Annotated in this window: 97 protein-coding genes, 3 tRNA genes and 1 pseudogene; 39 read left to right on the plus strand and 62 right to left on the minus strand. The window is 67.1% G+C overall.

Annotated elements, in window-relative coordinates:
* Positions 1-44: 44 nt before the first annotated feature.
* From ACIBP6_RS43970 to ACIBP6_RS44000, 7 genes are read right to left on the minus strand one after another with little or no spacing between them, the layout of a single operon-like run.
* Positions 45-467: a hypothetical protein gene (locus tag ACIBP6_RS43970; protein WP_397060817.1), complete on the minus strand. Its 423-nt coding sequence runs from the start codon at positions 465-467 to the stop codon at positions 45-47.
* A gap of 58 nt (positions 468-525) precedes the next feature.
* Positions 526-1,872 carry a dihydroorotase family protein gene (locus tag ACIBP6_RS43975; protein WP_397060819.1) on the minus strand — a complete coding sequence of 449 codons (1,347 nt, stop codon included), beginning with the start codon at positions 1,870-1,872 and terminating at the stop codon, positions 526-528.
* Positions 1,869-3,353: an aldehyde dehydrogenase gene (locus ACIBP6_RS43980; protein WP_397060821.1), complete on the minus strand. Its 1,485-nt coding sequence runs from the start codon at positions 3,351-3,353 to the stop codon at positions 1,869-1,871. The genes ACIBP6_RS43975 and ACIBP6_RS43980 overlap by 4 nt, the downstream gene beginning before the upstream one ends.
* Complete coding sequence (locus tag ACIBP6_RS43985) at positions 3,346-4,308, minus strand: amidohydrolase family protein (protein WP_397060823.1); 963 nt, start codon at positions 4,306-4,308, stop codon at positions 3,346-3,348. The genes ACIBP6_RS43980 and ACIBP6_RS43985 overlap by 8 nt, the downstream gene beginning before the upstream one ends.
* Complete coding sequence (locus tag ACIBP6_RS43990) at positions 4,305-4,916, minus strand: cysteine hydrolase family protein (protein ID WP_397060825.1); 612 nt, start codon at positions 4,914-4,916, stop codon at positions 4,305-4,307. The genes ACIBP6_RS43985 and ACIBP6_RS43990 overlap by 4 nt, the downstream gene beginning before the upstream one ends.
* The gene (locus ACIBP6_RS43995) at positions 4,913-6,160 is read right to left on the minus strand and encodes an alpha/beta hydrolase family protein (RefSeq protein ID WP_397060827.1); all 1,248 of its coding nucleotides are present in this window, start codon (positions 6,158-6,160) and stop codon (positions 4,913-4,915) included. The genes ACIBP6_RS43990 and ACIBP6_RS43995 overlap by 4 nt, the downstream gene beginning before the upstream one ends.
* On the minus strand, positions 6,160-7,428 hold the full coding sequence (locus ACIBP6_RS44000; protein WP_397060829.1) for an MFS transporter: 1,269 nt from the start codon (positions 7,426-7,428) through the stop codon (positions 6,160-6,162). Before ACIBP6_RS44000 ends, ACIBP6_RS43995 begins: the two co-directional genes overlap by 1 nt.
* 98 nt (positions 7,429-7,526) lie before the next feature.
* Between ACIBP6_RS44000 and ACIBP6_RS44005 the strand changes: the two genes are divergently transcribed.
* The 3 genes from ACIBP6_RS44005 (at position 7,527) to ACIBP6_RS44015 (ending at position 9,822) form a co-directional block, all read left to right on the plus strand.
* Positions 7,527-8,546, plus strand: a complete 1,020-nt coding sequence (locus ACIBP6_RS44005; RefSeq protein ID WP_397060831.1) for an asparaginase — start codon at positions 7,527-7,529, stop codon at positions 8,544-8,546.
* A 10-nt stretch (positions 8,547-8,556) separates the two neighbouring features.
* Positions 8,557-9,231, plus strand: a complete 675-nt coding sequence (locus tag ACIBP6_RS44010; RefSeq protein ID WP_132611081.1) for a GntR family transcriptional regulator — start codon at positions 8,557-8,559, stop codon at positions 9,229-9,231.
* Between the two features lie 168 nt (positions 9,232-9,399).
* Positions 9,400-9,822: a Fur family transcriptional regulator gene (locus ACIBP6_RS44015; protein ID WP_397060833.1), complete on the plus strand. Its 423-nt coding sequence runs from the start codon at positions 9,400-9,402 to the stop codon at positions 9,820-9,822.
* A 42-nt stretch (positions 9,823-9,864) separates the two neighbouring features.
* On the opposite strand, the gene katG is transcribed toward ACIBP6_RS44015, so the two are convergent.
* The 8 genes from katG to ACIBP6_RS44055 all read right to left on the minus strand — a co-directional run bounded on the left by katG (position 9,865) and on the right by ACIBP6_RS44055 (position 19,720).
* Positions 9,865-12,096, minus strand: a complete 2,232-nt coding sequence (gene katG, locus ACIBP6_RS44020; RefSeq protein ID WP_397060835.1) for a catalase/peroxidase HPI — start codon at positions 12,094-12,096, stop codon at positions 9,865-9,867.
* Between the two features lie 32 nt (positions 12,097-12,128).
* Positions 12,129-12,533: a Fur family transcriptional regulator gene (locus tag ACIBP6_RS44025; protein WP_281282650.1), complete on the minus strand. Its 405-nt coding sequence runs from the start codon at positions 12,531-12,533 to the stop codon at positions 12,129-12,131.
* Between the two features lie 137 nt (positions 12,534-12,670).
* The gene (locus ACIBP6_RS44030) at positions 12,671-13,918 is read right to left on the minus strand and encodes an NAD(P)/FAD-dependent oxidoreductase (protein WP_397060837.1); all 1,248 of its coding nucleotides are present in this window, start codon (positions 13,916-13,918) and stop codon (positions 12,671-12,673) included.
* A gap of 103 nt (positions 13,919-14,021) precedes the next feature.
* Complete coding sequence (locus ACIBP6_RS44035; RefSeq protein WP_397060839.1) at positions 14,022-15,653, minus strand: PucR family transcriptional regulator; 1,632 nt, start codon at positions 15,651-15,653, stop codon at positions 14,022-14,024.
* A gap of 50 nt (positions 15,654-15,703) precedes the next feature.
* Complete coding sequence (locus ACIBP6_RS44040) at positions 15,704-16,045, minus strand: TraR/DksA family transcriptional regulator (RefSeq protein ID WP_132611091.1); 342 nt, start codon at positions 16,043-16,045, stop codon at positions 15,704-15,706.
* Positions 16,046-16,091: 46 nt separating this feature from the next.
* Positions 16,092-16,895, minus strand: coding sequence for a rod shape-determining protein (locus ACIBP6_RS44045; RefSeq protein WP_397060841.1), 804 nt, complete (start codon positions 16,893-16,895; stop codon positions 16,092-16,094).
* Positions 16,896-17,037: 142 nt separating this feature from the next.
* On the minus strand, positions 17,038-17,415 hold the full coding sequence (locus ACIBP6_RS44050) for a hypothetical protein (protein ID WP_397060843.1): 378 nt from the start codon (positions 17,413-17,415) through the stop codon (positions 17,038-17,040).
* A gap of 70 nt (positions 17,416-17,485) precedes the next feature.
* Positions 17,486-19,720, minus strand: a complete 2,235-nt coding sequence (locus ACIBP6_RS44055; RefSeq protein WP_397060845.1) for an ATP-binding cassette domain-containing protein — start codon at positions 19,718-19,720, stop codon at positions 17,486-17,488.
* 62 nt (positions 19,721-19,782) lie between these two features.
* Here ACIBP6_RS44055 and ACIBP6_RS44060 point away from each other — a divergent pair, with 62 nt between their 5' ends.
* Positions 19,783-20,739 (plus strand): helix-turn-helix transcriptional regulator, encoded by a 957-nt coding sequence (locus ACIBP6_RS44060; protein ID WP_397060847.1) that lies wholly within the window; start codon positions 19,783-19,785, stop codon positions 20,737-20,739.
* 73 nt (positions 20,740-20,812) lie between these two features.
* Positions 20,813-24,859 carry a discoidin domain-containing protein gene (locus ACIBP6_RS44065; RefSeq protein WP_397060848.1) on the plus strand — a complete coding sequence of 1,349 codons (4,047 nt, stop codon included), beginning with the start codon at positions 20,813-20,815 and terminating at the stop codon, positions 24,857-24,859.
* Between the two features lie 34 nt (positions 24,860-24,893).
* Here ACIBP6_RS44065 and ACIBP6_RS44070 read toward each other — a convergent pair whose 3' ends face one another.
* Positions 24,894-25,400, minus strand: a complete 507-nt coding sequence (locus ACIBP6_RS44070) for a DinB family protein (RefSeq protein WP_397060850.1) — start codon at positions 25,398-25,400, stop codon at positions 24,894-24,896.
* Between the two features lie 57 nt (positions 25,401-25,457).
* On the opposite strand from ACIBP6_RS44070, the gene ACIBP6_RS44075 reads away from it, so the two are divergent.
* On the plus strand, positions 25,458-26,672 hold the full coding sequence (locus ACIBP6_RS44075; RefSeq protein WP_397060852.1) for a hypothetical protein: 1,215 nt from the start codon (positions 25,458-25,460) through the stop codon (positions 26,670-26,672).
* Positions 26,673-26,806: 134 nt separating this feature from the next.
* Positions 26,807-27,742, plus strand: a complete 936-nt coding sequence (sigJ, locus tag ACIBP6_RS44080) for an RNA polymerase sigma factor SigJ (protein WP_397060854.1) — start codon at positions 26,807-26,809, stop codon at positions 27,740-27,742.
* A 51-nt stretch (positions 27,743-27,793) separates the two neighbouring features.
* On the opposite strand, the gene ACIBP6_RS44085 is transcribed toward sigJ, so the two are convergent.
* The 4 genes from ACIBP6_RS44085 to ACIBP6_RS44100 all read right to left on the minus strand — a co-directional run bounded on the left by ACIBP6_RS44085 (position 27,794) and on the right by ACIBP6_RS44100 (position 30,849).
* On the minus strand, positions 27,794-28,267 hold the full coding sequence (locus ACIBP6_RS44085) for a carboxymuconolactone decarboxylase family protein (RefSeq protein WP_397060856.1): 474 nt from the start codon (positions 28,265-28,267) through the stop codon (positions 27,794-27,796).
* A 404-nt stretch (positions 28,268-28,671) separates the two neighbouring features.
* The gene (locus ACIBP6_RS44090) at positions 28,672-29,514 is read right to left on the minus strand and encodes a MerR family transcriptional regulator (protein WP_397060858.1); all 843 of its coding nucleotides are present in this window, start codon (positions 29,512-29,514) and stop codon (positions 28,672-28,674) included.
* Between the two features lie 86 nt (positions 29,515-29,600).
* The gene (locus ACIBP6_RS44095; protein WP_397060859.1) at positions 29,601-30,419 is read right to left on the minus strand and encodes an ergot alkaloid biosynthesis protein; all 819 of its coding nucleotides are present in this window, start codon (positions 30,417-30,419) and stop codon (positions 29,601-29,603) included.
* Positions 30,412-30,849: a nuclear transport factor 2 family protein gene (locus tag ACIBP6_RS44100; protein ID WP_397060861.1), complete on the minus strand. Its 438-nt coding sequence runs from the start codon at positions 30,847-30,849 to the stop codon at positions 30,412-30,414. The genes ACIBP6_RS44095 and ACIBP6_RS44100 overlap by 8 nt, the downstream gene beginning before the upstream one ends.
* 98 nt (positions 30,850-30,947) lie before the next feature.
* On the opposite strand from ACIBP6_RS44100, the gene ACIBP6_RS44105 reads away from it, so the two are divergent.
* Positions 30,948-31,541, plus strand: coding sequence for a TetR/AcrR family transcriptional regulator (locus ACIBP6_RS44105; RefSeq protein WP_397060863.1), 594 nt, complete (start codon positions 30,948-30,950; stop codon positions 31,539-31,541).
* A 326-nt stretch (positions 31,542-31,867) separates the two neighbouring features.
* Here the strand turns inward: ACIBP6_RS44105 and ACIBP6_RS44110 are convergent, their stop codons facing one another.
* Entirely contained in the window at positions 31,868-32,161 is a 294-nt protein-coding gene (locus ACIBP6_RS44110; RefSeq protein WP_397060865.1) for a hypothetical protein, read from the minus strand.
* A 133-nt stretch (positions 32,162-32,294) separates the two neighbouring features.
* Entirely contained in the window at positions 32,295-32,846 is a 552-nt protein-coding gene (locus ACIBP6_RS44115) for a carboxymuconolactone decarboxylase family protein (RefSeq protein ID WP_397060867.1), read from the minus strand.
* Positions 32,847-32,975: 129 nt separating this feature from the next.
* Between ACIBP6_RS44115 and ACIBP6_RS44120 the strand changes: the two genes are divergently transcribed.
* Positions 32,976-33,671, plus strand: a complete 696-nt coding sequence (locus tag ACIBP6_RS44120; RefSeq protein WP_397060869.1) for a CGNR zinc finger domain-containing protein — start codon at positions 32,976-32,978, stop codon at positions 33,669-33,671.
* A gap of 319 nt (positions 33,672-33,990) precedes the next feature.
* Here the strand turns inward: ACIBP6_RS44120 and ACIBP6_RS44125 are convergent, their stop codons facing one another.
* Both ACIBP6_RS44125 and ACIBP6_RS44130 read right to left on the minus strand, forming a co-directional pair.
* Positions 33,991-34,215, minus strand: coding sequence for a hypothetical protein (locus tag ACIBP6_RS44125; protein ID WP_397060871.1), 225 nt, complete (start codon positions 34,213-34,215; stop codon positions 33,991-33,993).
* 78 nt (positions 34,216-34,293) lie between these two features.
* Positions 34,294-34,530, minus strand: a complete 237-nt coding sequence (locus ACIBP6_RS44130; RefSeq protein WP_397060873.1) for a hypothetical protein — start codon at positions 34,528-34,530, stop codon at positions 34,294-34,296.
* A 227-nt stretch (positions 34,531-34,757) separates the two neighbouring features.
* Here ACIBP6_RS44130 and ACIBP6_RS44135 point away from each other — a divergent pair, with 227 nt between their 5' ends.
* Positions 34,758-35,195: an SRPBCC family protein gene (locus ACIBP6_RS44135; protein WP_397060875.1), complete on the plus strand. Its 438-nt coding sequence runs from the start codon at positions 34,758-34,760 to the stop codon at positions 35,193-35,195.
* Positions 35,196-35,419: 224 nt separating this feature from the next.
* On the opposite strand, the gene ACIBP6_RS44140 is transcribed toward ACIBP6_RS44135, so the two are convergent.
* Both ACIBP6_RS44140 and ACIBP6_RS44145 read right to left on the minus strand, forming a co-directional pair.
* Positions 35,420-35,638: a hypothetical protein gene (locus ACIBP6_RS44140; protein WP_397060877.1), complete on the minus strand. Its 219-nt coding sequence runs from the start codon at positions 35,636-35,638 to the stop codon at positions 35,420-35,422.
* A gap of 371 nt (positions 35,639-36,009) precedes the next feature.
* Positions 36,010-36,300, minus strand: coding sequence for a hypothetical protein (locus tag ACIBP6_RS44145; RefSeq protein ID WP_397060879.1), 291 nt, complete (start codon positions 36,298-36,300; stop codon positions 36,010-36,012).
* A 315-nt stretch (positions 36,301-36,615) separates the two neighbouring features.
* Between ACIBP6_RS44145 and ACIBP6_RS44150 the strand changes: the two genes are divergently transcribed.
* Together ACIBP6_RS44150 and ACIBP6_RS44155 are read left to right on the plus strand one after the other, a co-directional pair.
* A complete protein-coding gene (locus ACIBP6_RS44150) occupies positions 36,616-37,374 on the plus strand; it encodes an ABC transporter ATP-binding protein (protein ID WP_397060881.1) in 759 nt (252 codons plus the stop codon).
* Entirely contained in the window at positions 37,359-39,305 is a 1,947-nt protein-coding gene (locus ACIBP6_RS44155) for a hypothetical protein (protein ID WP_397060883.1), read from the plus strand. The genes ACIBP6_RS44150 and ACIBP6_RS44155 overlap by 16 nt, the downstream gene beginning before the upstream one ends.
* Positions 39,306-40,188: 883 nt before the next feature.
* Here ACIBP6_RS44155 and ACIBP6_RS44160 read toward each other — a convergent pair.
* The 7 genes from ACIBP6_RS44160 to galU all read right to left on the minus strand — a co-directional run bounded on the left by ACIBP6_RS44160 (position 40,189) and on the right by galU (position 44,760).
* Positions 40,189-40,262: transfer RNA gene (locus tag ACIBP6_RS44160), tRNA-Ala, on the minus strand.
* A 50-nt stretch (positions 40,263-40,312) separates the two neighbouring features.
* Positions 40,313-40,897 carry a divisome protein SepX/GlpR gene (gene sepX / locus ACIBP6_RS44165; protein ID WP_397060885.1) on the minus strand — a complete coding sequence of 195 codons (585 nt, stop codon included), beginning with the start codon at positions 40,895-40,897 and terminating at the stop codon, positions 40,313-40,315.
* A gap of 142 nt (positions 40,898-41,039) precedes the next feature.
* Entirely contained in the window at positions 41,040-41,693 is a 654-nt protein-coding gene (locus ACIBP6_RS44170) for a GNAT family N-acetyltransferase (protein ID WP_187368317.1), read from the minus strand.
* 41 nt (positions 41,694-41,734) lie between these two features.
* Complete coding sequence (locus ACIBP6_RS44175) at positions 41,735-42,211, minus strand: molybdenum cofactor biosynthesis protein B (protein ID WP_397060886.1); 477 nt, start codon at positions 42,209-42,211, stop codon at positions 41,735-41,737.
* Complete coding sequence (moaC, locus tag ACIBP6_RS44180) at positions 42,211-42,687, minus strand: cyclic pyranopterin monophosphate synthase MoaC (RefSeq protein WP_132622973.1); 477 nt, start codon at positions 42,685-42,687, stop codon at positions 42,211-42,213. Before moaC ends, ACIBP6_RS44175 begins: the two co-directional genes overlap by 1 nt.
* Entirely contained in the window at positions 42,684-43,871 is a 1,188-nt protein-coding gene (gene glp, locus ACIBP6_RS44185; protein ID WP_397060888.1) for a molybdotransferase-like divisome protein Glp, read from the minus strand. Before glp ends, moaC begins: the two co-directional genes overlap by 4 nt.
* The gene (gene galU / locus ACIBP6_RS44190) at positions 43,858-44,760 is read right to left on the minus strand and encodes a UTP--glucose-1-phosphate uridylyltransferase GalU (protein WP_132622977.1); all 903 of its coding nucleotides are present in this window, start codon (positions 44,758-44,760) and stop codon (positions 43,858-43,860) included. The genes glp and galU overlap by 14 nt, the downstream gene beginning before the upstream one ends.
* A gap of 24 nt (positions 44,761-44,784) precedes the next feature.
* Here galU and ACIBP6_RS44195 point away from each other — a divergent pair, with 24 nt between their 5' ends.
* The 5 genes from ACIBP6_RS44195 to ACIBP6_RS44215 all read left to right on the plus strand — a co-directional run bounded on the left by ACIBP6_RS44195 (position 44,785) and on the right by ACIBP6_RS44215 (position 49,001).
* Complete coding sequence (locus ACIBP6_RS44195) at positions 44,785-45,354, plus strand: 5-formyltetrahydrofolate cyclo-ligase (RefSeq protein ID WP_397060890.1); 570 nt, start codon at positions 44,785-44,787, stop codon at positions 45,352-45,354.
* Between the two features lie 24 nt (positions 45,355-45,378).
* A complete protein-coding gene (locus ACIBP6_RS44200; RefSeq protein ID WP_397060892.1) occupies positions 45,379-46,881 on the plus strand; it encodes a potassium/proton antiporter in 1,503 nt (500 codons plus the stop codon).
* Between the two features lie 85 nt (positions 46,882-46,966).
* Positions 46,967-47,272 (plus strand): FmdB family zinc ribbon protein, encoded by a 306-nt coding sequence (locus ACIBP6_RS44205; protein ID WP_397060894.1) that lies wholly within the window; start codon positions 46,967-46,969, stop codon positions 47,270-47,272.
* Positions 47,273-47,610: 338 nt separating this feature from the next.
* Positions 47,611-48,417, plus strand: coding sequence for an S-methyl-5'-thioadenosine phosphorylase (locus ACIBP6_RS44210; RefSeq protein WP_132622963.1), 807 nt, complete (start codon positions 47,611-47,613; stop codon positions 48,415-48,417).
* Positions 48,414-49,001, plus strand: coding sequence for a flagellar biosynthesis protein FlgA (locus tag ACIBP6_RS44215; RefSeq protein ID WP_397060896.1), 588 nt, complete (start codon positions 48,414-48,416; stop codon positions 48,999-49,001). Before ACIBP6_RS44210 ends, ACIBP6_RS44215 begins: the two co-directional genes overlap by 4 nt.
* Before the next feature lie 6 nt (positions 49,002-49,007).
* On the opposite strand, the gene ACIBP6_RS44220 is transcribed toward ACIBP6_RS44215, so the two are convergent.
* Together ACIBP6_RS44220 and ACIBP6_RS44225 are read right to left on the minus strand one after the other, a co-directional pair.
* A complete protein-coding gene (locus ACIBP6_RS44220; protein ID WP_397060898.1) occupies positions 49,008-50,090 on the minus strand; it encodes a D-alanyl-D-alanine carboxypeptidase family protein in 1,083 nt (360 codons plus the stop codon).
* A 213-nt stretch (positions 50,091-50,303) separates the two neighbouring features.
* On the minus strand, positions 50,304-50,603 hold the full coding sequence (locus tag ACIBP6_RS44225; RefSeq protein WP_397060900.1) for a hypothetical protein: 300 nt from the start codon (positions 50,601-50,603) through the stop codon (positions 50,304-50,306).
* Between the two features lie 309 nt (positions 50,604-50,912).
* Between ACIBP6_RS44225 and ACIBP6_RS44230 the strand changes: the two genes are divergently transcribed.
* Positions 50,913-50,985 (plus strand) — tRNA-Arg (locus ACIBP6_RS44230).
* 310 nt (positions 50,986-51,295) lie between these two features.
* On the opposite strand, the gene ACIBP6_RS44235 is transcribed toward ACIBP6_RS44230, so the two are convergent.
* Positions 51,296-52,309, minus strand: a complete 1,014-nt coding sequence (locus ACIBP6_RS44235; RefSeq protein ID WP_397060902.1) for an HNH endonuclease — start codon at positions 52,307-52,309, stop codon at positions 51,296-51,298.
* A gap of 126 nt (positions 52,310-52,435) precedes the next feature.
* Here ACIBP6_RS44235 and ACIBP6_RS44240 point away from each other — a divergent pair, with 126 nt between their 5' ends.
* Both ACIBP6_RS44240 and ACIBP6_RS44245 read left to right on the plus strand, forming a co-directional pair.
* On the plus strand, positions 52,436-52,735 hold the full coding sequence (locus ACIBP6_RS44240; protein ID WP_397060904.1) for a hypothetical protein: 300 nt from the start codon (positions 52,436-52,438) through the stop codon (positions 52,733-52,735).
* 565 nt (positions 52,736-53,300) lie between these two features.
* Positions 53,301-54,095, plus strand: coding sequence for a hypothetical protein (locus ACIBP6_RS44245; protein WP_397060906.1), 795 nt, complete (start codon positions 53,301-53,303; stop codon positions 54,093-54,095).
* A gap of 491 nt (positions 54,096-54,586) precedes the next feature.
* Here the strand turns inward: ACIBP6_RS44245 and ACIBP6_RS44250 are convergent, their stop codons facing one another.
* Positions 54,587-56,470, minus strand: coding sequence for a DNA/RNA helicase domain-containing protein (locus ACIBP6_RS44250; RefSeq protein ID WP_397060908.1), 1,884 nt, complete (start codon positions 56,468-56,470; stop codon positions 54,587-54,589).
* A gap of 419 nt (positions 56,471-56,889) precedes the next feature.
* Between ACIBP6_RS44250 and ACIBP6_RS44255 the strand changes: the two genes are divergently transcribed.
* Positions 56,890-57,540: an HAD family hydrolase gene (locus tag ACIBP6_RS44255; RefSeq protein ID WP_397060910.1), complete on the plus strand. Its 651-nt coding sequence runs from the start codon at positions 56,890-56,892 to the stop codon at positions 57,538-57,540.
* A 127-nt stretch (positions 57,541-57,667) separates the two neighbouring features.
* A complete protein-coding gene (locus tag ACIBP6_RS44260) occupies positions 57,668-58,156 on the plus strand; it encodes a hypothetical protein (RefSeq protein WP_397060912.1) in 489 nt (162 codons plus the stop codon).
* A 6-nt stretch (positions 58,157-58,162) separates the two neighbouring features.
* Here the strand turns inward: ACIBP6_RS44260 and ACIBP6_RS44265 are convergent, their stop codons facing one another.
* The 10 genes from ACIBP6_RS44265 to ACIBP6_RS44310 all read right to left on the minus strand — a co-directional run bounded on the left by ACIBP6_RS44265 (position 58,163) and on the right by ACIBP6_RS44310 (position 67,251).
* Complete coding sequence (locus tag ACIBP6_RS44265) at positions 58,163-58,456, minus strand: hypothetical protein (RefSeq protein WP_397060914.1); 294 nt, start codon at positions 58,454-58,456, stop codon at positions 58,163-58,165.
* Positions 58,457-58,458: 2 nt separating this feature from the next.
* Positions 58,459-60,219, minus strand: a complete 1,761-nt coding sequence (locus ACIBP6_RS44270; RefSeq protein ID WP_397060916.1) for a hypothetical protein — start codon at positions 60,217-60,219, stop codon at positions 58,459-58,461.
* Between the two features lie 1,031 nt (positions 60,220-61,250).
* Complete coding sequence (locus ACIBP6_RS44275) at positions 61,251-62,615, minus strand: tyrosine-type recombinase/integrase (protein WP_397060918.1); 1,365 nt, start codon at positions 62,613-62,615, stop codon at positions 61,251-61,253.
* Positions 62,612-62,803, minus strand: a complete 192-nt coding sequence (locus ACIBP6_RS44280; RefSeq protein WP_397060919.1) for a helix-turn-helix transcriptional regulator — start codon at positions 62,801-62,803, stop codon at positions 62,612-62,614. The genes ACIBP6_RS44275 and ACIBP6_RS44280 overlap by 4 nt, the downstream gene beginning before the upstream one ends.
* Entirely contained in the window at positions 62,800-64,131 is a 1,332-nt protein-coding gene (locus tag ACIBP6_RS44285) for a replication initiator (protein WP_397060921.1), read from the minus strand. The genes ACIBP6_RS44280 and ACIBP6_RS44285 overlap by 4 nt, the downstream gene beginning before the upstream one ends.
* A gap of 241 nt (positions 64,132-64,372) precedes the next feature.
* Entirely contained in the window at positions 64,373-64,534 is a 162-nt protein-coding gene (locus ACIBP6_RS44290) for a hypothetical protein (protein WP_397060923.1), read from the minus strand.
* An 11-nt stretch (positions 64,535-64,545) separates the two neighbouring features.
* Positions 64,546-64,875: a hypothetical protein gene (locus ACIBP6_RS44295; RefSeq protein ID WP_397060925.1), complete on the minus strand. Its 330-nt coding sequence runs from the start codon at positions 64,873-64,875 to the stop codon at positions 64,546-64,548.
* A 12-nt stretch (positions 64,876-64,887) separates the two neighbouring features.
* The gene (locus ACIBP6_RS44300; protein WP_397060927.1) at positions 64,888-65,574 is read right to left on the minus strand and encodes a DUF2637 domain-containing protein; all 687 of its coding nucleotides are present in this window, start codon (positions 65,572-65,574) and stop codon (positions 64,888-64,890) included.
* Between the two features lie 20 nt (positions 65,575-65,594).
* Positions 65,595-66,929 carry an FtsK/SpoIIIE domain-containing protein gene (locus ACIBP6_RS44305; protein ID WP_397060929.1) on the minus strand — a complete coding sequence of 445 codons (1,335 nt, stop codon included), beginning with the start codon at positions 66,927-66,929 and terminating at the stop codon, positions 65,595-65,597.
* On the minus strand, positions 66,922-67,251 hold the full coding sequence (locus ACIBP6_RS44310) for an SCO3933 family regulatory protein (protein ID WP_397060931.1): 330 nt from the start codon (positions 67,249-67,251) through the stop codon (positions 66,922-66,924). The genes ACIBP6_RS44305 and ACIBP6_RS44310 overlap by 8 nt, the downstream gene beginning before the upstream one ends.
* Positions 67,252-67,401: 150 nt before the next feature.
* Here ACIBP6_RS44310 and ACIBP6_RS44315 point away from each other — a divergent pair, with 150 nt between their 5' ends.
* Positions 67,402-67,767, plus strand: a complete 366-nt coding sequence (locus tag ACIBP6_RS44315; RefSeq protein ID WP_397060932.1) for a GntR family transcriptional regulator — start codon at positions 67,402-67,404, stop codon at positions 67,765-67,767.
* Positions 67,768-68,048: 281 nt separating this feature from the next.
* On the opposite strand, the gene ACIBP6_RS44320 is transcribed toward ACIBP6_RS44315, so the two are convergent.
* Positions 68,049-68,177: a hypothetical protein gene (locus tag ACIBP6_RS44320; RefSeq protein WP_397060934.1), complete on the minus strand. Its 129-nt coding sequence runs from the start codon at positions 68,175-68,177 to the stop codon at positions 68,049-68,051.
* Positions 68,178-68,291: 114 nt separating this feature from the next.
* Here ACIBP6_RS44320 and ACIBP6_RS44325 point away from each other — a divergent pair, with 114 nt between their 5' ends.
* The 4 genes from ACIBP6_RS44325 to ACIBP6_RS44340 all read left to right on the plus strand — a co-directional run bounded on the left by ACIBP6_RS44325 (position 68,292) and on the right by ACIBP6_RS44340 (position 70,981).
* The gene (locus tag ACIBP6_RS44325) at positions 68,292-69,044 is read left to right on the plus strand and encodes an AAA family ATPase (RefSeq protein ID WP_397060936.1); all 753 of its coding nucleotides are present in this window, start codon (positions 68,292-68,294) and stop codon (positions 69,042-69,044) included.
* Entirely contained in the window at positions 69,041-69,607 is a 567-nt protein-coding gene (locus ACIBP6_RS44330) for a guanylate kinase (protein ID WP_397060938.1), read from the plus strand. The genes ACIBP6_RS44325 and ACIBP6_RS44330 overlap by 4 nt, the downstream gene beginning before the upstream one ends.
* A 618-nt stretch (positions 69,608-70,225) precedes the next feature.
* Positions 70,226-70,474 carry a GntR family transcriptional regulator gene (locus tag ACIBP6_RS44335; RefSeq protein ID WP_397061290.1) on the plus strand — a complete coding sequence of 83 codons (249 nt, stop codon included), beginning with the start codon at positions 70,226-70,228 and terminating at the stop codon, positions 70,472-70,474.
* A gap of 33 nt (positions 70,475-70,507) precedes the next feature.
* Positions 70,508-70,981: an NUDIX hydrolase gene (locus ACIBP6_RS44340; RefSeq protein WP_397060940.1), complete on the plus strand. Its 474-nt coding sequence runs from the start codon at positions 70,508-70,510 to the stop codon at positions 70,979-70,981.
* 476 nt (positions 70,982-71,457) lie between these two features.
* Here the strand turns inward: ACIBP6_RS44340 and ACIBP6_RS44345 are convergent.
* A pseudogene (locus tag ACIBP6_RS44345) lies at positions 71,458-72,909 on the minus strand (IS481 family transposase); the annotation flags it as partial.
* A 501-nt stretch (positions 72,910-73,410) separates the two neighbouring features.
* On the opposite strand from ACIBP6_RS44345, the gene ACIBP6_RS44350 reads away from it, so the two are divergent.
* Positions 73,411-74,517 (plus strand): DUF3644 domain-containing protein, encoded by a 1,107-nt coding sequence (locus tag ACIBP6_RS44350; protein WP_397060942.1) that lies wholly within the window; start codon positions 73,411-73,413, stop codon positions 74,515-74,517.
* A 111-nt stretch (positions 74,518-74,628) separates the two neighbouring features.
* On the opposite strand, the gene ACIBP6_RS44355 is transcribed toward ACIBP6_RS44350, so the two are convergent.
* The 5 genes from ACIBP6_RS44355 to ACIBP6_RS44375 form a co-directional block, all read right to left on the minus strand.
* Positions 74,629-75,120, minus strand: coding sequence for a very short patch repair endonuclease (locus ACIBP6_RS44355; protein WP_397060944.1), 492 nt, complete (start codon positions 75,118-75,120; stop codon positions 74,629-74,631).
* Positions 75,121-75,123: 3 nt separating this feature from the next.
* Positions 75,124-77,475: an ATP-binding protein gene (locus tag ACIBP6_RS44360; protein ID WP_397060946.1), complete on the minus strand. Its 2,352-nt coding sequence runs from the start codon at positions 77,473-77,475 to the stop codon at positions 75,124-75,126.
* Between the two features lie 2,522 nt (positions 77,476-79,997).
* Positions 79,998-81,542, minus strand: a complete 1,545-nt coding sequence (locus ACIBP6_RS44365) for a hypothetical protein (protein ID WP_397060948.1) — start codon at positions 81,540-81,542, stop codon at positions 79,998-80,000.
* Positions 81,542-82,291 carry a hypothetical protein gene (locus ACIBP6_RS44370; protein ID WP_397060949.1) on the minus strand — a complete coding sequence of 250 codons (750 nt, stop codon included), beginning with the start codon at positions 82,289-82,291 and terminating at the stop codon, positions 81,542-81,544. Before ACIBP6_RS44370 ends, ACIBP6_RS44365 begins: the two co-directional genes overlap by 1 nt.
* Before the next feature lie 1,136 nt (positions 82,292-83,427).
* A complete protein-coding gene (locus ACIBP6_RS44375) occupies positions 83,428-84,561 on the minus strand; it encodes a DNA cytosine methyltransferase (protein ID WP_397060951.1) in 1,134 nt (377 codons plus the stop codon).
* Positions 84,562-85,728: 1,167 nt separating this feature from the next.
* On the opposite strand from ACIBP6_RS44375, the gene ACIBP6_RS44380 reads away from it, so the two are divergent.
* Genes ACIBP6_RS44380 through ACIBP6_RS44400 form a run of 5 tightly spaced genes read left to right on the plus strand, consistent with a single transcriptional unit; the run spans position 85,729 to position 92,797 of the window.
* Positions 85,729-88,287, plus strand: coding sequence for a Z1 domain-containing protein (locus ACIBP6_RS44380; protein WP_397060953.1), 2,559 nt, complete (start codon positions 85,729-85,731; stop codon positions 88,285-88,287).
* Positions 88,284-89,270 (plus strand): PD-(D/E)XK motif protein, encoded by a 987-nt coding sequence (locus ACIBP6_RS44385; RefSeq protein ID WP_397060955.1) that lies wholly within the window; start codon positions 88,284-88,286, stop codon positions 89,268-89,270. The genes ACIBP6_RS44380 and ACIBP6_RS44385 overlap by 4 nt, the downstream gene beginning before the upstream one ends.
* Entirely contained in the window at positions 89,267-91,177 is a 1,911-nt protein-coding gene (locus ACIBP6_RS44390) for a hypothetical protein (RefSeq protein WP_397060957.1), read from the plus strand. The genes ACIBP6_RS44385 and ACIBP6_RS44390 overlap by 4 nt, the downstream gene beginning before the upstream one ends.
* The gene (locus ACIBP6_RS44395; protein ID WP_397060959.1) at positions 91,167-92,054 is read left to right on the plus strand and encodes a hypothetical protein; all 888 of its coding nucleotides are present in this window, start codon (positions 91,167-91,169) and stop codon (positions 92,052-92,054) included. The genes ACIBP6_RS44390 and ACIBP6_RS44395 overlap by 11 nt, the downstream gene beginning before the upstream one ends.
* Positions 92,051-92,797 carry a hypothetical protein gene (locus tag ACIBP6_RS44400; protein WP_397060960.1) on the plus strand — a complete coding sequence of 249 codons (747 nt, stop codon included), beginning with the start codon at positions 92,051-92,053 and terminating at the stop codon, positions 92,795-92,797. Before ACIBP6_RS44395 ends, ACIBP6_RS44400 begins: the two co-directional genes overlap by 4 nt.
* Before the next feature lie 51 nt (positions 92,798-92,848).
* Here the strand turns inward: ACIBP6_RS44400 and ACIBP6_RS44405 are convergent, their stop codons facing one another.
* Positions 92,849-93,283, minus strand: coding sequence for a very short patch repair endonuclease (locus ACIBP6_RS44405; RefSeq protein WP_397061292.1), 435 nt, complete (start codon positions 93,281-93,283; stop codon positions 92,849-92,851).
* Positions 93,284-93,613: 330 nt separating this feature from the next.
* Here ACIBP6_RS44405 and ACIBP6_RS44410 point away from each other — a divergent pair, with 330 nt between their 5' ends.
* The gene (locus ACIBP6_RS44410) at positions 93,614-94,744 is read left to right on the plus strand and encodes a DNA cytosine methyltransferase (RefSeq protein WP_397060962.1); all 1,131 of its coding nucleotides are present in this window, start codon (positions 93,614-93,616) and stop codon (positions 94,742-94,744) included.
* Between the two features lie 311 nt (positions 94,745-95,055).
* Here the strand turns inward: ACIBP6_RS44410 and ACIBP6_RS44415 are convergent, their stop codons facing one another.
* Both ACIBP6_RS44415 and ACIBP6_RS44420 read right to left on the minus strand, forming a co-directional pair.
* A complete protein-coding gene (locus ACIBP6_RS44415) occupies positions 95,056-96,690 on the minus strand; it encodes a serine/threonine protein kinase (RefSeq protein WP_397060964.1) in 1,635 nt (544 codons plus the stop codon).
* Positions 96,687-98,435 (minus strand): serine/threonine protein kinase, encoded by a 1,749-nt coding sequence (locus tag ACIBP6_RS44420; RefSeq protein WP_397060966.1) that lies wholly within the window; start codon positions 98,433-98,435, stop codon positions 96,687-96,689. The genes ACIBP6_RS44415 and ACIBP6_RS44420 overlap by 4 nt, the downstream gene beginning before the upstream one ends.
* Positions 98,436-98,597: 162 nt before the next feature.
* On the opposite strand from ACIBP6_RS44420, the gene ACIBP6_RS44425 reads away from it, so the two are divergent.
* The 4 genes from ACIBP6_RS44425 to ACIBP6_RS44440 all read left to right on the plus strand — a co-directional run bounded on the left by ACIBP6_RS44425 (position 98,598) and on the right by ACIBP6_RS44440 (position 104,994).
* Positions 98,598-98,667: transfer RNA gene (locus ACIBP6_RS44425), tRNA-Trp, on the plus strand.
* Between the two features lie 506 nt (positions 98,668-99,173).
* Positions 99,174-100,088 (plus strand): hypothetical protein, encoded by a 915-nt coding sequence (locus tag ACIBP6_RS44430; RefSeq protein WP_397060968.1) that lies wholly within the window; start codon positions 99,174-99,176, stop codon positions 100,086-100,088.
* Positions 100,089-100,963: 875 nt separating this feature from the next.
* The gene (locus tag ACIBP6_RS44435; RefSeq protein WP_397060970.1) at positions 100,964-102,403 is read left to right on the plus strand and encodes a hypothetical protein; all 1,440 of its coding nucleotides are present in this window, start codon (positions 100,964-100,966) and stop codon (positions 102,401-102,403) included.
* Positions 102,400-104,994 carry a hypothetical protein gene (locus ACIBP6_RS44440; RefSeq protein ID WP_397060972.1) on the plus strand — a complete coding sequence of 865 codons (2,595 nt, stop codon included), beginning with the start codon at positions 102,400-102,402 and terminating at the stop codon, positions 104,992-104,994. The genes ACIBP6_RS44435 and ACIBP6_RS44440 overlap by 4 nt, the downstream gene beginning before the upstream one ends.
* A gap of 673 nt (positions 104,995-105,667) precedes the next feature.
* Here the strand turns inward: ACIBP6_RS44440 and ACIBP6_RS44445 are convergent.
* From ACIBP6_RS44445 to ACIBP6_RS44460, 4 genes are all read right to left on the minus strand, one after another.
* Positions 105,668-106,468: a hypothetical protein gene (locus ACIBP6_RS44445; RefSeq protein ID WP_397060974.1), complete on the minus strand. Its 801-nt coding sequence runs from the start codon at positions 106,466-106,468 to the stop codon at positions 105,668-105,670.
* A 69-nt stretch (positions 106,469-106,537) separates the two neighbouring features.
* The gene (locus tag ACIBP6_RS44450; RefSeq protein WP_397060975.1) at positions 106,538-106,840 is read right to left on the minus strand and encodes a hypothetical protein; all 303 of its coding nucleotides are present in this window, start codon (positions 106,838-106,840) and stop codon (positions 106,538-106,540) included.
* A 2-nt stretch (positions 106,841-106,842) separates the two neighbouring features.
* A complete protein-coding gene (locus ACIBP6_RS44455; protein ID WP_397060977.1) occupies positions 106,843-107,406 on the minus strand; it encodes a hypothetical protein in 564 nt (187 codons plus the stop codon).
* Positions 107,403-109,205, minus strand: a complete 1,803-nt coding sequence (locus ACIBP6_RS44460) for a hypothetical protein (protein WP_397060979.1) — start codon at positions 109,203-109,205, stop codon at positions 107,403-107,405. Before ACIBP6_RS44460 ends, ACIBP6_RS44455 begins: the two co-directional genes overlap by 4 nt.
* A 683-nt stretch (positions 109,206-109,888) precedes the next feature.
* On the opposite strand from ACIBP6_RS44460, the gene ACIBP6_RS44465 reads away from it, so the two are divergent.
* Positions 109,889-111,757, plus strand: coding sequence for a DNA/RNA helicase domain-containing protein (locus ACIBP6_RS44465; RefSeq protein WP_397060981.1), 1,869 nt, complete (start codon positions 109,889-109,891; stop codon positions 111,755-111,757).
* Positions 111,758-112,340: 583 nt separating this feature from the next.
* Here the strand turns inward: ACIBP6_RS44465 and ACIBP6_RS44470 are convergent.
* Positions 112,341-114,962 carry a DUF6493 family protein gene (locus ACIBP6_RS44470; RefSeq protein WP_397060983.1) on the minus strand — a complete coding sequence of 874 codons (2,622 nt, stop codon included), beginning with the start codon at positions 114,960-114,962 and terminating at the stop codon, positions 112,341-112,343.
* Positions 114,963-115,343: the final 381 nt, after the last annotated feature.

The following is a 115,343-nucleotide window of genomic DNA, read 5'->3' on the forward strand; positions in this document are numbered from 1 at the left end:
GCCGCTCGCCGTGCTCACCGGCGGTACGGGCCGCCCTTGGTGGGCTACGGCGGCGGGCGCCGTCTGGGCGGCCGGAAGCGGGTCGCCAGCCACGCGGCCACCGGGTACGCGATCACACCGCTGCACAGCAGCAGTGCGAGCCGGGTGACGAACGGCGACTCCAGCGCGACGCACCACGTCACGATCAGCACAGGCACGGCCAGCAGGGCGACCGGCCAAGCCGGGCGCACCCCCACGCAACGCAGCAGCGGCCAGGCGAGGACGACCGCGACCCAGCGCCCGGCATCCCAGACCAGCTGCATCGCCGCCGCCAACTGGCCCAGGCATCCGGTGTAGTGGCCGCAGTACCGGTCCTCGGGATACAGCCGCGCCGTCACGAACGCCGCGACCACCAGGAGGGTCGCCAGAGCCAGCCCCGCCAGGCCCGCCGCGAAGAGCCGCCGGCCGCCCTGCGTGGAATCACCCATTCCCGCATGGTGACGCCCCGCCATCCCGGGACGAACACGGCTTCGTATCGGTAGATGATCAGGAAACGGCTCCGGCGCCCGGCAGGAAGCGGCCGGAGCGCAGGTCGAGGGGGCGGCCGTTCTCCGCGACGAGGGCACCACGCAGGTAGGTGCGGACGACCCGCCCGGTGACCTCGCGCCCGTGGTACGGCGTCCAGCCCGCCTTGGAGATCACGTCCTCGTTCCGCAGCGTCCGGCGGGCCTGCGGGTCCACCAGGACGAGGTCGGCGTCCGCGCCCGCCGCCAGCCGGCCCTTGCGCGGCCACAGCCCGTAGATCCTGGCGGGCCGCTCGGCGTAGACGGCTGCCACGTCCTCGTACGCCAGGTGCCCGCGGGCGGCGGCGTCCAGCAGCAGCGCCATGGTGCTGTCCAGGCCCGGCAGGCCGAAGTGCACGTTCCAGATGTCACCGGCCCGCTTCTGCTCCAGGGTGGAGGGGGCGTGGTCGGTCGACATGTGGGTCAGCGTGCCCTCGCGCAGCAGCCGCCACATGTGCGCCTCGTCCTGCGCCGTCCTGGCCCGCGCCGGCGGGGTGAACTTGCGCAGCGCGCCCTCGCTGAGGGCCTCGTCCTCGCGCAGCAGGAAGTACTGCGGGCAGGACTCGGCGGACAGCTGCGCGCCGCGCGCCCGTTCGGCGGCCACGTACGAGGCGACATCGGGGTGGCTGACGTGCGCGACGACGGCCCGCGCACCGGCGCGGCGGACCAGCAGCGCGGCGACCGCGGCGGCGACCAGCTCGGCGTCGCGGCTGCGCCAGTCGATGAGGATGCCGCCGTCGTCGCGGCCCTCCTCGCGCAGCAGCCGTTCGGCGTGCTCGGTCAGCGACTCGTCCTCGCAGTGCATCAGGCTCACCCCGCCGACGCGCGCGGAGGCCGACAAATGCTCCTTCAGCGCCGCCGCGTCGTGGCCGGGCACGCCGTGCGTGGTGCAGGTGAACAGCTTGAAGAACGTCACGCCCGCCGCCCACAGGCCGGGCAGCTCGCCGGTCTCGCCCGGCCAGGCGTGCGCGGCCAGCCCGTAGTCGACCGACGACCGGCCCTCGAGGTAGCGCCGCTTCTCCTCCAGGTCGGCCGCCGTACGCACCGGTCGGCCGTGGGCGTGCTCGACGACCGTGGTGACGCCCGAGGCCGCGGCGGCGGCGGTGCCGGTCGGGAAGTCCTCGCGCTCGGTGCTGCCGGGGTCCATCAGGTGGACGTGGGTGTCCACGCCGCCGGGCAGCACCAGCAGGCCGGAGGCGTCCACGACCTCCGCGGCGGCCGGACGGCCGGGGCCGACGTGGGCGATCACGCCGTCCTGGACGGCGACGTTCGCCCGCCGCCGTCCTTCGGGGGTCACCACGGTGCCGCCCTCGATGAGCAGGTCGATCATGAGTACCTGAGTTCCTCTGTGCCGGCGAACCAGTCGAAGGACTGGTCCGCAGTGTTGACGATCATGCTCTGGGTGCGGGTGTACGAGCGGTAGGCGTCCAGGCCGTTCTCCGAGCCGATGCCGCTGTCCTTGGTGCCGCCCCACGGCGAGGCCGGGTCGATGCGGTGGTGGTCGTTGATCCACACGATGCCGATGTCCAGCCGTTCGGTGACCCGCAGCGCGCGGGCCACGTCGCGGGTCCACACCGAGGCGGCCAGCCCGAACGGCGAGTCGTTCGCCTTGGCCACCGCGTCGTCCTCGTCGTCGAACGGCGTGGCCACGACGACCGGGCCGAAGACCTCGTCGTACCAGATGTCACAGTCGGGAGTGACGTCCGCGAGCACGGTCGGCTCGTAGAACCAGCCGGGACCGTCGGGCGCGCGCCCGCCGCACAGGACCGTCGCGCCCTGGGCGCGCGCCTGGTCGACCGCCTCAGCGACCTTGGCCCGCTGCGCCCGCGAGACGAGCGGCCCGATCTGCGTGGCGGGGTCGAGCGGGTCGCCGAGGCGCAGCGACCCGGTCCGCTCGGCGAGCGCGGCGATGATCTCGTCGTAGCGGTCGCGGTGCACCAGCAGCCGGGCACCCTGCACGCACGTCTGCCCGGTGGCGATGAACGACGCGAACAGCGCGCCGGCCACCGCCTGCTCCGGGTCGGCGTCGGGGAAGACGACGACCGGCGCCTTGCCGCCCAGCTCGGCGGTGACCGGGATCAGCGCCCGGCCGGCGTTCGCGGCGATCACCCGGCCGGTCTCCGTGCCGCCGGTGATGTCGAGCTTGTGCAGGCCGCGGTGCTCCGACAGCGCACGGCCGGTGGTGGCGCCGAGGCCTGTCACCACGTTGACGACTCCGGCGGGCACGCCCGCCTCCTCCAGCAGCACCGCGAGCTCACGCGGCACGACGGGCCCGAGCTCGCTCGGCTTGATCACCAGTGAGTTGCCCGCGGCAAGCGCGGCCGAGAGCTTCTTCATGGTGATGAGCAGCGGGTGGTTCCACGGGGTGATCAGGCCGGCCACGCCGAGCGGGTGGCGGCGCACCACGTTCAGGTAACCGGGGCCGAAGTCGGGCACGCTGCCCTCGACGGTCTGCGCGACCGCGCCGAAGTACTCCAGCCACTCCGGCAGCCGGGCCAGCTGCGCCCGCATCTCCCGGACAGGGCGGCCGACCTGCAGCGTCTCCAGCCGGGCGTAGTCGGCGACGCGCTCGGCCAGCAGCTCCGCCGCCCGGTTCAGCACGCGGGCACGGTGCCGGACCGGCATACCGCGCCAGCGCCCGTCGTCGAACGCCTGCCTCGCCGCGCTCACCGCGGCGTCCACGTCGGCGGGCGTGGCGTGCGCGACCTCGTACAGCAGGTCGCCGGTGGCGGGGTTGCGCACCTCGAACGTGCCGCCGTCGGCCGCCTGGCGGTCCTCGCCGCCGATGCGCAGCGGCACCAGGTCACTCATCGGGCTCCTCCTTCAGCGCGTAGAGCCGTTCGGCGTTGCGGTGGGCGATGTCGGGGTGTGCCACCTCCAGGGGGCCGCCGCCCATGTCGAACGGCATGTCGGTGCCGTACATGACGCGGTCCGCGCCCACCAGGTCGATCAGCCAGCCGGTCGCCGCGCTGCTGTGGGTCAGCGTGTCGTAGTGGAAGCGCCGCAGGTAGGCGCTGGGCTGTTCACGGCACCCCTGGGTCTCGGGCCTGACCCGCCGCCCGTGGTCGAGCCGCCCGATCTGGTACGGCAGATGCCCGCCGCCGTGCACCAGCACCAGGTCGAGCTCGGGCAGCGCGTCGAGCGTGCCGGAGAAGATCAGCCGGGACGCGCACAGCGCCGTCTGCCACGGGTTGCCCTGCAGGTTCGTCAGGTAGTAGTCGTCCAGCCCCGGCGTGGAGCCGACGTAGTAGGGGTGGATGGTGAGCGGCAGCCGCAGCTCCTGGGCGGCGGCGAGCACCGGCCGCAGCGCGGCGTCGTCGAGCGGCGTGCCCTCGACGTGCGGGCCGATCTGCGCGCCGCGCAGGCCCAGGGTGGCGCAGCGGCGCAGCTCGGCCACGGCGGCGCCGGGGTCGCTCATCGGCAGCGTGGCCAGACCGGCGAACCGCTCGGGCGCCTGCGCGACCATGCCGGCCACGGCGTCGTTGACCGCGCGCGCCGCGTCCACCCCTTCGTCGCTCCAGTAGAGGAACAGCGGCGGCGCGGGCGACAGCACGGCGAGGTCGATGCCCAGGGCGTCCATGTCCGCCAGGCGCGCCTCGACGTCGTGGAACGACGCGGACAGCGGATAGCGGTAGCCCTGCCGGTGGACGACCCACTCGGCGCCGTCCACCCGTTCGGTGCGGATTCCGTCGGGAGCGTCGCCCGCCCTGGCGGCAGCGACGAGGGCGGGCGGGAAGACGTGCGCGTGGACGTCGATCGTTCTCATAGGGCGGCGAGTACCTCCTCGGTCGTGGCGACCCAGCCGAACGCCTGGCGGATCACCCGCAGCGCGGCGTCGTGCAGAGCCGGGTCCATCGTGTCGACGCACTCCTCGACCACCACCGGCGCGTAGTCGCGGGAGTTGGCCGCGACGGTGGTGGCCAGCACGCAGCTGTTGGTGTTGACCCCGGTGAGCAGCAGCGCTTTCGCGCCCAGTGCGCGCAGCGCGTGGTCGAGGTCGGTGGCCGCGAAGCAGTCGTAGCGTTTCTTGGTGTCGACGACCAGGTCGTACGCGGGGTCGTACACCTCCGGCATCAGTCCCAGGGCGGGCACCTGGTGGCGCAGGACGTTCGCCCGCGTCGCGTCGGTGCCGGCCACGGCCGCCCACCACGGGTTCGTGGCGATCTCCGCCACCGACCGGTAGGAGGTGACGACGTGCACGACCGGCACTCCCCTGCTCCTGACCTCGGCCAGCAGCCGCGCGTTGGCCTTCGTGACCCGCTCGGCCGTCGCCGCGGGCAGCGGCATGGTGGCCACCTCGGGGTCGAGGTGGCCGCGGTGCAGGTCGATGGTGACGACGGCGGTGCTGCCGCGGTCGAGTACGGGCAGGCTCATCGGGCGCTCTCCTTCGGGTGCGGGCGGCGCTCGATCCGGCCGGTGGGCAGCACGTAGTCGACGTGGTCCGCGGCGGGCAGGCCCTTGGTCCGGTCGAGCAGCCAGTCCGCCGCGTACGTCACCCAGTTCGGCCCGAGCGCCACCGACGGGGTGGGCAGCGAGAGGGCGTGCCGGCCCTGCTGGTAGACCAGCATCGGCGCGGGCGCGGGTGAGCGGCGGGCCAGGTCGTAGCTGTGTTCCATGGGCGACAGCTCGTCCTCGTCGCCGGCGACGACCAGCCACGGCACGCTCATGTTCGGCATCAGCGGGCGCAGGTCGATCTCCTGCGCCATCCGGTCGAACGCCTCCTCGTCGTGCTCCAGCCCCGACATCCACATGTAGCGGGCCTTGAAGCTGGGGGAGCCCATCTCGAAGATCATGTGGCAGCCGGGCTCGTGGCACACCAGGCCGACCGCCGCGCCGCGCAGCCCGGGCTGGGTGGCGGCGATCTGCGACATCCAGTACGACCCGAACGACAACCCGAAGCCGACGATCCGGTCGTCGTCCACCTCGGCCCGGTCGCGGCACCACGCCATGATCTTCTCGCCGGCCTCGATCCACGCGGTCGGCGTGAACTTCACCCCGCGGATCGGCGCCTCACCCTGCCCAGGGCCGTCGAAGGCGAGGACGGCGAAGCCGCGCTGGAGGAACTTGTCGCCGTAGAGGTTGACGTTCAGCTCCTTGGCCGCGTCCATGCCGCCGCAGGAGATGACGGTGGGCAGCGGACCCCCGACGTATCCGGGCGGCAGGTGGAACCAGGCCGGGATGGACGACTCGCCGAACGGGATCTCGACCCGCTCCACCCGGTGGTCGGCGAGCCGGCCGTAGGCGGCGTAGCAGGCGTTCTTGCGGTCGTCCAGCTCGACGAGTGCCGGGGTGTCCTCCCAGATGGGCCATTCGGCGGTGGCGTACAGCAGGGCGGCGTGGAAGTAGTGCTCGCGGGCGGTGACGTCGCGACCGTCGCGTTCTGCCTCCTCCGCGAGGCGGTGGCGCCGTTCGGCCAGCTCGGTGAAGACCGGCGTCATGTCGGCGAACTTGTGGATGCGCGACTGCGCGACCTGGAAGTCGGCGGTCGCGTCCACCCCCATCGGCCGCAGCGTGTACGCCACCCGCGGCTGGTCCCACTCGAGGCCGTCGGTGCGCAGGATCGAGTCGATCAGCCAGCGCTGCTCGTGCCAGCGTTTCGGCCCGGACTTCTTGACCATCAGTGAACCTCCACCCTGCGGGCGTTGCTGAACTGGGAGACGTCGACGAAGAGCAGCGCGACGACGCCGGCGAGCGGGAGCACGGCGAGCTGCCAGAGCCCGGCGCCGCCCCAGCCGGTCGACTCGACCAGCGCCGAGAACAGGTACCCGGCGATGGCCGCCGGGACGTAGAAGCTCGCGACGTAGAGGCCGGAGGCGCGGCCGATCATGATCGGGCGCACGGCGCGCTGCATGGAGGAGTAGATGTTGACGAACAGGAAGCCGCTGGCGATGGCGCCCTCGGCGAAGGACAGGAAGATCTGCCACCCGGCCGTGGTGGGCCCGTTGAACAGCAGGTAGCCGACCACGGAGCCGGCCAGCAGCGCGACGATCATCACGGTGCGCTGGTTCAGGCGGTCGCCGAGCCAGCCGGCGGGCAGGCCCGCCAGGGCGCCGATGCCGAACATGCTGACCGCCAGCCCCGCGTCGCCGGTCGACAGGCCGAGCTCCTCCTGCAGGTAGGTCGGGTAGAGGCCGAGGTAGCCGTACATCGCCAGACCGACGACGACGGCCGTCACCGCGAGCAGCACGATGTTCTTGTTGAGCAGGGCGGCGGGCACGTGGTCGTAGCTGCGCGGCGTCGCCTCCCCGGGGCCGCCGTCGCGCTGCTCGGTGAACGTCTTCTTGATGGCCACCAGGATGAGCAGCGCGAAGCCGAAGCCGATCGCCCCGTAGACCCAGAACGGCGTGCGCCATTCGCCGGTGGCGGTCGTCATGTTGGCCCCGAGCAACGGGCCGAAGAAGCTGCCCAGGCCGTAGGCGAAGTTGAGGCTGCCGAGGGCGAGCGCGCGGTTGGCGAAGAAGTAGGCGCCGACGGCGGAGAAGAGGGCGGCGTTCTGCATCGCCTCGCCGACGCCGGACAGGGCGCGGTAGGCGAACATGTCGAAGAAGCCCACCGAAACCGCGGTCAGCACGGTGAACGCCGAGTAGATGACGATCCCGAGCAGCATGACCGCCTTGCGGGAGAGCCGGTCGAGCAAGTAGCCGGTCGGCACGCCGGCGAGGCCGATGCCGAGGGTGAAGATCGTGGCGAGCAGGCCGCCCTGGCCGAGGGAGAAGCCGAATTCCTCGCGGATGTGGGGGACCAGGACAGAGAAGACCTGCCGGTCCATGGCGTTGATGACGTAGGAGCCGGCCAGGACGATCAAGCTGACGATGGCGACCGACTTGGTCAGCCGTACGGCGCCGCTCTGCCCCTCCTGTGGTTTCCGGGCTGTTGTTTCGGACACGTTACCTCGCCCTTCCTGAACACTTCCCCCCCGTGCTATTGATGTTGCATCCTATAAAATGCACAATGCAACACGTCAAGACGAAGGAACCCGGAGAAATGAGCAGACCCCCCGTGGCCCTCGCCTCGCTCGGAGGCACGATCACGATGACCGGCAACGGCGACGGCGGGGTGCGGCCCTCGCTCACGGCCGCCGACCTGGTCTCCGCGGTCCCGGGGCTCGCCGACGCGGCCGACCTGACCGTGACGACCCTGGCCACCTCGCCGGGGGCCTCGCTCGGCGCCGCCGACCTGCGCCGCTGCCTCACATGGGCGTGCGACTCGGTACGGACGGGGGCCGCCGGGGCCGTCATCGTGCAGGGCACCGACACCATCGAGGAGACGGCCTACTTCCTGGACCTGCACTGGGACCGTGACGAGCCGCTGGTCGTGACCGGCGCCATGCGCAACCCGGCGGCGCCGGGCGCCGACGGCCCGGCCAACCTGTACGCCGCGGTCGCCACCGCCGCCGACCCCGCCTCCCGCGGCCTCGGCGCGCTCGTCGTGCTGAACGACACCGTGCACGCCGCCCACCGGGTGCGGAAGACGCACACCAGCGCCCTGCAGGCGTTCGCCTCGCCCGGTTTCGGCGCGCTCGGCCACGTCGCCGAGTGCCGCGTCCGCTACGGCAACCCGGTCGCGCGGCACCGGCCGCTGCCGCTGCCGCCCGAGGACCGGCCCCGTCCCCGCGTCGCCATGGTGGAGACCTGCTTCGACGACGACGGCGGCCTGCTCGCGTACGCGGCGGCCGAGTACGACGGCGTCGTGCTGGCCGGGTTCGGCGTGGGGCACGTGCCGGCCGCCCTGGCCGAGACGGTCTCGGCCGCGCGCGTCCCCGTGGTGCTGGCCAGCCGCACCGGTGCGGGCAGCACGGCCAGCCGGACATATGGTTTCCCCGGGTCCGAGCGCGACCTCATCGCGCGCGGGGCGATCCCCGCCGGGTTCCTCGACGCCCGCAAGTCCCGCATCCTGCTCGGCTCGCTGCTCGCGCTCGGCGTGCCGGAGGAGCGGCTACGGGCGGAGTTCGCGGCGCGCGGAGCGGGGGCGCCAGGCCCTACAGTCGGATGCGAATCCGGATAGAGGAGGAACAGTGGCGCTTGGCAGGTTCGCGACAGCCAACCGGTCGCGCACCGCGCACGAGTACGTCCTGACCACGCTGCGCTCGGCGATCCTCGGCGGCACGCTCAAGGGCGGCACCCGGCTGGTGCAGGCCGAGCTGGCCGCCGAGCTGGGCGTCAGCACGACTCCCGTCCGCGAGGCGCTGCGCGACCTCGCCACCGAGGGCCTGGTCGTCATGGACCCGCACAAGGGCGCCGTGGTGCGGCCGCTCGACATCGCCGAAGTGCGCGAGATCTACGAGCTGCGCATGACGCTGGAGCCGCTCATGGTGCGGCGGATGATCGCCTCGGTCGGCGACGCCCACCTCGCCGAGGCCGAGCAGCTCCAGCAGGCCATGGAGACCGAGACCGACCTGGGGGCGTGGGTCGACCTCAACCGCCGCTTCCACGCGATCTTCAGCGAGCTGGAGGACGGCAGCCGGCTGGCGGGCATCCTGGCCGGGCTGCGCGACAGCGCGGCCCCGTACATCAGCCTCTCCCTGGAGGCGCGCCCGCTGCAGGTGCCCGAGGCCAACGCCGAGCACAAGCAGCTGATCGCGCTCTACCGGGAGGGCGACGAGGCCGCGATCATCGAGCTGACGCTGCAACACCTGGCCTCCACCCTCGCGGCCATCGAGCAGGCCCACGAGGCCGGCCTGATCGGCTGACGATCTCGCAGTGCCCCTGACCGATGGCAGGGTCGTCGAGAGGCGGGGGGAGGTCTTCGCCCGCGGTTCGACGCCGGCGGGACGCGGCAGCATTGCCCGTTCCACCACTAAACTTGGGGTATTTATGGTCCTGGACCGTTCGCGTTCGACTAAGGCAGGTGCCGCGCCATGACCGCATCCCCGACCACCGCCGAGGAGTTGCGCGGCGCCGGCCTGCGGGTGACGGCCGCTCGCGTCGCGCTGCTGGAGACCGTACGCGACGGCGACCACCTCGACGCCGAGACGATCGCCTCCGGCGTGCGCGACCGCGTCGGCCACGTCTCGCTCCAGGCCGTCTACGAGGCCCTGCACGCGCTCACCGCGGCCCGGCTCGTGCGCCGCATCGAACCGGCCGGCAGCCCGGCCCGCTACGAGCGCCGCGTCGGCGACAACCACCACCACCTGGTGTGCCGCGACTGCGGGGCGGTCAAGGACGTCGACTGCGCCGTCGGGCAGCCGGGCTGCCTGGAGCCGGTCGACGACGGCGGCTACCTGGTCGACGAGGCCGACGTCACGTTCTGGGGCCTGTGCCCCCAGTGCCGCCAGAAATGAGAGGTCCGGGCCGGCGTCGGCCGGCCCGGACCTCTCACTCGATCAGACCAGGTCGAACCGGTCGAGGTTCATGACCTTGACCCACGCCTCGACGAAGTCGTTCACGAACTTCTCCTGGGCGTCGTCGCTCGCGTAGACCTCGGCGAGCGCGCGCAGCTCGGAGTTCGACCCGAAGACCAGGTCGGCCCGGGTGCCGGTCCACTTCACCTCGCCGGTGGAGGCGTCGCGGGCCTCGAACGTGGTCGCGTCCGCCGAGGTCGCCTTCCACTCGATGCCCAGGTCGAGCAGGTTGACGAAGTAGTCGTTCGTCAACCGGCCGGGGGCCTCGGTGAAGACGCCGTGCGGCGACTGCTTGTAGGTCGCGCCCAGGACGCGCAGGCCGCCGACGAGCACCGTCATCTCGGGGGCGCTCAGGGTCAGCAGGTTGGCCCGGTCGAGCAGCAGGTACTCGGCCGGCAGGCGGTGGCCCTTGCCGACGTAGTTGCGGAAGCCGTCCGCGGTCGGCTCCAGCGCCGCGAACGACTCGACGTCCGTCTCGTCCTGCGCGGCGTCCACGCGGCCCGGCGTGAACGGCACCGCGACGGAGTGACCGGCGTCCTTGGCCGCCTGCTCGACGGCCGCGCTGCCGGCCAGCACGATCAGGTCGGCCAGCGAGACCTGCTTGCCGCCGGTCTGGGCGGCGTTGAAGGACTGCTGGATGCCCTCGAGGGTGCGCAGCACCGTGCGGAGCTGGTCGGGGTCGTTGACCTCCCACCCGTTCTGCGGCTCCAGGCGGATGCGGGCGCCGTTGGCGCCGCCGCGCTTGTCGCTGCCGCGGAACGTCGAGGCCGACGCCCACGCGGTCGACACGAGCTGCGACACCGTCAGGCCCGAGGCCAGGATCTGGGCCTTGAGCGCGGCGACGTCGTCGGCGTCGATGAGCTCGTGAGTCCGCTCGGGCAGCGGGTCCTGCCACAGCAGCACCTCGCCCGGGACCTCGGGGCCGAGGTAGCGCACGACCGGGCCCATGTCGCGGTGGGTCAGCTTGAACCACGCGCGGGCGAAGGCGTCGGCGAGCTCCTCGGGGTTGTCCTTGAAACGCCGCGAGATCTGGTCGTAGATCGGGTCCATGCGCAGCGCGAGGTCGGTCGTCAGCATCGTCGGAGCGTGGCTCTTCGACGGGTCGTGCGCGTCGGGCACGGTGCCGGCGCCGGCGCCGTCCTTCGGCGTCCACTGCCACGCGCCGGCGGGGCTCTTGGTGAGCTCCCACTCGTAGGCGTAGAGGTTCTCGAAGAAGCCGTTGCTCCACCGGGTCGGGGTGGAGGTCCAGATGCCCTCCAGACCGCTGGTGATCGTGTCGCCGCCCTTGCCGGCGCCGAAGCTGTTGCGCCAGCCGAAGCCCTGCTCCTCGATCGGGGCGGCCTCGGGGTCGGGGCCGACGTGGTCGGACGGGCCCGCGCCGTGGGTCTTGCCGAACGTGTGACCGCCCGCGATCAGGGCGACCGTCTCCTCGTCGTTCATCGCCATCCGGCGGAACGTCTCACGGATGTCGCGGGCCGCGGCCAGCGGGTCGGGGGTGCCGTTCGGGCCCTCGGGGTTGACGTAGATGAGGCCCATCTGGACCGCGGCGAGCGGGTTCTCCAGCTCCCGGTCACCGCTGTAGCGCTGGTCGCCCAGCCAGGTGGTCTCGGGGCCCCAGTAGACGTCCTCCTCCGACTCCCAGACGTCCTCGCGGCCGCCGGCGTAGCCGAAGGTCTTGAAGCCCATCGTCTCCAGGGCGACGTTGCCGGCCAGGATCATGAGGTCGGCCCAGGAGATGTTCTTGCCGTACTTCTTCTTGACCGGCCAGAGCAGGCGGCGGGCCTTGTCCAGGTTGCCGTTGTCGGGCCAGCTGTTGAGCGGCGCGAACCGCTGCTGCCCGGCCCCCGCGCCACCGCGCCCGTCACTGATCCGGTACGTGCCCGCGCTGTGCCACGCCATCCGGATCATGAACGGGCCGTAGTGGCCGAAGTCGGCCGGCCACCAGTCCTGCGAGGTCGTCATGACCTCCGCGAGGTCCCGCTTCACCGCCGCGAGGTCGAGGCTCTTGAACGCCTCGGCGTAGTCGAAGTCCTCGCCGAACGGGTTCGCCACGGCCGGGTTCTTGGCGAGGATCTTCAGGTTGAGCCGTTCCGGCCACCACTGACGGTTTCCTCCGCCCTGCGTCGGGTGCAGCGCGCGCCCGTGCGCGACCGGGCAGCCACCTGCCTCCTCCGGCTTCGGGTCTGTGACGATCGCCTCATGGTTCTCGGACATGGAATCCTTCCGTATTCAGGGGTACACGCAGCTCAGGCACTGCTGGTGGTGGAACAGTCGGAGCACAGGCCCCAGTAGACGACCTCGGCCTCGTCGATGGTGAACCCTTGGTCGTCGGCCGCGGTCAAGCAGGGAGCGTGGCCGACCGCGCAGTCGACGTCGGCGACCACACCGCACGACCGGCATACGACGTGGTGGTGGTTGTCGCCGACACGCGACTCGTAACGAGCCACCGAGCCGGAGGGCTGGATGCGCCGCACCAGGCCCGAGGCCGTCAGCGTGTGCAGCGAGTCGTACACGGCCTGGTGCGACACCTCGGGCAGCTCACGGCGCACCTCACGGATGATCGAATCCGTGTCGGCGTGCGGCAGTGCGTGCACCGCACTCAGCACCGCCACCCGAGGACGGGTCACCCGTAAAGCGGCCCCGCGCAACATCTGCTGGTAGTCCGAGGTCGTGGCCACGGCCCAAAGACTGTCCCACTTTCTGGAACCAGTCAAGATACGACCCGGGAACGACGAGTGACGTGTTCGCCGTGACTGTTCCGCCGAGAAGGTCCGCCCTGATGGAAGGGTCAGCGCAGGGGGTCGAAGTCCCGCAGTTCGAAGGGCTGCTTGCCGGTGGTGATCTGCTCGGCGAGCAGCCTCCCGGTGGCCGGGCCGTGGGCCAGGCCCCACATGCCGTGCCCGCCGGCCACGTAGATCCCGGGGGTGTTCGTCGCGCCGACCAGCGGCCGTCCGTCGGGGGTGACGGGCCGGGGGCCGACCCAGGCGTCGGTGCGCTCCTCCCAGCGCACGCCGTCCAGCAGCGGCCGCGCGGAGCCGATGACGGCCTCCATCCGGGCGGGGACGAACGGGTCGTCAGGGCCGCGGAACTCCATCGTGCCCGCCACCCGCAGCCCGCCCTGGTACGGCGTGCACGCGACCCGTACGTCCGGCAGGTAGATCGGGCCGGGCACGGGACGGTCGACCGGCACGGTGAAGGAGTAGCCGCGCCCGGCCCGCACCGGTACCCGCACACCCCACCGGCGGGCCAGCCGCGGCAGCCACGCCCCGGTGGCCAGCACCAAGGCGTCGGCCGACAGGGTGGTGCCCTTGCGGGAGAGCACGATGACCTTCCTGCCGTCGGTGCGCACGTCGTCCACCTCGAAGGCGTAGACGGTCGCGCCACGGGACATGACGGCCCTGCCCAGGGCGTGGACGAAGCCGCCGGGGTCGACGTAGCGCTGGCCGTCGATCCGCACGCCCGTCCGCAACGCGCCGGAGGCCAGCGGCACGTGCTCGGCCAGCCGGTCGCCGTCCAGCACGGTGTGCTCGACGTGCTGCCCGGCCTCGGCCAGCCGGCGCAGCTCGCGCAGCAGCCCCTCGGCCTGGCGCGGCGTGCGGAAGGCCGCCGTGATCGGCGCCTGCTCGACCGGCGCGGCCACGCCGCCCGCGGCGAGCACCTCGTACGCCCCGATGCTGTCCTCGTTGAGCGGCAGGTTGGCGCGGACGGCACGGGTCCACGACGGCCAGCGGCAGTTGGCGGCGAAGCGCGCCAGGAACGCCCACAACCCCGGGTCGACGCTCGCCGGGACGTGCAACGGCGCGGACGGGCTCAGCAGCGAGCGCAGCCCGTACCGCAGGACGGAGGGCTCGTTCAGCGGGATGGCCAGCGCGGGGGCGATCCATCCGGCGTTGCCCCAGGACGCCCCCGCCGCCACGCCGCCGCGGTCGACCACGTCGACCTTGACCCCGCGTTCCTGCAGGAACCACGCGGTGGACAGCCCCACGATGCCCGCGCCGACCACGACCACCGATCGCGGCCATTCACCGATGCTCATGCCCGACCTCCCGAAATACGACATTCCACGCCAAGGATGGCCCTCACGGCGTCGCAGACCGCTGTACGGAACCGACAATCGCCGCGCCGATCTTGTACGCCGGCTACACCTCGTACGCCGCCAGCGTGATGATCATGGCCAGGCGTTTGCGGGCGTCGTCCAGGTCCAGCGGGGTGACCTCGGCCATCTTGCGCATCCGGTTGCGGACGGTGTTGGGGTGCACGCCGAGCCGTTCGGCGGCCACGGCGAGGTCGCCCTGGGCCTCCAGCCAGGCGCGCAGCGTGGCCACGAAGTGGGTGGCGTGGCGGGCGTCGTGCCGGCGAAGCTCGCTGACCGGGCTGCGCGCGGGGGTCCGTCCCGCCCGGGCGGCGGCGCGCAGCCGCCGCAGCAGGATGTCGTCCCACGACTCGTCGTAGGCGGGCGGCGCGGCGGCGCGCGGGCCGGCCTCGCGCAGGGCCAGGGACTCGTCGGCCGCACGCCGCCCGGGCTCGCGCAGGGCCACGGACTCGTCGGCCGCACGCCGTCCGGCTCCGTGCAGGGCCAGAGACTCGTCGGCCGCACGCGGCCCGGCCTCGTGCAGGGCGAGGCACTCGTCGGCCTCCTGACGCCCGGCGGGCAGCTCGGCCGTCGCGGCGGGGGCGCTGATCCCGGCCGTGATCCCCACCTGCGGCGGCAGCCCGGCCCGCAGGGCCGCCACCCATTCCCGCGCCGCGTCCGCCTGCTCGACGGGCAGGATCGTGTAGAGCGTGGTGCCCAGCAGGGCGCTGCGCCCCGGCCTGGACCAGCCGAAGCCGTCGGTGGCCCGCTCGAACGCCAGCAACAGGGCGGCCTGCTCGTCGGCGTGGGCGCGGACGGCGACCACCCGCATGGCGCGCGGGGCCAGCCCGAGCTGGCTGAGCACCGTCGCGGCGTCCGGCGTGCCCTCCAGCAGGCGCACGACCAGATCCGACTCCACCTGCCGCTCCAGGTCCGCGCTCGCCCGCGAGCGCAGCAGGTGCAGCGCCACCGTACGGGCGCCGTCGGCCAGCGCGCGCAGTCGTGCCCCGGTCAGCGGGCGGTCGCAGGTCACCCAGACCGAGCCCAGAAGCTCGCGGCCGGCGCGTACCGCCACCGCCATCCGCCCGGTCAGGCCGTTGCCGGCGTCCGGCTCGACGAACACCGGCTCGTCGCTCGCCTCCAGCCGGGCGAACACCCCGCGCGCCCGGAACAGCTCGTGCAGCCGGTCGGGGACCTGCCGGACGAGGATCGTCTCCAGCCGTGCCGGGTCGCCGGCCTGCTGCGAACGGGAGTAGGCCAGCACCCGCGACAGCCCGTCCTCGATGGTCACCGCGCCGCCGATCAGGTCGGCCAGGGCGTCGGCCAGCGCGAACAGGTCCGTCGGGCCCCGCCCCGCCGCCGTCTCCCGCCCTTCCAGCACCAGCCCGTAGACCACGCCCGCCAGCTGGCTCCACGACACCGACGGATCGGCGAGCAGCACGGCCGGGCCCTGGTCGTCGAGGGCCGAAGGGGCCTGCCCGCGTACGACGACCACGGCGGCCCGCGCGGCCACGGCCCACCGCACCGCCTCGGCCGGCGAGGAGGCCCCGACGGCGAGCAGCACGTCGCCCGTGACCCGGTCGTCGCCCGGATCCGGCATGGCGACGCTGCGCAGCCGTACCGAGCGGGTCTCCGGCCGGCCGCACAGGCGCACGCCGTACCCGCCGAGCACGTTGACCAGCCGATCCAATGTGATCATGAACAGCTCCCGTGAAGGGGAGCCCGGCCCGGGCTCCCCCGTGGACTCCGCTAGGCGGCTTCGGCGTGGCGCTGGCAGCCGATGCAGTAGCGGGCCAGCGGCCGGATCTTGAGCCGTTCGAACGGGATGCCGGCCTCGCAGCGGGCGCAGCGGCCGTACGTGCCCGCCTCGATCCGCTCCAGCGCCTGGGTGAGCTCGGCGATGGCGCGGTCGGCGGCGGTGAGCGTGACGAGCAGTTCCTGCCAGGTGTCGTCGGCCCCGCTGCCGTCCTCCGCCTCGGCGCGCAGGCCGAGCACGTGACGGCTGCGGCGCTCCAGCTGCTCCTGCAGGTCCTGCCGCAGCGTCTGCAGCTGCACGCTGCTGAGGTGCGAGGTTCCCCTGGTCTCGGTCATGGTGAAACGTCCTTTCTGGAAGGGATGAAGACGCTGACGTGGCAGCTCAACGGCCGAGCGCGCCGCCGGCCACCGGGTCCGGCAGCAGGCACAGGCGCATCAGGCCGCGGACGGTGGCGTACTGCGGCTCTTGCGCCGCTTCGACCCGCACGCGCAGCGCGGCGTGCAGACGGCGCAACAACTCGGCCTGCCGGGCGCCGCCACCGGTGACGACCAGCCCGCGTGTACGCACCGCCGGTCGCAGGTGCTCGGGCAGCCGGCGCACCAGCCCGGCGGTCATCTCGACGACGCCCTCCAGCGCGTACGGCGGCAGCCCGGCGCGGGTGGTGACCTCCAGCTGGAGCGCGGCGGCGTCGGCGATGACGCCGTCACGGATGGCGGCGGCCTCGACGACGCCGGCGCCCACGTCCAGCAGCAGGCAGGGCGCGGTGACGTCCAGGCCGGCGCCGACGGCCGCGGCCAGCGGCTCGTCCACCAGCGTCACCGCGCACCCGGCGGCCTCGGACACCGCGGCGCGCACGGCCCGGCGGTCGCTGCGCGTCGCCGCGACCGGCACCCCGGCCAGCACGCGTTCGAGCGCCCGGCCGCCGGCCACCCCGGTGTCACGCAGCGCCAGGCGCACCAGCCGCAGGCAGGCCGCCGGGTCGGCGACCATGCCGTGGCGGAGGGGACGCACCGGGTCCGTTCCGCCGAGCGCCGAGGGTCGTTCGACGATGGCGTTCCCGTCGGACGACAGCGAGCGGGTGCGCGCGGTCCCGAGGTCGAGCGCCACCAGCCCGCCGGGCAGCACGGCCGCGTGCGGCGGGGCGGCGGCGAGCTGGTCGTACAGCACTGATCTGAAATCGGCCATGATCGGCTCCTAGCTTGCGCCGGTGAGAGCGGGCCGCCCCTTTCCGGGCAGGGGCGCCCGCGGCGACGTCCATGGCCGTGGGCACGCACGGCCAGGCCTCTCGGCACGCAGGCCGGAGGCGTCGCGGAGGTGAAGGCGTCGGCTAGGTGAGCGGCGGGCTGCGCGAGCCCGCCGTGCGATGCCCGAGTTGCTGGGGATCGCGGATCGCGTCCGGGTCGGCGCCCGGGGAGGTCAGCAGCGCCAGATGGGCGTGCTCGCCCTGCCGGTCACCGCGCGGCGGCGGCCACAACGACAGCACGTGGTGCTCGCGGACGCTGGTGGCCTGCGGCGGCAGGCTCGTCAGGCCCGCGTCGGACGCGCCCACGGTCCAGGCCGGGCTCGAAGAGGTGCCCGCCGGGTGGGCCGGAGCTGCGTCGTTCCACACCGGGGAGAGGCCGAACAGGAGCAGGGACAGCAGAATGAGGCCCATCACGCCGGTGAACGCGATGGACCCTCGTGGTGTTCTCCACGACCCCGCCATAGGCCCGACCATAACCCAGACCCAGGGAAAAGGCATGCCTGCCCGTTTCCGGCGCGCGTCCCCTCGACGGTCAACGCCCCAGGGCCCGGGCCGTCGGGGTGCCCTTGTCCGGCGTGTACGCGGCGACGGGCCCCTCGTACAGGATCGTCCCGCCGTGTCTGCCCGGCCCGGGCCCCAGGTCGACGAGCCAGTCGGCGTGGCGTACGACGTCGAGGTCGTGCTCGATCACCACCACGGTGTGCCCCTGCTCGACCAGCGTGTCCAGCACGTGGAGCAGGGTGCCGATGTCGCTCGGGTGCAGGCCCGTGGTGGGCTCGTCCAGCAGGTACGTGGTGGGCCGTTCACTGTCGCGCAGCTCCTTGGCGATCTTCAGGCGCTGGCACTCGCCCCCGGAGAGCGTGGTGAGCGACTGGCCGAGCCGCAGATAGCCGAGGCCGACCTCCGACAGGTGGCGCAGCGCCGCGGCGATGCCCTGGTCGGGCAGCCGGCGCCTGGCCTCGTCCACGGAGAGCGCGTCGATGTCGGCGATGGACAGGCCCTCGACGGTGTACGCGAGCACCTCGGGCGTGAAGCGCCGCCCCTGGCAGGCTTCGCAGACGACCTCCTGCCCGTCCATGAACGCCAGGTCGGTGTGGACGATGCCGAGACCGGCGCACTCCGGGCAGGCCCCTTCCGAGTTCGCGCTGAACAGGGCGGCCGGGACGCCGTTGCGCCGGGCGAACACCTTCCTGACGGCCGGCGCGATGCCGGTGTAGGTGATGGGCGTGGACCGGCGGTTGGTACTGACCGGCCGCTGGTCGATGACGGTGACGTCGTGCTGCTCGACCAGCTCGGCGGCGAGACTCGACTTCCCCGACCCCGCGACGCCGGTCAGGACGGTCATCACCCCTACGGGCACGTCCACGGTGACGCGCCGCAGGTTGTTGCGGCTCGCCTCGGCGATCCTGATCGCCCCCTTCGCCGTACGCGGGGTGCGCGCGGCGCGTCCTGGCCGGGCGAGCACGCGGCCGGTGTGGGTACCGGCGCGCCGCAGCTCCTCGAAGCCGCCCTGGAAGACCAGCCGGCCCCCGTCGGCCCCGGCGCCGGGGCCGATCTCGATGACCTGGTCGGCGACGGCCATCACGGCCGGGTCGTGCTCGACGACGAGGACGCTGTTGCCGCTGTCGCACAGCCGCCGCAGCAGCCGGGTGACGGATTCGACGTCGGTGGCGTGCAGCCCGACGGTGGGCTCGTCGAACACGTAGATCATCTCGGTGAGGCTGGAGCCGAGCCGTTTCACGATCTTGACGCGCTGCGACTCGCCGCCCGACAGCGTCGTGGTCGCCCGCGCCAGGGTGAGGTAGCCCAGCCCGATGGCGTCCATGGCGTCGAGCCTGGCGACGAGCGCGCCCACCACGGGGGCGACCCGCGGCGCGTCGATGCCCCGGACGAGCGCGGCGAGCTCGGTGACCTCCATGCGCGACATCTCGCCGATCGTGCGCCCCAGCACGGTGGCGGAGCGAGAGCGCTCGTTGAGCCGGTCTCCACGGCAGTCGGGGCACACCTCCGACCTGGTGAACCGGCGGATCGTCTCCTGCTTGCGTTCGGAGACGTTGTCGGAGGTGTGCAGGTAGATCCGTACGAACCGCTCGACGACGCCCTCGTAGTCCTGGGGCGGCCTGCGCCCCAGCCGCGCCGCCGCCGCGCCGCCGTGGAGCAGGGCGTCCCGCTCCTCCTGGCTCCACTCGCGCAGCGGCGTGTCGGGGCTGAAGGTGCCGATGTCGGCGTACTGGGAGTACCAGTAGCCTCCGTCGCCGAAGCCCGGCAGCAGGATCGCGCCCTGCTTGAGCGACCTGTCCAGGTCGAGGAACCTGTCGACGGCCGGGGCCACGACGTCGCCGAGCCCCGAGCACGTCGGGCACATCCCGGCCGGGTCGTTGAACGAGAAATGGTTCGACTCCCCGACGTGGGGCTCGCCGATCCGGGAGTACAGCAGCCGCAGGTACGTCCAGGCGTCGGTGACCGTGCCGACCGTGGAGCGGGCGTTGCCGCCGATGCGCCGCTGGTCGATCACGACCACCGGCGAGAGCCCCTCGATGTGCTCCACGTCAGGACGCGACCACTTCGGCAGCCGGTTCCTGACGAACGGCGGGAAGGTGTCGTTGAGCTGGTAACCCGCCTCCGCCGCGATCGTGTCGAAGACCAGCGACGACTTGCCCGACCCCGACAGGCCGGCGAACACCACGAGCCGGTTGCGGGGGATCTCCACGTCCAGGCCGCGGAGGTTGTTCGTACGGGCGCCCCTGATGCGGATGCTGCGGTTCATGCTCCCGAACGTACGACGAGATGTGGCCGGATCCTGACCGCATCTCCGCGCATCATGGAGTCATGGCCGATGTCACCGAACGCATGCTCGCCCTGCTGTCCACCCTCCAGACGGGCCGGCCGTTCAGCGGGGAGGAGCTGGCCTCCCGGCTGGCGGTGAGCCCGCGGACCGTCCGCCGCGACGTCGAACGCCTGCGGGGCTACGGCTACCCGGTCGAGACCCAGCCGGGGCCCGGCGGCTACTACCGGCTGGTGGCGGGCCGGACGATGCCCCCGCTCGTGCTCGACGACGACGAGGCGATCGCGGCGCTGCTCGGCCTGGCCACGCTCGCCTCCGCGCGATCCGACGAGGAGGGGACCCTCGACGACGCGGCCACCCGCGCGTACGGCAAACTCGACCAGTTCCTCCCGGCGCGGCTGCGGCCGCGGGCCGCCGCGCTGCGCGCCAGCCTGGAGACCGACCGGCAACGCGCGCCCAGCGTGCACCCGCAGGCGCTGGCCGACCTCGCCGAGGCGATCAGCGCCCAGGAGGTCGTGTCGTTCGACTACACGGACAGGCGCGGCAACGCGCTCCGGCGCCGGGTGGAGCCGCACCGCCAGGTCCACCTGCGCCTGCGCTGGTATCTGCTGGGCTGGGATCTCGACCGCGACGACTGGCGGGTGTTCCGCCTCGACCGCGTCGGCGACCTCGTGCGCACCGGCGTCCGCCACTCCTCGCGCACGCTGCCGGCCGACACGGCCCTCGCCTACCTCCGCCAGGGCATGAACGCCGAGCGCCGCCGCGTCCGGCTCACCGTGCGGGCCGAGCCGGAGGAGGTCGCGGACGCGCTGAAGTACCAGGACGCCCGGATCGAGCGGGTGGCCGACCGGGAGACCGGCGTCGACGTCTGGCTCGACTCCTGGGAGTGGCTCGTGCTCAACCTCGCGTTCCTGGACGTCGACTTCTCGATCAGCGAGCCCGACGACTTCCGCGCGGCCTGCGCCGCCTTCGCCCGCCGCCTCCTCGCCGCGTGCGCGTGACTTCCCTCTTGCCATGATCGGCTGAGTGCTGAACTATGACAACGTTGTCAGCAAGGATTGGACTCCGCACTCCATGTCGCATCAGCTCTCACGCCGGTCGGTCATCGCCTCCGGCGCGACCCTCCTCGCCGGGTTCGGCCTGGGCATCTCCCCTTCGCCGGCCCGGGCGGCCGGCCGCACCCCCGGCCAGGAAGAACTGGCCGTCCACCGCCCCGTCACCGTGTCGTCCACCGACTACGCGCCCACTCCGGGCGAGTTCGCGGTGGACAGGATCAGCACCGTCGGGGTACGGGGCACCGGTTGGCGGGCCGCCGCCGGCGACCCTCAGTGGATCTCCGTGGACCTCCAGGGCGAATGCGAGATCACCGCCCTGCGCCTGGTCTTCGAGGCCACGGTGGACGACCCCGTCTTCGTCCCCTCCACGAGCGGCAACCCGCGTGACAGCACGACCGGCCAGGAGATCCTGTCGAGCTGCGCCGTCGACTTCGTCATCGAGACCTCCCGCGACAACCGCTCGTGGACCGCCGTCCACCGCACGAGCTCCGGCACCGGCGGCGTCGTGGACATCGGCCTGGAGCAGCCCGCCGTCGCCCGCTGGGTGCGGATGACCGTGCACAAGCGCTCCAACGCCAACCCCCTCGGCCTCAACGGCTTCCAGGTGTACGGCACCGCCAGGGGCCACCGCCCGGCGGCCACCGGCTGGACCGACTGGGGAACCCACCGGCACAAGGCGCCGGAACTGGCGGTCGCCGCCGACGGGACGGTGCCGCTGGAGTCGGGCTGGACGCTCACCATGGACGACTGGGCCGGCGGCGACGGAGCCGCCCTGTCGCGGCCCGGGGTGGACACCGGCTCCTGGCTGCCCGCCGTCGTGCCCGGCACAGTGCTGGCCGCACTGGTCGAGCAGGGACATCTGCCCGACCCGGTGCAGGGCTTCAACAACCTGCGCGTCCCCGAGGCGTTGTCGCGTCACTCGTGGTGGTACCGGCGCGGCTTCGTCCTGCCGCGCGGCCTGCGCAACGGGCCGGGACGCCGCGTCTGGCTGGAGTTCGACGGGATCAATCACCAGGCGGAGATCTGGCTCAACGGCCGGCGGGTGGGCGACCTGACCTACCCCTTCGGCCGCTCCGCCCACGACATCACGGACCTGCTGGCCGCCGAGGGCGAGCAGGCGCTGGCCGTACACGTCTCGCCGATGCCCTTCCCCGGCAGCCCCGGCGACAAGGGCCCTGAGGGGCTGGCCTTCGTGGACGCCGGCGCGACCATGATGAACCGCAACTCGCCGACGTACCTCGCCGCCTCGGGCTGGGACTGGATGCCGGCGGTCCGCGACCGCGTCTCCGGCATCTGGAACCACGTACGGCTCCGCTCCACCGGCGACGCCGTCATCGGCGACCCCTGGGTGGACACCCGGCTGCCCGACCTGCCGGACACCAGCCGTGCCGACGTGACGATCGTGGTCCCGGTCCGCAACGCCGGCGCCGAGGACCGGCAGGTCACCGTCGAGGCGGCGTTCGGCGGCGTGCGCGTCTCCCAGACGGTCGCCGTGCCCGCGGGCGGGACGGCCGACGTCACGTTCGCTCCCGACGCCTACGACAGGCTGCGCCTGCGCGACCCAGAGCTGTGGTGGCCCAACGGGTACGGCGAGCCCGCCCTGCACGACCTCACCCTGCTCGCCTCCATCGACGGCCGGGAGAGCGACCGGCGCACCACCCGCTTCGGCATCCGCCAGTTCGGCTACGAGCACGACGTGCCGCTGCCCTTCGGCGGCGGCGCCGACTCGTACACGCAGAAGGTGGACCTGGGCCCGCAGCGGGCCCGGTACGTCCGCGTCAGGTGCCTGACCCGCGCCACCTCCTGGGGCAGCTCCCTGTGGAGCCTGTCGGTCGTCGACAGCGCCGCGCCGGGCACCGACCTGGCCCTGCGCCGGCCCGCCACCGCGTCCTCCGCGGACGATCCGGGCCATCGGCCGGAGAACGTCACCGACGGCGACCCGGGCACCCGCTGGTCCTCCGAGTTCGCCGACGACCAGTGGATCCGGGTGGACCTGGGCTCGGCGGTCTCGTTCGACCGGATCGACCTGACCTGGGAGCAGGCGTACGCCAAGACCTACGTGGTGCAGGTGTCCGACGACGACGCGACGTGGCGGGACGTCAGGACGGTGGACAACTCCGCCGTACCGCTGCCGTTCAACCGGGGCGACGCGAGCCTGCAGAGCGTGGACTTCCCCGCCCGCACCGCCCGCTACGTCCGCATCAGCGGCGGCGCCCGGGCGACGAGCTGGGGCAACTCGCTGTGGACCCTCTCCGTGATCGACAGCGCCTCCCCTTCGACCGACCTGGCCCTGCGCAAGACGGCCACCGCCTCGACGGAGGAGTCGTCCCACCCGGCCGCCCACGCGACCGACGGCGACCCCGGCACGCGCTGGGGCTCGGCCTACGAGGACGGCCAGTGGATCCAGGTGGACCTCGGCTCCCCCGTCTCCTTCGACCGGGTGGTCCTCGTCTGGGAGTCGGCGTACCCGAAGACGTACACGATCCAAGTTTCCGACGACGGCTCCACGTGGACGGACGTGAAGTCCGTCGACAACACCCCGGAACCGCTGAAGATCAGCGTCAACGGCGTGCGCGTCTTCGCCCGCGGCGGCAACTGGGGATGGGACGAGCTGCTGCGCCGGATGCCCGCCGGCCGGATGGACGCGGCGGTGCGCATGCATCGCGACATGAACTTCACCATGATCCGCAACTGGGTGGGCAGCAGCACCCGCGAGGAATTCTACGCCGCCTGCGACGAGCACGGCCTGCTGGTGTGGAACGACTTCCCGAACGCCTGGGCGATGGACCCGCCGGACCACCAGGCGTTCAACGACCTGGCCGCGGACACCGTCCGGCGCTACCGCATCCACCCGTGCGTGGTGGTCTGGTGCGGCGCGAACGAGGGCAACCCGCCCGCCGCCATCGACGCCGGCATGCGTGCCGCCGTCGAGTCGCAGGCCCCGGACATCCTGTACCAGAACAACTCGGCCGGCGGCATCGTCACCGGCGGCGGCCCGTACGGCTGGGTCGAGCCGCGGCGCTACTACTCGCCCACGACGTACGGCAGCCAGAGCTTCGGATTCCACACCGAGATCGGCATGCCGGTGGTGTCCACGGCCGAGAGCATGCGCGAACTCGCCGGCGACCAGCCCGAGTGGCCGATCGGCGGCGTCTGGTACTACCACGACTGGAGCACGAGGGGGAACCAGGCGCCGCAGAACTACCAGGCGGCAGTCGAGACCCGCCTCGGGCCCGCCGCCGACCTCGACGACTTCGCGCGCAAGGCGCAGTTCGTCAACTACGAGAACGGCCGCGCCATGTTCGAGGCGTGGAACGCCCACCTGTGGGAGGGCGCCACGGGCCTGATGCTCTGGATGTCCCATCCCGCCTGGCACAGCACCGTGTGGCAGACGTACGACTACGACTTCGACGTCAACGGCATGTACTACGGGGCCCGCGCCGCGTGCGAACCCGTCCACGTGCAGGCCGGCCTCGACGACTGGCGGGTCGTCGCCGTCAACCACACTGCCCGGGCGCTCAAGGGCGTGACGGTGACGGCGCGCGCCTTCGACCTCCTCGGACGGCCGCTCGGCCCGGCCCAGCGGAAGTCGGTGGACGTCGCCCCCTCCGCGACGGCCGAGGCGTTCACCGCCGGCTGGTCCGACGACCTGCCCGACGTCCACCTCCTCCGCCTGACCCTGGAGGACGGCAGGGGCGAGCCGCTGTCCAGGAACGACTACTGGCGTTACCGGGAGCCGTCCGACCTGCGGGCGCTCAACGACCTCCAGCGGACCGCGCTCTCCGTCGACGCGGGCAAGGTGACCAGGTCGGGGACGCGGCACACGCTCACCGCCGAGCTCCGCAACCGCGGCCAGGCGGTCGCCGCGATGGTCCGCCTGTCGCTGCTGGACGCCAGGACCGGCGAGCGCGTCCTGCCGACGCTGTACAGCGACAACTACGTCTGGCTGCTGCCGGGCGAGTCGCGCGCCTTCACCCTCTCCTGGCCGGCCGACGCCCTGCCTTCCGGCAAACCCGTCGTCCGCGTGGACGGCTACAACGTCCCCCGCACCCGATCACGCCCGTGAACCAGGCCCCGGGGCCGTCCTCGGCCCCGGGCCGCTACAGATGGGTGGCGCCGTCGGTGAGTTCGCGCAGGATGTCGGCGTGGCCGGCGTGCTGCGCCGTCTCCTCGATCATGTGGGCGTAGATCCACCGCAGCGACACCTCACCGAGCCGCTTGGACGGCACCGTGTCGTCGAGCGCGAACCCCGCCGCGATCCGCCGGCTCTCCTGGCACACCCGGTCGTACTCGGCGACGAGTCCGTCGAGGGTGTCGTCCGGGCCCAGCTCCCAGCTCTCGTCGTCGCCTCGCGAGTTGCCGGGGATGTCGGCGGGATCGCGCTGGGCCAGCTGCCGGTGGAACCAGTTCCGCTCCACCGCGGTCAGGTGCTTGACCAGCCCCGCCAGCGTGGTCTTCGAGGGCACGATGCGCCGGCGCGCGGCCTCCTCCGGGACCCCGGCGACCTTCGCGACGACCTGCCTGCGCTGACAGTCGAGGAACGCCTCCAGGACGTCGCGTTCCGTGCCCGTGCTGACGAGCTCCTCCGGCCATAAGGGCGTGGACATGGCGGCACCTCTCGTGTCGTTTTGCCAGGAACAGATGATCATCGAAAGGATGCCCGGATGACACCCCCGTTACGGTCCCGGCGCTTCCTGGTCTTCGTTCTCGCCTGGTCCGTCCTGTCGGCCGCCTTCATGTTCGCCGACTTCGACCAGGTCGTGCCCCTGGAGCTGGACGACCCCCTGGCCGTGAACGGGATCGGCGGGACGGCGGCCACCCTCGCGCTCGTGCTGCTCGGGCTGCCCCTCGGCGTGCTCGTCGACCGGGCCCGCCGCCGATCCGCGCTGACCGTGGTTCCTCTCCTGGCGGCGGCCGGAGGGCTCTCCGTCCTGGCGGCCGACGCCCTCGGCTCGCGGAGCGACGGCCACGCCATCGCGGTGCTGACGACGACGGGTGTGCTGACGGCGGTGGCGTCCGTCGTCCGCGACGCCTGCCTGCCCGCCATCGCCGGCCGCGAACGCCTGGTCCCGGCGAACGCCCTGCTGTCGGTGGCGCCGCCGGTCCTGGCGCTCTGCCTGGCGGCGGTCCTGTCGCTGCTCGACGACCTGGCCGACGTCACGGTCCCGCTCCTCACCGTCACGATGGCGGCCGGAGCGGCGTTGTTGTTCCGGACGGTCGACGCAGCCGAGGAGCCGGCGCCGCCGGCCTCCGGGTTGCGGCGGGAGATGACGGAGGCGGTCCGCTTCACCGCGCGCCACCCGGTGCTGCGGGCGATCGCCCTGTACCTCGTGGTGTCGGCGCTGGTCGCTGAGTTCGCCGACGAGGTGGCGGACGGGGCGCTGCGGGTGGCGGCGGAGTCGGCCGCGATCCCGCTCGGCTCCTACTTCTCCGTGGTCAGCCTGTCGGCCCTGCTCGTGCCGTTCGTGGGGGCGCTGCTGGCCGTGCTGCTCCACCGGAAGGTCGGCGTCCTCCGGCTGGCCTGCGCGGCTCTCCTGGTGAGCCAGCCGTTCACGCTGCTGCTCGCGCTGTCCGGATCCCGCGGAGGAGCGATCTGGTACGTCGTCGGCACACTCGTCCCGATGACCGGAACGGCCGTCGCCGCCGTCGCCCTGCTCAGCCACCGTCAGGCGCTCACCCCGGATCGGCTGCTCGGCCGGGTCGGCGGCCTCCTCCTGGCGCTCGCCACGCTGGCCGACGCACTGGGCGAGCTGCTGGAGACGCCCGCCACGCTCCCGACGCTGCTCCCCGGGGTGGCCGTCGCCACGCTCGCCGCCCTCGCCGCCACCGTCCCGCTCCTGCGGACTGTCACGGCTCAGAAGTCCGACACCCCGGTTTGAGCGCCCTTCGGCGTGAGCGGGCGCTCGACGCCTGGCGCGGGAACGGATCTACCCTAGGCCGTTCCATCTCACATTTGGGGGCGCTGTCTCGTCGTACTGGTGAGAGCGAATACGACAAAGGGAGCCAGCGCGCCATGAACACTCCATCCGAGCCGGCACACGACCGGCTCGACCCGAGCCTGAGCGCGATCATGAGCGAACGTCATCAGCTGATCAACGTCGCGTACCGGCTCCTCGGCTCCCTGGCCGATGCCGAAGACGTCGTGCAGGAGACGTACGCCCGCTGGTACGCCATGTCGCCCCAGCAGCAGCAGGCCATCGACTCCCCCGGCGCCTGGCTGACGAAGGTCGCCAGTCGCATCTGCCTCGACGTGCTCGGCTCGGCCCGGGCCCGGCGCGAGCGCTACGTGGGCGAGTGGATCCCTGAGCCGCTGCCCGCGGAACGTACGGAGTGGATCAACGGGCGGTCGGGCGGCGCCGCGATCGACCCGGCCGACCGGATCACCCTCGACGAGTCGATCAACATGGCCTTCCTCGTGGTGCTCGAATCCATGACCCCGGCCCAGCGCGTCGCGTTCATCCTCCACGACGTCTTCCGCTACTCCTTCACCGAAGTCGCCGAGATCGTCGGCCGTACGCCGGCCGCCTGCCGCCAGCTGGCCACCTCGGCCCGCCGCCGCATCCGCGAGTCGCAGGCTCCCGCGACTCCGGCGGCCCAGCGCGCCGGCGTTGTCAGGGAGTTCAAGCGGGCCTGGGAGGCCCAGGACATCGACGCCCTCATCGGCCTGCTCGCCCCCGACGCCACGGGCGTCACCGACGGCGGCGGCCTCGCCGGCGCCGTGCTCCCCCCGATCGAAGGCGCCAAGCGGCTCGCCCGCCTCTTCGCCGGCGCCATCGGCAAGGTGCCCGACCTGAGGATCAGCGAGCACACGGTCAACGGCCAGCCCGGCCTGGTGGCCCGGCTGGACGACTTCACCGTGGTGCTGGCGTTCGACGTCGCGGGCGACCGGATCCAGCACATCTGGGCGGTCCTGAACCCCGAGAAGCTCCGCCCTTGGACGGCGAACTGACGCGGGCGTCAGGCCGGGTAGGACGATCCCATCCGGCCTGACGCGGATCGGTTATCCGAACTGGCCCGGCTGGTAGGCGCCGGCGGGCTGCCGGGTGATGATGTTCAGGCGGTTGACGGTGTTCATCATGGAGATGAGGCCCACCAGGACGGCGAGCTCGTCCTCGTCGTAGTGCTTGGCGGCGTTCGCCCAGACCTCATCGCTGACGCCACCGGCGCCGTCGGCGATCCGGGTGCCCTCCTCGGCCAGCTCCAGGGCGGCCCGCTCGGCCTCGGTGAAGACCGTCGCCTCCCGCCAGGCGACGACCAGGTTGAGCCGTACGGAGCTCTCCCCCGCCCGCGTGGCCTCCTTGGTGTGCATGTCGATGCAGGCGGCGCAGCCGTTGATCTGGCTCACCCGGAGCGCCACGAGCTCCTGCGTCGTGGCGGGCACGCTCGACTCGTGCAGCACCTTGCCCGCGCCGAGAATGTGCTTCAGGAACTTCCCCGTAGCCGGGTTCGCGAGGTAGTTGAGACGGGCGTCCATCCTGATCTCCTGTCGTGTCGACGGTTGCACCCCACCGACGACACAGCTCCCCGAAATGTGATGTCGTGACAGCGTGCCCGGAGGGCGGAGGCCGGCGTGGGCTCACGCCGTCGCCCATCGACGGGAGCCTTCTGGCCCCACCGCGACTGGGCGGATGGCACGCGCTCGCCCCACCGTGATCGGCTGGAGCCCTGGGCGGCGGACCGTTTCGACGACCTGGTCGCGGTGGAGGAGGCTGCGGTCTCGCCGTGCGCCGGCGACACGCTCGTCCACGGAGACCTGTATCCGGTCGACATCCTGCTGACCCCGGATCGGGTCGTGGTCGTCGACTGGCCGCGGGGTCTGCGATGCGGCGCTTGCTCCAGGAACGGTGTGTTCCCGCGTCCGGGGCACGGTGCACCGGGTCAGTCGGTAGTTTCAGGCGCGTCGAGGTCGCAGAGCGGCGCGGCGGTTTCGATGCCGTCGTCGTGCAGCAGTTGACGCATGCGGGAGATGTCGAGGTACGCGGTCTCAAGGGGATGGGTGAGCAGGCGGGAGATGGCCGTGCCGAACTTCGCCATCGAGCTTCTGCCCGGGATGAATATCGACAGTTCGTCCCGAGCCTCGAAGCTCTGGACCTCGAGGTCGCCGGGCAGGGCCGCGAGCGCCTGCTCGTCCGCCGTGACAGGGATCTTCACCAGCCAGTACGGCCCCTCCATGGTGAGGTTCGCTCGCTTCTGCTCCGCGGTCTTGGTGGCCCAGGTCCGCCACGGGGTGCCCGACACGACGGCTCCGCACGCTTCCACAGCCTTGATCACGTCATGGACGGTGGCGTTCGTGCCGGCGTCGACCTGGTCCCAGTCGTACTCGCCGCTGCCGGCCGGGAGGGCGGGCGCCGATTTCGAGACCACGGTCATCTCGGGAACATGGTGCCGCCGCACCTCCGGCCACGAGGTGAGGAATTCGCGCGCGTCACTGATCGCTTCGTCCTGGGCCTGCCGCAGACGCCGCACCTCCGCGATGTGCTGCTGCAGCAGGACGGGTGCGGTGTCCGGTTCGTCCAGGGCGCGCCGGACGAGTTTGACGCTCATCCCCGTGCCGCGCAGGACGGTGATCAGCATGGCCTGTTCGACCTGCTCGAAGGTGTATGAGCGGTAGCCGCTCCGCTCGTTGACGTCGGCCGGGACGAGCAATCCCTCGGAGTGGTAGAACCGCAGCGTCTGCGGCGAAAGATGGCACATCTCGCTGAATTCGCTGATGGACAGCATGACTCCATGGTCGGCCTTACAGCAACCAGAAGGTCAAGTGCCGCCGGCTCCCGCTCAGCGAACTTCCCTCTCAGAGGGCCTCCCGCTCAGCGCACCTCCCGTTCGGCGAACTCGCGGAAGCTGCGGGGCGGGCGGCTGGTGACACGTTCGACAGTGTCGGTGACCCGGTCCTCCGAGCCGCCGCCGATGTCGGTGTCGAGCGCGGCCAGCATGGCGGCGAAGGAGGCGGGGATGCCGTGCCGCGTGAAGTGGCGGGCGAGCTCGTCCACCGTGACGGACCGGTGGCGCACGGGTCTGCCGGTGTGCCGGGTGAGGAGGGCGGCGACCTCGTCATAGCTCAAGGTCTCCGGCCCGGTCAGCAGGTGCTCGGTGTTGTGCGGCACCTCCGCCGTCAGCGCGTGCCCGGCGACGGACGCGATGTCGGCCGCGTCGACGAACCCCACCCGGCCCTTGCCCGTCGCGGAGATGACCTCGCCGTCGCGAATCCTCAGGGCGAGTGACTCACCGGTGAAGTTCTGCATGAACCACGACGGCCGCAACACCGCCCATTCCGGCATGACGGTACGGACCAGGCCGTACAGCGCCCCGACCCCCGACGTGCTCTCCGGCACCGCGGACGAGCCGAGCAGCACCACCCGGCGCACCCCTTGGCGAACGGCCTCGTGCAGGAACGGCTCGACCATCGGAGCAGGCTCGGCCACCCCGATGGGCGGGACCAGGTAGACGGCTCGAACCCGGGACAACGCGGGTGCGTGCGTCTCCCGATTCGCCCAGCCGAAGCGTACATATCCGGCGAGGTCCGCCCTGCGAGAGGCCGGTCGGACCGGCACGCCGCGCTCCCGCAGAAAGGCGGCCACCCGCGAACCGGTCGTGCCGGTCGCGCCGACGACGAGAACCTCACTCATGGGCACCGCCCGCGAACGCCTGGTTCACCATCTCCAGCCCGCCCAGCACGTCGGCCGCGGCCAGCGGGCTCCAGTAGTCCCGATAGAGCTGGATCTCGCCGCCCCGCACGGTGGCGACCGCGACATAACGCATCCGATACGACTTCCCCGTACGTGGCACGACCCCGGCCACCTCGAACTCGACGATCGCCACCTCGGGGTCGACGCTCTGGTGCACGGTCTCCTGGACGATCTGCCGAACATCGAGGATGTCCGGATAGTCGCGCATGTACTCCTGAATCGCGGGCCGCCCCTCCACCCGCGACGGGTATCCCGGCGCCGCGAAGGGAAACTCGATCACCCCGTCCTCCGCCCACAGCCCGGCGAAGGCGGCCATGTCCTTGACCACCAGCAACTTCAGAGCATGCCTGACCAGTTCAGCAGCGGTCATGTTGTGCACTCCTTCACGTATGGACGATACGGTACCGTCCCATTGAGAAGGACTCTAAACGAGACGGCTCCGTCCCGTCCAATCGCTAAGCTCTTCCCATGACCCGCCGCACTCCCACCGGCGCAGCCGTGCTGCAACCGACGGTCACCCAGGCCATCACCGAAGCCGTCCTCGACGAACTCGCCGAACAGGGCTACGCGCGCCTGTCGATGGAGGCCGTGGCCAAACGGGCCGGCGTGGGCAAGAGCGCGCTGTATCGCCGCTGGTCGTCCAAGCAGGAGATGGCGATCTCGGTGATCTCCGAGTTCAGCATGGAGCAGGTCACCGTCCCCGACACCGGCTCCCTGCGAGGCGACCTGCGAGCGGCCCTCGACACGCTCATGAAGTGGCTGACACACCCCCGGTTCTCGCGGATCATGCCCGATCTCGTGGCGGAGGCGGCCCGCAACCCGGAGCTGGGAGAGGCCGTCGAGACCCTGGTCGGGATGCCGAAACGGGAACGCGTCGCGGCCATGTTCCAGCGCGCGATCGACCGCGGCGAACTGCCCCAGGACACCGACCTGGAGCTCGCACTCGACCTGCTGGCCGCCCCCCTCTACTGGCGGCTGGTCGTACGATCCGCCGCACCCGACCCGGCCTACATGGACAACCTCACCGACGCGCTCCTCCGATCACTCACCAACCCCTCATAGAGCCCGAGCGCCCCCCGCCCCCCGGCTCGAACGCGTCCATCCCGGCGCCGGGTACGTCCATCGGACCTGTCCGCTCGGATCGACGAGCACCGTCTCGTCACACATGTACGGCGGCGCACCCCATCATCACGATCAGCCCGGCGTTCACACGAGCTAAGCCAGGAACCGCAGGGGCCGCACCCATCCCGCAAGCCCGGAACCAGCAGGAGGGAACGCCCTCCCCACCGAGCCGCCGCAACGCGTCCCGGCCGTTCCTCACCAAGGATCACGACGGCGAGTGCCTCAGCGAGGAGGCTCGCACACCCGGCATCGCCCACCTGGCCCGATCACTCACCACCGTGACGGTTGATGGGCGTGAGCCGTGCCAGAGCGTCGTAGAACTCCTGCCGCGAGATCTCGAACGGCGAGAACTCCTCCAGATCGAGACCCGCGCAGGTCAGTCCCCCGTACCGGTCCTCGTCGTGCTCGTCGTCGTACGCGAGGACCACCCCGTTGGCATAGACCACGACCTGCTCATGTGCGGTGCCGGTGTCGTCGATGGCCAGGTAGTACGTCGACCACCCCCAACTCGCGTACTCGTCCCCGCGGTCCTCGTCCCACGGCCGTCGAAAGAACCTCATGACCTTGTGACCAATCCTCCTGCCGCGTTCCGCCCCCGGGCGCCCCTCTTTCGGCTACCGCGCCTTGGTGTGACCTGCGGGGGCCCGCGCATGGATCGCCCGCGGCGACGGCGACCCGCGCGGGGCGACTGTTTCAGGCGTGTTCGTTGGGCACGACGGCGACGGGCCAGTCGTTGTCGACGTCCGCGAGGATGTTGAAGTAGTTGGTCAGGATGTTGAGCGCGAGGTTCCCGACGACCTCGGCGATCTCGGCGTCGGTGACCCCGGCGGCCCTGGCTTCCTTCAGCGCCGCGTCGTCGACCACGCCGCGCCCCCGGGCGATCGCGTCCGACAGCGCCAGGAGTGCGGCGGTGTGCGGGTCGGCGGACTCGGCGTCCCGCGCGAGCTCGATCTCCTGGGCGTCGAGCTTGGAGACGTGGGCCGCCAGGTAGGTGTGGGCGGACAGGCAATACTCGCAGCGGTTGTACTCGGCGGTGGCGATGGAGAGCCGTTGCCTGACGGCCGCGGGGAGCACGCCGCCGTTGAGTGCGCCGGACAGCGCGAGCCAGCCCTTGAGCAGCGCGGGGCTGTTGGCCATGGCCTTGGCCATGTTCGGGACGGATCCGAGGGCCTTGCGAACGTCGGCGAGCGCCTCGGCGGCGGGCCCGGTCGCGGCGGCGGGGTCGATCTGGGGAAGCGTCGACATGAATATGTCCTCTCCGAAGAGTTTCCTAATGTTTAGAAGTGCTGCCTTCCATTAGGACAGTGCCACGCGTACGTACGACTGTCAAATGGGTGAGGTAGCCTTGAACCATTAGCAGCTAGGGAGGCGGAGATGGCACACGCACCGGCCACGACGAGCGCGATCCTGCTCGGCGAGCCGCTCCCGGTGGAGCTGAGCAACACGACCGGGATGGCCCGCGGCGAGGTGTACGACGCGCTGGCCGACGACGACGCCGTGGCCGCCTGGCTGCGCGCGGTCGGCGGCCGCCTGCGGTCGGAGACGGGCGGCACTCTGGACCCGGCCAAGCTGGACGAAGCGGACCTGCACGGGATCGCCGGGCGGCTGCGCGACCTGCGCGACGCCCTGCGCCGCCTGGCCGCCGACGCGACCGGCGACACACGTCCCCTGGGCCTGGCCACGGTCCCCACGCGGCAGGCCGCGATCGACACCCTGAACGCCCTCGCCCCCGCGTGGCCCGAACTGGTCTGGCCGGAGGACGGCGAGCCGGCCAAGGCGTTCCACGCGCCTGGCCCGCGCGCCGAACTCGCCGTATCCCTGATCGCTCACCAGGGTGTCGAGCTGTTCGCGGGCCCGCGGCGCGACCTGCTCCGCGCCTGCCAGGCACCGAACTGCCTGCTGTTCTTCCTCAAGACGCATCCGCGCAGGGAATGGTGCGGGTCGGCGTGCGGCAACCGGGCCCGAGTCGCCCGCCACTACCGCCAACACCACGCCGCCGACCGTACGGTCCAGAGCCGCAGGCACCCCGACGACCCGGCACCGCCCGGCGAACGCGCTGAGCGAAGGTAGACCTCCGCCGAGACTCACGTCAGGGCAACAGGCTGCGCAGGGCGTCCATGCTGGAGCCGAAGGGAATCGGCCCACTCGATGAGGCACCCGCCTGCTGACCTGACCCGCTCGTCCCTGCCCGCATACGCCCACCTCGACGACGGACACCCGCGACTGCCTGCGAGCAGCACTCAGCGTCGCGATCGAGAAAGACCTGATCGTCAAGCACGTGGCCACCACGCGCCGGCTCCCCACCCCGCAAGACCGACAACACGTGATGGTCAGTGGAGGAGTCGCACGCCTTGCTGCTGTCGCCATGGCGGGCTGCAGACCCACTCGCCTACGTCCCGATCCCGGTTCCTGCGCCGGGGGACTCACCTGGAACGACACCCACCTCCACGCCGGACAGCTGTCGATCAGCCGGGGTGTGGGGCGGTGCATGCTGGAGCACAGTTGCCTGCGCCGCCGGGGACGGGTCGGGCTTGGCGAGCAGGGTCCGGATCTCGCGCAGGTGGTCGTCCTCCTTGGCCGGCATCTGGACGATCTTCCGAGCGCGGCTGAGCACGCGAACCGACGGTTCCGTAGGAGACGCCGAGGGCGTCGGCCGCCTCCTGGCCGGTGAGCTCCACCAGGGAGACCAGCGTCACGCTCGCCCTGATCGAGCGCGGCCGGCGCCCTCGCCAGGCGGGGACCCATACGCCGTGACCGAGAAGGCCAGGCGGAACGTCTCCGCCGCGATGTCATCTCCGGCCTGGACGTCCAGCCGGCCGGCCGCGTACAGGTGCACCTCGCGGAAGTAACGGTCGAACTCCTCCGCGTCCATCCGAAAGGGGGCGACGAGTTCCTCGTCACCAGCCTGCCCGCGGGTCTCGGTCGTCACGCTCCCACCCTCCTGCCCGGCGGTCGTCGCCCTTCCTTCGCCGCAGCAAGGCCGAGCTTTCCCGCCGGTCGCGCACGCGTACGGGCGCGGTACGGGACCGGCCGGGTGACCCGCCGGGGAAACGGCGGGATGATCACCTGGACGAGGAGGCGCGGGCGGGACGACGTCTGAGCCTGTTTCCTCCGTCAGGACTACGGGGCTGCCGTCCGACTTCGGGAGTGAACAGCATGAACAAGCGACAGGTCTCGGCCACGCGGAACATCCGTGCGAGCAGTGACACGATTTTCGACCTGCTGGCCGACCCGCGGAAACACAGCCTGATCGACGGGTCGGGAACCGTGGTGGCCTCCAAGACGGACGCTCCGGAGCGGCTCAGTCTGGGCGCCCGGTTCGGGATGGACATGAGGATGAGCCTGACGTACAAGGTCCAGAACGAGGTGGTGGAGTTCGAGGACGGACGGCTCATCGCCTGGCGGCATGGCGGCGGCCACCGGTGGCGCTGGCAGCTCGACCCCGTCGGCGAGCAGGAGACCCTGGTGACCGAGACCTTCGACTGGTCGACGGCGAAGATCGGCGTGCTGTTCCCACTGCTCGGCTTCCCGTCCAGGAACAAGGTGGCGATGGAGAAGAGCCTCGAACGGCTCGCGAACCTTCTCGAACACTGAACGCGATGTCTGCATGCCCGCCGAGCGGCGCCGGCGTCTCTGGTGGGTGTTCACGAGTACGGCTGGCCTGAGGTCCTCGGAAGATCGCTTCCAGCTCCACCAGCCTGACCGCCCCGCCGGCGCTCTTCAGCACCATGTCGGCGGCCATCCGCCCGGCCCCGGGCACGCCTACGCCGTAGGTGGTGCGGACACCGCTGATCATCCCGCTCAGGTACGTGTTCACCTCATCGAAGCAGCATCAGTTCGGCGAACAACTCGCGACGCACCAGGCTGTGGAGGAGGTCCCGGAGAACATCGGTCAGACAGGACACGACCATCCGGACCTCACACCCTTCATGGGAGATGGTGGCCACAGCCCACCGATGCTCCGGCGCTCCATAGGAGACCTCGATCCGCGACATGGTGATCAACGTCGCAGAACCGACAGTCACCCGGTTGGTCACCCAGCAACGCAAAGGCCGCTTCCGGTACCGAGGAAGCGGCCTTCGCCCTGGATGGGGTGTTCACGAGAGCGGATGGCCTGCCGGAACAGGGACCGCCCGAAGATCGCTTCCCGCGTGAGCGCTGATCGTTTCCCAGGACTGTCCGGTGGCCCTGCACGTCACGCGTCCAGCGTTCTGCGTGCCTGCGGCGCTGGTGAAGCTCGACCCAAGCCGATCGGCGGTTGCATGCGTGCCTTGCCCTCGCCGGTCCGGCACGGAGACCCCGCCGGGGCCGCGCACACGGACATCGGGCAGTCGGTGCCCTCCACTCGCTGGGGGCAGGCGATGCGCCGCATCCGCCCTTGTCTGCCAGATGGACGTTTTTGCGCGAATTAGAACACTCGTCTAATTTTTGAGCCGTGCTTTGCTGTCCTGGGTGTGGCTGTGGGAGACGATCTCAGCAGTGCCGGCGACCGGTGAAGGCGCATGAACTCCAGGTTCGCCATGAGGTACGCCGGCGGAGCCTCGCTCACCGTGGGCTGCACGACGATCTGCGGGACCATCATGTCGCACGCGAGCTCGGCCACGTGGGCGACGACAGCCTTGGTCAGCTCCTTGTCGCTCCCGACGCGGTAGGAGACGACCCCGGCGCTGATCTTGGCCAGCTTTGCGATCTTCGACATGGACGCCTGACTGTAGCCAGTTGCACGTTCATCGAGGAAGCGCGCGGAGCGCAGATCATCGAGGCCATCGCGACGCTCGCGGGCGCAGCCCCTACGCGCACCAGAACGAAACGGCACTCACCGACCTTGAACAGGTCCTGGCCTGGGGCCGGCAGTCCGGCGAGTTCCGCGCCTTCGGCCTGCGCACCATGGTCATCGCCATCAGGTGACCATAGACGCCAAACCAGCCGAGATCAGGAAAAATCCGGACTTCCACCTGTAGCGGCACGCCTCTGAGCTGTCCGCCCTCTTCACCCCCGCGACCAGAAAGACACCATGACCGCCGCCCTCAAGATCGCCGGTCTCGCCAAGACGTTCGGCGAGAAGATCGCAGTCGACCACGTCGACATCACCGTCCCCCAAGGATCCTTCTACGGCCTGGTCGGGCCGAACGGAGCAGGCAAGACCACCGCGCTGTCCATGGCCGTCGGCCTGCTCAGGCCGGACGAGGGACGCGCGCTGGTAAACGGGATCGACGTGTGGGAGGAGCCGCTGCGGGCACGCCGCCTGATGGGCGTCCTGCCCGATGGGCTGGCCCTGCCGGAGCGGCTCACCGGCCGTGAACTCCTCACCTACCTGGGACAACTGCACGGCCTGAGCGCCAAGGAGGCCGACGAGCGGGCGGACGAACTGCTCGCCGTCCTGGAACTCGACGGTTCCGCGGAACGCACTCTGGTGGTGGACTACTCCACCGGCATGCGCAAGAAGATCGGCCTGGCAACCACCCTGCTGCACGCCCCCAAGGTACTGGTGCTCGACGAACCCTTGGAGGCCGTCGACCCTGTCTCCGCCGCCACCATCAAGAGGATCCTCAAGAGGTTCGTGGCCCACGGCGGATCGGTGCTGATCTCCAGCCACGTCATGGCGCTCGTCGAGGAGCTCTGCGACACCGTCGGCGTGATGGCCCGGGGACGCGTCGTCGCGGAGGGCCCTCTCGGCGAGGTCCGCGGCAACCGCTCGCTGGAGGAGACCTTCGTCGACCTGGTCGGCGTCACGATCGGCGGCGGGGAGGGACTGTCGTGGTTGGCGTCCTGATCCGGATGAAACTGGCCGTGCTGCGCCACAGCACGACTGAGGCCAAGATGGCCCTCAACGGCCTCGGCTTGGCCGTCGGAATCTGCCTCGCCATCACCACCCTCATCCTGGCGTTCTTCGACTTCTCCCACCCGCGGCTGCTGATGGACCTGCTCGCGGTGACGTTCGCCCTGTGGGCGCTGGGCTGGATGGTCGGCCCCATCTTCGCGGGCGAACCGCCGCTCAACGGGGAGCACTTCCACCGTCAGCCCATTCCGCGCCGCACTCTGGCCATGGGCCTGCTCGCCGCCGCCCTGGTCGCCGTCACCACCGCCATCACGCTGCTGGCGTTCTGCGCGCTGATCGTCTTCGCCGCCCGGCTGAGCTGGGTGGCCGTCGTGGTGTCGATTCCCGCGGTGGTGCTGCACCTGTTGCTGGTGGTGCTGCTGTCCCGGGTGGTCACGCTGCTCTTCCGCATGCTGGCCAAATCCCGCCTCGGAGGGGTCGTCACCGCGACCATCACCGCTGCGATGGTCTCGTTGTCCTCGTTCTCCTGGATCCTGATCATCGGGGTCTACCTGCTGCTGGAGTACGGGTTCCCGCCCGCCTTCTCCATGGTGGTGCGGTCGCTGCCGTCCAGTTGGAGCCTGATCGCCGTCGAGGCGGCCGGCCGCGGCGACTGGCTGTGGACCGTGGGCCCGCTGGTTGCCCTGGCCGTGGTCGTGGTCGCGCTGTTCCTGGCCTGGAGCGCCCTGCTCGGACCGCAGCGGATCGCCCGCCCGGTGGTCCGCGGCTCCTCCGCGCAACAGGCCGCCCGGCGGGGCCCGCTGTTCCGTGGTGACCAGGGGGCGATCTACCTCAAGGAACTGCGTACCTGGTGGCGCGACCCGGTGCGCACCCAGGCCATCGTGATGGGCCCGGCCTTCTCGATCATCACTGTGCTGTTCCCGCTGATCTTCGGCTTCACCGCGGGACTCCCGTTCGTCGGCGCGGCCAGCGCGTTGATGGCCGCCGCGACCTGCGCCAACGCCTACGGGCAAGACGGCACGGCGCTTTGGCTGACCCTGACGGTGCCGGGCAAGGAGAGGGCCGACGTTCGTGCCCGCCAGTTGGCCTGGCTGACCTTCTTCGGCCCGCTGACGCTGGTACTGACGCTCGTCGGATGCCTGCTGCACGGTGACGCCTCCCTGGTGCCGTGGGCGCTGGCCGGCACCCTCGCCGCGCTCGGCGGCGGTTCCGGTCTGCTGGTGTGGGTCTCCGTCGTCGCCCTGGTGCCCGGCCCGGACCCGCACAAGAGCAAGAACTCACCGATGGACCACGGTGACGTCACCGGCCAGTCGTTCCTGATGTGCTTCCTGGTGGCCCTCACGATGTGCCCCGCGCTCGGGGTCGCCTGGGCCGGCCACGCCCTGGATCTGCCGGCCCTGCTGTGGGCGAGCGTCCCGGTCGCGCTGCTCACGGGCGTGCTCTGTCATGTGGGATTCGGTTCCATGGCGGCGAGGACGCTGAGGGACAAGGGTCCCGAACTGCTGCACCTGATGCGGTCCGGCAAGCCGACCTCCACCGCCGAGGAGACGGGCGAGGACGCTTCCCCGTTCGGGACGATGTCCGGCAAACGTCAGACCCTCATGTGGTCCGCCATGGCCGTGGGCATTCTCGGGCTGTTCCCACAGGGCCTGGCGCCGTTGGGCATCAAACTCAGCGGGTCGCCGGACAAGGTGTGGTTCCTCGCGCTCCACGTGCCCGAGCCGTGGCAGTGGCCGGTGATCGCCGTCATGATCCTGATCGGCCTCGCGGGTTTCTGGGGCGCCTACCTGGTGTACCGGACCGAGAAGAGAAGGCTCCAGGCCGCGGCCGCCGCACCGCCGCCACAGGACACCAACGGCAGGGACATACGGGGAACCGGGGCAGCCGGCCCCGAAGCCGGAGCGGACCGGCTCACCAGCGCCTGACCTCCGGATCCCCACAAGCCGCTCCACCGACGGGGGCACGCCGTGTCGCGGCGTGCCCCGTCGGCCGTTCCGCATCCGCCCCTCGCCCAGGTGCTCTTCACGAGTACGTGCGAGAAGGCGTTTCAGTTGGCTTCCCGAACCTCGACTGATCGTTCCCGGCCGCGGACCGTCAATGACCGGGCCCGGTTCGGGAGAGGTGGGCAGCCTCCTCGCCTGATGGTGCCCTGTCACATCCCCCGAGCAGTTGCCGCCGGTACTCGTCGAGGTCCACCGCGTGCTGCCATCACGATCATCTGCCCCGTGCCCGTCGTCCTTGCGGTGCAGGTGGTAGCAGTGGCCAGTGCGGTGCCCCAGCGATCGTGTCTCGCTTTGAAGAACTCTCAAAGCCGATGCGATGAGGGGTGTTCTCAGCCAGTGGGTAGCCACGCCCAAGGCGATCGAAAATCACAAGACCTTCATGGGACCTCTCGGCGTAACGGGTTGGGAGATCCGGTACAACGGCGCTTCTCTTCTCAGAGTCTCGCTGACAGCTAGCTCAACGTGACGGCAGTCCTACCCGAAGAGGTAGCGGGGCTGCCAGGCTTGCGCACCCGGCGCCAGGGCTGTGATGGAGCGGAGCCGGCCCCGCCACCGGGGGACCTGGAACAGGGTATCCCTCCAGCTCTGAAGCCTCGCGATAGGACTCGAACCAGCTTCCCGCCGTTTAGAGCAGTACACGGTGGCTGATGCGAGATGGCGACCCGTGATCCAAACCGGCGCGCTGGCCATGAACCGCATCTTCGACGACATCACGCCCGTGTAGCCCGTCCGCATGTCACTCAGTTGGTCACTCAGAAGATCAAAAAGGCCACTTCCGATGACTGGAAGTGGCCTTTGACCTGGGTGGAGATGAGGGGATTCGAACCCCTGACCCCTTCGATGCGAACGAAGTGCGCTACCGGACTGCGCTACATCCCCAAGGACTCGACCAGATTAGCAAACTCCAGAGGGTCCTCGCGCCATCGATCTCAGTCTCCGACCGCACGCCTGGGTGGTTCCGCGTACTGGTCGAACAGAACGTCCTGCTGCAGCGGCATGAAGTCGATGATCTCAGCCTCCGCCTCAGCGACGACGCGCTGCTGCTCACGCAGCCTTCGCCGCCGCTCCGCACGCGCCAGGCGGGCGCGTTCGCGGCGTTCCCGGTCGACTTGTACGGCCACGCGCAGGAAGACCGTGTACGTCAGCATGACGACCACGGACGGAGCAACGCCCCACCATGGGATCATGTGCACGGCCGCCGTCACGATGGAGGCCAACACCAGCAGGGCGGTGAAGAAGAGCAGCCGCCGCCGGCGCGCCACGATGATGGCGCGGCGGCGGAGCCGGAATTGGCGGACGTCGACCTTCTCGACTTCCGCCGCAGGCGTGCCGTCGTCTTCGTCGCCGTCCGAAGGGTCCAGGTTGTCGAGGTCGGGGAGTTGATGCTCGCCGGTGTAGTGCTCTTCGAGCTCCGCCAGCTCAGCGAGATTGGTCTTGTCTCTGCGCAGCCACATAGGGATCAGGACGCAGAGCCACATCACGACGATGGCCAGGTAGAGGAGGACGCTGCTCACGACCACCTCCAGGCGAAAAGCCGCCTCCGGGCAGCACGAAGACGCGGCTGTGTTCGTTGCGTCTTCAATGTGCTCACGTCACGCACCGTAAGACCGCGTGTCACTGATTGACGAGCATTCGGTGCGGTGTGTCGCGAGATCGTCAAACCTCTTCGACGGGAGACCCCCCGTGAGCAGCCGACTCACGCGCGCGACGCCATTGCACGAGAAGGCCGCCGGGGGCGTCCTCGACGGTCAACGCGTAACACATGTGGTCGCGCCAGGCTCCATCGATGTGGAGTTGGCGACGCCGTATGCCTTCTTCCCGGAAACCCAGCTTCTCAACCACCCTACGGCTGGCGTGATTCTCGGGGCGGATGTTCGCCTCCAGCCGATGCAGCCCGGTGGTGAAAAAGCAGTGGTCGACGGCCATGGCGAGCGCGGTCGGGGTGATGCCCTTGCCCGCCAGGGCGCCGTCGATCCAGTATCCGACCTGGGCAGAACGGGCGGATCCCCACACGATTGCGCCGACGGTGAGCTGTCCGGCGAAACGCCCCTCGTACGTCACCACCCACGGCAGCGCCAGCCCCTGCCTGGCCTCGCGGCGCAGGGTGCCGACCATGGAGACGTACGGCCCGAGGCCGGTTCTGAACAGGGGCGTCTCGGGGTTGCTCGGCTCCCACGGACGCAGCCAGTCGGCGTTGCGCAGCCGGGTCTCACGCCACACGCGTACGTCGCTCAGCCGCAGCGGCCGCAGGCCCACTGGCCCTTCGTTCAGGGTCGCCGGCCAGCCACGAAGTCGATCCACATCTCTCATCATCCCCCCATCGGGCACGATGTCGCCATGGGGATCGACGGTCAGCGCGGGTGATCGCCGCCCTGGATCTGCTCGACCGTGTGCCGCAGGATGGGAGCCAGTACGGCGACGCCGTCCCGCACTCCACCGGACGATCCGGGCAAATTTACGATCAAGGTCTTGCCCGCCTGTCCCGCCAGCCCTCTGGACAAAATGGACGTAGGCACCTTTTCCCGATTTGCCAGCCGGATAGCCTCGGCGATGCCAGGAATTTCACGAGAAATTACGCGAGAGGTCATCTCCGGGGTCAGGTCCATGGGCGTCACCCCCGTCCCACCCGTGGTGACGATGACGTCGTAACCGTCGGCGAGCCCCTTGCGGAGCGCGGACTCCACCGGATCGCCGTCGGGCACCACGACCGGGCCGTCGACCTCGCAGCCGGCCGCCTGACGCAGCAGATCGACGAGCAAGGGCCCTGATTCATCCTCATAAATCCCAGCAGACGCCCGGTTCGACGCCGTGATCACCAGTGCGCGCATCAGTCACCGTCCCGAGTCCACCGGCCGGTCTTGCCGCCCAGTTTCTCCTCCACCCGCACGTCCGTGATCACCGCGGCCGGGTCTACCGCCTTCACCATGTCGATCAGGGCCAGCGCCGCCACCGAGACCGCGGTGAGCGCCTCCATCTCGACCCCCGTACGGTCGGCCGTCTTCACCCGGCACGTGATCGCCACGCCCCAGTCCTCGACGTCGAGGGTCACCTTCACCCCGTGCAGCGCGATGGGATGACAGAGCGGGATCAGATCAGGCGTGCGTTTCGCCCCCATGATCCCCGCGATCCGCGCCACCCCGAGCGCGTCGCCCTTCGGCACCTCCCCCGACCGCAGCAGCGCCACGGTCTCGGCCGACAACAGCACCCGCCCGGTGGCCGTGGCGCTGCGCGCCGACACGTCCTTGGCCGAGACGTCGACCATGCGGGCGGCGCCGGTCTCGTCGATATGGGTGAGTTCGTTCACAGCCTCATCACCTCCACCGAGGCCCCGGCGGGCACCTCGGTCACGTCCTCGGGGACCACGATGAGCGCGTTCGCCGCGGCCAGGGCGGCGAGCTGGTGCGAGCCCTGCCCGTGCACCGGCGAGACCGTGCCGTCGCCGGCCAGCACGCCACGCAGGAACGACCGCTTCCCGGACGGCGAGCGCAGCGGCTCGGTCGTCCGCGCCGCGACCGTCTCGGGCAGCCCGGCGGGCAGCCCGCGCATCTTGTCGAGCGCGGGGCGGACGAACAGCTGGAACGACACGAACGACGACACCGGGTTGCCGGGCAGCGCGAAGATCGGCACCTGGTCGTCGCCCAGCACGCCGAAGCCCTGCGGCATGCCCGGTTGCATGGCCACCTTCACGAATCCGACCGTGCCCAGCGGCGACAGGGCCTCCTTGACCGGTTCGTACGCCCCCATCGATACACCGCCGCTGGTGATGACCGCGTCGGCGCGTACGAGGGCGGTGTCGAGGCGATCGAGCAGGACGGCCGGATCGTCACCGACGGAACCCGAACGGAACCCCTCGCCCCCGGCCTCGCGGACGGCGGCGGTCAGGGTGAAGCTGTTGGAGTCCCAGATCTGGCCGAGGGCCAGCTGGCCGCCCGGCTCGACCAGCTCCGAACCGGTCGAGATCACCACCACGCGCGGCCGCGGACGCGCCAGCACACGCTTGCGGCCCACCCCGGCGAGAATGCCGAGCTGCGCCGCACCGATCACGGTGCCGGCCTTGAGCACGACCTCGCCGGCCTGGACGTCCTCGCCGGCCCGGCGGATCGCGTGGCCCGGCTCGGCGCGGCGGTCGATGAAGACCGAGACCGTGCCGCCGTCGGTCCACTCCACCGGCACGATGCAGTCGGCCCCGGCCGGGACGGGCGCCCCGGTCATGATGCGTACGGCATGGCCGGGCCCCACGGCGCGCAGCTCACCGGAGCCGGCGGCGACGTCGTCGATCACCGGCAACGTGACCGGGAGCTCCCCGAGGTCCTCGGCGCGCACGGCATAGCCGTCCATCGCCGAGTTGTCGAACGGCGGCAGCGGTACCGGCGACGTCACGTCTTCGGCCAGGGTCGCCCCCAGCGTCTGCTCCAGGTCGAGCTCCAGCGGCGCCAGCGGACGTACAGTGGCCAGGATCTCGGCCAGATGCGCGTCAACTGATTTCATCGAGGAACTCCCGCAGCCACGGCACGAAGTCCGGCGCCAGATCTTCCCGATCCGCGGCGAACTTCACCACTGTCCGCAAATAGTCGAGCTTGTCGCCGGTGTCGTAGCGGCGGCCCCGGAACAGCACGCCGTGCACCGGCCCGCCGTCCTCGCGCCCGAGTGAGGCGAGCGTGCGCAGCGCGTCGGTGAGCTGGATCTCACCGCCCCGCCCCGGAGGCGTCTTCTCCAGCACCTCGAACACCGCCGGGTCGAGGACGTAGCGCCCGATGATCGCCCAGTTGGACGGCGCCTCCTCGGCCGGCGGCTTCTCCACCAGGTCGACCACGCGGACGACGTCGTCTTCCGCCGTCGCCTCTATGGTCGCCACCCCGTACAGGGAGACCTGCTCCTTGGGCACCTCCATCAGCGCGATCACACTGCCGCCGAACGTGTCGCGCACCGCGATCATGCGCTGCAGCAGGCGGTCACGATGGTCGATCAGGTCGTCGCCGAGCAGGCAGGCGAAGGGGTGTCCGCCCACGTGATGCTTGGCGCACAGCACCGCGTGGCCGAGGCCCTTGGGCTCGCCTTGGCGTACGTAATGGAGCGTCGCCAGTGAGGCCGGCTCGCGGACCTGGGACAACCGGTGCTCATCGCCCTTGGCTTCAAGGGCCTCCTCAAGCTCGAACGCCCGATCAAAATGGTCTTCGATGGACCGTTTGTTTTTGCCGGTGACCATGAGAACGTCGAGCAGCCCGGCAGCGGCCGCCTCCTCGACGACATACTGGATCGCGGGCTTGTCGACGATGGGCAACATCTCCTTGGGTGTCGCCTTGGTCGCCGGGAGGAACCGGGTGCCCAGACCCGCGGCGGGCACGACGGCTTTCGTCACAGGGTCGAAGTCAGCCATGAGTAGACCCTAGTGGAGGGATCTGTGGACAAGCTGAACCTGCGTCGCGAGCTGAACGCGGCGCGCTCACGCCTTTCCCCCGAACAGTTGCGCGCAAACGCCGTCAAGGTCCGCGAAACGCTGCTGGAGCAACCATGGGTCCAGATGGCCGGTCTGGTGGCTTGCTACTGGTCAACGGGGTCGGAGCCCGATACGCACGGGCTCGTGTTCGCTCTGTGGAAACACGGCGCCACGGTGATCCTTCCGGTGCTGCGGGAAGACAACGATCTCGATTGGGCGGTGTACGACGGCCCCGGCACGCTCGCCCCGGGCCGCAACGGGATCATGGAGCCGGTCGACACCCGCCGCGGCGTCGAGGCGATCCGCACGGCCGCGCTCGTGATCGTCCCCGCCCTGGCGGTCGACCGGCGCACCGGCGTCCGCCTCGGGCGGGGCGGCGGCTCGTACGATCGAGCTCTGGCCCGGGTCGGCCCGAACGTTCCCACGGTGGCGCTGCTGCACGACGGCGAGCTCATCGACGATGTGCCCCACGAGCCCCACGACCGGCACGTTCGCTACGTCATGACCCCTTCCGGACTCACTAGTCTTATGTGAGCGCAGATACGAGAGGGGAGCCAGATGACACTCGATGTCTGGCTCCTCCTCGGTGCCGCGATCGTCATCGCGGCCATCGCCGCCGTACGCCTCGTCCACCGCAGCGGCCTGCCCACCCTCCTCGTGTTCCTGGGCCTGGGGCTGATGCTGTCGGCCGGGTTCGGGGTCTCGTTCGAGAGCCCTCACGCGGCTCAGCAGATCGGCCTCACGGCGCTGGCGGTGATCCTGGCCGAGGGCGGTCTGACCACGACGTGGTCCCATGTGAAGCGTTCCGTCCCGATCGCGATGGTGCTGGCGACCGTGGGCGTCGCGGTCAGCACCGTCGTGGTGGCGCTGGTCGTACAGGCGGTGCTCGGGCTGGACGCCACGACGGCGCTCATCCTCGGCGCGGTGCTGGCCTCCACGGACGCCGCCGCCGTCTTCTCCGTGCTGCGGCGGCTGCCGCTGCCGCCCCGGCTGGCGGGCGTGCTGGAGGCGGAGTCGGGCTTCAACGACGCCCCCACGGTCATCGCGGTGATGCTGCTCAGCACGTCGGCGCATCCGGGTGCGGGCCTGGGCACGTTCCTGCTGGAGACCCTGATCGAGCTGGTCATCGGCGCCGCGGTCGGCCTCGCCGTCGGCCCCGCGGGCGCGTTCGCCCTGCGCCGCGTCGCCCTGCCCGCCTCAGGCCTGTATCCCATCGCCGTCCTCGCCCTCACCTTCGTCTCGTACGGCGGCGCCGTCCTGCTGCACGGCTCAGGTTTCCTGGCCGTCTACCTGACCGCACTCATCCTGGGCAACTCCCGCCTGCCGCACCGAGCCGCCACCCGTGGCTTCGCGGAGGGCGGCGCCTGGCTGGCGCAGATCGGGCTGTTCGTCATGTTGGGCATGCTGGCCGACGTGCACGAGCTGCCGTCGGCCATCGTCCCCGGCCTCATCACCGGCACCGTCCTGGTGCTGCTGGCCCGGCCGGCCTCCGTGATGGTCAGCTCGGTGGTCACGCGGGCGCTGCGGCTGGGCTGGGTGAGCTGGCGCGACCAGGCGTTCCTGTCGTGGGCCGGGCTGCGCGGCGCGATCCCGATCGTGCTCGCGACCATTCCGTGGGCGGCCGGCGTCGAGGGCTCGAAGGACATCTTCAACCAGGTCTTCGTCATCGTCATCGTGTTCACCCTGGTCCAGGCGCCGACGCTGCCGTTCGCGGCGCGGGTGCTTGGGGTAGCGGCCCCCGCCGAGGTCCACGACCTGTCGGTGGAGTCCGCCCCGCTGGAGGAGCTCAACGCCGACCTGCTGCAGGTCAGGATCCCGCCGGGTTCCCGGCTGCACGGCGTGGAGATCTTCGAGCTGCGCCTGCCCGGCGGCGCCGCGGTGACGCTCGTCGTACGCGACGGCCGCTCGTTCGTCCCGGCCACCACCACCCGGCTCCGGGTGGACGACCAGCTGCTCGTCGTCACCACCGCCGCCTGCCGCGAACAGGTCGAGCGCCGCCTGCGCGCCGTGAACCGCAGCGGCAAGCTGGCCGGGTGGTTCGGAGAGCGGGGGTTGGAATAGGTGTTTCTGGCAATCGGTTACCATTAGCAGTCGCATCGCTCGAGTGCCAATGCTGATCGAGTGTCCATGCTTGAAGGAGGAGCGCGTGCCGACCTACCAGTACGCCTGCAATGACTGTGGTGAGCAGCTCGAGGTCGTCCAGAAGTTCACCGACGACGCGCTGACGGTCTGCCCCAACTGCCAGGGCAACCTGCGGAAGGTGTTCTCCGCCGTCGGCATCGTCTTCAAGGGCTCTGGCTTCTACCGCACCGACAACCGCTCGTCGTCGACCTCGTCCTCGGCGTCCTCGTCCTCGACTTCCTCGAAGTCGGAGGAGAGCAAGCCGTCGACCGACTCGGGTAAGTCCACGTCCACCACCCCCGCGCCCTCCCCGGCGGCCGCCGCCAACTGACCCGCCCGCGGCACACGCCACCCTCCCGCCCCCGGGGCACGTCCCCGCTGCCCATATCAGCTCCGCCCCGGGCCGGCACCATGCCCCGTACGCCAGGGCCACAGGTCGGCAACCGCTCGCTCAACCGTCACCGCCGCACTCCCCGCGCCATGACGGACTTGCCTCGTGCCCGCCGCACCCGGAGCTTCGAACCCCGCTCCTGAACGAACGGCTTCCCGGTCCACCGAACTTCCCGAGGGCGCCGAGCGATCGGGTTGTCCACAGGCCGAAAACCGGGTTATCCACAGAACGCCGCTCCAGCCCCGACCCCGGCTCGCCGCTCCGGATACTCTCGCGCCATGGTCACACGCGCAGACATCGGCGTCATCGGCGGATCGGGCTTCTACTCCCTGCTCGACGACGCGGAGGAGATCGAGCTCAGCACCCCCTACGGACCGCCCAGCGACACCGTCACCGTCGGACGGATCGGCTCGCGTTCCGTGGCGTTCATCCCCAGACACGGGCGAGATCACCGTTTCCCACCGCACCGCATCCCCTACCGTGCCAACCTCTGGGCGCTGCGCTCTCTCGGCGTGCGCCAGGTGCTCGCACCGAGCGCCGTCGGTTCGCTCAAGGCCGAGTACGGCCCCGGCGCCCTCGTCATCCCTGACCAGCTCGTCGACCGCACCTCTGGCCGGGCACAGACGTACTACGACGCCAACGGCGCCGTCCACGTCTCCTTCGCCGACCCCTACTGCCCGTCGGGCCGGGCCGTGGCCGTACGCACCGCTCAGGCCGACGGCTGGCAGACGGTCGACGGCGGCACCCTCGTCGTCATCGAGGGCCCGCGCTTCTCCACCCGGGCCGAGTCACAGTGGTACGCGAGCAACGGCTGGTCGATCGTGGGCATGACCGGCTTCCCCGAGGCCATCCTGGCCCGCGAGCTGGCCCTGTGTTACACGTCGATCTCCCTGGTGACCGACCACGACGCCGGAGTCGAGGCCGGCGAGGGCGTCACCCACGACGAGGTGCTGGCCTTCTTCGCGCAGAACGTCACCCGCATGCGCACCCTCGTGTCCGAGACCGTCCAGGCTCTGCCCGAAGAGCGCCCGTGCCCGTGCGGTTCGGCGCTCGACGGCATCAAGCTCCCCTTCGACCTGCCGTGACCCTCCACGCCTGGCTGACCCGCTACGCCCGTCGCCGCCGCCTCGTCGCGGCGGCGCTGGCCGCCGTGTCCGTCATATCCGCCTACCTCGCCACGCGTCCCGCCGTCACCAGCGCCCCCACCGTGCTGGTGGCGTCCCGCGACCTGGCGCCGGGCCCCGTCCGCACGGGCGACTTCCATCGGGTCGCGCTCGATCCGCCACCCGCCGGCGCGATCCGCGAGATCACCCCCGGCCAGACCCTGGCGACGCCCATGCGCCGCGGCGAGCCGCTGACCGACGTCCGGCTCCTCGCGTCCTACCACCTTCCGCAGGGCCTGGTCGCGACCCCGGTACGCCTGGCCGACGCGGCGACCGCGTCCCTGATCTCGCCGGGCTCCACCGTCGACCTCCTGGCCGCCTCGCAGGAGGGCGTGCCGGCCCGCCACATCACGTCCGGCACCACGGTGATCACGATCCCGCCCGTACGCGAAAGAGACGCCCACGGCGGCGCCTTGATCGTCCTGGCCACCACCCCGACCCAGGCGGCCGAGCTCGCGGCGGCCCAGGCGCACGGCCGCCTCTCGATCACCATCAGACCCGGCTGACGCCCCTCAGAGCTGCGAATCGATCTTGGGGTCGTACTCCCAATGCCACGGCTCGAACGGGTTGCTGTAGGCCCATGCCGGGTGGAACCACCCGTACCGCTTGGAGTTCTTCTCCATCCACACGAACTCCGGCGACCCCGACCGCTCCACCCCGCCACACAGGTCGACGGCCAGCCCCAGCCCGTGGTTGCTCCGCCCCGGCACCGCGGCGAACCCGGGCCGCCGGTAATAGACCGACTGCTGCTCGGCGAGGCTGCGATAGGCATCGGTCACGCACATCGGCTTGCCGAACTGCCTCTTGAACGCCTCGTTCAGGCTGACGAAAGCGATCGTGGCGTCGGCCCGGAGGCTGAACCCCTTCTGCTGCAACGGACAGAGCATGCTCTTGGGGATCAGCCCGTTGGGATAGTCGCCCGCCGTCGCCGCCCGGAGCGGGTTGCAACCCAGCGCCGCCCGCCCCACCTTGTCGACCTTGATGCCGAGCTTCACCAGCGCCGCGGTCAACGACTTGACGATCTTGTCGGACCGCTGGCGCAACGTGTCGACCTCGACGGCGAGCTGCGCCTCGGCGAGCAGATTGCCGGCCCGCAGCTCCTGGGCCTCGGCGGCCAGCCGTTCGGCCTGGTTGTACAGCGTGCTGGTCTGCTCGACGGCCTGCTGGCGTACCGACACCATCTGGTTCACGTCGCTCAGCGCCCGCAAGGTGCGCTCGTCCGCGTCACCCGACATGAAGGGAAGGACTCCATTGGCCGCGAGCGGCTGCTCGTACAGCAACTCGGCCAACTGCGACACCGGCTGCCGCATCACCGAGAGCCGCTGCTCCATCTGCTGCAGCGAGTCGAGCTTGGACCTGAGCTCCTTCTCGGAGCCCGCGATGTCAGCCCGCCGCTTCTCCAGGGCCTTGGTGGCCTCCTCGAGCTCCTTGGCGGACCGCTCTGCCTCGCGCCGCAACTCGGTCAGATTGGCCGGATCACGCTCTCGCACCTGCTCTTGCACCTGGGCCTGCGCCGGCACCTGCGCGCTGGGCACGAAGAGAGAAGCCACCGCCATGACGACCGCGATCAGACCCGCTGATCGAGGGGATGGCACGTTCGACTCCTCCGTTTGCAATCTCGTTACCCTGGTCAGGCACGCACGTTACTACAGCACCCGGAGTGCCCGGACCGAACTCCGAAGAGCTGCTATGGGACAAATCGCCCGCTTTGTACAGACCGTTCCGCACCCCTCCAGAACACGCACACCAGGTCACCACCCGACGGCGAACCAGCACACTTCGGGGTACGCACACCCACCCAATCCGGTTCATATCCCAGGCAGCCAACTCTCCTGGGCCGCCAACTCCTGCTTCCGGTCCAGGCACACCTCCCACAACCAGGTGTCCACCCACTCCCCCGGACACTCCTCCTCCGCCGTCCGCACCGGAACCGGCCTCACGGGCTCCTCCACCACCTCAGGAGGTACGGACTCCCGCGCCTGCGGCACCGTCGGTCGCCTCCCGCGCACCACCACCGGCACCGCCGCCGGCACACTGCCCTCGTACCACCGATCGGGATGCGCGGGCTCGGGCACCAGCACCGGCTCGAACCCCCTCCAGCGAGCCATACCCCCAGCCCACTCAGCGGCCTCGGCCGCCTGCGCCCCCCGCTTCAGGCCGCGCAACTCCCCGGCCAACAGCCCCCCGGCAAGGATCGCCGGCGCCAGCAACGCCCCGAACAACACAACGGGCCGCCGGCGGGCCTGCCTACATCGCCTCCTGGTCACAGGCAGACGCTATCCGCGCACCAAGATCCAGATTCTGATCACTTGTCATGCCTTTACCGCAGCTCAGAGCACCCATAACCCACCCGGCCAAAGTGACCCGCCCCGCACGTCGCACACAGTGCCGTACTTTCGCTAGGCTTACGTAGGTCCGCCTCCGTAGCTCAGGGGATAGAGCACCGCTCTCCTAAAGCGGGTGCCGCAGGTTCGAATCCTGCCGGGGGCACTCCTCTCCACCAGGCATTTCCTGCTCCGACCTGCGGCTTCTTGGCCGCAGGTCTGCTGCTGTCCGGACCATCGATAGGTCGCCGAGGGCCCCTATATGCAGCCGTAGGACCATGATCACGGGATATAAGCGGGATGATCTAGGTGTCGCATCCGGAGGTCAGGCACCGAATCGGGCGTGTCCCACCGAGATCCCACTACCAGCTGGGCTATGGATCAGGACCCCGGGACGGCGATGCCGATAGCCCTGCATCGCCGAGACGATCGCGATAGGAGGCAACGAAGAGTGACCCTGACCATCCTTTGAGGGCCTACCCCAGTTGGCTGCGCACTCCCTGCATGAAGTCCCACCATTCGCCGACGCGTCGACCTGTGAAGCCGTGACGCTTTAACGTCAGTTGGAGAGTCCGCTTCAGTGGGTGAGGCGACTGCATGATCGCCTCATTCCGTAGGGCCAGACGAGTGAGCTGACCCCGCGTGGGCGGCTGATTGCTCTTGTGCCCGTTGCAGGGCCTGTGTGCAGGGGCGAGGTTCCAGATCGCGTCCAGGTCGATCTCCGCACCAGGAAGAAGGCGCTTGAACGAGTACGGGAACACATGGTCGACCGCAACGTCATCGACACCAGGGATGAGCAGATCAGCGCAGATGATGCAACGGCCATGTTGAAACCCGATGACGGCCTCGGTAACCCCCGCAACCGAGCGGCGACGTTCTTTGTCGGTGAGTTGCAGCGTCTCTAAGTCGACGGCGACTCCCTCCTCGACCAGACTTCGGCCTACCCCAGTGGCGAACGACGTCTCAACAATGTTCCACCGCGCGGCCAACTCCGCTTGCAGGCTCGTCTTCTGCTCGGACAGAGCGATCTCAAGGAGATGGTCTGTCAGTTTGACCACACGTTCCCGCGGGGTGCCTGCTACTTCGTAGAAGCGGTGGAGTACTTCAGCGCCGCCGTCACCACGCAGATTATGGAACTTTTGCATCACCATGGCGGGCATCGACTTCATCGCGGCAGCCAGCAACTTCTCAGTCGGGGAACCACAACGTAAGGACTCAACAGCCTCCTCCCGGGCCACAGACAGGAAATCTGATCCGCCGGCAACTACCCTCGGGGACGCCTGCGGCGCTTGAGCCCGATGCTCCACCAGACTCATCGCGTACGGCTTGGCCAGGTCCCTAAGGGGGATGTCGTTACGCCCCTCAGCGGCGGCACTCAGCAACGCCTGGCCCAGAGCGAACTTGTAGGTCCGCACGTTGACACCCATGAGCACCGCCAGCCGCCATGAGGAGCGAGCGGTCGGCTCTTCGCGAAAGAACTCCACAGTCATTCGCACATACCAGCCTTGATCGGATATCGACCGGTTCAGGGTAGTCCGCGATCACGGGGATGTCACCGAGCCTCGATAGGCTCAGGAGCCTTACAGGAAGGCCTTGGGTGAGTGGAGGACGCGAGCATGGGCAAACTGGTACGGGACAACATCCCGGATATCATCCGCCGAAACGGCAGAGAACCCCTCATCACCGTGCTCAACGAGGCCGACTACCGCGCAGCCCTTCTGGCGAAATTGTTTGAAGAGGCATCCGAGCTCAACGAGGCATCCCCTGCCGAGGTCGCTGAGGAAATCGCCGATGTTTATGAAGTTCTTCGCGCGCTAGCAGCGGTTCACGGGCATGACTGGACTGTGATCGAAAAGGCGGCAGCCGCCAAACGTGAGGAGCGCGGCGCATTCCATGACCGCCTCTACTTGGCGTGACGCTATGCACCTACGAGAGCGAATAACCCTGTCGGCCAAGCCGAACACTTACCGCAGGACAAGACCGCTGCGCGATCTCGTCCACGGTGGATCGTCGGGAACTAACTGGGAGACTGCGAGCACAGGCGCGTACTGAGGCGCGCTCGGCTGCGCCGGCGGGGGTTCGACCATCCGCAGACGGTCCGCCAGTTGGACGACTGTCGGAACCGGCCCCGTCCCGCCCAAGCGCGCCGCCGGAGCTGCCGAGCCAGCCATTCCTACGTCCGGCGCCCCACCGCGCAGCGGTTACGGGATGGGCTGCCTGGCCAGGCCTTGCTCGTCGGCGCTCGGGAGTGGCCACGGCCGCGCTCCGGGAACCTGATTGAGCACTGAGCCTCTTCAAAAAGGAGATATTGCGCACTATCGTGCTTCTCCGGCCTCATCCAGATCATGTGATTTCTGCCGAAACGGGGAACCAATGGCCAGGAGAAGTACAGGTTGTGGGCCAGCGCTTCTTGCACTCTTGGGGACAGGGGCTTACCTGTTCCTACTTCGCGCAGCCGCCGGTGCCGGCGGTCTCCCCGCCGTGATCGTGCTGCTCCTTGTGACCAGCGTAGGCGCGGGCCTGTTCTTCGCCGCGCACAAATGGAATCGCGCCATGATACGGCGAGAACAAGCGGCCCGTCGGTTGGCGGCCGAGCGTGAATACGTCCGGCGCACGGTAGACATGGTGCTGGACCCATCGCTGACCGCGGAGGAACAACTGCTCATCATCGACGGGTTCATCCCCCGTCTCCGTGCACGTGGCGTGCCCGACCCACGACTGGGGCAGCTACGTGGCCGGCTTGTCGTCGTAAACGATCTGACCCCCAAGGCCAGGACGCTCCTCGATCGCGTCAGGAAGGCCGCGTGGACGATTCATAGCTCACGCATCAAGCGCCTGAAGCTGCTGGACGACATCGCAAATGACATCATTCTGCCTCGTGAAATCTGGGAGATCGCCCACCTGCTGCTCACGCAGAGCCTGCTGACAAAGCGCCAGCACGAGGCCCGCCGCGCTGTGGTGACCACACCGGAATTCGAGGCCGTCCTTGCACCGCAGGAAGCGGCGCTGCGGCGCTCAATTGAGGCGACTATGGAGCGTGTCGTCGTTGTCGAGGAGTACGCCCGGCGCGTCCAGGAAGCCGATGCTGCCCTCCTCGCGCAGGAGATGCTGAGAGATAACGATCAGTATCGAGATTTGCTCGCACGTACCGACGATGTTGAGGGCATGCGGCATCTGACCCACCAGGCAGTCGCAGCGAGCGAGGTCCTTGCGAAAAGTGTCAGGGAAGCGATCGAGGTGGGCCAGATGCTCATTGCCCCAGAGTCCACGCGATGAATGCCATGCGGTGTGAAGAACCCGTCACCGGCTCGGGACTGGGGCAGTGAGACGGGCAGTGCCCCGCCCGGCTGCGTCCGTGGAGTTCACCCGCCCTGGTGCATGGTCCGCCAGCTCGACGATCGTCGTGAGCCGGCCCGACCGCCCCGAGCGCGCTGGCGGAGCTACCGGGCCACACGTGTCCTCATCCCCGTTCTCTCGTCCGCCGCGCAGCGCCTATGGCCTGGGGGGCGCTCGGCCAAGCCCTGATCTCTGGCGCGCTCGAGGGCAGCCGCCGCATCACCGCCGGCCTGGACATGCCCTGCACCACCGTCCGCGGCTGCTGCGCCGCGCACGCCGGGCTCCCACCCGCTGCGGGCGCGCGTGCGCCGTGCTCGGTCAGTTCAATCCCAACGCTTATCCCGTGTTCGTCCTTTGCCCCAGTCTGATCGGTACAGGATGAGGTGCTACTCGACGTCGACAGATGGGTGGCCCAAATTCTGTAGGGGCGCTCATACCCGCGGCTCCAGCAGCTTCTCCAAGAACTCCTGCGTCGCCGGATCGACCGAGTACACGGCTGTGCCCATCATGCCGCGAGTAAGGAGCACCTTGTAGGTGTTGCGGATGAGCCGGTCCGCCTGTTCGTCACTGACTCCCCTGCGCATAAGCGCTGGGTCCTTGCTGGCGCTGCGGACGGTGACCAGCTTGCCGTTTCGATAGACGAGGTCGGGGCCGAAGATCACGCCGTTCCAGTCGTACTCGAAGCCCTGGGCGGTGTAGACGCACCCCACCTGCTCGAAGCCGCCGGGTGCGGAGGCCCACAAAGCGCTGGCCGGAGCGTTCCCCACAGCTCTGTCGCCCTTGACGTTCCACGGCCGCGCCCAGTCACCGACCCGCACATCCGCGACCAGGCTGTCGTCCCCGTTCGGGGCACTCCAGGGCCAGCAGAATCCCGCTGTCATCCGCGCGGAATAGCCTGCTTCCAGCCTGCTCCTCAGCAGGGCCTCCAACTCGTAGGGCGACTCGGCGAGGGAAACGGTGAAGTGGTCGTCACCCGTCCATGCCTCCGGAGCGCCGCCGTCCAGGCCCAGGAGCCGCAGCACCCACTCCTCGTACTTGCGGCTCCCGCCGCAGCGGAACTGCGCGTCCAGATCGACCTGGTGCACGGCAAGGCCGAGAGAATGGGCGTAGGCCGTGATGTCAGCGACCCGCCCCATCTCCCCCGGCCGTACCACCTGGTGATCATCCAGCAGGAACACCGGCACCCGCGCGGCGGCGATCAACTCGTCCAGCTGTGGCCGGCCCGTCCGCTCGGCTGACCTGGTGAACCGGTTGGCCGAGGTCTCGCGAATGCGATGGGCCTCGTCGCAAATCAGCACATCGAGTTCGTTGGGTTTGGCGGTCATGAAGTTGTTGAAGTACTTGAACATCGCCTTCATCCGAGTCGAACCCTTGGCGACAACGCGCCTCATCGTCTCGGTGAAGGAGCGCGAACCGGTGGCATGCAAAGCCGAGTAGCCGCGATCAGAGAGCTCGCCCAACAGAGACAGCGCGATGACGCTCTTGCCGGAACCGGGCCCTCCCGTGATGATCACAACCTGCTTCGAGTTGCCCGCCCGTGCCTTCTCCACCGCGTGCAGCACCATCTCGTACGCCAGACGCTGCTCGGCCAGCAAGACGAACTGATCACGGTTCTTGATTTCGCCCGCAGCGACCTTCAGCAGTTGCTTGGACGGGCGGATGACGCTGGACTCCAGGCGATAGGCCGCCGCGGCCCCGGACTCGGGCGCGAACTGAGCCTTGAGGTAGTCGACGAACTGGCCTCTACGCGTCTTGCTGAAGAGCCGGGTGCGCTCGTCCTCAACGTGGTCATAGAGATCGTGGATGTCTGGATCGCTGGCGTTGTGCAGGTAAGCAACTCCGCGCACCGCGTTCCTGTGCTGATCCAGAGCGCCGACGAAATCGGCCAGGTATTCGCAGTAGCCCCGCACCTGCACGACCGGGTGAAGCTTGGGCCGATCCCCCATGCCCGGCACCAGAACGAGATCGGCGTCGTCCTCGTACAGCTCGGCCTGGCTCCACTGCTTGAGCTCGACGATCAGGTAGGAGTCGGCTCCCGTGCGCCGGTCGCGCCCAGCGAGGATGACGTCGGCCCGCTTGCTGGTTAACGGGAGTTGGTACTCGATGAGCATCTCGACGCCACCAAGTCCGGCTTCGACCAGATCCCTGGCCAGAATCGGGATGCTCCGGTCCCAGGACTTGCGTTCGCCCTTACCTGGATTGATCCCTTGAGTGGCGCGCAGGTAGTCCGCAATCACATCGCTGAGGATGCGCTCGGGCACCGACTCGGACACCAGTTGGACCAGACTTTCCGCCGAATGCCGGAAAACGGCCACGGATCTACCCCCAGGCAGCACGAAAGACTCGTGCGGTATGGGGGCGTGTCCGCCATCAGAGCGGAAGCCCGTCGGGCCGCATCACCGATACATCCTGAGATTACCGGGATCTTCACCCAATCCAGTCCCGGTCAGCCGATTGAAGGCCTCTGAATGCGCGGCGGATCGCTGAGGCGGAGCAGAGATCGAGAGCGGCGCGATGAGAGCGATTTCTCGCCAGGTAACTTGCACCAGAAACCGAACGACACCGTTTCCTAACCGTGAGCGGTCGTAGTCTTCACAACCTGGGGTGCTGATCAGTTCAGCATGACCTGGAATCACGGGATACGGACAGATGATCTTGACGGTCTCTCCTAGGTCAATGGGTAGTTTCCCGACGCTACTGCGATAGCCAGGGTGATCGCCTCTAGGCTTGGCCCGTGCAGTCCCTTGCCCTCTTTGACCTCGACAGGACACTCGTTGACCTTGATGCCGGGTTCCTGCGATGGGCGCACGAGTTCGCCGACCAACACCGGCTGGGCCCTGAAGGCGTTGCGTGGCTGGTCTCTCTGGATCGAGACGGCTATCCGCATCGAGAGGTCTTCTTCACCAAGGTACGCGAGCACTTCGCCCTGACAGAGCCGGTCGCCGAGCTTTGGGCCGCCTACCGCAGACGTATGCCGGACCTCGTTCAGCCATACCCAGGCGTATTGGCCGGGCTGGCAGAGTTGCGGGCGCGGGGGTGGCGAGTCGGGATCGTCACCAACGGCATGGCGGACAACCAACTCGGCAAGCTCCACAGGACCGGCCTCGCCGATGTGGTCGACGGCTACGCCGTGTCCGGCGCCGAGGGCATCCGCAAGCCCGAACTGCGCCTGTTCGAGATAGCCGCTCAGCGATGCGGGACCACGCTCGCCCAGGGCGGTTGGATGGTCGGGGACAACCTCATCGCCGACATCCGAGGAGCACGCACGGCCGGCCTGCACACGATCTGGATCGACCGAGGATCCTGGCCAGGCGAAGAACACCAAGCCGACCACGTGGTCAACGACGTCATCGAGGCCATGGCCATCGTGCGTGAAGCCAAGTAGCCCGACCACTTCCCGGGGGCGCTCACAGCCGACCCGAAGTGAGCGCGGATTCGGCCCTTATCGCGGCTCGCTATAGCTGGAACGAAGTGGATGTACGAATGTCGGGCGGTCGGATAAGGTCCGGGTCGTGCGCCTTCGTGCGTTTTCTAGAGCGGTTGCCGCGGCACTTGCCTGTTTCGCGGTCTTAGCGGGCTGTGCGGGAGAACCTGAGCCGCCGACGCTGGCGGACGCGACCCGACAACTGGTGAGCGACGGTGACGCTCTCATGGCGTCAATCGAGGCAGATCTTACCGGGCTGACGAAACAGCGTGCCGAGCAGGATCGGACGACCTCATGCACGTCGGGCGAAGTGCAGCGCTACTTCATGGTGAAGGGCGACTTCGCAGATCCGGACAGGCAGGACGTGCTCAGCCGCATCGGATTGCTGAAGGGCAAGCTTCAGGCTCTTGGCTATCAGGAGGTTGTGGACGAGCTTGACATCCTGGAGGACGGGTTAGGCGTTTCGGTGCTGACACACGCCGAGTCCAGACTGACGTTCGTGCTTGTCGGTCGCCTGTCTGAGAAGCCTAATGTCCTGATCGCCGGCAAGACGGAGTGTTACCCCCGCAACGGCTGAGTGTCCTCATACGGGATCGGGCAGCTGCGCGGCCGCCCTGCGAAGTTGTTCCGCACGGCGGCGGAGGTTGTCGGCAGCGGCCAGGCAAGAATCCTCGAGCTCGTTCATCTCTCCCCTGAGACGAGCTGCGTCGGAGAGGTATCGCTCTGCAGCCGGCCCTCTCCAGAGTGGCTCGTTCTCTCCTGGCTTCGACGGGATGCCCTCGAACGTCTCTGCCAGCGTCTTGGCGTACCTGGTGAATGTGGCGGCAAGCGCTTCCTTCTCGGACGCTTCACGGAGCAGTTGGTCTTTGACGGGCATGCTCAGCCACCCCGCACCCTCAAAGCCTCGGTCAGAGCGCTCGCCAGGCGCCCCCTGATCGCATCTCGCATCAGTTCCTGATCGGTGGAAGACAAGGGCGGTTGCCCGTTCGCGCGAAGCGACTCGGCGAGGAAGCTCGCCTGCTGCTCGACCAGGTCCTCGACAACCGACTCCGCGGTCGCGGGTGTCTTCTTGTCGAAGTAGTCGGTGATCATGTCCTTCATGACCTCCTTTATGTCGTCGAGCATCTTGTCCTTGCCCGTGGACACGAGCGCGCTGCCGATGGGCAGGAACTTGTTGTTGATGTAGTCGACGGGCATCACCATTAAGCTGGCTATTCGTTCGGCGCGCTCGTCGTCACTCCACTCGGCATACGTCGATCCGGACAACAACAGGTTCGCCAATGCCCCCGTACGCGCAGCGAGATTGACATGTGCCCCTCGCTCGTAGAGATCCGGGTCGAGCGGATGGAAGCGACCCATGTCAAGTTCCCTGGTGTAATCCTGCCCCGCCTGCATCAAGGTGTCGGTAGCGACGGAGTCCTGCATCAATGCGCCGAAGAACCGGGAACTCACTTTGGGATCGAGCTTGTCCCACGGCGATCTGGGCTCCACATAAGGGACATCGGGCGAGTTCCGTTCGGCCTGACCTCGCGCGAGATGATCGAGTATGGGTCGGACGTGCTGAGCCAAGACTCGGCTGATAGGCGAGTTGGCGAAGGTCCCGAGGCTACCGCCGACCCAGAGGCTGTTTTCGGATCCGATGCTGTTGATGACGGTGATCCACGCCTGCTCCCGTACGTTGTCCGTCCCGAAGCCCGGCTGCAACGCACCGTGCAGCGCCTTTGCGAGAGCCTCTTCGTAGGCGGGGACGCCGGTCGTCGTGATGGTGTAGGCATCCAGCAGAACCCCGGCCTCATTCGGATGCTCCGCCAGCAGACGCTGGAACGCCTCCGGATTCGCCCCGTACGCCTTCACCAGGTTGTGCAAGCTCCAATTGGGATCTGTGGGAACTGCATCGGAATTCGCTGAGCGGTTCAGCAGGTTGGTGGCCACCCGGTTGAGGAACGTGCCCGACTGCGGGGCCAGCGCCACCAGACTTGTCAGGATGTCCGACGGCGCAGTCTCCACCATCTTCTGCCACTCGCTCCCGAGCCGTCCTGAGCCCTCTGCGCTGGCGAAAGCCTTGGCCAGCAGACCCGGAGAAGAGTCGCCGGCGCTCTTGAGCGCATCCGGGGTCAACCCACGGCGGTTCCCCGGGGCGCGGGTGTTCATCCAGTCGCGGAGCAGCTTCTGGAAGGTCTGCGGGCCGAGTGCCGCCAGCAGCGCCGCCGCGTACGCCGGGTCGTCGGTCTTGCCCTTGAGCGCTTGCAGAGCCTTCTCTAGCTCGTTCCAGCTCTGCCCGGACAGGTGCTGGTCGTGATACTTGAGCGCCTCCACGATGGGACCTGCATCCTTCTGCGCCGCCTGCGCCGCCTCCGTTCCGTTGCTGAACAGGAAGGTGGCGGTCAACATGCCCTGCTGGGTCGGCACCATCCGTTTGAGGGTGTCGATGCGCCATCGGAGGTCCTGCTGCGACTCGTGGAAGAACCACCAGGTGCGGTGCATCGCGGTGACACCAGCGCGGCCGGCCCAGTCCTGACCGGCTTCGGCAATCGCCGCTTCGAGCCCTGGGCGCATCCCGCCCAGGAGCGCCTTGCCTGCTTCCATCTGGCGGATCAGCTTCTCCGCGCCGAGGGGATCGATCCCAACGAACTCCCCCATCGCCCCTCCCAGAGGGTGTGGCTACACCGCGGGAGTCAAGCACAACGGGCAGTCTCGGGTAAATGAGATATACCTTCTCAGAAACAAACGGAATCACTCGTGTACGAATAGTCGCGATAAGTCCAGGACCCATCTTTGGATCACAGACCAGCGCCAAGTTCGTCGCCGCCACTGCCAGCACCCCTGTGTGCACCAGTTTTGGACAGCCTGAATTCCGCTAGCTCAGCCACTGACGACAGGCATAGTTGCGAATCTGGGAGCCGGGGCGCGAGGGCGGAAACAGTTCGTCGCAGTGTGCGGCAAGCAGCGGAGACAGCCGTCTCCTGTCGGGCTCCTGCCGGCGAATGCTTCTGCTCTCTTTTTCGCGATCAGCCCGGATCGAGATCTTTCGACGTGGCGCCACCGGGACGTTCTCACGACGCTGACGCGGCACCGCCGAGACCACTGGCCTATGAGGCTGACGCGGTGATATCGCCTTCTTCTTCACCACCGCGCGCCTGGGGCTGGGTGTCGCTGAAGACGTGGCGCGAGGTACAGGCGTGGGCGTCGGCGGCGCGGGGACTACCGCCGAGCCCTGAGCAACGCTCGGACGCGGCGTCGGCGTAGAGGCAGCATTCGTCGGAGGCACGGCGTTGTCCGTCCCCCACGCGGAAGCGCAGATACCGAAGCCGACGCTGGCCATGAGGCTGACGATGAGTGCCTGCCAAGGCCGGCGATCCCGCTTTCGTACGGAGGACCGCTTTGGCGGAGTCGGGGTCGCGTACGTTCGCCATCCGAGCGCATCAGACTCTGCAGGGAATCGGGGCCGGCGCCGGAGTTGCAAGCCGTACGGTGGTCGACGTAGTGGGCGTGGCTCGCCGGGTGATGACGCTGGATGGTTCTGCTCCGTGTGCATGGTCCTCCTCTCGGGCAGCGTCGTGCATGCCAGGGTGGCGCAGCGTCGCAGCGTTTGACGGGAGCGACGCGGCATGGCGGGCTGCGTGAAGTGAAATGGCCCCGGTCGAGCCGGGGCCGAAGATGGATAAGGTGCGCTATCCACCCAGAGCTTTGTTGATCTTGCCGTTGATCTGCTCTTGCTGCCCGTCGATGCACTTCGCGTAGACCCGTAGGAGCACGTCAACGCTGTGACCGGCGCGCTTGGCGACCTCAGGGGCCGGAACACCCGCGTTCAGCCAGAGCGAGACCGCCGCGTGGCGTAGGTCGTACGGCCTGGCGGCCAGCGACGAGGCCGCCTGTTCCGGCGTGAGTGCGAGTTTGCGAGCTTCCTGCCAGACATAGGAGTGTGCCGAGCTGGAGTAGGTTCCGCCGGTGCTTGTGGCAAAGATCCGGCCGTCCTTGGCGGTGCCGTACTCCGCGATGTGCTCACGCAGCATGGCGACCAGGGCGGGCGGAATCGGGATCTCTCGCGTCTCCTTGTCCGCCCGATGCTTCAGGCTGCGTGACTCGTGGGTCTCGCCCGAGTTCGTCCACCGCTTCGTTGCCTGCGGCCGTGCCTTTTCCAGGACGATCAGCCCCCAGCCTGTCTCGGGCAGCGTGCAGTTTCTCAGTCGCAGGTCAGCTGCCTCTTCGGGCCGGAGCGCGGCGTAGTAGATGCAGGCGAACAGCGCCTTGAGCCGAGCACCGCGCTTACGACCGACCTTGGGCACGGCATCGAGAAGCTGCCTGGCCTGGGCGGGGTTGACTACGGTACGGGGATCGATCACCGTAACCGCCTTGGGCACCGTCCACTTGATCTCGTCGAGCGGGTTACTGCTGAACACCTTCTGCTCCACTGCGTGTTCCAGGAGGTGATGGAGGACCGCGCGCTTACGCCGTACCGTGTTCGCCCCCGCGGCAGCACCAGAGAAGGTGACCGAGATGGCGTCGAGTGCCGTACGCAGAATGCGAGCTTCCCCCAGGGCCGCCAGCGGGAGAGACGCCCGTTCCAGCCAGCTCAACGCCGCGGCTTGTGCCGCACTCAGGCTGGCCCGTCGCTTATCCGGAAGCAGCGCATGGATACGGAGGACCTTCCGAAGTTCCTCATCGGATGGGCGGCGCGGTGCATCGGTGACCAGGGCGGGAATCAGCGTGAGGAGCGCGTAGGCGTCCGTCTCGCGGGTGCGAGCCGCCGAGGTATTCCAGCGGCGCAGGACGTACGCCTGAGCGAACTCCAGGAAGGACGGGCCCTTCGTCTGAGACGCGAGCATGGACACCGGCAGACCAGTGGCGATGTCGAACTCCTCCCCCGCCTTGGTCGCCTGGCGAAGGTCCGACATGAAGGCATTGGCCAGGCCCTTGGTCCGGAAGCTTTTGGACCTGTCCTTACCACCCACTCGCCACCGGGCGATGTAGGCGGACGTGCCGCGATTGGTGCGCTGCTGGATCTGGCCGAGCTGCACGTAATAGGTGGTGTTCATGCCGCCTCCCGTCGTGAGTCGAGCCAGGCCATGAGGTCGCTCCGCCAGACGCGGAGTTCGAGGTTCGGTAGCTGGACACAGACGGGCGCACGGCCGAGTTCGCGCCCGCGGTAGAAGGTGCGCCGAGAGATCCCGCCCAGCTCGGCGAGTACCTGCGGCACGGTCAGCAATTCGTCGCGTCTGGTCATCGGCCACCACCACCCGCGTACGGAAGCCGAGTTCCGGTGATCGCAGCCGCCAGGACTTGCTCTCCGATCGAGAGGCCTTGTCCGGCGTACTGCCAATGGGCGATGACCAGAACGGTGTCCTCGTCGAAGAGTGGAAGCCGTCCTGTGGTGATCTCTTCGGTGCGCATGTGTTCTTCGCGGGCGGCACGGAGGGCGCCGAGGGTGGTGGAGTAGCGGCGGCTCTTGGTGGAGAAGTGGCCGCGGAAGCCGAGCATGTGAGCCCAGTGGATGAGCCGGAGATCGGCGAGGCCGGGTTCACTGCCCAGGCGCATGCAAGCGGCGATCAGCCGGCGAGCATGCTCACGGACAGGCAGCGCGTCCAGGTTGTCGAGCGGTTGGATGCGCCGGTCCAGGGTGCCGACGCATTCGGCGGCCTTGGTGGCGTACTTGGCGATGTAGGCGGCGACGGCCTGATCGGTCAGTTCGCCGTCCATTGTGACGCGCCGGGTATCGAGCTGTGCGCCCCAGCGAAAGGTACGCCTCAGCGGCTTGATTTCTGCCGTCACGGCCGCGACCGCGTGGCGAACGGCCTGGTCCAGGTCGTCGGCCGTCGCCCAGGCCGGTGGCGGCGAGGACGGTCCGTCCGGACCGTCGAGGCGTATGACCGCGTGGAAGTGCACCACGCCGCGGCGCTGGTATTCGGCGACCTTGGCGAAGGAAATGCTGACGTGTTCCCGCAGCGCCTTCACCGTCAGACCGTTGAGCCGTGCGAAGCGTCGGCGCAGGGCCAGGGTGAAACGGCGCCACAGTTCGGAGCTGATGGCGTTGAACAGGACCGAGCCGTCGTAGTCGTAGCAGTCGGAGCACAGCGGCTCACCGAGCCTCACGTCATCAGCGCTGTGCCGATCGGTGCACGACATCACCCGTCCGTGTGGACAGGTCTCGGCGTTGCGGCGGGCGTGGCAGGGCAGCACCTTGCCGTTCTTCTCCCTCCGCACGTGCACGGCTCCGAAGGACGGGGCGGTCAAAGTGACGAACTGGCAGGGGTGTGTGCTGACCGTCTCGGGAACGCCCTTGCCGCCAACGAGGCCGGCCCGGACAAGCTGATATGTGTCCGCCCGATAGATCTCGGCGCAGGCCGGGCAGCGCGACGCGCGCCGGGTCTTGCACGGGACGCGCAGGACGCCGTTGGGTTCGGTGGTGGTGCTGTAGCGGTGAAGGAGCTGACCCGTGGCCCGGTCGTAGTGTTCGACCTTGCCGCGTAGGTGGATGGGCTGACGGCAGCCGCCGGTGTGCTTGATCTGGCAGGCCCAGCGGTTGTAGTCGGGTTGGTTAAGCCGGTGGATCATTCCGGCTACGGCATGGCTGTGGGGCAAGATGGGGTCCGTCCTATCCAGTGATGCTGGGTGTGGATGGCCCCCGGCCTGGCGAACGTCTTGGCGGATGTGTGGCCAGGCGGGGGGCGCTACGGCTATGCGCCGTGGCTGTCGATGCCGCTGCCGTGGCAGTCGGCGCAGGTCTCGTCGTCGGTAATGCCGGTGCCGTTGCAGGTGCAGCAGCGGTAATGCACGAGCGTGGCGTCCATGGTCATCACCGGTTGTCGCGCGGGATGACGCGGACGTAGACGCGGTAGTTGCGCGGGTGGGCGCGGTTCGGGAATGCCCGCGACATCGCGGTGACGGTGAAGACTTCGCGCAGGTGGATCAGGCCGAGCGTGATCTCCGCGCGGTTTCCTTCGAGGCGAATGCGCATGTGTCGACCTCCTAGGCGTCGGGCTGAATGCAGCCCTGGTAGCTGTCTTGGGCGGCGTGGTGGGCACGAGCGGCGGCGAGGATGGCGGTGAACTCGTAGTGGACGGGTCCGAACTCGATGCCGGTCATGTAGTGGCCGTAGGGCAGATGGCCGGGGTCGATCTCCCTGCCGAGCAGGCCGGCGACCCTGTCGACCTCGGCCCGCATCTCGTCGTCGGTGCCCTTGGCCGGGAAGGCCCGGATGGCGACGGAAGCGAGCGGGACCGGCACGTCTGGATGTGCTTCCAGGAAGATGGCGAGGTTGAGCAGGCCGTTGATGAAAGCTCTGCGGTGATCTTGCATGGAGTACTCCCTTCAGGAGGCTGAAGTCCGCAGGATGAGGAGCAGGTCAGAGGTGAGCTGGTCTGATACGCCCAGGCGCGCACGGAGGAGTTCGCGGGTGATGGGCTTGCCATGCTTGGCGTGGTGCTCCGCGGCGACGCGCCGCGCGTAGTCGATCAGGGTCGGGTCGGGCGTGGGTCCGTCGTCTTGGCCGTTCTCGTCAGCCGGAATGAGGGCGGGACGGCCCGCTTGCGGGACGGCACACGATCCGTCTGGGACGGGCGCTGCTGTCCATGACGAGGACATGTGCGGAAGATTCTGCGGTGAGTCGGTACGGCTGACGGTGGCGCGGCGTTCGAGCATGGAGACCGCGACGAGGAAGGCACCGGCCGGAGTGGCCGCGGTGATCCAGCCCCAGACGGTCGGTGCCGCTTGGGCGAGGTTGGCGGCCAGGGACAGGACAATGCCTCCTGTAAGGACGAGGACGGGCCAGGAGACGGGTCCGCGTCTGGTGCGACCGGTCTTCTTGTCGCGTTGGCGTTCGCGGGCGGCCATGACGCAGGTCAGGTCGATGCAGATGGCGATGGCCCAGGACATCCATCCGGACTGGCCGTGCTGGCTGGCGGTCTCCCGGATGTGGGCGAAGGAGCCCGCGCCCGCGATGACGGCCAGGACCACAACAGGACCTGTGTCGAGCAGCCAGCCGGCGAAGCGACGCACCTCATCTCCCCCTCCATCGATCAAGCGGCCTGTGAGTCGGTTGTTTGCTGCGGCTGTGCGGCCATCACCTCGGACCACGTCGGCGTGAGATCGGCATACGTGGTGGCGGCGTGTTCGGCGGTTTCCTCGCTGACGTAGAACGAGCGAGCCCGATACCACTGGCCGTCCTGCGAGGCGACGATCGCGACGCCCGGTGTCTCCGCTGCGATGGCGCGAGCGGAATCGAGCGCGGCCGGGTCGAGGTCACCGAGGGTCATGGTGGCGGTCTCGGGATCGTTGACCCGGTGGCAGATCCTCCCGGAGCACTGCGCACGGAGCGCAGTGACGCCAGGCCCGAGATCCGAGCCGATGCGCTGGCCGCAGCAGAACAGGTAGATGCCGAACGCCCGCCCGAGCTGCGCCACCCGCAGCAACGCCGTAGAGGTCTTGGCGACCTCATCCTTCTCGGACTTGTCGGCCATCAGGTACAGCTCGGCCAACTCATCGACCAGGACGACGACCGGTACCGGCCGCATCGTCGGCGGGAGCTGCCAGATGTTGCGGGCGCCGGCCATCCGGCACACGCCCATCCGGTCTGTCATGAGCGCCACCAGGTCATCCAGCAGCCCGCCGCACTCGGCGCGCGTAGTTGCCAGCGCGGACAGCCGCGGCGCATACGGCGTGAACTCCACCCCGCCCTTGAGGTCGAAGCCCACCAGGGCGACCGGCTGAGGCGCGAGGCCGACGATGAGCGCGTTGGCCAGGTTGGACTTGCCCGACTGAGTCGCTCCCGCGTTGATCCAGTGCGGGACCGTCCTGAAGTCGATGACCCACGGCTTACCGGTCTCCAGCCGTCCCACAGTGACCTTGAGCAACTCCGTCGACGGAGGAAGCTCATGGACCTGGACGAGCGGATCCCGCAGGGTAACGGCGATCCGCACCCGACCCGGTTTGTCGGAGGAGACCCGTACGGCATGCACACCCCAGGAGTGCGCCAGCCGTTCGGCGACCTCGGCGTAGTCGCCAGGAACCTGTCCCTCCAAGGTGTGCAGGGTGACCCGCCACCCGTAGCGGGTGGGAAGCGGGAGCCACATGAACGGTGCGGTGTCCACGGCGATGCGCTGAAAGCGGCGCCTGACCCGTACGACGCCGGTCGAGGCCACCAGCCCGGGAACGGTGGTGAACCAGAACCGCTGCCGCTTCTTGGTCAGCCCGCAGCCCAGGGCGACCTTGCGCCAGGAGGCGCGCACGCTGATCGCCGTGATCGGGTAGCCGATGACGAGCCAGAAGGAACGGTGGTGCCAGCGGCGCCAGGCCCAGAGCCCGGCCGCCGCAGCGGCCAGGACTCCGAGCAGCCACAGGTACTGGTCAGACACTGGCAGCCTCCTGCTGCGGAAGCAGGGCTGTGGCCCGGTAGGAGATGCCCCACCGGCCGGCGATCTCCCACACGTAGCCGAGCAGGCCGACCGCGTGGACGGCGTCACCGGCCGTGATGGGCGGTTCTCCGGTGATGCCGATCTTGACGAGCTCGATCCGGCCGAACTCGTCCTCGACGGAGACGGTGACCTCGTAGACGGTGTTGCCGTTCTTGTCGGTCTTGATCTCGCCGGTGTCCTTGTTCAGCACCCGCGGGCGCGGGGCCTTGACGCAGGTGATGGCGAGCTTGCTGGTGTCGACAGGGATAGGGACGGTACGCATGAGCGCTTCCTTACGTAGTCGCGTTGTGACTCTTAGTGTTCATGGAACACTTGGCATTCTAAGTTGTCAAGGGCTTCCACGAAGACTTGGTTGGCATGTCGTGCGGGGTGTGGTGAAGTAGAGGTCAAACGACCTCATGAAAGGCTCGGGATGGTCGAGAAGACCGGTCGGCCCGGCTATCTCCAAATTGCCGACGACCTTCGCACGCAGATCAGGACGGGCTCACTCGCGCCCGGCGCTGCGCTGCCCTCGACCGCCCAGCTCTGCCAGCGTTACGACGTGTCCGCCAGCGTGGTCAAGGCGGCCATCAGCGTTCTTCGAACCGAGGGCCTGATCGTCGGCCAGCAAGGCAAAGGCGTCTTCGTTCGCGAGGACGCCGCCGCATCTCTCGAAGAGCCGGCCTCGTCGGAGGTCATGGAGCAGCTTTCTCAGATGCGGAGCACGCTGACGGCTCTTGGCAGCCGGATCGCCGAGCTGGAGAAGGCCGTGTTCCAAGAGCCGAAGCGATCTCGCTGACCCGGCAGGTCAACTCTTCCATTTCTGCCCGAATGACCTGAAGCTCGGCCAAAATACGATCATTTGCGGTCACTTCGGCACCCCCTTATCTGGTCCGCCGTTATCCCGACGGGGATGCCGTTAGTTCACCGCGGATCGGGGCTCGTGAGTATCACAGAGCGTTAGCTAAGCTTCTTCATTGCTGCCTGCACGGCGGTTACACATGCGCTTATACATGCGCCCCCTCTCCGAGTGCGCAAAAGGATGCGATGAAGACAATTCACCGCCCCGGATGGCAACCTCTACTCTTGCGCCAGCACCGCGAAGCCCACGGCCTCACCCTCGAAGCCGCAGGTGACCAGCTCCGCCAGGTGGCCCATCGACACGGCCTCGCGGCGCCGGCCGCCAACTTCCAGACTCTTTGGGCACACGAGCAGGGAACGGTATATCCCGGACCACACTACCGTCGAGCTTATTGTCTCCTATATCAGACAAATGAGCCTGCCCTTGGTTTCCGCCTGCCGCTTCCCGGCGAAATAACCGAAGTGGAAAAGTCCATCTCGGATCTCCCCCAGCCCACCGATCCCGCGAGTGACAACGCCGCCGCCCAGGTAATCGAACAGACCTTAATGAAAGTCTCGGGAGCCCCAGCCAACGCCGAGCAGAACGCTCTCCTCAACCGCGTCATAGACGCCTGGCGACGCCGACACGGCAAGGGCAGCCCCAAGCCCCTCCTCACGCTCGTCGGCGGCTACGCCGGTTCGGGCAAGACAGAGTTCTCCCGGTTCCTGTCCGACATCACCGGCTGGGCCTTCCTGGACAAGGACTCCCTGACCCGCGCCATGGTCGAACGCCTGCTCGTCTCCCTCGGCGGCGACCCTCACGACCGGCATACCGACCTGTACCTGCGGGAGGTCCGCCCGCTGGAGTACCGCTGCCTGATGGAAACCGCGTTCGACAACCTCAAGGTAGGCACCTCCGCCATCCTTTCGGCCCCGTTCATCGCTGAGCTGATCGATCCCGACTGGGTGTCACGCCTGACCAACCGCTGCGCGGCCAGAGGCATCGACGTCGCGGTGATATGGGTGCGCTGCGATGCCGAGTCCATGCGCGAATACATCGAGTTCAGGGGAGCTCCCCGCGACGCGTGGAAACTCCAGAACTGGGAGACGTACGTCAGCACCCTCAACACCGAGACCAGCCCGCCGACCGCACACATCACCGTCGACAACCGGCTCGGTGCCGCGATCAGCCTGGCTGACCAGACCCGCGAGACGCTGAAACGGATTCTGAAGTGACCGGAATCGTGCTGTACGGACCGCCGGCCAGCGGCAAGAGCGCCACCACGGTGGCGCTCGCCCACGTAGACCCGAGGTTCACCCTCGTACGCAAGCTCAAGGTCGGAAACCGGCGCGGCACCGAGTACGACTTCACGAGCCCCGAGGAGCTCGCCCGGCTTCGGGCCGCCGGACGGCTCCTGGTCGAATCGCGCCGCTACGGAAACACCTACGCCATCGACCGGCATCAGATCGACCGCCTGACCGCGGCCGGGCAGGTGCCGATCGTCCACTTGGGCAACATCTCCGACATCCGCCGTCTGATCCAGCCGGCGCCTTGGCTCGTCATCCTGCTTTGGGTACCGCGCCGAGTCTGCGAACAACGCTCCCAACAGCGTGGCGACCGTGACACGATCCTTCGCCTGAAGGCATGGGACGAGACGCTTGCCGACTTGGCCGCCAATGACGACGACCTGTTCCACCACCGTTTTCACACGGACCAGGCCACTCCGGAGGAAGTCGCCCAGGAGATAGCCAGTGCGTTCCTTCACCAGCACGAGCCCGGTCTGCGTCACCTCGCCTGACCGTTGATGATCTGATTCCACAGGTCGCTCGCGGCGCGAACGGACATCCACGGGCTTTCCCGGATTTCCTCAACGTTCTCCGACGGAAGGACTCGCACGAACGCGAGGCCGGCGGCAGTGCAGAGCTCGAACATCGGATAGGTGCACGTGCACGTGTGCGCGCGGATCCGGAGACGATCAGCGCGAGGCAGAGGGCGTTCCCACCTCACCTGCGCGGCTTGTGAACTGGGCGCCATCGCGTGGACACCGTGATAGTCGAAGTGCGAGAGCGGACGAGTCACGACCTCACGACCATTCGGCTCTGGTCCTCCAACAGCGCGACGAACGTCTCCATGTCGCACGCGCTAACGGTCTGCTGCAGACCTCTCTCGATATCGACATTCCGGAGCCGAACGCCGCGCCGGGTCGCGTACAGAACGCCTGCATCGCTACAGAAGACCGACCATGCGGGGAACTGGGCGCGAAGCGTCTCCAGATCATGACCAAGCGTTGCCATACCGCGAGCGTAGAAGCCAGCCTGTCTACCCCTATAGGCCCCGTGGGGTAGCCGTGGACACCGATAGGTCTATATAGGCGAATGAAGACCCGTGGCGCCCCCTTTCTACCCTTGAGCGTGTGATGGAGTTCGAGCCCGACCGCCCGCGCTGGCAGCAGATCGCCGATGTCCTGCGCACCCGCATCACAGCCGGCGAGTACCCGCCGAAGTACCTCGTCTCAGAGGTTCGCCTTGTTCAGGAATTCGGAGTCGCTCGCGACACCATACGGAAGGCGATACGCCAGCTCCGCGAGGAAGGCCTCATCTACACCGTCCCCAACCTCGGCAGCTTCGTCAGCCCACCCGCCGACGCCCAACCCGCCGAAAACTAGGCTCCCAAAGAGCTGATCACGTAGTCTCCGGCCATGGCCAGCCGGATCGACTACTACGACGACCCGAATGCACCCACGCCGAACAGCCTCGTGCCCTCAGTGAACGTCGTCGTCACCAACGAGGCAGGCGACCTTCTCCTGATTCGCCGCACCGACAACGGCAACTGGGCACTCCCGGGCGGCGCCATCGACCTCGGCGAGTCCATCCCTCAGGCCGCCATCCGGGAGACTCTCGAAGAGACCGGGATCACTTGTGAGATCACCGGCCTGGTGGGCACCTACAGCGATCCGAGGCACGTCATCCTCTACACCAGCAACGGCGAGGCCAGGCAGGAGTTCTCCATCGTCCTCACAGCCCGCGCCATTGCCGGCGAACCCACCCCCAGCTCGGAGACCAGCCAAGTCCGCTGGGTACGCAGGAAGGATGTCGACACCTACCGCATGGACCGCTCTATGCGCATGCGGGTCAAGCACTACCTCCGCGGAACTGCTCCACACATCGGCTGACCAACGTCGCCATACCGCAGAAGGCCAGGTCAGCAGCACGACCCCCGTGTCTAGTCCCATGAGATACGCGACGTTTCTGTCCCAGGAGATGGGCGACAGGTGATCTAGGAAACATGGTCGACCTTGCGGGGCCGATGAGATTTGACGTTGCGGACCGGTAGATCGGTGGTGCGGCGCACCGTGCGCGGGCCCTCGTCCAGGTCGATGGTCAGTGTGGTGTCGCTGACATGCACGGTGACGACCTGGCCGACATACAACCGTCCCAGGGAGACGGTCTGCCGGGCCACCATGATGACGCCGAAGGAGTTCGCGCGGCGCTGCACCGTGATCGGCGACCGCTCCGGAACCGGTGGCGGCCCGGCAGGGCGGGCGCCGCGCAACTGCAGGCACTTGGCCCAGATCAGCGGGTTCGGGCGAGTGCGCAGCAGCTGCCGGCTGTCGGGGTCGAGGAACATCAGCGTCTTCTCCTCGATCCGGATGGTGACCCGGCGCCCGCCCAGGATCTCGGCCGCCAGCAGATAGCGACCGGCCAGGCTGACCATGCCGTACTTGTTCACCGTCCGCTCCACCTCCACCACCGCGTCACTATCGGCCTGCGGCAGCGGCGACGGCCCCGCCGCACGGCCACCACCGGCGAACAGGCGGGCCAAATCGTTGGTCGACAGATGCGAACGCAGGCTCTTCAACCGCACCCCGCCGACCAGCAGATGGATCACGTTCACATCCGCCCAGAAAGTGACCACCTGACCGGCGCGGGCCGGACCGAGCCAGAACTGCTTACCCGCCACACCCAGGTTTCCGCTGGCCGGCACCACACGGTCGAACTCGATCGGTCCACCCGACCACGCCGCCGGTCGCGTCGGCCGCTTGGCCACAGGCATGCCCTCGTTGCTGCTCTTGCGGCGCTCCGGCGCCGCAGCACTGACGTCGGCCGCCGCATCGTCTAGCGCGTCGTCCATGGCAGGCGCTGGGTCCGACTGGGCGGTCAGAATCGCCGGCAGGCGCAGCGGCAGCAGCTCTCGCTCGGCTGGGCTCACCGGCGTGAACCGGTCGGCGGGCACAGCCATGTCCAGGCTCTGGTGCGGCCGGGCGGTGTTGTAATGCTCCACCCACGCATCCAGCTCCGCCTGGAACGCGGCCAGGTCCTCGAACGGGCCCGCACCGTCCAGCAGCTCGCGGCGCATGCTCTGGTGGAAGCGCTCCACCTTGCCGGTCGTCGTCGGTGAGCGCGGCTGAGTGAGCCGATGCACGATGGCGTTGTCCCGGCAGATCCGGTCGAACAACACCTCACCACCGTGCCCGAACCGCGCGGTGAACTGCTTGCCGTTATCGGTCAGCACCTCACCCGGCGCACCGAACGCGCGCAGCGCCTTGGTGAAGGCCAGACACACCGCCCGGCCGGTGGCCCGCACCACCGCCTTGGCGATCACACAGAAACGCGAATGGTCATCGACACCGGTGACCACCTTGACCTCACGCCCATCGGACAAGAACACGCCGCCGACGATGTCCAGCTGCCATAACTCCATCGGTGCTTCACGCTGCCAGCGCCGAAAGACCTTCCTGCGCCGTCCCGCCCCCGGCTCGATCAGGCCGTGACGCTTCAACGCCCGATACACGCCCATCCGCGACGGCGGCGGATCGATACCGCGTCGCCCGGCTTCATGCGCCAGCCGGACCGGACCCCACCGCGGATGCTGCCGCCGCAGCTCACAGACCAGCACCTCCGCCTCCGCCGGTATCTGCGACGGAGACGAGTGCGGCCGCCTCGAGCGGTCCACCAGGCCGCCCAGCCCGGACTCCCGATAGCGCGACACCCAGCCCGACAACGTCTGCCGCGCCACCCCCACCTCCCGGGCGACCTCGGTCACCGAACCGCCGGCCAGCACCGCCAGCACAGCCCGATACCGCTGCTCGACAACAGACATATCCACCAGGGCCAATCCCGGCCTCCCGACGCGCGACGCCCGTAAACGACGCACGAAAGATCGGCCGACAACGGCACCTGTCAAACATGTCCTGGGACAGAGGTGTCAAGCATCTCCCGGGACAACACAAGCAGCACGATCCCCGAACGGATGAGAACTTTCTCTACGATCTCAAGGGCAGCCCGCCTGCGGCGGCCTGCCGCGCGTCGGGCAGGCGCTGGCCGCGCTGCGGCTCTCCGGCCGGTCGCGACCAGCGCCGCCACGCGCACATCCTATATTGGCGGTATCTTTCTGCGTCTCAGACCCATACTCGATGCCGCCGAAGCTATACACCCTCGTATAGCGACCTTGTCGCGCGAAGTACACTCAAGTCGAAGGTCCGTTACGCTTAGCCAGCGCAGACAAGGTGGCGTGTACAGCGACTCCAACTGCGCCAAGCGAAAAGCACCTATAGACCAAGTCACATAGTAGCGGAGCCAATGAAGACAGGAGTAGGGCGACATGAAGCTCAAGCAGGAGGCGCGAGTGCTTAAGAAAAAGGCACTCTCATCCCTGGTTGCAGCGACCGAAGCTTTCAACTCCCCACACGACATCGGTCGCAGCACAAAAGTCCTCCTCCACCTCCAACACTCCTTCGAAATGCTAATCAAGGCCGCCCTCGTCCAGGCAAATGTTATGGTATTTGATTCTCATTTGGGACGCTCATGGGGCTTTGAAACGTGCATTAAACACGCACTCGGTCATCCCAAGATTCAGCTCAGCGACTCTGACGCAGGAACATTGCGGGCGATTGACGCCATGCGCGACGATGAGCAGCACTGGTTCAATTTCGTATCCGAGCAATTACTATACCTTCACGCCCGAGCCGGCGTTACGCTCTTTGACGACATTCTGCAGCGCATGTTCAAGGAGGAATTAACGACGTATTTGCCACACCGAGTCTTACCTATATCCGTCGACCCGCCGCGGGATCTTGCCCTAGTTCTCGACGAAGAGTACACACAAATAGCAGCTCTAATGTCGCCAGGTAGACGCGCCCGCCATGAAGCCTGTGCCCGTATACGCACGCTTCTTGCCATGGAAGCTCACGTCGAGCCCGATACTCGCGTCTCTACCAAGGACGTTGCGCGGGTCGAGCGAGGTATCAGAAATGGAAATCCTCGCGAATTAGTCTTTCCTAGACTAGAAGAGATTTCAACAACGGTGGATGGACACGGAATTACTATAACAGTCCATTTTACCAAGAAGCAGGGTGCTCCGGTCCGCTACGTGGCGGATGATACCGTACCTGCCGCAGCCATCCGAGAAGTAGACCTCCAGCGCAAGTTTCATCGGTCGGCCACAGACCTAGCGATAGCATTAAAGCTCACAGGACCAAGGAGCGCAGCCCTTCGACAACACCTAGGGATCGATGCTAATGAATCGTGTAGTCACGAGTTCGTCTTCGGTTCACAACGACACCGACGTTATTCCGATAATGCCTTTGTATTGATGCGGGATGCTCTTGTTTCCATAGATATGGAAGCAGTATGGCAAGCACACAAGCCACGCGGCAAGGCAGAACCAGCGACTCCGTGCTCGCTTACGGGTTGCAGAGCAGCGGTATAACAAACAGCACTCAGGCCAGCTGTGGGACCGAAAGTTCATCCGTACGACAGGACTCCCATAAGTCACGCACGATGCACTTATGGCACTCCTCGGCACCCACTTCATTTGACCCTAACTCTGTGGACGCCGCCTTGCAACAGTCTCGGCTATGAAGGCAGCAACGGCAGCGGGCTCTTCATGCTCCCAGACACGAATGACATCCCAGCCTGCCGCCTTGAGGTATTCGTCTGTGGACTCGTCTCGAGCCTGGTTCCGTACCACTTTGGCTGACCAGTATGAACTATTCACATGAGTAGCCCGCATCCCGTGCTCAGGACACCCATGCCAGAAACAGCCGTCAATAAAGACAGCAACGCGCGCAGAGCCGAAGACGATGTCAGCGCGTCGTCGCAGGCCGGCGAGCGGCGCGATATCCACCCGATAACGCAAACCTGACTTATGCAACAATCGCCGGACAGCCATCTCAGGCCCTGTGTCCCGCGTTCTTTGTCTCTGCATTCGTCTCCGCACTGCCTCGCTGCTCGCCCAGCTAGGCGCCACACCGTCAGTACGTGGCGTGCGACGGGAAGTACTCGGACGGCCGGCACTACGCTTCCTGGTCATAGATCACCCGGGGAGTATGAGTTGAGCGCTATCTCGGTGCGCTTGGGTCATGCGCAAGAGACGTGGCCTGCCACCTCCAAAGCTGACCAGAGCCTCGCCAACTCCCAGGGTTCTAATCTGATCAGCAAGTCTGGAGTCGCTAGGATTGAGCTTCCTTGCTGCCACTGTCGCCACAGTAGCGTCGGGAAGCCGGAAGCAGATCTTGGTCTGGGCATTGGTCTTGACCACATCAGGAAGGTCTGCAGGCTGTTGTGTGGCTAGGATCACCGCCAACCCCTTTGAGCGACCCTCTCTGATCATTGTATCGATTGCCTTGAATCGAACTACCCGATGCGCTTCATCCACAACTATGATGTAACGAATGGTGTTCGGAACAGGTGGCAATGACTGTATCTTGAGCAGCAAGGCAGAGAGAATAAAGCCAGCCGCTAGCACTGTAGTCTGGCCATTACCGGGAATCCTGCTCAGGCCGAACACCACATTTTCGTCTATTACATCGCCGAGAGGCGGGCCCTCCTTAAATAGCTCGTTTCCAGTGAGATCGCCCATTATGCCAGCTAGATCCGAGTCTAGCTGGTCGTGCAGAAGGCGTAGTGTCGGCCACCGCTCCTCTCGCTGCGCGAGGGTATAGGCAACCCTCAACGCCTTCTCGAGCTTGGCTTTCTGGCGCACGCCCATACGCGTGAACGACTGTGTGGCGACATCAACAGTATCGCGAAGCTCGATCACCGCCGTGTCAATAGCCCTCTCAGAGTTCTCGGCGAGGGCAAGCGGATTGAATGGCGCACCATCATTCCAGAGATCGAGGAATTGCGCCTTTGCCAGTGTCGGAAAACCTGTGTCGTCACTATAGTCGTTCTTGAAATCAGCAATACTAAACTTGCTTCCGCTATACCGAGAGAGCTGAGCGAGAAGACTCATTGTGAACTGAGTCTTCCCCATGCCGGAGCTTCCCCAGACCTCGATATGCCCATTCTGGAGTTCATCTTGCATGGGACCTGCAGGATGCCAGCGTACTTCTTCATTTGTCGAAGCATCCCAACCAAGTAGCGGCGCGTGAAAGGCTACCCTCTCGGCAAGCGCCACGGAGGTACTGCCCTGGGCACCATCGTTATGGTCTGCCTGTTGTTGTGAGGCTTCCATCGAGTCGGTTTCTGGTGCATGCTCGCCCGTGTCCGGCTTTGGCATCGGCCCACTGCTTGGCTCCTCGTGCTGCGACGCGGAGTCAGTCTTGCTAGCTGACAGACCATCGTCATCAACGTTCGACTTCGCTTCCGGCCTGCGACGGATGCGACCGCCTTGGAGAGGGGGTCGTGCTGCCTCGACCGTGCGTAGCTCTGTTAGCCGAACTTCTGTTGCCCTTTTAAGCAGGTCCTCCGTTAGCTTTATGCTATGTATTACGACTGGGACAATATCGCCGGCTACTTTTTGTGGATAGTACCGGTCACCCTCCTTAGCGTTTGGGCCGAAGACCAAACCAACACCTGCCCACTCCAGTGTTCCGACGCCTTTTCTGAAGGCCTCGAGAGCCAACAGTTCGCTGGCGTCGAGCTTAAATCGCGACTCCCGCGCGACAGAGTACGCTGCCTCTGCAATGCGGTTCAGCCATAGCCTGCTGTGAACCGAATTTAGTTCTGGATAGGCAGCCCAGCGGGTTGCAGCGAGAGTCTGATTGAGCTGGTCCAGGGCTCCGCTGGCCGCGTCCACTTCGTCGCTACGACGCGCCTTGACCTCTATCGCCGCAACGTGGACACCTCCCTCTGATGGATCAAGAGCTATAGCCAGCAAGTCGGCGCGCTTCCCGGGGAACCAGTGTCGATACTCATCTAGGCTTACTAGGAGTACGCGGCAGCCAGGTGGCAAGGGCCACGGTGTGGTCGTAGTGGCAAGTAGGGAAAATGCCACCACATGCCCGACCAGTTCATTGATCCCTGCGCCGCTGGTAGCGGCCTGTAACGCGAGAATTCCATAACCCTGACTCGCGACGCGGCGAATCTCGGTCCCGATATCTAGGGCGAGATCGAAGTCTGAGACAATGTTTGCAGCTCGCAAACTACGCCCAATCGCCCGGTCTGCTGCGCCGCCTGACTTTTGACTAAGAACTAGGGACAAGGGGCTGTCGCCACCTAGCCGTCGTTCCTGATGTAGGATCGCCACTCGGTCGACGCCGAGAGCTTGTTCGAGGCTGTCGCGAGTAACATATCGATCCAAGGTCGCGACCCAAAGCGCGAGCTCATGCACCTCTTGGAGAGCATCGGCGATATCCATTGCCCCAGTTCGGACCTCGGGGACTTGCAGCGGCTCGCCGTCACCAGGCCAATCGTCGTCGATGGCATTCTGCAGCTTCAGCCACATAGTTCCAGCAGGCGTCGTCGCTGGCGGCATAAGAAGCATTCGCCGATCCCGACCTGGCCTTTGAGAAGTGCGAGGAGCGAACAGGACCTCATCGTCCTGTGCAGGAGGCGCTACCTCGCGGGATTCCACTTGAAGGCGACTCCCCCCATCGCTGATGCCTGTAACGAGGGCCAGGTGCACGGCCGGACTGACGCTCCCAGTCGGCTGAAGCGCCTTCTTTGCATGCTCCAGGCTATCCAGGTACCTCAGTTCCAACACGTCGCGACCATCTCTCAGTGCCTCGTCCGCGGCCGCAAGCGTCCGCCAACTCGGGCGAGCCTGTGCTTCGCGGCCCACGCAGAAGATCTCCACCTTGGCCACAGCAGTTCGCCCAATCTTGCGCCCGATGAGCTTCACTGCTTGGGAAACCAACAGATCTGCTGCACCAGGGCCGTAGGCCAGGCATCGTAGATGTCCCGCCGCCTCGGGCTGAAGGGACAACAGTCGAACGATGACGGACGTGAGGGCTCGACTGGCGTGACCGCTCTCGTCCCGACTCTCCTTGCCTCCGTAAAGGCTCCATATGCGCCCTTCACTCGTGGGTAGCAAAACCCTGTCGCGAGCGCGCAATCTCACGTGCGCAGGATGATGCGAAGCTGTGCAGCCGGCGATCCCTGCCGCGGTGGCAGCTAGTGGCTCTGCAGCTCCTGCCGTCGGTGCAGCCTCAGACGCTCGATTGGAGACTGTGTCGAAGAGCAACCACAATGCTTCAAGATACTGTGCCAGCCATTCGGCTTTCAGCGGCGCAAAGCCGGTAAGTGCCACAGATTGCCCGGACTGCACGACGGCGCCTGCCAGAGCAAGTTGCTCGGCATTGGACGCTCGCCCACAGGTCTCCTCTCGAACACACGCCGCTGTCCAGTTTTCCACCCACCTACGAAGCTGATCGGGAGCTAGTCCCTTCTCAAGTACTCCGCGAGCCAGCTCATAAAGGCGGTTCCCGACAGGGACCAAACTAGAAGCTACAGCGCCCGTGTTGGTGACAGTAGCGCTACAGAAGTTGCTGAGTGTCGGTTCACCTTGCGCGTGCAGTGTTAGACCGGGATGTTCGGCAAAGTGCAATGCAGCCCTCAATAGCGCCGCATCGTCTAAGTCTGGACGCCAATCTACCTGAACTGTGCTGCCGTCTTCGCTATATAGTCGGAGTTGCAGTACCGCCAGATCCCCTGGCCCTAGATCTGCGTCCTGAAAAGACTCGGTTACGGAGTCAATATGAGCGGGCTGAAGAAGCAGCCCATCAATTTCGATTCCCCTGTGCTCCAGCCTGCGCATCAACCCGCCCAAGCGCATGCGCGCACAGGCCAACGTAATGGCACGGACTGCGGCGCTTCGATTTCGCACCGTTGTAGGGGGCGGAGGGCTGATGACGCGAATCCGTTTTAGGGGGGTCTCAAGCTGCTGTACGGCACGAATTAGAGCATATTCAGGACACGAAGGGATGCTGCCACTGACAGACTTGTCGCGAAGCAGTCTTTCTAACTTCGATCGCGTGCTTTTATCAAATATGAGACTATTCTGTGTAGCGTCCAGCTCCAGAAGTTCTCGAGCCGCATCGCGCTGTTCCGAACTGCGCTTTAGATGATCAGTTATTCCTATATAGATTTCCCAAGGCAGATCCTTTGCCCGTTCTCCTTCCCGCTCTGATTTGCGGCGATAATCCATGATTTGCGTTAGCACAGCGGTAGCCAGATCCTGACTCTTCTGCTCCAGAATCTCCCTAGCCTCGTCGTACTGCAGCTTTCCCAGCAGAGCATCGCTTCCAGCCTGCAGAAGCGTCATTATTTCATTGGCGGCAATCTTTGCGGACGCGCTGTCACGGATGCCCGGCCTTCGAGACAACACGGCCTCCGCCCTGCGACGAATTTCCGCGTACGCATTTGGCCGCAGCACTTCCTCACTTATCCGGCGCGACGCTAGTGCGAGATTGTCGGCAATGCGATCTGCATCGACTCGATCTCCAGTCGCTGTATCAGAAAACGCGCCTAGAGCTGGCAGGTTAGCCAGCGGATCTCCACCAGCTCCGATGCGGTCGAAATACTCCGCCACAGACAATGCGCTTGGACGTGTCGCCGGACTTGCACGGATGATTGCTTCGCGGACCGCTCTTGCTGGGCCGTCGAGTGCCGCCGGCGGCTGTTGCCGAGCGAGTAGAACAAGCCCCTCTGGAGAATCGAGCAAGTCCCCAGGGGCTAGGTTCTCAAACAGATTAAGGCCGCTTCGATCAGGGACCTGATTGCCTTCACACAACACTAGGACAACGCCCTGCGGGTACTTGTTGCGTAGACCGGTTGCTGAGCCGTTTAGGGCGTAGGCGCCAAAACGCCTAGGCGTGGAAGAGACAATGGATAGATGCGGCAAATTGTCAGTCCACGCGGCCGCCATCCCTTCAGCTAGCGAGACTGGCACGCCTTCGACGAGCACGAACTTTGACGTGCCCTCGATGCGCCGAATGTACTCCGTCAACGCAGCACCAAGTCGTCGGCTCATGGCTGCCGCCTAGCAGCGCGCTCGCCTACGACAGTTGTTCGATCAGACAGTCCGAGGGCTAGCCCGGCGCCGCTCATCAACTGCTCCGCCCGGCGGGCGTTCCGTTCGAGGTCGGCGCCATCCACCTGGCCCGCCAGGCTGGTTTCGGCGGCTGACTGCTGGTTGATCACGAAACCCCATTCTTGTCGAACTGCTGAAAAGAAGTCACTGCTAGACATGGGCATCTTGCTCGATAGTGCCCCCACTAGAGCACCTAGCAGGTCTGGTGACGCGGTTAGATACCGGTAGCCTCCCCATCCAGCAAGCAGGCCGATGGACTCTAACAAGACCCTAAAGGCTTCTTCAGATCGGCCGTAATTAGCAATCTCTACAGCTGAACGTGCAAGCCGCAGATAGTCATCCATAGAGCTCTTCGAAGGCAACTCTCGAAGCTGAGAAGCTATACTGTCAGGCTCCCCCCCACCAAGACCGCTTCGTGGCTCAAACTCAGCAGCCCAGTTCGTGACCCCTTCGACCGAAAGTCGCTGCATCGTCTGAGCTAGCGTGAGGACAGTAGCCTCACTGAGCCGAATTCTGGCGCGCCGGTAAGACTCTTCGGAGCGTTGTCTGACGCGATCTTGCGCCCGAGCTGCACCGCCGAAACTGAGCAGAACATAGCGATCCTCGTGGGGAGTTCCCGTCGTCGCCCAGACCACCCGTAGCGCGTGAATAGCTAAGTCGAGCGCAAGTATGGTGCGCAGCTGCCAAAGGCGCGCAGGACCGCTCGCACCCCCTTGCAACATGACGCCTTCGGCATGCCTGCATAGACTCGATGCAAACGGCTGAAGCACAGGGCTGCGCCCTTGCTCCCAAGACTCCTTCTCGTCACCTTCCGTATCTGGTGATCGAGTGTAGCTCTCGCCTGTGGGTAGAGCAGCCTCCAAACGCTCACTAATATCCGCAAGCGGGCTAGGGCCTGTGAGCACCCTTTTCATTTCCTGGACGGCAGCACGGCCCTTTACAGCTGCATCTGCATCCTTAGGATCCATAAGCAAGCGCGCGAGGGTTATACCACTCCCGCGCATATAAACTTTCCTAACAGACCATTCTGGTTTGCTAGCACTCGATCGTCGGGCATCATACCAAAGCAGCGATTCGTGGAAGGGCCGCAAGAGCCAGGCTCCCGGCTGGCCTCTCTGAGTGTCTGGATCAATAAGGCCTTGCAGTGCTGCTTGTGCGAGTTTGAGGTTTGCGCTACTACGCAAGTCGTCGCCGTTGGCCAGTCTCTTGCCATAGAGCTGAGGAGTTGTTGAATCGTCACCCGCTCTTCCAGTATCGCGGCCGGCTAGGAAATTTACGCCTAATGCCAGGCTGCGCAAAGCGAATCTCTGACGCTTCGGGCTTCTGAGATCATCAGTATTGCTTGGTGTCTTGTAATCGTTTTGTACAAGCGTCAGCAACGTCTCAGCACACAACTGGGATGCGCGCTCGTCCCGGTCGGGATCAAGCCCAAAAAGCGCTTTGGCGATTTGCCCGGGAGCGAGGCGGCGCTGAAGAGCCATCAGGACACACCTCTATTCGAGAAGTAGGGCAAGTTCACACGTACCAGTGCGGGTGGACTAGATTCAGGGTCGGCTACCCGCAGGTGTTCTTCTGCGGAGGACTCGAAAGCCACCCGCCCATAGAACCCTCTAAGGTCGTTCATTTCCGCGACCCCTTGACCAACGGGCCCCTGAAACTCAGCCGCCTCGCGAATGGCCTCGTACATTTGCGGGCGGATTCGGAGAGAAAGATTTTGATCTTCGTCTACAGTTAAGTCGACGTCCACGTGGTCCACATCTAGAAGGTCTTCGACAAGCCCTCTGTCCGGCACCGCGATTGCGAGTCGGTCGATGTGCACTTGGCCATGGACGAGCGATGGACGCGCAGGACGAAAAGCCCCTGGATCTCGCGCGAAAAGGCAGGCGGGGTCGGGGACGACGAGCCCTTCATGCGGGCTAGAAAAGCCTGTAACGAGGAAGTTTAGCCCCCGGACTATCTCTGTCAGCTCGAGCCTGGTGTCGTCACCCGCTGCCGCCTTGTGAGCGAGCTCCACCAAGTCAGGCAAGTATCGATAATTTAGCAACCTACGCGCAGCGTTTGCATGGCCTCCGAGGGATTGTGCCGCCTCGAAGTACAGACGTTGGCGCCAAAGCGTCTGGGCTGGTGCATTGCTCTGGCCGTCTCCAGCAACGAGCGCATCTAGGCCATCCTCAACCTTGGTCGGATCCTCGCTCGTGCTTACTGTCTCGCCTAGGAACTGGAAAGTCATCGTGCCTTGCTTTGTACGGACACGGTCTAGCGGCGACCTGCTGCCAGCCAAGCCGCGCGCCTCAGCTCCATCTGGAGAGGGTTGATCCAACACCTGCGGATCGCCGGCCAGTCTCCGTACGTCCTCCGGGGCGCCTGTAGTGTCCCGCAACCACCCGTCAATCTCTAGATCACTGACTTCGCCAAGCCCAGACCTACGGATGCTTGACAGGAGCGGGGAGCGCTCAACCACCTCTGGAGACAATCCCCCACCTAGTACCCGCGTGAAATATCCGCTGGTCGCATGGAAGGCGTCCTTATCGAGGTCTCTCACAGTGGCCTTTACTTGAGAACACCCTTGTCCCCCTACTATTGCCCAGCTCAGGATTGCGAGAACCTCCCGCATTGTTGGCACAGCGTCGCCTACCCCAAGGCGAACGAGAGTACGCAGCTGTGCGCGAATATCGGAATCGCGGAGTGCCTTGGCATTGCTACGCATTGGGCACCCGCCACGGTCAAATGGACAGTCGGCGCATCCAGTCCACAGACTTTCTTTGGTCAAGTAATCCAGCAGCGCTTCCCATAGTCCATTTGCAGTGGGCCGTTGTCGATTGACGTTTATAACGGTCACGCTGTCCGTTCGGGCGGCTCCGCTTCGTAGGGCACGTTCCACTGCATCCTTGAAAGCGGGAGAATCCAGGGCACTGAGTGCGTCTCGAAGTACGCCTTCGTTGGCGCAGATCAGGAATTGCATCGACTCTTCGCCAGCCCCTAGGAGCGCGCGGCGCAAAACTGCTTCTCGCGCTGCGGGTGTCGGCAATCCAGATAGGTCCTTGACTACCCACCGCCCCGGCGACACTTCCACAAGTTCATCGCTATACGGCAGAGAACGTTCCAACGCTCGACAGTAACTCTCTACGACTGCAGTCTTACCCGTGCCAGCATTTCCCGTGAGGACGACCAAGCCTGGGGTACTCCCCGCAGCCCAGTTGGCCACATAGTGGCCGAGCTTGGTTTCGATATCCTTACCCAGCGCACCTGCCAGCTTGCTGAAATGTTCGCGGTAGGCGCCTCCCTGGTCTGCGCTAAAAATCGAAAGAGATCTGAGCGCTGCGACGACCGGTAGTTCACTGGGGCGGGAATCGCTGGGATTGGTCATTAGCCTTCCACTTTCTTCCCAGAGTTCGCCTGCGAGGCGCGACGGGCAGCTGAAAGTTCAGTAGCCGACCTGGCCGGCACTCCCGCCTGAACCAACGTAGCCGCAACCGCTTCTACGATCAGCTTCGCAGCTGGTGGCGGCACTGCATTACCGATCTGCCGCCTTACCCGAACATACGCTGAGCTACGAGTCCTGGGATCCCCAGATTCAAAGATAAAGTTATCCGGAAACCCCTGCAGACGGGCCTTTTCTCTATTGCTGAGACGACGCGGTTCGATGTGATGGTAGCCATGAGTGCCACCCCCGCCACCGGCGATCATTGTGTATGAGGGCTTGTCAGGTGCGAGGCGGCGATACACGTGACTAATTAGGCCTTTCACTGAAAGTGGATGGCCTTCAGGAATAGCCTCATAGTTGCTACCCGGCGGAATTAGCTCTAACCGTCGCACAACTTCAGGGCTGTCGAGTCCGCGCTCATGGTTTGGAGCATCATCCGGCAGTGGATCTGCATCCAACGCCTCGCTGACCGTAATATGCCTTCCAGCGTACGGTGCGGGGATTACAGGCGGGCGGATACCGAGATCCCGCCTTATACCAATGACAATAAGCCGCTCTCTATTTTGGGGGACACCGAGATCCGCCATGTCTATCACTTGTGCCGACAGGTCGTATCGAGGACCCGGTAGATCACGTTGCCCACCTACGAAGTTCGATGGCGCACGAAGTGCATGTCGGACTAGTGCCCACGCAGCGCCATGATTCGCTGACAATAGGCCCGGAACATTTTCGAGAACGAAAGCGGCTGGTCGAAGCGAGTCTAAAAAGCGCGCTACCTGACGGAAAAGGTTTCCGCGCGCCGTCTTTAGCCCGTCGTGGTTCCACAGTGTGGAATAGTCTTGGCACGGAGGGCCTGCAAGTAGGATATCGCAGGGAACTTCTGGCACGGGAAGCTCTGTAACGTCAGCTTCGACGATGTACTTACCCAAATTTCGGCGATAAGTCTCTACAGCCCAATGTTCGTTATCATTGGCCCATACCACTCGCGCGCGGTCACTTTGCTCGGCCCCTAGGTCCATGCCTCCGCAACCGGAGAACAAGGACACAGCAGCGTAGCGTCGAGGTGCGCGCGCCATTAGATCTGCGTCCTCTCTGCGGGCACGCACCGACGCGCTGCGTCGCCGGACCTACTTCCGTCAGTGTTCTTATGCAGTGCACGTGCATACGCATACGAACTCATGAGCCAACTAAGGCCACGCTGAGTGACGATAACGCTTCGCTGTGCGCAGGGGGTGTTTGGGCGGAGCCCTCTAGTGATCACTAGCATGGCGGACAGGCTATCCCGCCACACCGACAAGCAACGTGTTTCCGTGTCGCCTGTGACGAACTCTTAAGCACCCGGGGACAATCGTGATCATACAGAGATGGAACCCTCAAAGTTGATAACAGGACTGCAAGGTCACGCTCGATCTCCCCGTAAGGCAGCTCCGTCGTCTTGGTGAACAATCTATGGGGATCATCGTCATGAGCCGTGCCTGCGTTACATGTGGTGGCGGGAAGGGCGGCCACGGCGGGGGTGACTCGCGATAGAGATACCCGTGTGCCCGTCTCCTCGCGCTCCTGGCGGAAGCTGTTGCAAAAGCTGGTAGGGGCGTCATCGGCATCGAAGGCGTGCTCAAATGCATCTGCCGCTCCGCTTCCGGTGCTCGGGCCTTGCGGCCCTGCGCTCCGGGTCAGCTTGCCGCCGGATGACGTGGTTGCTCTCGCGGTGCAACTGGGGAGATGCGTGGGATGATCTTGTGCGAGCCCCGCTGCCCGATGAGCTATTTCCCCAGTTCAGGCCACATTAGAAGAGGGATTTGCCACCACTCTCCTAACCCGGCGCTCTTTATGGGCTGCCGCAGGATCACCGCTCCTCGGGTCTGACGCATGGTAGTGCGGGATTCCACGTCCTCGGTAAGAACGGATCTGATTCTTCGCTGAGTGCTGCACACGGGCAACGCAGTACGACAACACGGCATTGCACGATCACACGCCGCCTCACGCCTCGCGAGCCCTCTCGGGCAACCAGCCGGTCATCGGAGCCGCCGCCCGGCCGGACGCCCGCCGCCGAACGCTGATCAGCCATCGAACTGAAGGCCCCTCGGCACCGTCATACATACGACCAGTTGAGCCAGCCGAACTCGTTAAGAGACATTTCGGCACGAATCGCAATATTAAAGGCGCTTCCCGGCATAGGTCGCGATTGCCTTCGCTCCTCTCGGCTAGATTTCTTCCCCAAAGACAAGAAAAGGTGATCAATCTTGGGCCTGTACACCGTCTTCGCGGACTGGGCCAGGCGCCACGGCGTCGAGGCGGCCGTGACCAGCTTCTCGGACTCGTTGCCTGAAGAGGTCATCGACAAGTTCCGGCATCAGTTCCAGGCCGACAAGGCGAAGGTGCAGGCCGGCGGGCCACCTATCATCACAGCCGGGTCGGACGACTGGTACAGCGGCCCGGGCGAGTCCGACCGCTACTGGATGGCTCTGAAGGAGCAGTTCAGGACTGAGAAATGGCCGGACGAACGCATAGAGTCCGTGGACCACTCGTCCAGCACCGTCGTTGCCCACACCCCCCGACCGGACCGTTCCACATGGAACTCGAAAGGTCTCGTGGTGGGTTACGTGCAGAGCGGGAAGACCACCAACTTCACCGCGGTCATCGCGAAGTTGGGAGACGTGCGGTACCGCCTGGTCATCGTCCTCTCCGGCATCCACAACGGGCTGCGCCGCCAGACACAGGTGCGGCTGGACCAGTATCTGAAGGAGCTCAACCCCGACCGCTGGATGACGCTGACAGGGGAATCCCGCGACTTCGTGGAGCAGACCCACGAGGCATCGGCCGCGCTCAGCGACGAGAAGACCGTGCTGGCAGTCGTCAAGAAGAACGCGGCGGTGCTCAACAAGCTCATCAAGTGGTTGGACACCGCCAACAGTCGCAAGGCGCTCGCGTCCGCACCCGTACTGATCATCGATGACGAGGCCGACCAAGCCTCGGTGGCCACAGGCCGGATCAACCCGCTCATCCGTAAGCTCCTGAGCCTGATGCCGCGGTGCACCTACGTCGGCTACACCGCAACGCCCTTCGCCAACGTCTTCGTGGACCCCACCCAGGATGACCTCTATCCGAAGTCGTTCATCCTCAACCTGCCGCGTCCCGACGGCTACTTCGGCCCGGAGAAGATCTTCGGTCGGGACGCCGTCGAGTGGGAGTCCTCCGACGACCAGGGGCCACCGGACGGTTACGACATGGTCCGTCTGGTCGAGGAGGACGACGTCCCCCTGCTGCGTCCCGGCAGCAAGGAGCCGGCGGACGGGTTCACCCCCACCATGATCGACGAGCTGGTGGCAGCCGTCCACTGGTTCTGGCTGGCCACGGCCGCACGTCGCGCGCGTGGCGACAGCGGCCACAGCACGATGCTCATCCACACGTCCGTGAAGATCGCGGTACATGAGAGCTACCGGGCTCCCTTGCAGGCGCTGCAGAAGCGGGCCGTGGACGGCCTGGCCTCCGGCCGTCCGGAGATTCTGGACGAGTGGCGGAACCTTTGGGAGAAGGAGTCGTCACGAGTCCCGGCCGAGGACTTCGACCGGAAGCAGAACACGTTCGACGAGGTTCTGCCCCACTTGAGCGAGGTCATCGCCACCACCCGCGTCGTTCTCGACAACTACCGCAGTCAGGACCGGCTCGACTACTCCGACCCCTCCGTGGTCGCCATCGCCGTCGGCGGCAACACCCTCTCCCGAGGACTGACGCTGGAGGGGCTCGTCGTCAGCTTCTTCGTCCGAGGGGCGACGGCCTACGACACCCTGCTCCAGATGGGCCGCTGGTTCGGTTATCGGACCGGGTACGAGGACCTGCCCAGGATCTGGATGACGCCCAGCCTCGCCGCGGCGTTCCGACACCTCGCCACCGTCGAGCACGAGATGCGCGACGACATCGACCGTTACCAACGGGAGAACCTGACGCCCTCCCAAGTGGCGGTGCGAATCCGGACACACCCCTCACTCCGCATCACCGCCAAGATGGGCGCCGCCCAGCCGGCCTTCATCTCCTACGCCGGACGCCGCCTGCAGACCCGGTACTTCAAGCACCTGGACGGCGATTGGCTGGACAGCAACCGCCAGGCCGCGGAGAACCTCGTCCAGGCGGCGGTCCGGCACGGCCAGGTCGAGGACCTGGGCAGTGCACGGCTGATCCGGGACGTCCCCGTGTCGCTCGTGAAGACCTTCCTGTCCCGCTACCAGGTGCACGAGGACTCGCCGGACCTGGAACCGTCCCTCATGGTCAAGTACATCGACCAACAGCTCACCAGCGATCCCCCGAGCCTGGCGATGTGGTCCGTGGCCGTCGTCACGGGTGAGGGCGACGACACGAGTCTGGGCGGCCTGGACGTCAAGTACTCGATCCGATCCAGGCTGAACGACGGCCACACCCAACGCGCCGACATCAAGACGCTGATGAGCAAGCAGGACCGCGCGCTGGACCTCGGTCTGACGGCCGCGCAAGCAAGGGCGAAGAGCGAGAGCGAACTCGTCGCGCTGCGCAACAACCATCCGATCTGTCATGACCGGGGACTGGTCGTCCTCTACCTGATCGATCCGACGAGTGAACCCGTCAACCCGCAGCAGAGCGCCGACACCGCACACCCGCCGCGCACTGCGCTCGGCGCGGCACAAGCGGTGGTCGGCCTGGGCATCACCTTCCCCGGGGATGTCCGGACGAAAAGCATCCAGGCCAGCCACGTCGCGGTGGACCTCACCGACGTCGAGAGCGAGAACGTCGACGAGGCCCTCGGCGTCGACACCGAGGACATGACGTGACCGACATCGACCCCACCATGCTGGAACGTGCGTGGGCGGTCCTGACCCGGCCGCGCGCAAAGGAACTCGCCTCCTTCCCGCTGGAGGTGGCGTGCCATGCGGAACCGTGCCGTGTGGCGATCGACAGCACAGGTGCTCGTCACCTTCTGGTTCCCGCGGGTGACGAGGCCGTGTCCGTCGATCCCAGACCGGCGGTGCTCGGGACCGTGGTCCGCAAGCTCGGCTTCGGCGGCCCTGCGATCGCGTACGTCGATGTGTCATGTACCGAGCCCGACCTCTTCCCGGAGTTCGACGAGGTCGTGACCGACGTTCTGGAGGCCGTGGCCGGCGAGCGGCGACCAGCGGCAGCGGCGGTCTCCGCCATCGCGCGGTGGCGGCGGCTCTTCCGGAGCAGTCTGCTGCGCGGACTGTCGCGCCAGGCCAAACTGGGCCTCTTCGCAGAGCTCACCGTGCTCTCGTCCCTCGTCGAGGCGGATCCTGGATTCCCGGTGGACGCGTGGCGAGGACCGCTCAACGAACCGCACGACTTCGAGGCCGCCGTCCGGTGCATCGAGGTGAAGGGCCTGAGCGCCGTGAGCGACAGCATCGTCGTCCACGGCCTGGAGCAGCTGAACACCCACGGCGGACGACCGTTGGACCTCGTTCTGCTGCGCGTGGTGGAAGACCCTGACGGTCGGACCGTGAGCGACCTCGTCGAGCAGCTCCGCGGCGAGGTGGCGTCGCGAGCGGATCTCCGTGCGCGGCTCTCGGCCACAGGGTGGTCGGACCAGCCGGACCGACCCGACCTCGACACGTTCACCATCGAGGAGGTCCACAGGATCGTGGTCGGCGCCGACACACCTCGCGTCGTTCCGTCGTCCCTCGTCACGGGCTCACTGCCGGAGGGCGTCGCACACCTGGGTTACCAGGTCGACCTCGCCACCCTGCTCCCGTTCAGCACCGGGGCGTCGCTGGTCGAGATAGCCAAGGAGGCGGTTCGTTGAGCGTTCGTTGGTGGTCACAGCCGTTCGCGCCGGAGGGCTCCGCCGCGGCGGAAGGCATCGTCAAGCAGTTGGGACGCCCCGTGCTGGACCCGTTGACGGTCTTGGTTCGGGAGGCGGCGCAGAACAGTTGGGACGCACGGCTGCCCGACGGCGTTGTGGAGTTCCACGTCGATGTCCGTGTGCTCGGCGACGACGTCGTCACCTGGCGTGAGCATTTGCTGCCGGGGCCGCCGAACGAGGCGAACGTCGCCCTCGACAAGGCTCTCCGACCCGAGGCGTTCGTGCTGGTGGTCTCCGACCGGAACACCAGAGGACTGGGCGGTCCTCTTCGCGCCGGTGAGCGCGCCCACGGCGAGGAGACACCGGACTTCGTGCAGTTTCTCCGGAACGTCGGAGAGCCCAGCGACCACCAGTTCGGCGGGGGCACGTACGGATTCGGAAAGGGCATCTTCTACCGACTCAGCCGCGCCGGCGCGATCCTCGTGGAAACCCATACCGCTACCGACAATCCTTCTGCCCACCGGCTGATGGGCGCCGCTCTCGGCCGCAGTTGGTACCTCGGCGAGCGTCGATTCACCGGCCGCCACTGGTGGGGCCTCGTGGCGACCGACGACGTACCGGACCCCGTCCTCGCCGAGCAGGCCGACATCATCTCGAAGGCCCTCAGACTGCCGGGGTTCGACGACGGCAGCACCGGCACGGACATCGTCATCCTGGCCGCCGACCTGGGGACCGTCGGATCCGAGTCGGACGCGCGTGACCGCACTCCCCAGGAGGCCGCCACCTTCCTCATGTCCTCGGTTTTGTGGCACCTGTGGCCCAAGATGGTCCCGGACGAGCACGGCCGCCACATGCGCTTCACCGTGGGCGTCAACGGCTCGGCCGTCCCCGTTCCCGAACCCCACACCTTCGACGAACTGACGCCCTTTGTCGAAGCTCTGCACGAAGTCAGAGCAGGGAACGGAGTCGCCTACTCGCGTACCGTACCGCCCAAGCACGCCGGCACCTTCGCCATGGCCCTGGACGCTGCCGACAGCGCAAGCACACAGCTCCTGATCAGCGCGGCTCAGCCGTTCGAGGGACCGTCCCATCATGTCGCCCGTATGCGCGTCGCCGAGCTCGTGGTGGATTACCTCCCCGGTCCGCCGCACTCCGATCCCCGTCTGGCTTATGGTGGCGTGTTCAAGGCGTCCGAGGATGCCGACGCACTCTTCGCGTCCGCCGAACCTCCGACGCACGACGACTGGATCTCCAAGGGCCTCACCGGAACAGCACGCGGGGTTGTCCAAGGAGCACGCACGTTCGTGCAGAAGCAACTGGACGAACGACTCGGCCTCGGACCCCAGACGGGCGGCTCCGGAGGCCAAGGGCTGGGACAGCTGTCTGCGCTGCTCGCCGGCATCGTCCCTGCACGGTTGAGCAGCGGGCCGAATGGCGACGAGCCGGACGACGACGCCAGCGGCGTCGGAGGCGCTGGAGGGACAGGTACCAATGGCGGCGGCAGCTCCGGCGGCGGTGGCGGCTGGGGTGGTGTCGGTGTCTCCGGAGGTGGTCCGTCACTGCGACGAGGAGGGAGGCCACGGTTGCAGGGGAACCCGGTGTTGCAGGTGTATGAGGGAAAGCCGTACCTGGTCGCCGCCGTCAAGGTCCCTGCGGCGGACGTCACGAGAGTCCTGTCCGCGGACGTCGAGGTCGTGGTGGAAGGTGGTGGCCGCGAGAGTGAGCCCCCGCTCGGTGCTGCCGTGCCGCAGATCTTGCAATGGCAATTAGCTGTCGGAGCCGTCGCGCCGGGAAGGACCGTCACGATACCCGCGGGCCAGGAATCGGACTGGTACGTCTACGCCACGCACGTGCCCGACGCCGTCGTACGTTTCCGGGTGAGCCAGGTGACGTCCAATGCCGGCTGAGGTCAGACCCTACCTGGTACCACGGCCGGGCACTGTCGTCTGGGAACCATGGTTCCTGCTCGACGCGGAGGAGTGGAGGTCGCTGCCGGACCAGATCGACGGCTGGGATCCCGGCACGGATCTGCGGGCAGCTCGACGGGTACGGGTCGACGTCGCACGCTTCGTCCAGGAGACAGGGCTCGACCTTGCGGACGTGGCACTGACCGTCTCCTGGACGAGCTCGACCACCGACATGACGGAGGCCGCGCCGGCTGCGACATTCGACGCGAACGGCATGGCCATCGTCGACACGACGCTCGTCGGTGAACGCCTGTCCGGGGCCTTGACGCTCCGGAGCACCATCAGCCTGGTCCGCGCTGCCGTCGGGCGAGGAGTCGGTGTGGCCGCGGTCCCTGGGTCGGTGCTTGCGGAGAACGTCCAGCGAGTGGTGCTGGAGACCATGTCCTCCATGTTCCCGGTGCACGAGATCGACTTCTCACACACGCGGCTCTCCCCCACCGCCAGTTGGCATCTGGAGACGAGCACGGACCTGACGGCACCCTTCTACGGAACGTTCCGCGTGCTCATCAACAAACGCGACCGCGAGCTGCGCACGGCAGTCGCCCGTGGCGCCAAGGACAGACGACAGCAGGCTCTGGTCGACGAACTTCAGGCGGGCGTCGCCACGTTGCTGCTAGAGCTCGCCCTGCACCTCCGCGCCGAACTCGCCGAACGTGAGGAATGGCCGCCGGACAGCGTCGGGGACGTCCTGGCGAGAACTGTCGCCGCATCGCCCTTGCATGCCGTCGCACCACCGTCCTCGACAGATCTCGCAGAATTCAGGACCCAGATCTCGGGTGCGGTCAGGAACCTCGGCAGGGGGCGGATCTTCCAATGAGCGAACTGTGGCCGCATCTGCCCGCTGTCGTGGGCGCCGCCGTGTACGCCGAGGTCGCCGCAGGGCGAACTCCTGCCCCGCAGGACAGCCATCCGGACCAGACATGGGCCCCCGTCGGGGGTCGTGTGTCGGCGAAGCAGGTACGGGAGCTGATCAACGCGATCTCGACATTGGCGGAGGAGTACGGCTTCCCCGAGCCGGCCGGCAACGATGCGCGAATCTCCTTCGACCGGGACGCGGCCAAGGTGATCCGCGGCCAGCTGGACCTGTCGTGGGCGGAAGCCGGTAACCGCGATCTGTGGTCCTTCCTCGCCCTCGTGGCCCTTCCACACGTCACCATGTGGCGCTTCGGAGCCGGCAACAAGGAACGGTGGATCGCGACCGACCTCACCCGGCACACGTGGGCCCGGTTGTGGTGGCAGGCCGTGGTGTTCGCCGGTCATGAGCACGTCCTGGCCGCGTTGAGCGAGAGCGATCTCAACCAACTTCTGGAACGACGCAGCATCGGTGGTGACCCTCGTCTCGTACGGGAGATGGCTCGGGCGGTCACCGAGCTCAGCGCAACCGTCTCCCGCAGACCTGTGATCCGCGACGTCACCGCCCGACTACGTCGTTACCTGGCGTTCCTGGACGTGCGGGCCCTCTCCGACCAGCAGGTCCGAGACCTGTGTCGCGCGTTGACGAACGAGACGGTCACTCGTCTGACGACGTACCCGAGTCATGAGGAGGACCCCAGAACCTGAGATCCAGGCATCGTGCTCGGCCACACCTCAGGTCGACGTTGCGATCGAACTTCAAGTGCTGCGCTCATCAAGGTGGGCAAGCGAACGTGTGACCTCCGCGACGATCTGATCGACGGCCTCGGAGGGATCCTCGTGCTCCCAGATACGGACGACCCGCCATCCAGCCTGGTGCAGGTGCTCGTTCGTGGCGGCGTCCCGGGCGATGTTCTTCGCCAGCTTCTCGGACCACCATGCGTCGTTCGCAGCGGGGCGTGTGGCGTGCTCGGGGCAGGAGTGCCAGAAACAACCGTCAACGAAGACCGCGACCTTCGCCCGTGTGAAGGCTATGTCAACCGTCCGGCGCTTCATACCGGGTATCGGCCATGCAACTCGGTACCGCATACCACGGGCGTGCAGGAGTTTCCGTATGGCGATCTCCGGCGCAGTGTCCCTGCGACGCTGTCTGCTCATCCGCGCCGACACGCCGGCCGAACTGGGGAAAGGCATAGAGGCCACAGAAAGACGGTATATCCCGTCTGCAACCTCTGGCGCCACGAATCGCTCTGGCAACTGAGCTATGACGCCCTGCTATCACGCCAGCGACGGAGAACATGCTCTGCCACTGCAGCCGATGCGGGAACCCTCACCCGTGTTCCATCTCAGCAAAGGAGCAGCTCCTTCCCCCTCGACACGTACTCAAGGCGCCCTCTGTGACCCCTGATACTGTCCGAGGCCCTCAGTACGCTGTGTGCTCGACAGCCAGCTTGCTGCCACTGGGGCAACCGACGGTAAAACTGTGGCAGCATCGTCCCGAGTGACACACGCCCAGGAGATCACGTGCCCCCTGTCCAGATCGTTGACTTGTTCGCCGGTCCCGGCGGGCTCGACGTCGCAGCGGAGAAGCTCGGTGTCGCAACGGTGGGTGTGGAATGGGACGCCTCAGCCTGTCTGACGCGCCAGGCCGCCGGCCTGGCCACGGTGAAAGATGACGTGCGTCGCTACGGACCTTCCGACTTCCCTGAGGCGGACGTACTCGCGGGAGGACCACCGTGCCAGACCTTCACCGTCGCCGGTGGAGGGGCCGGCCGCAGGGCCCTCGACGAGGTGCTGCACTTCGTCAAGCGTATGGTCGCCCGAGAAAACCAAGAAGAGATCGAACAGGATCTCTCCAGGCTGGAGGACGAGCGAACCGGCTTGGTGCTGGAACCTCTTCGCTGGGCTCTCAAAGCGATCGACGACGAAAACAACACCCCGTATCGGGCGATAATTCTCGAACAGGTCCCGGCGGTACTCCCGGTTTGGGAGGCTTACGCAGCCGCCTTGCAGGACGAGGGCTATTCAGTGGACTGCGGCATACTGTGCACAGAGCAATATGGCGTGCCGCAGACTCGTAGAAGGGCAGTGCTCATCGCTCGCGAGGGCAATGAAGGGGTGACGCTGCCCCGGCCGACGCATCGCCCCTACCGTAAGGGTGTCCCGCGTGACGCCGGAGATCAGACACTTCAGCCATGGAGGACCATGGCCGAGGCACTTGATCGACGATCACCTTTCCTCGTGATCTCGAACTATGGAACCGGCGGGGATCCCAAAGCTCGCGGCCGTCGCGCTTCCTGGGAGCCGTCAGCCACAGTCACCGGGAAGATTTTTCGTAACCGCGTGGTCTCGCTGGACGGCATTGAATTGGAACGCTTCTCACTCGCGGAGGCCGGCCGTCTTCAGACCTTTCCTGTCAACTATCCATGGTCCGGGCGAGATGTAGGACAGCAAATCGGAAACGCCGTCCCCCCTCGTTTGTCCATGCACATCCTCTGCGCTGCGTTTGGCTGGAACCCGCCGGACGACGACATGCTGCAGAGCCTAGAGACGTGGAGCTTCGAGAAGGCTCCAGAGATGGCTGTTCTTGACAGCACAGCCGGGGCCGATGCGGAAGTACATGAAGTGCGGACCGCCCGTTGCAACCGTGCGTGATGACAAACCAGGCGAGCGAACCACCACGAGCGGCAGTCGGTCGGCTTGCCGGCGACATGCGCGGGACGATCTTGCCCGACCAGGCAACCCCTAGGACGTTTGCCCAGCTCAAGACGCCTCAAAGAGACGAAGAGACCTCCACTCCTGAAGGAGAGCGCACACCTGGTGGATTCTCCGATGAGCGGGCCCAGGAGGTGGCACTCCACAGGCGGGCCAAGCGGGACTACCCCAGCCGCCGCCTCTGGCTTGATGATGATTGCTCCCCATCTGCCCCGCCATCCAAGATCGACCAGATGGCAAGACCGAGATCACTACGTACCTTTTTTAAATATGAATGAAGAAGTGATCGAGTCCAGATCCTTCAGATAGACGGTGGGGATGCCCACCGCTTCAATGAGGAGTTCCCTGCCGGGGATCCACCAACTGTAGGCCGTGTACGACGCTTTTCCATCGCAGAAAAGCAGATATTTTCTATACTGCGCTTCCACGTTCCCTACCTTGCGTAGTTCCCGCTCTTCGATAGACCCATCGGCCGATCCACCATCGTCGCAGCCGAAGCGCTCCCGAGCGTCGTCGAGGTTCATGTCGCCGATCTCGAACCAGGGGTAAATCGTAATTGACCGGTCGCATATTTCCTGGCTCATCGGGGTCACACACATAGTTCCGCCCGAGGCACCTCCGTAGACGGAGGTCTTCCAGCGTGCCGGCAGGACGAAAGAGTGCCCTGGTCCCACCTCGACTCTCCGACCTGCGGGTGTATGCGAGGCGCTTGCCGGCTGCGGCGTCCGTACGGCGGGAGCAGGGGACGGATTCCCCGTCTTCACCAGGGCGGTTTCTTCGGACGGCGGAGAAGAGACCGCGGGGGCGTAAGGCTGGGCGGAGACGTCTGTTGAGCCCGACCGTGGCATGTCGAGTGCAAAGGCGGCAGCGGCGATGGCTACCGCCGCGGCCGTGACCGCGCCTCCGGCCACAACGAATGGGATGAGCCTGCGCCGTGGGAGCGGGCTCTCCCGAAAGGACCACGGCGGTTCCTCGTCGAAGGGCATGACCCAGGTCTGGTCCAGGAGCCGGGTGACCTCTTGCACCGCTGTCGTGGCGCTCTCGTCGGATTGACGCCAGATGCGGGTGGCGGCGTCGATGATGCGATCGGCAGAGGGGCGCGCGTCGGGGTTCTTGGCCAGAGCTTGATTGACCAGATGTTGGAGTCCTTCGGGAACGGCACTGCTGTCAGGGGTCTCCGTGAGGATTCGAGAGGCGAGCACTTCTGGTCGGCCGGTGCCGAACGGTGCCCGACCGGTGGCAGCGAACACCACCACGAGCGCCCAGCCATACACATCCGCGGCCGGGCCGACATCGCCGCCCCTGTACTCCTCCGGGCTTATCCAGCCCGGCGAGCCGACCAGCACCCCCGTCCGCGTCACGCTGGTCTCGTCCATCGCCCGCGCGATCCCCATGTCGATCAGACGCGGACCCGTCGGCGACAAGATGACGTTGGAGGGCTTCAGGTCCCGATGGACCACCCCGACCGCGTGCATCGCACGCAGCGCCTCACCCAGACCCGCCGCCAGACCGACGATCTCCTGCTCGGACAGCGGACCGTTCTGCGCCACCCGCTGGGCCAGCGTCGGCCCCGCAACGTACTCCGTGGCCAGCCACGGCCGCTCCGCCCCAGCGTCAGCATCCAGAACCCGCACTGTGCAGAGGCCTTTCACGCGGTGGAGGAGCGCGATCTCGCGTCGGAAGCGGGCGCGGAACTCCGGGTCGTGCGCCAGTTGGCGGTGGATCATTTTGACGGCGGCACGCCGACCGGCGTCGTCGGCACCGGCGAACACCGTCCCCATGCCACCCGCACCCAGTCGGCCCGCCAGCCGGTAGGGTCCTATGCGGTCGGGGTCGTTCTGGAGCAGCGGAGATAGTCCGCCCTCATTGGCTGCCTCAGCCATCATGTCTGCTTCTTTGCGAACTTGAACGAGCGGAGGATGTCTTCCGCCTGGGAGCGTTCTTTCGCAGGTAGCTTGTCGATGACAATGGTCAGCCCGGTGACCGGCAGGATCAGAGTCTCCGATTCGACGGTCGAACCGTCCTCGCAGTAGCTACGGGCCTTGCGGTAGTGGGCTCGGAGGTTGCCGATCTTGTGCAGGCCACTCTTGACGATCTTCCCCTTGCGGGCGGTCTGACCCGGGGCGCAGGGGCCTTTCCCATTGGTGTTGTTCAGCTCGTCGGCGTCTTCCAGCCAGCTCAGGTCCACCTCTTCCCTTTCGCCGCTTCCGGTGGACAACCATGGGTGGACGCTCATGCCGAACTGGTTGCAGTAGAAGTAGTCCGCGTCCTCCTGCCTTTTGGGGCGCAGGCACATGCCTTCGGGGTTGTTGGTGTTGTCCGGGAAGTACAGCCAGTCGGACGGAAGGACGAAAGAGTGCCCTCTGATCATTTTCACCCTCTTTCCCGGGGCGGAGGGTGGGGGTGAGGACGGCGCCTCCTTCGTGGGACTCGCTGCAGCGGAAGGTGGATCAGTTTGAGGCGACGGGGAACCCATGGAAGTCGGAGCGACGGACTTGTCCCCGCGGGCAGCGGCAGGAGCCTGCGATTCGTCTGTCCCGCCGTTAGTGAAAAGCACGGCAGCCGCAGCGATCGTACCGACGGCGCCGAGCACTCCGGCGACCATGGCCCCTCGGGGGCCGCGCCGCTGGGAGGTGGACTCTGGAACGATCCAGTGCGATCGGTCCGCCAAGGGCATCACCCAGGTCCGATCCAGATACCGGGTGACCTTCTCCACCAGCGTGGCGTCGCCCGAAACGTCGTCCACGGTGGATTCACGCCATCCCTGCACCAAGGCGTCCAGGATGTCCTCTGCGGAAGGCCGCTCGGCCGGCTCCTTGGCCAATGACCGCCGGACGAGATCCTCGAGCTGCTCGGGGGTCGCGTCAACGTCGAGAGTGTCGGCAAGGACGCGCATGGCGAGTACTTCGGGTCGGCCGGTGCCGAACGGTGCCCGACCGGTGGCAGCGAACACCACCACGAGCGCCCAGCCATACACATCCGCGGCCGGGCCGACATCGCCGCCCCTGTACTCCTCCGGGCTTATCCAGCCCGGCGAGCCGACCAGCACCCCCGTCCGCGTCACGCTGGTCTCGTCCATCGCCCGCGCGATCCCCATGTCGATCAGACGCGGACCCGTCGGCGACAAGATGACGTTGGAGGGCTTCAGGTCCCGATGGACCACCCCGACCGCGTGCATCGCACGCAGCGCCTCACCCAGACCCGCCGCCAGACCGACGATCTCCTGCTCGGACAGCGGACCGTTCTGCGCCACCCGCTGGGCCAGCGTCGGCCCCGCAACGTACTCCGTGGCCAGCCACGGCCGCTCCGCCTCAGCGTCAGCATCCAGAACCTGAACCATGCAGTGCGCACGTACCCGTCTGAGTAAGTCGATCTCTCGCCTGAAGCGGACGCGGAACTCGGCATCGTGGGCCAGTTCGGCATGAATTACTTTGACGGCGGCACGCCGACCGGCGTCGTCAGCACCGGCGAACACCGTCCCCATTCCACCCGCACCCAGCCTGCCGACGAGGCGATACGGACCCACCACTACCGGGTCATGCAGGTCCAGCGGTGCCAAGCCGTCGTCGGTTCCGTGTGCGCCCGGCGGCACCGGCTGCTGGTGCGGCATGGCCGTCGTCTTGTCGGACAACCAGCCCCTCCATAGATGATCTATACGGCGGGGCAACCTTATAGACCGCTTGTCACGAAACGGCAACTATATGGCCGACAACGATAAATGATCCGCATGCCACTTCTGCGTCGACTGGAGTGACATCCTGCGGAACCGTGCAGGCCCAGGCATCGCGATATAGCGCAGGCTCATTTGGTAGAGCAACCGCCTCCAAAGCGGTCCACTTCAGGTTCGCACCCTGGCCGGCGTGCTGGTGTCACTGGCTTGACTAGATACACTCCCCACAGCGGTTGAGTTCGGGCGGGTGCCGCAAGCGATAATCCTGCCGGAGCACTCTGCTGGACGAGCACCGAAGCGCCCTTGACCAGCGGAAACGTAGGCCAAGGGCTTTTGATGTGTCCGATGGTGTACGGCTGTGAGCAATCGGTTACGGGTGATCGCGCCAAAAACGTGCGCACAGCCAGATCGCATCGCGCCAGCAGCGGATGGGAGAGACACCATGCTCCGGCCGGCGATTGCCGCGCTGTGAAGCTGCGTGCCGCCAGATCAACGACGCGGCCCGTGCCAACATCTCCCCAGCTCAGCGCCGTGACGAGGTGCGCGTTCGACGCCGGCCTTGATCAAACGGCACCGAGCTTCACAGCTGCGTGTACCTGCCTGTGTAGTTTGCCTCATGCCTGGCGAACGGAGCGAGCGCACACTATTCTTCGTCTCCGGTCTCATGCAAATCAGCGATTTCTGCCGAAAGAGGAATGCGTGGCCAGAAGACGTTCGGGGTGTGGGCTAACGTTTATTACACTCCTGGTCGCATATCTCTACCTGGCCTTATTGGTCAACGTCGGTCGGCACCTCGGCCCCTTCTCCGTGCTTGTTACGCTCGTTCTGACCGGTGTGGGTGTCGGCGGGTTCTTCGCCGTGCGAGCACTAAATCGAGCGATGATTCGGCGGGAGCTGGCGGCCCGTAAGTTGGCGGCGGACCGCAACCGCGTTCGGCGTTTGGTGGACATGGTGCTGGACCCGTCCCTGACGGAGGAAGAAGAACTCCTCATCATCGATGGATTCATCCCCGAGCTCCGCTCACAAGGCGTGCCCGATCCCCGAGTCGGGCCGCTGCGTGACCGGCTCGTCGTCGTGAACGATCTGACACCCAAGGCCAGAACGCTGCTGGAGCGCGTCAGGAAGGCCGTGCTCACGGTCCATGGTTCACACGTCAAACGCTTGAACCTGCTGGATGACATAGCTAACGACATCATCCTGCCTCGCGAAATCTGGGAGATCGCCCGTCTGCTGCTCACGCAGAGCCTGTTGATCCAGCGCCAGTCGGAGGCGCGCCGCGGTGTTGTTCTCACTGCTGAACTCGAGGCGGTCCTGGCTCCTCAGAGGGCGGCGCTGCGCCGCTCGATAGAGGCAACAACGCAACGTGTTGCCATCGTCGAGGAGTACGCCCGGAGGGTCCAGGAAGCCGATGCTGCGCTCCGCGCGCAGGAGATGTTGGGGGACAACAGCCACTATCGGGCCCTGCTGGCGCAGACCGATGACGTCGAGGGCATGCGGTACCTGACCCAGCAATCAGTTGCGGCAAGTGAGGTCCTCGCGAAAAGCGTTAGGGACGCAATCGAGGCGGGCCAGACACTCGTTCTTCCTCCTCAATCATCTGAGTGCCAGCCGTAGGGGCCCTGACCGGTATGACCAAGCCCGCTACTGATCCGATGCGGTGCAGGTGCCGCAGATCACTCTCATCGCCACCCCTCGGACAGCGCTCTCACTTCTTTCCTGCGGATCCTACGGCGCGAATGACTCGGGCATGCAGGTGACGCGCAGACCGCAGCGGGGAGGGCGTGCCGCCAGAGTTGTGGGCTGTGCGACCGCGTCGAGGCCACGCTGATCGCATGCGACTCCGCGGAGGTGCTAAGCGAGTGGGCGGAGACCATGTGCGGACCGACCCGAGCTTGGCTAATCACCGCAATCGGCAAGGCCGGACAGAGTCCCCAAAAGACTGCGGTCGATGCTCTGATGCTGCTGTTCCAACGAGAAGCGTTGCGACGGGTCTTGGTAGAGATTCCTGGCCCTCAGGTGGAAAACCTGGAGCAGCCGTGGGCATTTCCTACCTTCATGACCGATTCATGACGGACCGGCTTAAGGCCGGGTTTGCCTGCGGGTGCATTGTAAAAGGCCGTCCCGCCGTTTCCGCTGGTTAACGGATGACTTTCCATACCAGGGCGGCTGCCGGAGAACTAGATTGCTCTCGCGATTGTGCGGCGACATGCACGGGATCTCGCCCTACCAGGTCGCCTCGTTGGCTATTTGCCCAGTTAGAACCACCTAAAACTGGACTAGCCTGCGCTCTCCTACAGCGCGGGCGGTGGTCGAAGCTTGCTCGGCCTAATTAGCTACCCGGAGCTCCTACGGCTCCGCGCAAGCCACTGACCAAAGCGGGGAACTTGTGTTGTGATGCCATTGTGACGGTTGTCTTTGGGCCAAGGTGGGCTGCTCGAGGCCTTCACCCACGGGCTGGCCGCTATCCGTTGTCGGTCGAAGCACCTGTCATGCGAGCCGTCGAAGTGCTAGTTCCCGGCTTGTCGACAGTGACCCGCTATATCCGCTACTACGCCCTATACGCCGCGCTGGCCGCTCACGCCAGCGAACACAGCTTAGACAGCGAGGCATGTCGGCGGCTTCTACGGCGAAGCGAAGTGATCCTTGCCGCGGCGCATCGCGAAGTCTCGGCGGAGGCTCCGCCAGGGCCCGCCCACGGGATCGATCGCGTTCGGACCTTCTATCACGACCATCTAGACGTCGCGCGAAGTGCCTCTGACGGCCAGAGCTCATATTCGCCGAGGCCGTGGGGGTTCTGGGCGCAGTATGGCGGCCCAAGCCTGATCCTAGGCACCGTCTTGCTCGAAGAAGGGGCACTACGACCGGGACGGCACCCTTGCCCGGTCGATGTAAGAAATCTGTTCGAGCCGCTCTTCGCCCACGCCCAAGCCGACTCGTTGCCAGACCAGGATCTGGGTGACCTCAAGGACGTGACCCTGCAATCAGAGCGTCAACCAGAGGTGCCCTGGCTGCGGGATTTGTTCACTGCCTCGTGGATGGGTACTCACGATCCAGGTGCATGGGAGGCCGACGATCGGACCCGGCGAGCCACCCTGCGCGTCCTGGCCAGAGCCGTCGAGCTGCACGGAACCGAGGGTGGCTCCTTTGAGGAGGTCTTGCGATCCGCCGTGGCCTTCGGCGACCAGATCGCGTCGGATCCGGTGCTGTCGTCAATCGAGCAGAGCCAGGGGTGGCGCGGAGTGCTACTGCGCCACTACTCCGTGGGCGCCTGGCGGCGCCTGTGGGCAGCCCTGGTCGCATCGATGGGCAGCGAGGGTGGTGAAGCGGACTTGACCCGCGAAGAACTGCGGGGATGGCTTGCCGATCAAGTTGACGACGTGACCGTCGGAACGGTCCTGGATCAACTGCAGCCCTTGCAGGACGACTCTGGGCATCCAGTACCCCGAGAGCGCCATCTGCTGGATGGTGACCGACGGGCACCGTTCGCCAATATCAAGGTGCTGCTGGCAGGTGCAATGCGAGCTCATGAGCTCACCGGCATCGTCCAGAAGACCTTCCTCGGGCCACACCGGCGCGGCATGGGTGAAATTCTTGATCCCACCTGGGTTTACTTTCTGGCCAAGGACTTTCACCACCGCTCAGCGAAGGATCTCGCGGCGCGGCTGGTGGACGACATGCTCGCCCAGGCAATGCGGGTAGCACGGGCCAAGATGCGTCTCGATCCGGCGACACAGCGTTTGCTCTTGTTCTCCCGAGTGCATGAACGCAACGACCGCTTCTTCAAGACCAGCAACGAGGGAGACAGCGACATCGGCCTGCGCGTCGAGCAGCTCGGAAACTTCGCCGTACAGCTCGGACTCGTGCACGAGGATGGCGATGGCTGGGATGTCACCCCCACGGCCCGCACGGTGCTGGAGCTTAGAGCATGACCACGACGGAGTGGCAGTTCACGTCCCCGCTGTCGTTGCTGAACGACTGGCGTGACCGTGCCGACCAAGCTCCCTTGCACGAGCTGGTGTTACTCGGTTTCACCATGGACTTGCCGTTCCTCGAGCAGATGGCGATTCCGACGGCTCGGGCCCTGGGCGCGCGGATCATCGTGCTGGGCGACGTTGGCCAAGGCCTCTACGACCCCATCGACGTACGCTTGGCCGGAAGCTCCTACCTGCACAGCCTGGCCACCTGTGCCGGCGCCTTCCACCCGAAACTAGCCCTGCTCGTCGGCGAGAACGACGTCTGGATGGCCATCGGCTCCGGCAATCCCACCGTTTCCGGTTGGGGTTCCAACGACGAGCTGTGGACGGTCATCGTCTCGTCCGGTGGCGTGGTCAGTCACACGATCGCCGAGGCTGGAACTTGGCTGCGGCGGTTGGCTGATACGAGCCACTTGTCGATGACGCCCTGGACGGCCGAGTTCTTACGCGAAGTGGCCGCCGACATCGGCGCGCGCCCTTTCGCGGTCACCGACCCGCAAGTGCGGCTGCTGGACAACCTGGATGAAGCGTTCGTCCATCAGCTTTCCGCTGGACCGGTCGACGAGTTGTGCCTGTACGCGCCTTTCATAAGCGGCGAGGCAATCCGAACTCTGATCCACCGTCTTGAGCCCCGACGCACGACTCTGGCGGTGCAGCCGCGCTGGACCAGCTATGACGGCGATGCACTCCTCGATGCCCTGGGCGGTCAAGGCGTGGAGCTGCGGTTTCTGGAAGAGAAGCATCTACGGCACGGCAAGCTGATCCAATGGCGTGTTGGTGAGCAGCTGTACGGGTTGATCGGCAGCCCGAATCTCACGCGCAGCGCTCTTTGCATGGCAACTGCCGAGGGAGGCAACTGCGAGCTAGCCCTCATGGCGCCGCTGCCGGAGAACCTCATGCCCAACGGCGTGGCCCAGCCTCCGGAGGCGATGGCAGGCCGTTCCACCGTGCGTCGTCCCTCTCCATCTCCATCGCTTACTCTGCTGGGCGCATTGGTACACAGCAAGGGTTTGGAGGTCACCCTCGCAAGGCCTCAGCCAGAAGCAACCGTGATTCACAGCTCCCCAGATGGGGCTCCCGGCTCGTGGCAACCCATCGGCGTCATTCCGCCCGGCGAAATCACGTTGGTGCTCACGGTGCCGGAGGCCCCCGGATCCGTCATCCGCGCGGAAAGGACCCTGCCCGACGGCCGAATCATGCAGTCCCCGCCCGTGTTCGCCGTCAGTCCCGCCCGATGTGCACGTCGCATCACCGAAGCCCAGGGGCCACGGCTGCGCCGCGAGAATACCGTCGAGGAAATCTTCACCGATCCCGAACTGGCCCGCAGGTTCAACGCGGATCTGATCCGCCTCGCAGAAATCCTGCCGCACGCCACTCGCACTCATCCGGCGCTTGGGAAAGTTGAAGGCACCACAGTCCGTTCGGCGATTGAGGACCGCTGGACAGCGCACTTGGAGGAGTGCGACCGAGTCTACGGCGCATCATTCACCAGCTTGATTTATGGTCCGATCGCTGCGGCACTCCCGGCTTCCTCACGCCTGTCCCGATGGTCCGCCACCACGAACGTCGTTGATGAGAGCGATGAAGAAGAAAAGCCGCCGGAGAGCTCGTCTGTGCCGAAGATCGCTCCCTCACAGCATGCTGCCTGTCAGCGCTGGGCGGACCGGTGGGTACAGGCCGTGACTCGGCCCGATGAGCTCTCGCCGCTACCGCTGCGCATGCTGATGGCCGGAATCTACGTGAAACTCCTAGCTGCGGGAGTTTGGGACTACTCCAACGACTCCTGGAGGCAGGCCCTAAGCAGATTGACCAAAGCCCTGGTTCCCACGGCCGGCATTGACACTCTCGAAGAGTCAACGGAACGACTGTGTGCTGTCACGGCCGTATGTACAGCTCTCCTGGCTCAGGACTTGTCCCTCACCGGCGGCGGGCCTGACGACCTCCTAGCCGCAAGCGTTTGGGCCAAGGTCAAGCCTCTAATCGCCAAGGCGGATCTCGACCTTGGCGAAGACCTACTCCTGCCGCCTGTTCAACCTCGAGCTCGCGTCGTCTCCCGTAATGAAGTTCAACGGCTCATCAACCTGGCCGCTGATGACGACCCTCTGGCAGAGATGAAGGCCGAGATTGACAGCGCTGGCTGGGAGATCACTGACCACAACGGCCTGTGGGAGATCACCGGAGACTTCACCAACCCCACACCCGTCGCGACCCGAGTGGCAACCACGATAGGCGCAACAGGCAGGCCAGCCGTGGTCCTGGCAAGAACCAGCACAAGATGGACGCTCATCGCGTGGCGGCCACCCGAACTGGTCCTTCTTAGCGACCCAGGACGTGCCTGGCGAACCTATCGCATTACGCCTCCCGCGAGTCCTGCATCACGCTTCGCGTCAGCCGACATCGCCTCCGTTCCCGGGCGAGTCGGCACGCCAGTGCACATGAGCAAGGCACCTCCCGAGTCGGCGCGCCAGGTTTTCGCTGATTGCGGCTTAGATGCGCTTCAGCTGCGTGACTATGCCATCAAGAAACAATCCATGCAATCGAAATAGCATCTGAGCTGCGCATCCGGCAATGATCAAGCCTAAGCCGCCTGGGTTGCGCGGGAGTTCGCCGCATCCGACATGCTGCCCCCTCTCGCCACTTGCTCGGACACGAAAACTCCGGCGCGTATGGAGAGCAGCATGAGGGCTCGATAGGTCACGTCCGACGGTGACCCGCGGCTTGTGGCCCTCTGTCCGAGCGGGCCCTACAGTCCGGGTGCGGGGACATACGCGAGATGATCTTCCAGATGGTACAGAGAGCGTGAAGCATCTGCACAGGTCAGAGCCCACGACCGAGCTGTACAGCCACCACTCTCCTACAGCGGGTGCCGCAGGTTCGTACCACGACGCGGGCGCTCTCTCCACCAGGCACTTTGGCCTCGGACCTGCCGTTTTTCAGCCGCAGGTCTTTTGCTTTCCGGAACCGGGATAGCCTGCCGAGAGCCGTCGGATGCAGTCGTAGGACATTGATCACAGGACATGCGCGGGACGATCTAGGTGTCGTATCCCGAGGTCGAGCAACGTATCAGGGCCCGGCCCGCTGGCCCATCAGGCCACCGAGATGGTGGCCTGGTCTGCCCCGAGTGACGAACTCAGTTGCTTGCGCGCTTCCTGGATGAAGGGTCGTTCTCCCACCCTCCGTCAGATGGTGTGCTGCCCGGACCGCGCCTGACGCTGTTTCTCAGGTCTCCTTGCAAGGGGGCGGAAGCGGCGTATGGAAAAAGATGGGAATGTCTATCTTGTCGCCCACTGTGCGTGGATCCGGTGCTTTGATCGATATTTTGTCGCCCCAGCCGCTGTACCGACTGTCGACGTGAACCGTCATTCCCAGCCACTCCTCGTAGATGGGAGCGTCGTCCGGGATCTCGAAGGCGCTCTCCACCCTGCTGACCAGGTCCTCAGAGGTCAGCGTCAGCGTGTAGGACAGTGTCGTGCTGCCACGCCACGTGCTCGTTACCGAGAGACCGAACCAGGGTGAGACCTTCTTGAGCTCTGCGAACGTGATCGTGCCGGTGACCGTGTCGGCGCTCCGCTTCCCGTTCTTGACCAGAGCGGCCACGGTCGCCGGCTCGGCTGGATTGATGAGCTGCCCGTAGAACCAGAAGCGCTCGTTAACCGAGAATTTCGCTCGGGGGTACCTGTACCAGGTCTTGCCTTTCGGCGTCGCATATCGAGAGAAGCCGCAGAAGTAGCCGATGTCGCCGATCGCGATGACCCGTTCCCGGCTCTGAGGCCGCGGGATCGTCGTGACGTCGAAGGCTTTGACGCCCTTCTTGTCGAACTGGAAGGCACCCTTGCGCTTCTGGGCGTGCCTTTCATCGAGGCCGTCCACGAAGGTGGCCGTTTCGGTGAAGCGCACGCCGTGCCCGGGTGTCAGCTTGGCCTCCAGCGCTCGGACGGGGTCCTTGGACGCCGCATGCGCGGGAATGGCGGCTGCCAGCACAGCACCACAGAGCGCCAGAGTCGTGACCGTTCTTTTCATGATTAGCAATCATGAAGGAAGTGGATCACTGACGGAACAGGGGAATCCTCAGGAAGGGGCGCCCGGACCTCAGGGCAGCCCGTATTTCCTCCTGATGTCCACCGCCTCCTCCTCGGTCACCTGGGCGGGCGTACGGCCCAGCATCGCCTGCAACTCCCCGACGATGCCCTCTCCCGATGCCCGGACGCGGGACCGGAACTGGGCAAACTGTTCACCGAACAGTTTCGCCGTCGGCCCGGTCCAGACGGTTCCGCTCTGGAACTGCCGGTAGGGCTTCTCGATGTCGCTGCTGATCTCCTCGACCATCGGCCCGACCACGCGAAGAGCGTTCTGCAGTGCCTCGCGCAGCGGATTGGCCACCATCGCCGCCATGTTCAGCCCTTCATCTCGCGCGGAGCAGTTGCGCTGGTGATCAGCTTGGGCGCGATCAGTTTCATCAACGCGATCACATCAGCCGCGTTGTCCCGCCCTTCGACGCCTCTCGACATCCCGACGAACAACTGGGCCTTCCCTCTTACCAGCACGGCGCCGGCCATCGTCTTGTCCGCCTCCACTGTCCCGCCTTGCGTGTAGAACCCGATACCACCCGGGACGATCTCAGGCAGTTGCTTGCCGCCGGCCTTGATCTCGGCCCTGACCCACTCCTCTCCACCTTCCGGAGTCAGGTCGACGTCAAGCAGCTTCTTCTTGTCCCCCGTGGGCTGATAGATGTGGCATCCACCGATTCCCAACCCGTCGCTGAAGCTCAGGTCGAAATCTCCGCGAGCGTGCGGTTGGCGCACGCCCGTCATCAACTCGACAGCTCGAAGAGGAATGTGGTCGCAGATGTAGGGCGGCGCGGCGACTGTCGGCAGCGGAGTCCTGTCAACGGGAGGCTTCTGGGGAGTTGTGCAACCAACCAGCACCAGTGCTATGCCGAGAGCGGTGAAGATTCTCATTTGTTCTCGCTGAATGCGCCATCGTAAGCATCGACCAATTCCTTCTTCGTCCTCTTCCACATCGTGCCCTCATGGTCGTCCTCCACCCACGTTTCGTAGGCGTCGAAGTGCGGATGCTGGAGAGCGCCTTCCGGTGTCATCTCCCCCAGCGTCATCAGGGTCCCGTCGGGTTTACGGAAGCTCAAGGAGCTACCAGCCTCCTGGCCGAAGAGCCCGTGGTCGAACATGGCCTGAGCCATGAGCTGGGTCGCCAGGAACTCCGATCTGGCCTTTGCCGTGTTGGCTTCGTACGTCGCCTGGTTCTTGTTGACGTCGGTCTTGGCGCTGTCCTCGATCAGGCTGGTCCAGGCACCCACGACGCCAGCCGTGATGGGCCAACCGGCCTTCTGCGGGATGGCCAGCCCGGTGTTGACCACCGCCATGATCGCCTTCATCTTCCGCTCCTGGGCGTCGTCCAACTTCTGGCCCTCGGCTATGCGAGCGAGCCCCGTCGCGTCGGTGACCAGGCCGAACCCGGCACCTACCTCCTTTGCGGCGCCCGCGAATCCGTCACGGTCGCCGCGTGCGGCATTGTGATCGAGCACCCTTTCGGACCACACGGTCTGGGCTGCCATCAGCGTCGAGACAGTCTTCGGAGCCTCCTCGAACACCTCCGTCATGACCACCCGCAAGTCCTCGGTGCGAAACTGCGCACCCCACGGCTCGTTCGGCGGCCAGTGAGAGGGGTTGATCGTGCGCACGCGAGCCCCGCTGAGCCCCGACCGCTCCGAGACGTAGGCGGCGTCAGGAATGTAGGCGGCGAGGATGAGCGCGGTCGTGCCGGCCGGAACGGCCGATTCGCCGCCCTTGTTGATCCGCTCACGCTGCAACTCGACGAACTCCGAGGCCAGTTGAGCGGATCTGAAACCGCGGGACGGGTTCTGCTCCGTGCCGTCTCGATCCCGGAAGACTGTGGTGGCCGCCTCGACGGCCTTGCCGACCTCGTCCTTGCCGTTCACCGTAGGACGTTCGGTCAGGAAGCGTCTCAACGCCGTAGGGTCCTCGACGAAGAAGTCCTGGGCCGCTGCGGGATTGCGGCCCAAGGCCGCCATCATGTCCACTATCGGATCTTGGTGAGGGTCGCGGAAGACCGTTCCACCTTGAGCCGGGGGTTTGCGGTCGTGGGCGTCAATGGCTTGGGCCACTTGCAGCAGGAAGGCAGAGTCGAACGAGCCATGCCTGATCGCCTTCGCCAGCGCCTGGTGGTCCCACCCGGTGAGCCCGGAAGTGAACTCCTTGCGCCAACCGGCGTCCATCCGGGAGCTGGCCGTACCGAGGGTCTTGCTGAGCGCTACCTGGAGACGCTGGAGCGCCTTGTCCCCGCGCACGGTCTTGGCCATCACCTGCCGGTACGTGGTGGCGCCCAGCGCATGCATGAGCGTCGCGGCGAAGGCCGGATCGCCGATGCGCTTCTCCAACGCGGCGAGGGTCTTCTCATCGACTTCGCCGGTCTTCGCGGTTTCGGCCAGCCTGGTCGTGGCCGCATAGACGTCGGCGTTGCTGGAGGCCCGGTTGTAGAGGGCCTCGTCGAAGGGCGCCATGGCAGAGGCATCAGCGCCCCAGGTCGTGGTCAGGGACTGGATGGTCTCGTTGCGCCGGCGCAGTTCCGGGCGTTTGGAGCCGATCCAGTTGCCCATCTCGCGCATGGCCGTGAGCGCGGAGGTGTCACCTTGCACGTGGCTCAGGGCCTGGCGAATGCGTGGTTCGTGCGCGCGGAGCACATCCTCCACCCTGCCGAGATCGCGCTCGAAGCGGTCCATCTCCGATGGAGTGATGCCGGAGTAGTTCCAGTTCGGAGGCTTGGGGGTCAATGATGGTCGCGCCGGGTCCAGATCACCGGTGGTGGCTGGAGGCGTCGTGGGCTGGTCAGAGGGACGGACCGGTGGGGGTAACGGCGTGGGAGTTGGCTGGGCGTGGTCACCCGGAGGCCCGCCGTTCGTTACCGGCGGCGACTGGGTGGGACGGGGATCGGGTACTGGGTGACTCATTACGGGTCTCCAGCACAGTGCGGCAAGCGACCAACGAAATTATCTCCGGTACCAGTACGCCTCGACCGGGGCTCATAACGCAATAGCATGGGAATTCCTCGCTCGAGTGTTGCGCCGCCGCCAGGATGTACGGGAAACCCGCGCTCGCGGTTCGCTCCAGAACGAAAAGCTCTCAGCAGTTTGATCGTTGCCGCGTCGTCTCCGGCATGAGCACGCCCTGTTTGTGCATGTGTCCTTGAGCGGGTGCTATGCCTTGCCACCGAAGTGGACGTCCCATGTAGGCATCGTGATGGTGATTCTGCATGACCACACCTGTTTCGCGGCGTTACTGCCCCCGCTAGTCTCTTGACGACCATGTGATGCGGCCCGACGGGCTTCCGCGGTCGTACGGCCTCGGCCGGAGCGGATAGGCCCCCACCCGCACGAATTCTTTCGTGCTGCCTAGGGGACAATCCGTGACGGCTCTGCGGCTGTCTGTCGACAACCTGCTTGCCTCGCCCAACGAGGCCGCCCTGGCGGAAGTGATCGCCGAACACGTGAAGGCAAGCACCGGACGCCGGTCCTCCCCCTCCGAGGTCAGGTCCTGGCAGCGCAGCTTGCCGGTCCTCGCTCGCGATCTGGCGGACGCCGGGCTGCACAGGGTCGAGATGCTGGTGGAGTACAAGCTTCCGCTGACCAGCCGGCGGGCCGACGTGGTTCTCGCCGGTGTACATCCGCGGACCGGCGAAGATTCCTATGTCGTGGTCGAGCTCAAGCAGTGGAGCCGCGCGGAGCCATCGGATGCGGGCGAGCATCTCGTCATCGTGGACGGCATGCCGGGCGGCGAGACGCTCCACCCGGCTGAGCAGGTACGCCGGTACTGCGAGTACATGTGCGACTTCCTCGGGGTGCTCAACGGCAAGCCGAACGCCGTGTACGGAGCCGCGTACCTGCACAACGCCATGGACCTGGACGTCGACGGCCTGTCGGAGCAGGTTCGCGACGAGCGCAGCCGCCTGTTCACCAAGCAGCGACGCGGCGAATTTCTCCGGTACCTGAGCGAGCGGCTGTCCGACAAACCGGGCGCCGACGCTGCCGACCGGCTGCTGAGCAGCGCAGTCGCTCCGAGCAAGCAGCTCATGACCTACGCCTCCAAAGAGATCCGTGAGCGCGAGCAGTTCACGTTGCTGGACGAGCAGCAAGTCGCGTACGAGCTCGTCATGGGCGCGGTCGAGAAGGCACGGCGGGCGGACTCCAAGCAGGTCGTCATCGTCACCGGTGGCCCCGGCAGCGGCAAGAGCGTCATCGCGCTGTCGCTGCTCGGCGAGTTGTTCAGGCAAGGTCGTTCGGCTCTGCACGCCACCGGCTCACAGTCCTTCACCCAGACCATGCGCCGCTATCCCGGCCGTGGCAGCACCCGGATCAAGAACCTCTTCAAGTACTTCAACAGCTTCACCGACGCCGAGCAGAACGGCATGGACGTGCTGATCTGCGACGAAGCTCATCGCATCCGCGAGACCTCCACCAACCGCTTCACTCCGGCGGCGAGGCGGACGGGACGCAGCCAGCTCGACGAGCTGCTGTCCGCGGCGCGAGTCCCGGTCTTCCTCCTTGACGAGCACCAGGTGGTACGGCCCGGCGAGCTCGGCACCGTGGCGGGCATCGAGCACTACGCCCGCGCCAAGGGATTCGACGTGCGACGTGTCTCGCTCGACGAGCAGTTCCGCTGCGGCGGCAGCCGGAAGTACGAGCAGTGGGTGCTCCGCCTGCTGGGCCTGGCCGACGGCGGGCCGATGGAGTGGGATGGGGATGAGGATTTTGAGGTACGGCTCGCTGACTCACCCCAAGAGCTCGAGGCCTTCCTGCACGCCCAGACCGGCACCGCCCGCATGACCGCCGGCTACTGCTGGCCGTGGAGCGACCCGCGCCCCGATGACACTCTCGTCAACGACGTTGTCATCGGCGACTGGGCGCGGCCGTGGAACGTCAAGAAGGACCGCGCCGTCGGCGACTGTCCGCCGAGCATGCTGTGGGCCAGCGAGCCGAACGGGATCGGGCAGGTCGGCTGCGTCTACACAGCCCAAGGATTCGAATACGACTGGAACGGCGTCTTCCTGGGCCCTGACCTCACCGTCCACGATGGACAGGTGGTCACCGTACGCAAGGAGAACAAGGACCCTGCCTTCAGAAGCCGTAAGTCCGTACCCGACAGCGACTTCGACCAGCTGGTACGCAACGTGTACAAGGTCCTGCTCACGCGAGGTATGCGAGGTACGGTGATCCACGCGGTCAACCCTGAACTGCGTGATTACCTCGCCAACTTGGTACGCACAGCAAGGCATTGAGGCGTCCGGTCGGGAGCGTGAAGGGCGTTCGGGCCGGCGTGATCGGTCAGCCGTACAAGACAGACCACACGCACTGTCGCCGAAGATACAAGCCGCCCACGATCAGAAGGCAGGCCTCGTTCCGCAATAGGACGTAAGTGGCCCGCAGCCTGCCTGTCGCTCGATGCACCATCCAGCGGTTGATGGCGAGCTCGGCATGGCCGGACTGGTCCGCAGCACAGCCGGCGCACCACCATCACCGGTGACCAGGCCGAGCGGCCGGCGGATCTGACCGGTGTCACTTCCACACTGCGGCGCCGAATCAGCAGGGGGTCTCCGACCGCGCCTGTATTCGTTCCTGGTCGCTCTGGGTGTACGCGGCGTTTCGTCATCGCCGTCTACTCCCGGATGGTCGTGGGCCGGGGGTGGCGCTCCCCCAGCGGCTTGAGCAACTCGCACGCCGTCGTGACGCCTCCCGCTGGCTCAGCCGGGAAGCGACCACGGTGGACCTCACGACGGTGCACCGGCCGATTGCGCTCACGCAGTCGCCACCGCCGTCCCACTCTCCGGACCGCAATCACGAGTGAGGATCCGAGACGGCGTCTCAGAGGGAGATCGCGTCGTACAGGCGCCGCGCCTCGTGGATGAGCAGGCTTGAGCCCTTGCGTGCCGCGAGCTCCGCCAGCCCTGGCAGGTCGTCCTGCGCCCCGGTGAGTACCGCCGCCCGTACGGCGACCGTGAGCAACTTCCCCAGGCCCGCCTTGGCCTTCTCCCCGGGCCCAGGCAGCAGCAGCGGCACCGCCTGAGCCAGAGCCGTCCACACCTCGGCGTGCGCCCCGGCCGCCGAGACCTCGTCGAGGATGCCGGTGATCCGGTTGAGCTTGACCTGCTCGCCGACAACCATGTGGCCAAGGGCCCGGCCGAGGTCGGCCGCGGGCAGCTCCCCGTGCGCGGCCAGCGTGAGGATCGCGTCGGCGGCGCGGGCTCGCTGGGCGGGGACCGGATGGCTCATGCCGGCAACGATCGTGCTCGCTGTCGCGAGGCCGACCGGACCGTCGTTATGCGTCAGGGCGGCCACGACCTCCACGTCCATGAACCCTGGGAGGCACTCAAGGAGGTACGCGGCCACGGCCTCCCGATGCGACGGCATGATGGACGGCCACCACACCATGTTCCGGGAGAAGGCGGGATAGCCGGTCTTGGGCACGAGCGTCCACAGCTCGGCGAGCGGCCCGGGCACGCCCTCGGGCGGTGCCAGCCGGGCATGCGCCTCCTGCAGCGACTGGTGGTAGGACCCCGGGCGGTCGAACGCCTCGAGCTCCCAGGTCACCAAGGGGTCGGGCAGCCCGCCGTCGCGCAGGCAGGCCGCCAGCCGCCGGCCCGCTTCCGACGGCAGTCTCTCCGCCCGCGCGGCCAGCTCCGGATCGATCCGGCGCGGCAGTCGCAGCAACGCCTGCAGGAAGTCGTGTTCAAGTGGCTCGGTGCCGTTCAGCCGCTCCATGCGCGCGACCAGGGTGGCGGCGTCGACGTGCCCCGTGGGCGAGGTCGGCGTGGCCAGCAGCACGGGGACCGTCTCGCCCCGCTCGAACAGGGATATGACCTCGCGGAAACGCTGCTGGACGAATCGTTGCAAAGCAGGCTCATGGCTCGGCCAGCGGCCTTCGCCGTTCAGCAACTTGGTCAGCTCGCGGCTGTCCGCGGGCGACACGACGGCCAGCGCGCAGCGCGACAGCAGGAAACCGATGTGCTCGTCGCCGCCGGACATGCCGTAGACGTAGATGCTCGCGTCGAAGGGGTGCCGCCACTGCGTCCGCCACCAGGGCTGCAAGCCCGCCACGACGGCGTCACGGTCGTGATGGGTCAGCTCGACCAGCGCTGCGAGAATGCGGTCGGCCCGCGCCGGATCCTGCGGCCAGAGCGGTCTGTCCAGCTCGGCGGCCAGTTCCGGCACCGAGGCGATGGGCGGGGCCAGGGCGGGCAGCGACGTCGCGGTCAGCGCGGGAACGACCACGGGCTCGGGTCGGACCTCGTCCACCGCGCCATAGGCTGCGGCCAACCGCCGGCGCAGGTCGGCGGGCAGCCGGGTGCCCGCCTCGCGGATCGCCTCCCTGTCGGGTTCGGTGGTGTGCGGGGCGAGCTTGACCGCGACGCGTACCGCACGCTCGCGCAGGCTGGGCGTGTCGACGTCGAGCACGGGCACCAGCGCGGCCGCCGCGGCGCCGCCCCTGGCCGGGGGCGCGTCGGCGATCCACTTCACCGCGGCCGCCATGTTCTTCTTCTCCGGCCGGTACGCCAGCGCCTGGACCGCCTCGGCGAACAGCCCCGCGTCGAGCGTTCCGGCGGACTCCGCCCGGTGCAGTTCCTCCATGGCGAGCTGGAGCACGGGTGAGGACGCCGACGGCAGCACGCGGACGAAGTCAGCCACCGGGATCTCGGCCGTTTCCGGCTTCAGCTCCCGCCACAGCGTGACGAAGGAGCCGGCGTCAGCGGCATCGACTCCGGTCAGGAACCGGCTCATGCAGCCGTCGAGCAGCGCCTGGCGCGGCACACGGCCCGTCCTGGCCAGCGCGACCAGCTCGCCGATGATGGTGTGACCGTCTGCCCAGACTCGGCCCCAGGTCAGCCCGTCCGCCACACCCTGCGCTTGGAACAGGCGCGGCAGCATGTGATCGAGCAGCCGATCGCCGGCGAGTACCGGAGCTCCCCGGTTCGCCTGCTGCCGCAAGGCCATCCGCAACACCCATCCGGACACGAACGCGTCGTTCTCCGGCGGCTCGGCGCCCGTCTCGACCACCAGTGCCGCGGCCAGATCCCAGTTTCCCAACGCCTCCATGCGCCGCCACGTCGGACCAGTGGCCGGCCGCAGCCGCCGCACCAGGCGAACGGCCAGATCACGGCGCCACTCCAGCGACCGGTTCGCCAGCACGGACATCATGCGTGCGGCATCAGCCTCCGGCTCCACCCGGCGCAACTCCCGCCGGTTGAGCCAGGACGCCACCTGCTCGGCCCCGCTCAAGCAGGCCGCCCCGGCCAAGCGGTAGAGGGACGCCAGCTCCCGGACCCGCTGTTCGGCCTCCCACCCGGCACGCCCCCGTTCGCTCAGGTGAGCGGGCAAGTGCCGGGCGATCGCGCGCTTGTCGTCGTCACCGAGGCCGTCCAGGAACGCCACGAGGCTGGCGACGGAGCCGGTCTCGATGCGGTCGAGCGCCTCCTGTACGGGGTTCACGCGGGTGCTCCGATCCGGGCCGGGCATAAATCGATCTCGATCACGGACCGCAGCTTATTGATCGAGACCGACAATGTGGCTCATCTCTGGATGATCTGGGCCAACAGCAGCTGGTGCCCGGGCACGTAAGCCTTGTCGGGCCGCTGTGGTCGGTTGTCGCCGGTGACTCCCGCTTACTCGCAAGGCTTGTTCAGCGCAGGACGAGGCGCCGGATACGCGCTGCGGCATGGTGACACGCGTTGGGCTGATCGAGGGTGGCCCGGCGAGGGTGAGACGCGGCCCTCGCGATTACGACCTGGGAGAGGTGCCTTCGTTACCGTTCAGCGAAGGCGCCGGCTCTGTCCCGTCGGGTTCGTGTCCGGGCTGGTTTTCGACAGCGTG

The sequence above is a fragment of the Nonomuraea terrae genome (genome assembly GCF_044465245.1).
GTDB classification, from domain to species: Bacteria; Actinomycetota; Actinomycetes; order Streptosporangiales; family Streptosporangiaceae; genus Nonomuraea; species Nonomuraea terrae.

Bases quoted from the DNA above. Each gene is read 5' to 3' on its own strand.
- ACIBP6_RS43970 (WP_397060817.1), bottom strand. From the start codon at position 467: ATGGGTGATTCCACGCAGGGCGGCCGGCGGCTCTTCGCGGCGGGCCTG.
- ACIBP6_RS43975 (WP_397060819.1), bottom strand. From the start codon at position 1,872: ATGATCGACCTGCTCATCGAGGGCGGCACCGTGGTGACCCCCGAAGGA.
- ACIBP6_RS43980 (WP_397060821.1), bottom strand. From the start codon at position 3,353: ATGAGTGACCTGGTGCCGCTGCGCATCGGCGGCGAGGACCGCCAGGCG.
- ACIBP6_RS43985 (WP_397060823.1), bottom strand. From the start codon at position 4,308: ATGAGAACGATCGACGTCCACGCGCACGTCTTCCCGCCCGCCCTCGTC.
- ACIBP6_RS43990 (WP_397060825.1), bottom strand. From the start codon at position 4,916: ATGAGCCTGCCCGTACTCGACCGCGGCAGCACCGCCGTCGTCACCATC.
- ACIBP6_RS43995 (WP_397060827.1), bottom strand. From the start codon at position 6,160: ATGGTCAAGAAGTCCGGGCCGAAACGCTGGCACGAGCAGCGCTGGCTG.
- ACIBP6_RS44005 (WP_397060831.1), top strand. From the start codon at position 7,527: ATGAGCAGACCCCCCGTGGCCCTCGCCTCGCTCGGAGGCACGATCACG.
- ACIBP6_RS44015 (WP_397060833.1), top strand. From the start codon at position 9,400: ATGACCGCATCCCCGACCACCGCCGAGGAGTTGCGCGGCGCCGGCCTG.
- katG (WP_397060835.1), bottom strand. From the start codon at position 12,096: ATGTCCGAGAACCATGAGGCGATCGTCACAGACCCGAAGCCGGAGGAG.
- ACIBP6_RS44025 (WP_281282650.1), bottom strand. From the start codon at position 12,533: ATGTTGCGCGGGGCCGCTTTACGGGTGACCCGTCCTCGGGTGGCGGTG.
- ACIBP6_RS44030 (WP_397060837.1), bottom strand. From the start codon at position 13,918: ATGAGCATCGGTGAATGGCCGCGATCGGTGGTCGTGGTCGGCGCGGGC.
- ACIBP6_RS44035 (WP_397060839.1), bottom strand. From the start codon at position 15,653: ATGATCACATTGGATCGGCTGGTCAACGTGCTCGGCGGGTACGGCGTG.
- ACIBP6_RS44040 (WP_132611091.1), bottom strand. From the start codon at position 16,045: ATGACCGAGACCAGGGGAACCTCGCACCTCAGCAGCGTGCAGCTGCAG.
- ACIBP6_RS44045 (WP_397060841.1), bottom strand. From the start codon at position 16,895: ATGGCCGATTTCAGATCAGTGCTGTACGACCAGCTCGCCGCCGCCCCG.
- ACIBP6_RS44050 (WP_397060843.1), bottom strand. From the start codon at position 17,415: ATGGCGGGGTCGTGGAGAACACCACGAGGGTCCATCGCGTTCACCGGC.
- ACIBP6_RS44055 (WP_397060845.1), bottom strand. From the start codon at position 19,720: ATGAACCGCAGCATCCGCATCAGGGGCGCCCGTACGAACAACCTCCGC.
- ACIBP6_RS44060 (WP_397060847.1), top strand. From the start codon at position 19,783: ATGGCCGATGTCACCGAACGCATGCTCGCCCTGCTGTCCACCCTCCAG.
- ACIBP6_RS44065 (WP_397060848.1), top strand. From the start codon at position 20,813: ATGTCGCATCAGCTCTCACGCCGGTCGGTCATCGCCTCCGGCGCGACC.
- ACIBP6_RS44070 (WP_397060850.1), bottom strand. From the start codon at position 25,400: ATGTCCACGCCCTTATGGCCGGAGGAGCTCGTCAGCACGGGCACGGAA.
- ACIBP6_RS44075 (WP_397060852.1), top strand. From the start codon at position 25,458: ATGACACCCCCGTTACGGTCCCGGCGCTTCCTGGTCTTCGTTCTCGCC.
- sigJ (WP_397060854.1), top strand. From the start codon at position 26,807: ATGAACACTCCATCCGAGCCGGCACACGACCGGCTCGACCCGAGCCTG.
- ACIBP6_RS44085 (WP_397060856.1), bottom strand. From the start codon at position 28,267: ATGGACGCCCGTCTCAACTACCTCGCGAACCCGGCTACGGGGAAGTTC.
- ACIBP6_RS44090 (WP_397060858.1), bottom strand. From the start codon at position 29,514: ATGCTGTCCATCAGCGAATTCAGCGAGATGTGCCATCTTTCGCCGCAG.
- ACIBP6_RS44095 (WP_397060859.1), bottom strand. From the start codon at position 30,419: ATGAGTGAGGTTCTCGTCGTCGGCGCGACCGGCACGACCGGTTCGCGG.
- ACIBP6_RS44100 (WP_397060861.1), bottom strand. From the start codon at position 30,849: ATGACCGCTGCTGAACTGGTCAGGCATGCTCTGAAGTTGCTGGTGGTC.
- ACIBP6_RS44105 (WP_397060863.1), top strand. From the start codon at position 30,948: ATGACCCGCCGCACTCCCACCGGCGCAGCCGTGCTGCAACCGACGGTC.
- ACIBP6_RS44110 (WP_397060865.1), bottom strand. From the start codon at position 32,161: ATGAGGTTCTTTCGACGGCCGTGGGACGAGGACCGCGGGGACGAGTAC.
- ACIBP6_RS44115 (WP_397060867.1), bottom strand. From the start codon at position 32,846: ATGTCGACGCTTCCCCAGATCGACCCCGCCGCCGCGACCGGGCCCGCC.
- ACIBP6_RS44120 (WP_397060869.1), top strand. From the start codon at position 32,976: ATGGCACACGCACCGGCCACGACGAGCGCGATCCTGCTCGGCGAGCCG.
- ACIBP6_RS44135 (WP_397060875.1), top strand. From the start codon at position 34,758: ATGAACAAGCGACAGGTCTCGGCCACGCGGAACATCCGTGCGAGCAGT.
- ACIBP6_RS44145 (WP_397060879.1), bottom strand. From the start codon at position 36,300: ATGTCGAAGATCGCAAAGCTGGCCAAGATCAGCGCCGGGGTCGTCTCC.
- ACIBP6_RS44150 (WP_397060881.1), top strand. From the start codon at position 36,616: ATGACCGCCGCCCTCAAGATCGCCGGTCTCGCCAAGACGTTCGGCGAG.
- ACIBP6_RS44170 (WP_187368317.1), bottom strand. From the start codon at position 41,693: ATGAGAGATGTGGATCGACTTCGTGGCTGGCCGGCGACCCTGAACGAA.
- ACIBP6_RS44175 (WP_397060886.1), bottom strand. From the start codon at position 42,211: ATGCGCGCACTGGTGATCACGGCGTCGAACCGGGCGTCTGCTGGGATT.
- glp (WP_397060888.1), bottom strand. From the start codon at position 43,871: ATGAAATCAGTTGACGCGCATCTGGCCGAGATCCTGGCCACTGTACGT.
- galU (WP_132622977.1), bottom strand. From the start codon at position 44,760: ATGGCTGACTTCGACCCTGTGACGAAAGCCGTCGTGCCCGCCGCGGGT.
- ACIBP6_RS44200 (WP_397060892.1), top strand. From the start codon at position 45,379: ATGACACTCGATGTCTGGCTCCTCCTCGGTGCCGCGATCGTCATCGCG.
- ACIBP6_RS44210 (WP_132622963.1), top strand. From the start codon at position 47,611: ATGGTCACACGCGCAGACATCGGCGTCATCGGCGGATCGGGCTTCTAC.
- ACIBP6_RS44225 (WP_397060900.1), bottom strand. From the start codon at position 50,603: ATGGCTCGCTGGAGGGGGTTCGAGCCGGTGCTGGTGCCCGAGCCCGCG.
- ACIBP6_RS44235 (WP_397060902.1), bottom strand. From the start codon at position 52,309: ATGACTGTGGAGTTCTTTCGCGAAGAGCCGACCGCTCGCTCCTCATGG.
- ACIBP6_RS44240 (WP_397060904.1), top strand. From the start codon at position 52,436: ATGGGCAAACTGGTACGGGACAACATCCCGGATATCATCCGCCGAAAC.
- ACIBP6_RS44265 (WP_397060914.1), bottom strand. From the start codon at position 58,456: ATGCCCGTCAAAGACCAACTGCTCCGTGAAGCGTCCGAGAAGGAAGCG.
- ACIBP6_RS44270 (WP_397060916.1), bottom strand. From the start codon at position 60,219: ATGGGGGAGTTCGTTGGGATCGATCCCCTCGGCGCGGAGAAGCTGATC.
- ACIBP6_RS44275 (WP_397060918.1), bottom strand. From the start codon at position 62,615: ATGAACACCACCTATTACGTGCAGCTCGGCCAGATCCAGCAGCGCACC.
- ACIBP6_RS44280 (WP_397060919.1), bottom strand. From the start codon at position 62,803: ATGACCAGACGCGACGAATTGCTGACCGTGCCGCAGGTACTCGCCGAG.
- ACIBP6_RS44285 (WP_397060921.1), bottom strand. From the start codon at position 64,131: ATGATCCACCGGCTTAACCAACCCGACTACAACCGCTGGGCCTGCCAG.
- ACIBP6_RS44290 (WP_397060923.1), bottom strand. From the start codon at position 64,534: ATGCGCATTCGCCTCGAAGGAAACCGCGCGGAGATCACGCTCGGCCTG.
- ACIBP6_RS44295 (WP_397060925.1), bottom strand. From the start codon at position 64,875: ATGCAAGATCACCGCAGAGCTTTCATCAACGGCCTGCTCAACCTCGCC.
- ACIBP6_RS44310 (WP_397060931.1), bottom strand. From the start codon at position 67,251: ATGCGTACCGTCCCTATCCCTGTCGACACCAGCAAGCTCGCCATCACC.
- ACIBP6_RS44315 (WP_397060932.1), top strand. From the start codon at position 67,402: ATGGTCGAGAAGACCGGTCGGCCCGGCTATCTCCAAATTGCCGACGAC.
- ACIBP6_RS44335 (WP_397061290.1), top strand. From the start codon at position 70,226: ATGGAGTTCGAGCCCGACCGCCCGCGCTGGCAGCAGATCGCCGATGTC.
- ACIBP6_RS44340 (WP_397060940.1), top strand. From the start codon at position 70,508: ATGGCCAGCCGGATCGACTACTACGACGACCCGAATGCACCCACGCCG.
- ACIBP6_RS44350 (WP_397060942.1), top strand. From the start codon at position 73,411: ATGAAGCTCAAGCAGGAGGCGCGAGTGCTTAAGAAAAAGGCACTCTCA.
- ACIBP6_RS44355 (WP_397060944.1), bottom strand. From the start codon at position 75,120: ATGACCAGGAAGCGTAGTGCCGGCCGTCCGAGTACTTCCCGTCGCACG.
- ACIBP6_RS44360 (WP_397060946.1), bottom strand. From the start codon at position 77,475: ATGTGGCTGAAGCTGCAGAATGCCATCGACGACGATTGGCCTGGTGAC.
- ACIBP6_RS44365 (WP_397060948.1), bottom strand. From the start codon at position 81,542: ATGGCTCTTCAGCGCCGCCTCGCTCCCGGGCAAATCGCCAAAGCGCTT.
- ACIBP6_RS44370 (WP_397060949.1), bottom strand. From the start codon at position 82,291: ATGACTTTCCAGTTCCTAGGCGAGACAGTAAGCACGAGCGAGGATCCG.
- ACIBP6_RS44375 (WP_397060951.1), bottom strand. From the start codon at position 84,561: ATGGCGCGCGCACCTCGACGCTACGCTGCTGTGTCCTTGTTCTCCGGT.
- ACIBP6_RS44395 (WP_397060959.1), top strand. From the start codon at position 91,167: ATGCCGGCTGAGGTCAGACCCTACCTGGTACCACGGCCGGGCACTGTC.
- ACIBP6_RS44400 (WP_397060960.1), top strand. From the start codon at position 92,051: ATGAGCGAACTGTGGCCGCATCTGCCCGCTGTCGTGGGCGCCGCCGTG.
- ACIBP6_RS44405 (WP_397061292.1), bottom strand. From the start codon at position 93,283: ATGCCTTTCCCCAGTTCGGCCGGCGTGTCGGCGCGGATGAGCAGACAG.
- ACIBP6_RS44415 (WP_397060964.1), bottom strand. From the start codon at position 96,690: ATGATGGCTGAGGCAGCCAATGAGGGCGGACTATCTCCGCTGCTCCAG.
- ACIBP6_RS44435 (WP_397060970.1), top strand. From the start codon at position 100,964: ATGCGAGCCGTCGAAGTGCTAGTTCCCGGCTTGTCGACAGTGACCCGC.
- ACIBP6_RS44440 (WP_397060972.1), top strand. From the start codon at position 102,400: ATGACCACGACGGAGTGGCAGTTCACGTCCCCGCTGTCGTTGCTGAAC.
- ACIBP6_RS44445 (WP_397060974.1), bottom strand. From the start codon at position 106,468: ATGAAAAGAACGGTCACGACTCTGGCGCTCTGTGGTGCTGTGCTGGCA.
- ACIBP6_RS44450 (WP_397060975.1), bottom strand. From the start codon at position 106,840: ATGGCGGCGATGGTGGCCAATCCGCTGCGCGAGGCACTGCAGAACGCT.
- ACIBP6_RS44455 (WP_397060977.1), bottom strand. From the start codon at position 107,406: ATGAGAATCTTCACCGCTCTCGGCATAGCACTGGTGCTGGTTGGTTGC.
- ACIBP6_RS44460 (WP_397060979.1), bottom strand. From the start codon at position 109,205: ATGGACCGCTTCGAGCGCGATCTCGGCAGGGTGGAGGATGTGCTCCGC.